Genomic DNA, 115343 nt, shown 5'->3' on the forward strand with positions numbered 1-115343 from the left:
ACAAAAGACTCGTTGGTTTGACGAATAGTGTAATCGGTTTCGGTTCAAAAGTAGGCACAGCCATTGGTACAGCTATGATTGGATGGTTCCTCGCACTGGGAGGATATGTTGAACAAGCCACAACCCAAGGAGAAGGAGCCAAGCAGGCCATCATTGCGTTGAATATATACGTCCCGATTGTTGTATTCATTCTTCTAGCAGTATTCCTTTATAAAAACAAGCTGGACAAGGAATATCCAACCATTATTAGAGAGCTTGAAGATAGAAGAAAGGCATAATAACATAAAGTTGCCCTTACACACAGCCAATCGCTTGTGTGTAAGGGCACTTTTATGTTGATACAATTAGTTCAAAAAAGCTTGGGTGTTAAGATGGCCGGCAGATTTTGAAGAGTTTGTGTACCCGGGTAGAGCTGGCTTACCGCATCAAATTTGATTTTTGCAGTAATATCGGAAAAGTGATTCGCGAACCCTCTCAGCACCAGTTGGCCCTCTAGCCTGGCCAATGGAGCGCCCAGACAAAAGTGAGGTCCTTTGCCGAAGGCTAGATGACGATTGCTGTTGGGACGGTAGATATCAAAGCGGGAAGGTTCGGGAAAATGTCTAGGGTCATTGTTCGCTGCACCCAGCCAGGTTAACACAACGTCTCCTTTTTTCATAGGAACGCCCAGGATGTCCGTATCCTCTGTTAGCACACGATCCAGTGTCGTTGGAAAACGATACCTTAATGATTCTTCCACGGTATTCTCTATCAACTCTGGATCTGCGGCAATATCCTGATAGATTCCGGGTTGATCATACATAAAACTGTAGAACAGGCTGTTTATCATGTTGGTCGTAGTTTCGTTCCCAGCAGCAAGCAGCCCCAAGCTAAAGGTAACAACCTCTTCATCGGTCAGCTGATCCCCATCCAGCTCGGCAAGTGTGAGATCGGAAATAATGTCCTCGGCAGGATGCTTTCTCTTCTGCTGAACAATGGGGAGCAAAAATTCGTTAAATTCCTGCATAGCCGCATACTTCGCATTTATCTGCTCCTGCTCATTACCTGCAGCATTGGGGAAAAATAACATGTCAGACCAGGCTTTGATCTGTGCGCGGTGTTGCCTCTCCACCCCAAGCAGATCGGCAATGACAGTAACAGGAAGTGGGACCCCTAAGTCTCGAACGATGTCCACATCATCTTTTGCCTTCATCTCAAGCATTAACTCATCAACGATAGCCGCAATTTGAGGCTCCCAGGTTTTTAACTGACGTGGGGTGAAGGCACTAGAGACTAACTTTCTAATATCACGTTGAACAGGGGGATCGACAGAATTGATGTCCACTCGGGTAACTACCGGTGGAACCGGGGATACACTCCGTTTACGTACACTGGAGAACCGTTTCCAGTCTGTTAAAACGGTATTGACATCATCATAACGATACAGATTCCATACCTGCTGCTCCTCGTCAAAATAAATGGGATGATTCTCCAGCATGTCCTCATAGTAAGCATATGGATTCCAAAGTTCTTCAGTTGTCTCTAAATTCGATACCTGATGAATAACGATCGATCTGTTATCAGTCCGCATGTCTCCTCGCCATCCTTTTAAGTAGATTGAAAATCACTAAATAATGATAGTCAATCTATCATTATTTAAATAAAACTTAACATAAATCATACTTATTTATCAATTAAATGAAATTTTTTACTCAATATTAATTATTTAGAGCTATTCTTAGGGTCGCAGATGGAGAAAAATTTTCATATCAAAATGCAGAAAAATGTCGAATAAAGTGATTGCTAACTAATTTATTGTGTGATATTATGATCCAGTAAACGTTTACATCGATAACGAATTGAATATTAGCAGTGTTTGGCTGTTACTGGTAAAGCAGGCATGACCAAAATGATTTTGCATTTTCCTTATGTGAGTAGGGGAAGCATATCGTTTTGGTCTTTTTTTATATCCAAATTCAGAAATGAGGCAAACGTATGGATTATCGCAAATTGGGACAAGAGATTACGGAGTTGGTTGGAAAAAAAGACAACATCGCCCGGCTTACGCACTGCGCAACCCGACTGCGGTTCGAACTGCACGACATCTCCAAAGCAGAGACAGAAAAGCTTAAAGCACTTCCAGGTGTCATTACCGTTGTGAATAATGGCGGGCAATACCAGGTTGTCGTGGGCAATGAGGTGCAACAGGTCTATCGTGTTATCACTCAACAGATGGGTTCTGCAACCCGAAGTGCGGACTCCAAATCGGCTTCTGGCAAAAATAACGGACCAAAACAAAAACAGAGTTGGATCTCCAGATTCATCAGCGTAATCTCAACGACATTTACTCCGGTCATTCCGGCAATCATTGGCGCGGGTATGATCAAAGCGATATTAGCCGTACTTGTGCTGACAGGCCTTGTAACGACGGAAAGCCAAAACTACTATATCCTTAATACCATTGCGGACGCGGCTTTTTATTTCATGCCTATTCTGCTGGCTTATGGAGCTTCCATTAAATTTGAAACTAGTCCCATTCTGGCGATGACAGTTGCCGGCGTGTTGTTACACCCCGGATGGAGCGCCCTTATGGCGGAAGGAAAAGACGTGTTTTTCATCGGTGTTCCAGTTCGACTAACCGATTACGCGGGCTCCGTGCTGCCGATTATTATCGTCGTTTGGCTCATGTCCTATATTGAACGTTTCGCGGATCGGGTATCGCCTTCAATGATCAAATTTTTCACGAAACCAATGATTGTGCTGTTGATTACAGCACCACTTGCATTGGTGGCGATTGGACCTTTCGGAACGTACCTGAATGATCTGGTTGCCATGGGTGCAGAAGCGATTAATGCCAGAGCCAGTTGGCTGATTCCTTTGTTAATGGGAACTTTGCAACCATTCCTGATCGTAACAGGCACTGCATGGGCGATGACGCCGATTGCAACTAGCCAACTAACCAAAAATGGATATGAAATGATCAACGGTCCGGGAATGCTCGCGTCCAATATTGCTCAAGGTGGGGCCACCCTTGCTGTAGCATTAAAAACAAAAAACAAAAAACTGAAACAGCTCGCTGCTTCATCCGGTTTCACCGCCGTACTGGGCATCACGGAACCATCCTTGTACGGTGTAACTTTGAAACTGAAGAAACCCTTAATTGCCGCAATGATTGGTGGTGGTGTAGCAGGGATATATGCTGGTCTGACTGGATTAGTACGTTATGCCTTCGTTTCTCCGGGTCTTGCCGCGTTACCTGCATTCATTGGCAGCAATCCGATGAACATCGTTCATGCCATTGTGACTTGTCTCATCGCTTTTATCGTTACCTTTGCTCTGACATGGATCATTGGTTTTGAAGATCCAGTGGACGATGAAGAAGAAGGAAATACCAACGTTAACGATGACAAGACACTTTCCGGGCAGCCTGTTCAAGACAACAGCCCAAACACACAGTCTTCTACAATAACAAATGCAAATGTACTGAGCCAAAATGAATTACGCCCACTTACGATCGCCAGCCCGATGCAAGGGGAATTAGTCCATCTAGACCGTGTACCAGACGATGTCTTCTCTTTGGGATTACTGGGTAAGGGTGCTGCCATTATTCCTGCCAAAGGAGAACTGTATGCACCAATCGCAGGTGAAGTTACGGCTTTCATGGACTCCAAACATGCGGTCAAATTAAACGGTTATGATGGAGAAGAGGTGCTCATTCATATTGGAGTGGATACCGTCAACCTGAAGGGGCGACATTTCGACTCTTCCATTAAAGTAGGGGATCGGGTACAACAGGGTGACTTGTTGATCCGCTTTGATATCGATGCCATCAAGGCGGAAGGGTATGAAGTCATAACCCCGATCATTATCGCCAATTCGGATCGTTTCCCGGACATTAAGCTGGAGAAACAGAGCCCTGTGGAGGTTGGAGCGACGATTATCCACCTTTCGTAACAACCGTAATATGGTCCGTCACATATCTTGATCAACATTTAAAATGAAGGAGTGTTTGAGATGTTATATCAACACATCAAACCATTCCCCAATGAATTTCTGTGGGGAGGCTCTACCTCGGCCTATCAAGTGGAGGGAGCTTGGAACGAAGATGGCAAAGGCCTGTCCGTCATCGATATGTGTGATCATCCGGCTGGAACCGCCGATTTCACAGTTGCAAGCGATCACTATCACCGATTCAGAGAAGACGTGAAGCTTTTTGCAGAGCTGGGCCTCAAAGCATACCGTTTTTCAATTGCATGGACTCGAATCTTACCTTCAGGCACAGGGGCTGTTAATGAGAAGGGACTTGATTTTTATCACCAATTAATTGACGAATTGCTGCTCCATGGTATTGAACCCATTGTGACCATGTACCATTTCGACTTACCCTACGAGCTTGAGAAAACCGGAGGATGGAACAACCGGGGGACGATCGATGCCTTTGTCGAGTATGGGCGTATCTTGTTTGAGCATTACGGGCATAAAGTGAAATATTGGTTGACCATTAATGAGCAAAATACGATGATTCTCCATCCCGGTGCTATTGGTACACCAAAAGGCGGACGTCTGCCTTCCAGTAAGGAACTGTATCAGCAAAATCATCACATGTTTGTAGCTCAAGGTAGAACGATGCGACTATTCCATGATATGCTCCCGCAAGGCAAGATTGGTCCTGCATTAAACATGACATCCATGTACCAGGCAACCTCCAGACCAGCCGATGCAATCGCTGCTCATAACTGGGAGACGATTCGTGGATGGGGTTTTCTCGACTTATCGGTGTGGGGACGGTATAATCCATTATTCTGGAGTTATTTACAGGAACGCGGCATCGAGCCGGTTATTGAGCAGGGTGACATGGAAGATATCCAGTCTGGCCGCCCCGATCTGATAGCAATCAACTACTACTCGACGGCAACCATTGCCGCCAGTATGGGTGATGCGTCGGATGTTACAGCTCGTGCGGGTGATCAGCAAATTATGCTTGGCGAGCAGGGAGTATACCGGGCCGCGGAGAATCCTTATACGGAAAAAACGACATATGGCTGGGTCATTGACCCGGTTGGCCTAAGGCTGACATTGCGTAAGGTATGTGAACGATATGGTCTCCCGATTTTAATTACGGAAAATGGTATAGGAGCCCCAGATGTACTGGAGGCAGATTACACCATTAACGATACGTACCGGATTGATTTTATCGAGAAACATCTGGAACAGATCAGACTGGCTCTAACGGATGGAGTAGATGTGATTGGTTATTGCCCTTGGTCCGTTATTGACGTGGTAAGCACACATCAGGGGTATGGGAAACGTTATGGAATGATCTATGTAAACCGCGGTGAACAGGATCTGAAAGACTTGAAGCGTTTGAAGAAGAAAAGCTTCTCGTGGTATCAAGAGGTCATTAAACAGAATGGCAGATGTATCGGAAATTCGGATCAGGCGGTCACGAAAGAATAAAGGATCGTGATGAATTCATGAGAGTAATCAAAATATTAAATAACAGCTTGCTTCTGACCAAAGATGAACAAGGACAAGAGATGATTGTCATGGGAAAAGGGTTGGCATTCAAAGGCAAAGTCGGCGAGCGACTCGATGAGGAGCATATCCAGAAACGATTCATTCTGCAAAATAATCCGTCTGCCCTGGCTTACGTACGAACCATCGAAAACATGCCAGAAAAACATGTGAATGTCATAAACAAACTGATTACCAATGCAAAAGAAAAGCTGTCTCTTGACGACCAAATCTTCTTTACGCTAATGGATCACTTGTCGTTTGCCATTGAACGATGGAAAAAAGGTGTAGCATTACAGAATCGCATGTTATGGGAGATCCAGAGGTTTCATCCTGTCGAATTCGAACTGGGCCTTGAAGCCGTTCAGATGCTGAATCTAGAATTGGGTATTGAACTGCCGGAAGAAGAAGCAGGGAATATCGCTTTTCATTTTGTGAATGCCCAAACGCATGAACAGAATATGGAGCGCACGATGCAATCCGTTAAGATGTTAAAAGATATTTTTAACCTGATTCAATACACCTTTGATATGCAATTGAACAAAAATTCTATCCATTATGTGAGACTCGTCACACATCTGCAATTCTTCATCCAGCGTTTACAAGAAGGGCGTCTAGGCAATTCGGCGAAAGATTTTATATTTCAACACATGGTGAAGGAGCATCCGCTTGAATACAAATGCGCGGAGATGATCAAAACCTACGTGCAGAATATGCTGGACATCTCCATATCAAACGAGGAATTATTATATTTGATGATTCACATTGCACGAATTGTGCAGGAGGAACAGGGTGACGAGGGACGATTATAAAACAAAGTTAAAGTTATATTCCCTTATTTTTGGGGAAAGCGATTCTTTGAATATCTGACGCCCTTGATTTCCAGCATGTTTATATGCCTGTTAGCAGACAGGAAAAAAGATACTTTTTAACTATGACCGTTTTCTCGTATTTTATCGGGAAACGGTCTTTTATTTTTGCAAATATGTAGCGGCTTTTTTGATATTCCACGCGAACGAACTCCAGCTTCCTAAACTCACATGAGATTACCAAATGATAACTTTTTATTATGATTATTGGAAATTTGTTATATGTAAGCGCTATCCAAATAACTATAATCTATTTATCTGGATGTTAATCCGTTCAGAAATACTTAGACCAAATCATGAGGAGGAATTGTATGAAACGGTTAGGTCAATGGAATATAACAGCCTTGGTTCTTGTGCTGGTACTCGCCATGCTTCCATTTTCGAATGTCTCACATGCATCCAAGGCAGTTACAGAAGTGGAGGAAAGTCATTTGAGCACAAACTTTGAAGACGGTACACTTCAGGGATGGACTCCACGTATCGGTAGCGAAAGGCTGACAGTGACACAACAGGAAGCACACGAAGGCCAGTCTAGTATGCTAGTTTCCAACCGTGAGCGCTCCTATCATGGACCAATGCTATCCATGAAGGATCTGCTTGAGCGTAACCAAGAGTATGAAATTATGGCATATGTAAGACTTACCCAGCAGCCCACCACGGATCAAACACTACAGCTCACCACATATAAAAAAACAACTGCCGAAAGCTGGAACCCGATAGGTAGCGTGAAGATTACCAAAGCAGAATGGAATACATGGCACAAGATCACCGGAAAATTTCAGTATAGCGATGATCCCACTGAATTGAATTTGTTTATCGAAACACCCTACATCTCTGAAGATAGTGTAGATACGTTATCGTTCTATGTGGACGATGTATCTTTTACTTTGGCCGAGCAACTGGAGATAGAAGAAGAGATTCTGTCTCTGGAAGACCTGTATCAAGATGATTTTCCCATTGGGGCAGCGGTGTATCGCTGGCAGTTGGAAGGCGCATATGGACAACTGCTCACCAAACACTTTAACAGCTTGACCGCAACCTATGAGATGAAACCGAAGTACATGTCTCCTTCCGAAGGTGTTTATGAGTTCGAGGCAGCCGATCAATATGTTCAGTTCGCTGAGGAGCATGGTATGGGCGTACGCGCACATGCGTTGTTGTGGCATATTGATGCTGCAGAGTGGATGTTCAAGGATCCTCAGGGTAACCCTGCGAGTCGAGAATTACTGCTTGCCCGGATTCAGGATTACGTTGAAACCGTCATGACCCGATACAAAGGTAAGATCTATGCCTGGGATGTGGTAAACGAGGCGATTGCGGATAGCAATGGTGATGCCAACGGTTTACGTAAAAGTCCCTTTTATGAACTAATCGGTCCGGATTACATTGAGAAAACTTATGAATTTGCTCGTGCAGCCGATCCGGATGCCAAATTATACTACAACGAATACTTCACGGAAGTCCCTGAGAAAAGAGAGCATATGTATCAGTTGGTCAAACGACTGAAAGAGAAGGGACTCATCGATGGAGTGGGTTTGCAATCCCACTATAATCTGGAATCCCCGCCCATCGACGAAATTGAAAAAACGATCAACATGTTCGTCGAACTTGGATTGGATATTCAGATCACGGAACTGGATGTGGATAGCGGAATTCCATTTGGTGAAGAGATGTCGGATGAAGTTGCGGTGAAACAGGCGTATCGATATAAGGAATTGTTGGATTTGTACCAAAAACACAAAGATCACATTTCTTCAGTTACCTTATGGGGACTCCAAGATGAGAAGTCTTACAACAACCAGGCTATGCTGTTTGATTCAGCCCTGAAGGCCAAAAAAGCATACTGGGGACTTGTGGATGAATCCAGCTTGCCTGTGTTGACACAGAGAGCCGTCTCACTTTCGGGTAAACCGGATATCAAAAAACAGTCACAAAATCCGCTCTGGAACAAAGCGGTGTCTACTCCACTGAAGGGTGACTCTTCGGGATCAGCCAGTTTCCGCACCTTATGGGATCAAAGTAACTTGTATATCCTTGTGGATGTTCAGGATGCGAATGCAGATGTGAATGACAAAGTAGACATCTTTGTTGATCTCAATAATGGCAAGACCACTTCCTATGAAGCAGATGACCGACACGTAATCATTAAGCGGTCGGGCAAAGCTGAGGGCGCGGAGCAGCGTTCATATCGTGTACGCGAGACAAAAGCCGGATATCAGGTTGAATTGTACATTCCATGGGGTGGTATACAAGTCGGTTCAGGATATGAAGTTGGTTTGGATATCCGTGTGACTGATGGCGCTGCAAGTGGGACACAACCTTATAATCCACTGTACTGGAATGATCGAACACAATCTCAGGAACAAGATACAAGCAAATACGGCGTGATTCAACTTGCACCTATGCCCCAATCTGCACAAGCTGTGCAGGGAATTGTTCAGATTGATGGGAAGAAAGACGCCCTATGGAATAAGGCTGTTCCATTTGAGGTAAAACGGTTGAATCAGACCGAAGGTGCAGAGGCAGTGGCTCGCGCAATGTGGTCAGGTGAGTATCTATATCTGCTAATCGATGTCACTGATCCAAACATCATCACAGATAGTATCAACCCATGGGATCAGGATTCGGTTGAGATTTTCCTGGACGAGAATCACCAGCGCACACCGTATTTTCAATATGATGATGCCCAGTTCAGAATCAGTGCAGACAATGTGGCAACCTTTGCAGGCAGTGCCTCACCCGGACGTCTTGTAAGCGCTGTGAAGAAAACGAATAAAGGATACCTCGTAGAAGCCAGAATCCAGTTGAATTCACTGACGCCAAAGGCTGGAAATGTCCTCGGTTTCGAGCTTCAAATTAACGACAACCAGGGCGGAGGTAAACAGAACGTAGCCAAGTGGAATGATACGACCAATGAGAGCTGGAGAAACACTTCCCAGTACGGAATACTCACTTTTGTCGGAAAGAACAAACTCGGGCATTAATCCATCGGCAGTAATTGTAAGAGTAGAAACCATCATAACAGTGGATAAAACTCAACCATTGTTATGATGGTTTTCATCGTTTACATACGTCACTCAAGCTGATGAGGTGGGATACAAACTGCCTTGACTATATTTAACAGCCCTTGATATACTAAATGGATGTTATTTTTTCTTTTATGGGAACAAGAAAGTAATCAACTACATACAACCGTTTGCGAGGGAGCCTTAACCGGCTGAGAGGGTGTTAAACCGACCTTACCTGATTTGGATCATGCCAACGTAGGGATGCAACGATGAAACGCTGTACTTGGGTAGCTCATGCGTACCCCTTGTTTTAGTGTATTTGTCTGCGAAACATCCTATGGATGTTTCGTTTTTTTGTTTTTAAATACATACATTATGAATTGGAGGAACACACGTTGACTATTTCAGAGCGACTATATCAGGCAGCACAGCCTGTGTGGAAGGAATGTCTTGAGCATCCCTTTGTTAAAGGGATCGGGGATGGTTCTTTACAGGTTGAACAATTTCGTTATTATTTGCTGCAAGACTACTTGTACCTGTATGATTATGCCCGCGTATTTGCACTAGGTATCGTCAAGTCGCACGACCCCAAATTGATGCAGTTTTTTAGTAAAAACGTAGATAACATCCTGAATGGTGAAATGAAAATTCATCGTTCTTATATGGAGCGATTAGGAATTACAGAGGATGATGTTTTTCAGGTAAAACCTGCACTGAAAAATGCAGCCTATACAAACTATATGCTCTCAGTTTCCCATGCGGGCGGTATAGCAGAAGTACTTGTATCGATTCTGGCCTGCTCGTGGAGCTATGCAGAGATCGGTCAAGTTCTTTCCCAAAAGCCAGGTGCAGCTGATCATCCTTTTTACGGAGAGTGGATCACAGGATATGCTTCCTCTGAATACAACAGCAACAATCAATCCCTTGTGGCGTTAACGGATAAGCTATTAGAAGGCTGTAGCGAGGAAACGTACCAACGAATGGAAGATATTTTCGTGATGTGCAGTCGCTTTGAGCTTGATTTTTGGGAGATGTCATGGAGGCTGGAGCCTTAAGTTCACTGGTCGTTCATTCAATTAGAGAGTACCATATGACGCCACTCATTCAGATTCATTTAAGAATTGCCATCTATGATGATTACATATAAAAAGATTTAACAACAATCATGAGGTGATGGCAATGAGTATATACAAATGGCCTAAATTTATCGGTGTAGCGGTGTTATGTACTGCAATGCTGACGGCATGCAGCTCGACTAATCAAGGAAGTGTGGACTCGGAAAGTAATTCGACTGAAACAGAACAAACGAATACGGATAATCAGAGTAAAACGGAGAATACTGCGCAGACAGTAGGGTATGCCGATCAAATCAACAAAAATGAGGTTATGTCCATTTCGATTGATGTGGATGAAGCGGCATGGAAAGAGATGCTGGATAATGCAAATGAGGAGCAGTACATCTCAGCTAATATTACGATTAACGGAACAACGATTGAAAACGTCGGAATTCGTCCAAAGGGTAACTCCAGCCTTCGACAAGTCGCTAGCGATGATACAACGGATCGATATAGTTTCAAAATCAAATTTGATGAGTATGTTAAGGATCAAACTTGGATGGGGTTGGACAAGCTCGTTGTGAACAACATGATTAGCGACAATAGTTATATGAAGGAATACTTGAGTTATGACATCATGAGTTATATTGGCGTAGATGCACCTTTATTCGCATTCTCCAATATTAGTGTAAATGGAGATACTTGGGGTTTGTACCTGGCTGTTGAAGACATTGACAGCGGATATCTCGCCCGAGCCAAGAATGATGAGGGTGAACTTTACAAGCCGAACAATGATGACAACATGGGGGCAGGAGGAATGGGAGGGCCAGATGGCAATCCTTTTGCACAAGGGTATGGAGATATGCAGCCTCCTACTGAAGGTATGGCGCCACCGGATGGTGCAAGTCCGCCGAATATGAACAGCGGGACAGGGGAAGATGGAGCGAATACACTACCGGAAGCAGGGATTAAGGGTAACCGTGGTCCAGGTGGTATGGATGGAAGCGGCAATGGTGTTTCATTGGTGTATACCGATGACAAATCATCCAGTTACTCCGCCATCTTCGACAATGCTGAGACCAAAACAACAGAGGAAGATTATCAGCGTGTCATTGAATCGCTCAAAAACTTGAGCACAGGTACCGAACTGGAGAAATATGTGGATGTGGACGAAGTTCTGAGATATTTTGCGGCCCACACGGTCGTTGTCAATATGGACAGTTACACGTCCAACATGGGACATAACTATTATCTGTATGAAAACGATGGACAGATCAGCATGTTGCCCTGGGACTACAACATGGCCTTCGGTGGATTTCAAGCTGGCTCTGCATCCGATGTCGTGAATCTGGCAATTGATACCCCGGTATCAGGGGTCAGCCTGGATGAACGTCCAATTTTAGGAAAGCTCCTTGAGGTTCCGGAGTATAAGGCCAAGTATCATGAATATTTGCAGGAGATCGTAGATGGATACTTCGCAGACGGCAAATTTGAAGAAAAAATGCAAAGCCTGAACAACATGATCTCGGAATATGTGAAGCAAGACCCTACAGCTTTTATTACGTATGATAAGTACGAGGAAGCTGTTACAGAATTGACCAAACTTGGCTCTCTGCGTGCAGAAAGTATACAAGGGCAACTGGACGGAGATATCCCTTCCACGACCGAGAAACAAAAAGAGGACTCGGATTCACTGATTGATGCTTCTTCGGTTGACCTGTCCAAACTGGCTGAAAATAATACTCGAGGAGGCATGGGAGGTCGCGGTCGTGAAGCTGCAGAGAGTAATCAGTCTCAGGATGGAAAATAAGTGACTTACGTAAAGCGAACAGATAATCAAGATGAGTTCAGCGATCAGCAAAAGATCGGACATTGAAGTAGACGGATAGCCTGAAATTTAATAAAACCAATGCGTACCGACATTTTGTCGTTCGCATTGGTTTTTTGTTCCTTGGACATTTTCAAAAACACGTAGAAAAAGACGATTAAGGGCCAGGTATTAGAAAAAGTCTGGAACATATTATAGGTAATATCTATTCAAATATGTTAAGGAGGATATCATAAAACCTATGTTACCTATGGAAAAGTATTTCGGCAAGTTAGAACTCGTTCATTCCTTTTACGGGGCTATGCCTACAGGCGTTAGTGTGTCCGAAACCGGGCGTATCTTTATTTGTTTTCCAAAATGGGGAGATGACGTTAGATTTACGGTAGTGGAAATTGTTGAGGGTCAGATGCAACCTTATCCTAATGTAGAAACGAATTTGATCAACCCATTAAATATCAAAATGTCCTTCATCAGTGTCCAAAGTGTTGTTGCAGATGGAAGGGGAACCTTGTGGGTACTGGACACGGCTGCACCAAATTTTTCTGAGCCTATGAAAGGAGGGGCAAAATTAGTCGCTGTAGATTTAAAAACAAATACAATAAAAAAAGTATATACTTTTGCAGAAGATGTGGTCTTGCCGACAACATATCTGAATGATGTCCGATTTGATTTTCGTGTAGGAAAAGCAGGTTTCGCATATATAACGGACTCTTCTTCCAGAGGGCCAGGCGCTATTATCGTTGTAAATTTAGAAAATGGAAATGCGTATAGACGGTTAAATGGAGCAAGCTCGACCTCACCCGATCCATATTTTTTACCGAAAGTGGAAGGTGAAATTTTGATGAATCGAAACGAGGATGGTTCAACATCGCCCTTTCGATTGGCCTCTGATGGTATAGCCATTTCCCCTGATGGAAAAATGTTATTCTATTGTCCATTAACCAGTCGCCAGCTATACTCAATCTCAACAGAAGCCCTGCGAGACAGAACAATACCGGATTTCAATTTAAGTTATCTTGTGCAGTATTGGGGAGAAAAGGGAGCTTCTGATGGAATGATAACGGATGCAAAAGGAAACGTTTATGCTGGAGACTATGAAAACGATAGCATTCGAAAAATATCCCCGAATGGAATCATGGAAACCATCGCGCATGATCCGAGAATTTTATGGCCGGATACTTTTTCTATTGGTCCGGATCAATGTTTATATGTAATTGTGAACCAATTACATAGGCAGGCCAGATTTCATTACGGAAAAGACCTGCGACAAAAACCCTATAGTCTACTACGTATGAAAATAGATGAATTACCTGCTCCTACCTTTTGATATATTGCGTAAGTCGAATCTGCCCTAAGACATCATTAAACAATTGAACAACAAGCTCTGATATAAAAGAGAAGTTCCTTGAAGTGATGGACGAATATCTAGACGAGTTTGATAAGGTCGGCAGAGAGGTCGAACGTTTTACAACCTTCGAGCAACTATATGCCCATTATATGAATCACTGACCTTACATTCATTTATAAGTCCGCGGAGACGGGACTGTAATTGAAGGTAAAACAACGGTAGAGGTTGCGAAGTCAGCAGGGGATAAAAAGGTTGAAGTTATTAGGTGAAGAAGTTAGGTGCAACTCTAGTAGTCCCAATCAGGGGTATTCGAAGCACCTAATGCGAAAGCCAACGGAATCAAAACCAACAGTGGTAGCAACTAAAGAAAAAACATTAATCGTTAATTTATTGACCTCAGCTCGCTTAACCGGCTGAGGTTTTTTCATATGCATTGAAAAAAATACAGATTACCACATGCATTCTCACCGAATAAAAGAAACCTGATCCAGATTTCCATCTCATTCTCAAACATGATGAGGCTTAGTATACACATTGCCGGTCGTATGATTTTTCGATTACAGGACAAGATATTAATCTTATCACCATTTTATTACTTTGATAAAGGAGAAGACCATGGTTGAAAAACACGAGCCTCAAATGAAAAATCATCAAAAGTCTACATGGCTTGATGATTTAAAACAGATATTAAACCATATGGAAGATGCCGAAATCATTGAGCACAAAATAGGTACGAGTGCTTCAGTCCATCTTTTATTTATAAAAACGTTAATAGATCAAGAGCGTTTAAACGAGGCGATTATTCAGCCACTTCATCAATCAGGCGGAAATTCGCTTTCTTCATGCATAATCAATTCTGATGTTTCAGAAGTTATATCGATCGAAGATGCTGGGCAAAAAATAATGCAAGGATATATTCTTCTATACGATTCAGTCAACGATCAATGGCTAGGCATACAGTTGGAAAATCCTCTTGGCCGGGCAATTGAACCTTCCCAAACGGAAACTGTTATATATGGAGCGAAAGATAGCTTCAGCGAACAAATCGATAATAACATTACAATGTTGCGCAGACGTTTGCCTATAACGACATTAAAAACGGAAAGCTTCACTATCGGATCACTGAGTAAAACAAAAGTTGTGTTAATGTACATAGACGGAATAATTAATCCGGAATTTGTTTCCATTGCAAGAGAAAAAATTGAAAGTGTGGATTTCGATCAGTTTTTAGACTCCGCACAGCTTGCAGCTTTTATTGAAGATCATAACCATACGGTCTTTCCCCAGTTTCTACAAACGGATCGGCCGGATGCCTGCGCCTTCGCCTTAGGTGAGGGTAAGCTGACTTTATTAGTCTCCAATTCACCGTTTGCTTTAATTTGTCCCATTACATTATTCCATCTATTCCAATCACCAGAAGACTACTTCCTTCGTTGGCCGGTAGCCAGTTTTTTACGTTTAATGAGGTATGGAAGTTTTATTATTTCTTTGACGATGATTCCTTTTTATGTTGCGTTAACGACATTTCATTACCAAATGGTTCCGCTGCCGATTCTCTTCGTATTATTGGAATCGAGAAGCAAATTGCCCTTTACTCCGTTTGTGGAAGGAATTTTCATGATCGTAACGCTGGAAATCATCAAAGAAGCAAGTTTGCGAATGCCGACCAAAACCAGTCAAACTCTAGGGGTTATCGGTGGTATTGTCATTGGACAAGCGGCTGTTGAGGCAGGCTTTGCAAGTAAAGTATTAATTGTTTTGATGGGTATATCCGCTATTGCTTTCTTTTTAGTTCCCAATTATCAAATGACAAAATCCATGGTTCTGTTGCAATTGCTTCTTCTTATCCTTGCATCGTTTCTTGGGCTGCCAGGAATCGTGGTCGGGATAATCGGGATTCTTGCGCATCTCCATGCATTAACGTCATTAGGTCAACCTTATTTAGCGCCGCTTTCACCTTTTTATGGGAAGGATTGGATCGACCTCTTTATTCGCGGGCCTTTGATTTGGATGAAAACGCGTCCGCATAACCTAAAACCACTACAGAAATGGCGACAGGAGAAGATGAAGAAATGAAGACTTTATCCCTATTCAATCAAACTTCCACCCTTGGCGGCATTCATTTCCTTTTATTGGTTAATCGAACGCAAATGCATTATTTTATTTTAATCATGCCGGTTTATTTGGTTCATTCCTATATGGTTTGGGGAATTGTCGCCTTGGGGCTACTGTCCCAACTTAATTTGATGATGCTATCCAAATGGTTTACTTCCAGTTATGCATCGAAAGGCTATCAAGGATTTGTACAGCTTTTTGGGAAACGGGCGGTTCAAGTTTTCGCAATACTTGGTTTTGTGATAATACTGTTAAAAATTTCAATCATCACACTGGGTTACGTTGAAATGCTCCATAATTTTATATATCCATCAATGAATAAAAAGTGGCTGATCCTAGTTATTCTTTCGATCAGTTTATTTGTGGCTTCACATGGCATGGAGAAAACATTGCGTTTTGTCGTTATCGCCTTTCTTTGCGGGGCGTGGATCTTAATCATGTTTATTCCCTTTTTCTTTCCAACGATTGCAAATTACCGCGATTTGTATCCTCTAATCCCCACCGAATGGTCAGAACATTCATGGCAGGGCTTGTTGTTTATTTGGTCGGCATTTTCCGGTCCAGTATATTTGGCCTTTATGGTTCCATGGTTGAGCTCCAATAAAAAAATATCGAAGTATCTTGTCATTGGAAACATGCTGACGATCTTGGAATATTCATTAGTGTTCATTGCTTCGGTATTGTTTTACGGTTCGAACTTCTTAAGCAAGATCAACTTTCCGGTAGTATATATGGGAAGTTACATTCAAACGAGCGGTTTAGAACGAATCGATTACATCCTTATCTCTTTCCAAATGTTTAATTATGTATTTGACATTTCAATTCTTTTGTTGTGTTTATATGGAGCCGCAAGAGTCTTTATGAAAAAAATGAACAAAGGCACAACTCGGATCGGATTATTGTCGAGTTGGTTTGTCATTTTGATAAGTATCATTATAATGGAGCAATGGTTATGGCAAACGGTTCCGGGTCAAAAGATGTTACTGAACATTCAAATTTGGCTTAGTGCATTCATTTATTTACTGGTTCCTACGATCCTTTTCACTATGGTTAAACGAAAGGAGAGAGTGTAGGTATGGTATCATACAAGCATTATGGTTTATTGGCGATTGTAAGCCTTATGTGGGTGGCCGGTTGTTCTTCTCCATATGTCGAGAGCAATATGATCGAAGAGATCGCCCCGGTAGTTTTCTGGTCTGTTGACAAGGGGACGGAAGGAAAGTTTAAAATCAGCACTTTAGTGCCTCCACTCATCAAAGAAAAAAAACGCTTTCTCTCCAAGGAAGTTGATCTGTTAAAACAGGGAGGCAAGGAGTTTAATTTAATTTATTATCGGGAATTAAAGCAGGGGCAGCTGCGAATGTTATTAATCAATGAGGAACTGGCAACAAAAGAAGGCATTGAAAAACTGATCAATACGATATTGGTTGATCCCGATATTTCAATGCATGTCTACTTATTGATCGTCAGAGGCGATTTTGATGAATACATAAAAAATCAATTGACGAAGCAAGAAAACCAAGATTATTTTCTTTATCGGATGTTAAAGCATTACGAGCAACATAACCAAGGTGAAATGAGCATTGTCAATATTCATCAATTCATGAAGATGTTATATTCCCCTCTTAAGGATCCGATCCTGCCGGTTTTTCATGCGGATAAAAACAATTTCAATTACGTAGGAACGGCCTTTTTCCAAAATGATAAAGAAGTAATGGTCACTCAAGACGTAAGTGATGAAATTTTTCAACTTCTGGATAACGATCATTTCTTAAAAGTCTTGGCCATTCCAAAGTTATCTATCAGTTTGGGACGTGTTCGATCCAATATTCGCATGAAACTATCAAGTGACTATTCATCCTTGTCTTTACATGTGGGATTGAAAGGAAGAATTGAGGAATACCAGGGAGAAAAGAATATTCAAAGCGAGGAACAATTGGAACATTTAATTCATGAGATTGAGGTATACCTTGAGGAACAAACGTCAGAATTATTAAAAAGTATGCAACGGTTGAAAGTGGATCCCTTAGAGGTCGGAACACATTCACTTAAGCCTTTTTCTAAACCAATAACGGAAGAGCAATGGTTGAAATATTGGGAAAATATGAAGATTAATGTTGACTTCGACATCAAAATACAGCCTTTGATTAATGTTGAACGGCTGTCGTGATTAAAAAGATGCCCCCTACATGATCAAATACATCATTGTGGGGGCATCTTTTTTGTTCAAATCATGTACAAAGAGAGCTTATTACTGCAGCCCGTGGCGGACAAGCCATTTGGATATCTTTAGAAGATGGAAAGTCTAATGATCTTATCGTCATTAATAACAAAATGATAATTCAATAATAGCGGATCGGGTAGACCCGTCTTATCGTAGGTACCATCCAGCTTGCATGTTAACACAATTTCATCACCTATTTTTTTGGCTTTTGTTGGCTCTAACGTTACATTCGCTGAGAAATGGTTTTGATCACTCCATTCCCGAATCGCCTGTTTGCCATTTCGCTTTTTTCCTTCATCCATCACAACGGCATTCTCTGAAAAGCAATCTACAAATACTGCGGGGTCTGGCTTGTTAGATGCATTAATGTATTTGCCAATTACAGATGGTAAATGATTGAGATCCATATTATTCTCTCCCTTTATTAATTAATTTTTAGACGGTAGGGGTAGTTCCCCCATCTATGACATATTCACTACCTGTAATAGATGCTGCTCGGTCTGAGACCAGAAATGCGACCAGTTCAGCGACTTCTTCAGGAAATCCTGGCCGACCAATTGGAATACCTCCGAGTGAAGTCATAAGTTGTTCAAGCGCACTTTCTCGACTTCCGGTTTCCGTTGCGATCCGATCAATTAATGCGTCAGCTGCTTCTGTCTGAATAAACCCGGGAGACAACGTATTTATGCGAATTCCTTGTGGGGAAAATTCATTTGATAATCCCTTGCTATAATTAGCCAGCGCGGCTTTGGCAGATGCATAAGCCAGTGTAGTTTCATATAAAGGCAAACGTCTCTGGATGGAAGTGAAATGAAGAATAACGCCTGAATTATTTTCTAACATAAGTGGAATTAAGCCACGATCAAGTCGAACTGCTGCGAGTAAATTCCAATTTAATGTATGAAGCCAATCCTCATCACTCAATGCAAGTGCGCCTCCTGGTGGTGTCGTTGATCCACCTACGCAATGGACGATAATATCGATACCTCCAAGTTGCTCTTTTACTGCTGTAATTATTTGCTCTACACCTTCAGGTGTGGCGACATCTGCTTGCACAAATTTGACCGAATTTGGTAAGTCAGTTGATAGGGAACGGGCAGTAGTAAGGACAGTAGCTCCGCCGTTTGCAAGTCTTTTTACAACAGCTTGCCCCATTCCCTTTGTTCCTCCGGTTACGAGCACCTTTTTACCTTCAAATTCCGATACAGAGAACTCAAATTCTTTATGCATAACTATTCCTCCTAGTGATGGTATTCAATATTTAATTTAAAATTGCTCTGTCTCTAAAGCTTGATGTGTTGTTCGAGAGGAGCTAGAACTAATATTACACTTGCTACTTTCATAACGTCCAATTTATTATAATAATAAAAATGATGAATAATATTAATATGTGGAGGGGTGGTTTTAATGGAACTTACACAATTAGAATACTTTATGACCGTTGCACGGCTTGAACATATGACCCTAGCCTCCAAAAAACTTGGTATTACTCAGCCAGCATTAAGTCATGCAATTGCCAAGCTCGAAAACGAAATAGGAGCTCCTTTATTTGAGCGAAATGGACGAAATATAAAGCTGAACCGAAACGGTACCATGTTTTCTAAATGGATTGGTAGAGCCCTACAAAATATTGAAAATGGCCTAAAGGAAATCGAAGAGTGGTCCAATCCGGATACAGGTGTGATTACGTTGTCTTATCTAAACATTCTTGGGGTTGAATTGATCCCAAGTCTAATCCGGAGTTATCAATTGAAGTATCCCAAAGTTCGATTCGAATTGACACAAGGGAACTTAGGGGATATTGATGAACATCTGGAGCAAGGATTTTCGGATGTTATGATTACATCGAGGGAATCTACTATGGATAATCATCACTGGAAGACTATTCAAAATGTTCCTTTATACATTGTTGTTCCCTCCCAACATCGTTATGCAGATTGTAGCGCTCTTAGTTTGGCAGAGCTGTCTGGCGAGCCATTTATTGGATTGAAAAACAACTGTGGATTAAAAGCAACGATTATATCCCGGTTCCAACATACCGGATTTTTTCTTGCTTCGGCCTATGAAGCGGAGGACCTGATCACTGTAGCCGGTTTTATAAAGTCGGGTTTGGGTGTATCAGTATTACCAAAGACGCTGGGTTTGATGTTAGATGAATTGGTCTGGATCCCTATCATTGATGAAGGATGGTACTGGGAAATAGGATTGAAGTGGAGAGATGATCATAATATTTCCCCAGCAGCGAAAAGGTTTATTGAATATGTGGATACTTTACATCAACGAGAATGACCGCCAAAATTTCTAGTTTTGAAAAAAAATTCTGAGAATATAATCCCTAAAGATTTTTGAATAAGACAACAAGATTTCGAAATTGCTCCCTTGTTATAATCAATGAGAAAAATTGAATGCGAAGGAGCTTATCTATGCATAAAATTGTAGAACCGAAAATTTTCTATTTTGGAACTCCAGTCGTACTTATCAGCACTCTAAACGAGGATCATTCGGTAAATTTAGCTCCTATTTCATCTGCATGGTCGCTAAATCAGTCATTTATGCTTGGAATAAGTAACCGATCTCAAACCGTGCAAAATATTCTGCGTGAACGTGAGTGTGTCTTAAACCTGCCTTCCGTAGACCTTGTTCACGCTGTGGATCGACTGGCTCTTCTCACCGGACGTAACCCTGTTCCTGATTACAAAGTACGACAGGGGTATAGGTACGAACCAGACAAATTTGGTGCGGCCCAATTGACTCAAACACCATCAGATATAGTAAAACCTTCATGTGTTAAGGAGTGCCCCGTGCAACTTGAAGCAATTGTCAAACATGTTCATGATTTTGGAGAGGATCCAAGTACATTAGCTGCTATCGAAGTTAACATTGTGAAGTCGCACATTCACGAGCAGGTATTGATGGATGGAGAAGAAAATTATATCGATCCAGACAAGTGGAATCCGCTAATAATGAACTTTTGTGAGTTTTATGGTATCGGGGAAAAAGTACATCCGTCTAGATTGGCTCCAGTCTTTGCACCACCTGTCCGTCAGTGACAATAAGCGAACGGGCAGGAAACCCTTACAATCGCATTTATTAAAGTGGAATACGACGATGCAGTTCATACTTTATTGTATTTAAACACAAGGAAAAAATCCTTTTACAATCATTGTCAGTACGTTATAATACAATCATCAGGTAGATTACCCAACAAAAAAGTGAATTAATGTAATATTTAGTCACGCTCGGCTCGTCATAGTTCTTTGAGCCGCTTATTACAACATAATAGATATCGGAGGTATGATTATGGTCAAGAAGAAAATTTCCACAGCCCTCAGCGCAGCTTTAATCGTTTCTATGCTGGCTACTGGCGTAATAGTCACTATCCAAGATAACACAACGTTAGAGGTAGCGAAGTCAGCAGGGGATAAAAAGGTTGAAGTTGTTAAAGCATAAGCGAGAAGTTTAATTTATTAACCTGTCGCGGGACAGGAACATATTCCAATTAAAGTCGCTATTTTAGCGGCTTTTTTTGTTTTGTCGGAACAATACGCATCCAACTAATTGCAACACTTGGATTCAAAATCAAGGAGATGTACTGGCTCCCGAATTAGGGCTTTTCAACAACCATCTTCAATTTACATTTGTAAATCAGTTGATTTAAAAACAATAATAAAAAACGATCAAATCAACTTATATAAAAGTTGTTACTTTCAAAAAACCAGTCATAAATTGTGCAAATGTAAACTAAAACAGATGTATATATAAAAAACAATGTTCATTTATACAAAAATACTTTGACAAATGAAACCGAGTGAATTATTTTGTTAATAAGGAATGCATATTACTTATTTTAGATTCTAAATAGCCTTAAGGGAGAGTGAATAAAATCAAAAAAATACATCTATCAGGTGAAAATAGTATCAGCAAAGGTCCAGAAAACTTCACTTATAAAAATGAATACAGACCACAAATACATTATTCACCTAAGAGAAATTGGATTAACGATCCTAACGGAATGGTATTTTACGAAGGGGAATATCACCTTTTCTACCAATATAATCCTCACGATACACAGCCTGACTTCGGCAGAATGCATTGGGGGCACGCAGTAAGTAATGATTTAGTACATTGGGATGAACTTCCACCAGCCATCTCACCTGGGGAAGATGGAGCGATCTTTTCGGGAAGTGCGGTAGTCGATAAGAACAATACAAGCGGATTCTTCAACGAAGCAGGATCAGGATTGGTTGCAATTTATACTAATGATGGCAACTGCGCTCAGCCCGGTAAACCGCAGGTTCAAAGCATCGCTTACAGTAAGGACCAAGGTCGAACCTGGACAAAATATGAAGGTAACCCTGTTTTATTCCCCACGGAAACGCTAGACTTTCGAGACCCAAAGGTATCCTGGCATGAAGAATCTTCAAACTGGGTAATGGTTCTTGCCGTAAGCGACCGTGTAGAATTTTACACATCTTCGAATCTTAAGGATTGGTCTTTTGCAAGCGGTTTCGGTTCCGATATTCCAGGCATCCATCGTGGAATATTTGAATGTCCTGATGTTTTTAAACTCCAAGTGGATGAGGACCCTGATACCACTAAATGGATTCTGACACTAAGTGTCGGAGATAGAAATGGCGTAAATCCAAACGATTCAGAACCACCCGCAGGCGGTTCTGGCATGATGTATTTTATAGGTCAATTTGATGGTAAGGTTTTTACACTAGATGAACCATCGGAATCATTCGATACAATCCAATGGATAGATTACGGATCTGACTTTTACGCGGCCGTGACCTGGGATGGTATCCCGAATGAGGATGGGCGAAAGATTTGGGTCGGCTGGATGAATAATTGGCGTTATGCTTCCACTCTTCCTTCTAAAGAATGGCGTGGCCATATGTCAATCCCACGAGAGATTCAGCTTAGGACGTATTCGGAAGGACTTCGCTTAATTCAAGCACCCATAACTGAGTTAAATCAACTTAGAAGATCAATTCTATCTCTACAAGACATTACGATTAAACCAGATATGAACGTTCTGTCTGCTATTTCTGCTGCAAAGATGGAAATTATTGCGGAATTTGAAATCGGTAATGCAATAGAATTTGGGTTCAAGGTGCATAAGTCTTCCTCTTCCAACCAGGAGACAGTCATCGGATATAATGTCTTGAATGAGGAGTTATTTGTCGATCGGACGAAGTCGAATGCTGTTGATTTTCATCCCGATTTTGCCGCAAAACACAAGGCCCCCATGAAGCCAGAGCATAAACGGATACAGTTAAGCATCTATGTTGATTGGTCAAGTGTAGAGATCTTTGGCAACAATGGAACAACTATCATTTCAGACACGATTTTCCCTGACTCGGGAGGTAGAGGACTGGAACTCTATGCCATTGGCGGAGAACTAAAGGTCGTGTCGCTTCAAATCAATGATCTCGTAAGTATTTGGGAAAATCAGAGTGTTTAGACTTTAGCAATTTACAATTCCATTAGAAAAGAGGGTAAGGAATGAACGATAAATCCAAATTCGCAATATGTCTTCTGATGGCAACGGGATTAGCTCTGACTTCAAACGGTATTTTTACATCTAACTCAGTTGCGGCTAGTGCTGTGCTCGCTGATCAGGAAACAAATAAACAGGCAAAGGAGGAGCTTGATATTTTTGAAAGCGCATCCAAATCAAACACCAATCTGATAGGCTGGCAAGTGAAAGGAAAAGGTGGATTAGAGGATACTCCAGAAGGAATCTTGCTGACTTCGCAGCCTAAAGAAAATGTAATGGCCATCTCAGAGTCGGTGTCCGATGATTTTATCTATGAAGCTGATGTCATGATCAGGGATACGAAGGCAGATGCCACATTGTTGTTTCGTTCTAATGAGGATGGCTTTAGCTCGTACATGCTGCAAATCGTTCCGGACGCTGGTCTGATCCGGTTAAGAGATGCAACAAATGGAGATGGGAAATTAAAGGAGGAGCGTAAAGTTTCTGTTGAAATGGGGCAAATCTATCATCTCAAAGTGAAGGCAGTGGGGTCCTCGTTAAAAGTATATTGGGGCAATCAATATAAACCATTAATTGATGTTCAAGACATTTCGTATCAAAGCGGAAAACTTGGACTACATGTATGGGATGGATCTGCCTTGTTTTCGAACATCGTGGTGAGCGATCTGAAAGGTAATTTGGGTACAGTGCTTGCTAGCAAGGGAAAATGGCAGCCTGATATCAACGGAAAAAGAGGGACTGTAGAACAGGAGAGCAAAGCACAGCAAATCTATAATAAAGAGGCGACTGATATGGTGTATGAAGGGAATATTACCCTTCGTCCTGATTCTATTGCAGCTCTCGCATTTCGATCTTCAACCGATGGAACCGAAGGATATGAAGCTACTCTTACGAAGGAAGCAGATCAGGTCCGTGTAAGTTTGACGAATACAAAAGGAACCGTAATTGCAAGTTCGCAACGTACTTATCCGAGTCAGATGGGAGCCAAACATCATGTGGAAATCAAGGCAAAGGGAGATCGAATTCAGGTCTTCCTGGATGGATACACTACGGCCGCAATTGACGCGAAAGATTCAACCTACAGGAGTGGAAGTACTGGAATCGTCGTAAAAAAGGGGACGGCTTACTTCCAGGATACTTATGTGACAGAACTGAGCCAATATTACAATGAGATATATCGTCCACAATATCACTACACGCCAATACGTGGTTCAGCGAGTGATCCGAATGGACTTGTCTACTTCGAAGGAGAATATCATCTCTTCCATCAGGATGGAGGAACATGGGCGCATGCGGTAAGTAAAGATATGCTGAACTGGAAACGGCTTCCGATTGCACTTCCCTGGAATGATCACGGACATGTCTGGTCTGGGTCGGCTGTTGCGGATATGACAAATGCATCTGGTTTATTCGGAGATTCAGGAGGCAAGGGCCTTATTGCATACTATACTTCCTTTAATCCGGATAGCCCGAATGGGAACCAGCGTATAGGTCTGGCTTACAGTAAAGACCAAGGTCGTACTTGGGAGTATTCGAAGGAACGCCCGATTGTGATCGAGAACCCAGGTAAGAGCGGAAATGAAGCTGGGAATTGGGATTTCCGCGATCCGAAAGTAATACGTGATGATGAGAACAACCGCTGGGTTATGGTTGTGTCCGGAGGAGATCATATTCGTTTCTACACGTCAACGAATTTTCTTGACTGGACATTGACAGATAATTGGGGATATGGGGATTACATCCGTGGAGGTGTATGGGAATGCCCTGATTTGTTCCAGCTTCCGGTAGACGGAACATCACAGAAGAAGTGGGTTATGATGATCAGTACAGGAGCGAATCCCAAAACAGGCGGATCAGATGCCGAGTATTTTATCGGTCATTTAACAGCTGATGGTAAATTCGTGAACGATAATCCGGCGGGTAAGGTGTTAAGAACAGATTTTGGTAAAGAATTTTACGCTTCGATGTCTTTTGCTAATATGCCTGATCATCGCACAGTGATGATGGCGTGGATGACGAATTGGGACTATCCGTTTGCTTTCCCAACGTCCAATTGGAAAGGTGAACTAACCATTCCGAGAGAAGTTTCATTGGTAACAACCAAAGATGGAATTCGGATGGTGCAAAGTCCAATCAAAGAATTGGAATCACTACGTAAACCTTTGTACTCTGCTTCCAACAAGTCGGTGAGCCCTTCTTCCGGGAATCTGTTAAAAGGTATTATTTCAGGTGCTTACGAAATTGAAGCTGAAATTGAAATCCCTGAAGCCAGCACAGTAACCGAGTTTGGCTTTAACATTCGTGAGGGTGCAAATCAGAAGACAGTCGTGGGTTATAAGGCAAGTGATAGTCATATGTTTGTGGACCGAACTGCATCCGGTGAAACGGATTTTTCTAACCTTTTCAGTAAGAAACATGAAGCGCCTACGCAAATGGAGAATAACCGGATCAAGATGCGTATTCTTGTGGATGAGTCTTCTGTTGAGGCCTTTGGTAACAACGGCAAAGTCGTCTTTTCAGATGTTATATTTCCGGATCCCGCTAGTAGAGCGATGAGTTTTTACGTAAAAGGTGGGAATGTGAACGTTGTTTCCTTGAAAGTGCATCAACTTCAATCTGTCTGGAATGAGAACATTCCTTCAAAAGCTCAAATAAAGATGGATACGAGGGTTCGGGAACTGGGGGTAGGCAAGTCGGATACACTGCAGGCGATAGTCGAGTATGGCCAAGGTCTAGGCGTTCAACCGCTTAAGTGGAATTCCAGTAATAACGAAGTAATAGCCATAGTCTCGGTAGACAATTCACACGCAGTTATTAAGGCAAAAAAAGAAGGGGAGTCCACAGTCACCGTATCTACTCCGAATGGTAAAACTTCCACTAGTGTGCTCGTTAAAGTCTCAGGTGGCGAGTTCCGGACAAACCTGAGTGGATGGACTAAAGATCTGTCTGCTGCTTTATGGTTAGTTAGTGAACATGGGATCCGTGGTAAATATTTTAGCGATGCGAATTATATTGCCAAAGAGAAGGCTGGGAATTTTACGTATGAAGCAGACATGATGCTCGGTGAAACAGGAGGGGCAGGTTCTATTTTGTTCAGGGCTAGCGAGGATGGTCGCAGTGGTTATTATCTGAATCTAGACCCTAACATGAAGGCAATCCGTCTGTTCTACAAAATCAATGGAGGATTTGAAGAACGTCAGGTCCTTGCCAAAGTACCAACGTTCATTCAGCCAGGTCAAACGTATAAGGTGAAAATAGAAGCGAATGGTCCGCATATTGTCGTTCACGTGGACAGTCAAAAAGTGATAGATATCATGGATGGTACTTTTGCAGAAGGCCACTTTGGACTCCATGTATTTGGCGGCTCCGCATCTTACCAGAACGTCAATGTGAGCAACGGTGAACCTGCAAACCTCACCAAGTCCAGCCTTGTAAATGCCGCAACACAAAAATCCATTTATACAGTTAACCTTGTCAACGGGGAGCCAGTTACCTTGCAAGATGCAAGTGCAGCTTCCGCCCAAAAGTGGGTATTTGTTCCGACAGGCGACAAAGCAGGTTCGTATTCAATTCGTACTACGGCCGGTCAGACGCTTGATCTGGATATAGGACAAAACAAACTTCAGCTATATCATTACTTAGGGTATAACAACCAGCGTTGGGTCCTTCACCAGAACAAAGACGGATCAGTTCATATTACTTCAGCTCATCATCAAAAAGCATTAGAAGTATCGGAAGATGGAACCAAACTCTTCCTAAGTGAACTGAATCCATCACTTGATCGACAAAAATGGGTATTAACAAAATAATCAAAATTTATTCCATGATGGCGTATCTCATAGATATTCCAATAAAGAAGTGTCGCGTGTCAGGAACATTGTTCAATTCAAGTCGCTATTATAGCGGCTTTTTTTGTTTTAATATTATCCCAAGCCAAGGACAGGTTTTATTGAAGTAGCAGAGGTTCGATGGCTATCGCGATGCGGATTCGTAAGCTTTCAGTTGGATCTTTGAGTTTCACACCCAGGAGTTTTTCACACTTTTCCAGTCGATACACCACGGTATTTCGATGAACGAAAAGTTGCTTGGATGTTTCGACAAGCTGGCATTGTGTATCATAAAAAGCGTTCAAGGTGCGCAGCAACTCTTTTTTTTCATGTTCGTCTGCAATGTGCAGCAATCCGTTTAAGGTCGCGTCGTAAAATTGTTTCAGTTCGTTGTGGGGAAGCATGTGGAATAAATATCCGATGTCCTTGGCTTGATAAGATTGGACGAATTGCTTTCGTTTTAGCCAGTAGCCGAATTGCAATGCATTAACCGCTTCTGTATAAGAATGACGAACGCCAAGTACATTTGATGCAGGTTTGCCAATGCCGATAGACAGACTCAGTCCAGTCTCATGATGCAGCTCTTTAAGCATTCCTGACAGCTGCTCGGTGATTTTCGCCTCATCCCACCCACACTCAGGGATAGATAACAGAAGACAGTAGGTATCATGTTTGGTAAACATGACGAAGGAATGATCTAACCCACCAAAAACACGTTTGATGTGCTCGTATTGCTCTTCTTGCTCCGTGATATTATCTCCTTTCAGAGGCGCCGAACCTTCGTGATTAGGAAATCTTTGATGCATGTGATGCACCTCGTCATTACGCATGGTCAGCACGACACTTGCACGCCCCTTGTTAAGCCCGCATCTCTTGCCGCGGTTCAGCGCCTCCTGCTCAGAAGTGATATATCCCTCAATCAGATCGGAAAAGAACTCGTTTTTGTGTCTGCGGGAGCGCTCTTTGACAGCCTGTGATTTGGTCAGCTCCATTCCAATGACGTTGGAGGCCTGCTCAAGCGTCAGACCAAAAAGGCCAGTCCATTCATCCGGGGAATGAAAGGATAACAAATAGCCTTCGTGGCGGTAAGTTTTCACCGGATATATTAACATGCAGCAACGCTCTCGGACTGATGTGTTGATGAAGCACAACGAAGTAGGGCTAGAAATATCGGACAAGTCTTGAAGTGTATTTACAGCGGCTGCAGTGAGTTCAGCAATACTTGTATTCTGGCTGGAAGCGGAGATGGTTTGCCATTTGTAGTTTAACAGGATGACTGGGGATGAGAACAGTTTGGACAGGGAATCGATAATGCTGGAAATTCCTTTGCCACGCATGATCATCTCGGAGAATTTTTTGTGGATGCTGAGTGCATATTGAAGTTCGTCACTCTTGTTATTCAGAATCACACTGGTCGATCGCTGCAAAATTTCGCCGAGGGATAGACGGACATCGGAAATTTCGATGATGGGAAATTCGTTCTTGTCCGCTTCCCAAAGTATTTCATCAGGGATAGGCAATTCAAAGCGCTTGGTTTTGATAGCCAACCCCGAGCAATGAAGACGCTGCATGTCTCTGATTAGATGAATAAACATCTCTGGCTGCTGCTTCATGAAAAAGCCGTTGGTCAGCAAGAGCTCGTTCGGCCTTAGAAAGCGAATGATATCCGGACAGTCCATAATATTGACCGTTTGAACCTCACGTACTAGACCCTTATGCCCCGTAATCACTCTGGCATCATCGTAAATGCCGTTTTTCAGCAAATCTGTCAGCAGCACATCGACCCATCCCTTTCTGGAACAAGTTATTTTATTGTTAAGTAATATAACACTACGATCATGTGGAGTAAATATCTTTGGTTTGATCATCCAATATTGCTAATTATTTTTATCCTTTTCATCCAATGATTTCTCATAAGGAGTGAATTATGCTTAAGGTGTTTCTTGTGTGTAATAAAAGCGTACATGAACGGAGGATGTAATGATTGATCTACTTATCACGGATACGGTGATTTCCGGGGATGAAAGGCGAATGGATGTCGGGATATCCTCAGGCAAGATTGCATTTGTCACGCCGTGCGGGGAAAGCAAAACCGAAGCGTCTCGTGTAGTGAAGGGCAAAGGGGGCTTATTGCTGCCCGGATTCGTCGAGCCGCATATTCATTTGGAAAAAGCATATTTGCTGGATTCCATGGATCGGGAGGCGGAGTCTCTCCAGGACGCAATTCGGATAACATCCAAACTGAAAAGTTCGTTCACGATGGAGGACATGTACCGGCGCTCGCTGGTTGTCATTCGAGAAGCCGTCAGGAATGGCGTAACCCATATGCGTTGCCATGCAGAGGTTGATCCGGTTCTTGGACTCAGAGCTGTCGAATCTGCTCTTCGTCTCAAACAATCCTTAAAACATCAACTGGATTTACAGGTAGTTGCCTTTCCGCAAGAAGGGGTGTATAAGAGTCCGGGGACTGCTGAGCTGATGGAAGAAGCCATTCGTATGGGAGCCGATGTGATTGGAGGAATCACGTATCAGGATGCAGACCTGGGGGAGCACTTGGATTTTGCATTTGGTCTGGCAGGGAAGTACGGAAAACCGCTGGATTTTCACGCGGATTTTTCGGTGGATTCCAACGACCGTGCCGTTGTGGAAATTGCAAAAAGGACAATTGTTGCAGGAATGCAGGGGCATGTAGCGGCCGGACATGTAACCTCGCTCGGTTCCCTCCCTGAACACGAAGCTTTGGTTATCGGAGAACTTCTGTGTCATGCCGGGATCAGCATCATTACGTTGCCGATGACAGACCTCTTTTTGAATGGAAGAGAAGGCCCAGAAGGACATCATAGAGGTCTCACTCCCGTGAAACTGCTGCAGGATTGTGGAGTAAATGTGGCAATTGGCGTCAATAATGTGCGCAACCCATTCACGCCGTTTGGCAAGGCAGACCCGATTGAGGCTGCCTGGCTATTGGCGATTACTTCGTACATGGGCAGCAAACGAGATGCGCTCATCTTGACCAACATGCTGACGCATAACGCGGCACAGGCGTTAGGCATTGATAATTATGGCATTAGGGTCGGCGCTCCGGCTGATATGGTATTGTTCCGAGAGCGATCGGAAAGGGAAGTTCTGCTTAATAAACCGGAGGCCCGCACAGTTTGGAAATCAGGATTACAGGTAGCTTGTACTGACTCAAAACCTTTGGAATTACCATAGTCGTCGGAAGATATCGAAAAAATTTGATTATGATGTAAGGGGATGGAGTCATGGAGAAGGGGTTAACACTTGTAAAAAATGTAAAATGGTCGGAAAACCTGTTTGATCTAACGATTAATCAAGCAACTGGACTTATTGTCAGCATTGAGTCTGCCGGAACGGATGAGGATCTCACATCTGTAAATATTGCCGGTAGGGCGACAACCGTCTTTGATGCGGATGGGCTCCACTATGTACCACCAATGGCAGATATGCATACCCATCTGGACAAGCATTTTATTGGGGAGCCGTGGAAGTCTTTGCAGCCGTTTGTCACACTGCCCGGCCAGTTGGAATTTGAGAAAAGCATGTTGGGAGAACTACCGACCGGGGCGGGAGAACGTGCGAAACGATTGTTGGATTTAATGCTTGCCCAAGGTACAACGGCAATCCGCACACACGTTGACGTGGATCCGCAAATTGGCCTCTCTCATCTTGAGGAGATCTTGGAAGTGCGTGAGATGTACCAAGGACGCATCGATATGGAAATTGTGGCGTTCCCCCAGCAAGGCCTGCTTCGATCTGACTCCGTTTCCGTTATGCGGCAAGCGCTTCGTGCTGGAGCTAACTATGTTGGTGGTGTGGATCCGGCTGGACTGGACCGCCGGGTGGATGCCAGTCTGGAAGCCATGTTTGAACTTGCGACAGAATTCTCTGCGGGCGTCGACTTGCATCTGCATGACCCGAGTCATCTCGGAATATACACGATCAGCCGCTTCGCCGAACTGACAGAACAAGCAGGTATGTCAGGCCGTACCGCGGTAAGCCATGCCTATTGTTTGGGCCAGGTTGGGGAAACGGAGGTGCGCTCACTCGCAGAAAGGTTGTGTGCGACCGGCGTAGCCATCATGACGAGTGTGCCCATTGATAGGCCCATGCCCCCCATCAAACTGTTGATGGAAACGGGAGTGTCCATGCATATCGGTTCCGATAACATTTTGGATTCGTGGAGCCCATTCGGAAATGGCGATATGCTCTCCCGTGGGTCACGTCTCGCTGAAGCATCCGGTTGGGTGGAAGACTTCTGGCTGTTAGAAACGTACAAGCTTATATCCAATGCGCCATTAACTCCAAAAGTGGGTGAACGAGGCACTTTCTCGTTGGTAAATGCCATAAATGCGATGCATGCGTTGGCTGCAGCACCTCCACGCGAAGCTGTATTTTCGGGTGGTGTGCTTGTTGGTGGTCGAATGTTTCCGAACAGCAGACAGATGGCAGCCATCCATTCGTAACAATCTTTAATATACATGAAGCAGCGCATCCTTTTTCAGGTGCGTTGCTTTTTGGCATGAAAAGGCTGATCACATGACGTATAAAACGTCGCTTAATGCAGTGTATGTCATAAAACATTGCATTTAAATTGAAATAGGATTTTCTTTTGGTGTAACAATCCAAATGAAATCATTTTTTTTAGTGAATCACACCAATGACTGAGGCTTACTTACATCGTATTATTCATATAAGAACAATTTTAAGTCACATAAACTGACATTAATAGAATAGGAGGGATATTGGAGGAGTTACACAAACCAAACATCATTGTTACGAACAGGGGGAGAGAGACATGCGTCGAGGTTTCCATGCAAACCGCATTCAAAACATTAGAAAGCATGGGCTGTTATTGGTCATGATTTTACCAGGCATCGTCTATCTGTTCATCAACAATTACTTGCCCATGTTCGGCATTGTGATTGCGTTCAAAGATATCAATTTTGCAAAAGGAATCTGGGGAAGTGACTGGGTAGGCTTCGATAATTTCGCCTATCTGTTCCAAACGCAGGATGCTTGGGTGATTACCCGTAACACGTTACTCTACAACGGCGCATTTATCGTGCTTGGAACAGTGCTCTCCATAGCTGTGGCTGTATTGTTGAACGAGGTAAAGAAGCGATTCGCCTCCCGACTGTACCAAAGCATCATTTTGCTGCCCTATCTGATCTCAATGGTTATTGTCGCTTACTTGGTTCTGGCATTGCTCAACGAGGAAAACGGATTCGTCAACCATTACGTGCTTCCTTTGCTGGGGATTGACCCCGTGTCGTGGTATGCGGATTCCGGTAAATGGCCCTTTATATTAAGTGTCGTATATCTGTGGAAAAACGTCGGTTATACATGCATTGTTTATCTGGCCTCAATCGTAGGCATCAGCCAAGAATATTATGAATCCGCTACGCTGGACGGAGCATCCAAGTGGAGGCAAGTCTGGAGCATTACCCTTCCTCTGCTTAAACCCACGATGGTCATTATGGTGCTTCTTGCAGTGGGACGCATCTTCAATTCCGATTTCGGATTGTTCTATCAGGTTCCGCTGAATTCGGGTGCACTGCAAACGACTACCGATGTCATTGACACATACGTTTATCGTGGATTGATGACTTTTGGGGATTTTGGAATGTCATCCGCTGCCGGACTGTACCAGTCCATTGTCGGTTTTCTGTTAGTATTAACGACCAATGCGATCGTTCGTCGCAAAAACCGGGATTTGGCGCTGTTTTAGCTAAGGGGGAGGACAACATGTATTCAAATAGGATATATCAAATGGCTGTTCACCTTGTGCTCATCATGATGGGAATCGCTGCAGTGTTTCCGTTTATACTTCTGATATCCGCTTCCCTAACCGAGGAACAAGCCATTATCAGGGATGGTTATCGTTTGTTACCGGCTCAATTCAGCTTCGATGCTTATGTGTATCTGTTTAATCAATATTCGTTGATTCTGCGGTCGTATGGAATTACGACGTTCATCACGGTCGTGGGCACAATCGTTGGATTGTTGATTACAACCCTGGTCGCTTATCCGCTATCCAGAAATGTGCTTCCATTTCGTTCGTTCCTGTCATTCTTCGTATTTTTCACCCTGCTTTTCAATGGGGGGCTGGTGCCCATGTACCTGGTTTATACGGACCTCTTCCATTTGAAAGATACCATCTGGTCGCTAATCATCCCGAATTTACTGACCAACGGGTTCTACATTTTGTTGATGCGCAGTTTCTTTTCCACATCCATTCCCGGCGAAGTCGTGGAGTCAGCCTATGTGGATGGAGCCAACGAATGGGTTATTTATTGCAAAATCGTTCTCCCGCTTGCTCTCCCAAGCCTGGCAACCATTGGTCTGATGCTCATGATTTCGTATTGGAACGATTGGTTTAACGGTCTGATCTTCATCAATGATGGAAGCCTCTACAGCATTCAAAACCTGCTTAATCGAATGTTGTCTGATGTCCAGTACTTGCAGCAAAACAGTTTGTCTGGCCAGACTGCTGTTGTCTCATCCGTACCTCTCGGCAGTGTGAGAATGGCTATTGCCGTAATCGGCGTGTTGCCACTGATCGCAGCGTATCCGTTTTTCCAGAAGTTCTTCGTCAAGGGATTGACCATTGGTGCCGTAAAAGGTTAGTCATGCTTCGTATCCAAGATGTCTCATCCAAAAGCAAACATGGGGAGGAATGAAGATGTTCAGAAAAAGATTGCCTGCGGGTTTCTTGAGGGTAATGTCCTTAATTTGTGCGGCCCCTCTATTGTTGACGGCATGCGGAAATCCAGATAGTAAGGAGGGAGCAGAACCTGGGAAAGCTTCAGCAACAGACATGTATGAAGTGGTCATGACGTATCCGGCTTTTGGGGATGTAACGGATGTTAAGGAAATTCAGGAAGCCATCAGTGATATTACAGCGGAAAAGGTAGGCGCCACCGTGAAGCTCTTGCCTGTTAATGGATCGAACTATGCCAATCAAATGAACTTGATGCTGGCGGGCAGCGAGAAACTGGATCTGGTGTATACCAGCGTTTGGTTCGGCCTTGAATCTCAAATCGGCAGGGGACAGTTACTGCCCATGGACGAATCGTTGAATGAATTTGGTAAAAAGATACTGGAGGCTGTTCCGGAGGAAGCCGCAGAAGCCGGGAAGATGAATGGCGAAACATATGGCGTTCCCAGCATTAAAGCTTGGGCACTTTCTCCCAGTTTTGTGATGGACAAAGAACTTGCCGATAAGCATGATATTGACCTTAACGCCATAAAAACCTGGAATGATATCTCTGCTGTATTGCAGCTTATCAAGGACAATGAGCCGGGTGTCACGCCGATTGTTAGCTATACCTCGCAGGAAACACCCGGACAAGCCATGCTGAATTATGATCCATTGGGAACAGCACCTGGCGTACTGGATTTTGGCGGGGAGGACTTCACCGTGCAGAATCTTTTTGCGACTTCTCGGTTCTCCACAATGGCTGACCTGATGCGTGATTGGTATCAAAAAGGTTATTTCAGCAAAGACGTCGCAACGTCACAGGAAACGGGGTCCAATCTGATCAAGGCAGGCAAAGCCTTCTCGTATATCCGGAATATCAATGAGTGTTACTCGGAATCACTTGCGGCTGGGACTGAACTTGTATGCGTACCCCTTGAGGACTCGTATATGACGCGTAATAGCGTAGCTTCGAACATGATGTCTTTGGCAAGGAACAGTGAGCAGCCGGATAAGGCGATTCAAGTATTGGAACTGTTTTACTCGGACGAAGCAGTCATTAATCTGTTTACCAATGGAATTGAGGGCAAGCATTATGTTAAGCAGGATAATGACCTGATCGGCAAGCCGGAAGGTGTCACTGCAACAGGATACGATTCAAACCAATATGCCGTGGGCAACAATTTCCTGTCCTATATATGGGAAGGGAATGATCCTGACATGTGGAAGCAGTTGAGGGGCGAAAACGAGAGTGCCGTCAAATCAAGGGCGATGGGTTTCAGCTTCGACATCAATCCAGTCAAAACACAAATTACCTCGGTGGCCAACGTCCAAAACCAGTATGATGCAGGCTTTCAGACAGGAACTTTTGACCCGTCAGAACTGGGTGCTTATCTCGACAAACTAAAGAATGCAGGCGTAGAGAAAATATTGACGGAGAAGCAAAACCAGTTAAACCAATGGCTTGAAAATAAATAGAAGGAGCTGATCACGTATGTTTAATCCTGTCATTGATGTTCACCACCATATCATCTCTAAAGAAATGCAACGAAAGCAGCGGGAGCTGGGAATGGAGATTCCAAGTTTTATGCCGAAGTGGACGCCCGAGATCGGGATGCAAAAAATGGATGTATGTGACATCTCGTTTTCATTCCTTTCAGCCCCGTCAGACCTGACGTTCATCAACCAATCTTCTGCCAACACATTGGCACGTAAAATGAATGAAGAGCTCGCATCGTATGCTCAACTTCATCCTGAGCGGTATGGTGCGTTTGCAACGCTTCCACTCCCGGATCCCGCAGCAGCCATGGAAGAAACCTTGTATGCACTTGATGTTCTCGGGATGGATGGTGTTGCAATGCTGACAAGTTATCAGGGGAAATATTTAAGCCATCCGGATTACACCGAATTGTTAACCGAATTGGACCGACGCAGTGCTGTTGTGTTTCTGCATCCCATCCTCATACCGCAAAAAATCGCTGGACTTAGTCCTGCGCTGCTTGAGGGCACCTTCGATACGACGCGGGCCGTCACTACGATGGCTGTTCATCGCATTTTCGACCAATATCCATCCATTCAGTTCATTCTTCCCCATACAGGGGGCATGGTTCCTTATATCAAATGGAGAATTGCGCTTGCCGCCATCGGGCAAGATTCAATTCAGGTTGAAACAACACCGGAACAATTTCAAGCTGAAATAGCCAAACTGGACCACCTTTATTATGATTCCACGTTGAACCTCGGCACAATTCAAAAGTTGATTGCGCCTGATCGGATTCTGTTCGGAGCGGACATACCTTGGCCAGCGGACAGCGTCCTTCGTATACAGCGGGAGTCAGTATTCCATGAAGCACAGCAGATCAGCGAAGAAAACGCGAAGGCGATCGCTTATGGCAATGCCTTTCGTCTATTTCCCCGCATTTCTAAGCTTTTTAATGTAGAGAAAAAGTTAATTTAAAATGACAGGAAACGATAACTCAACATTACAAAACAATAGTTTAATCTGTCATGACAATGTAACAACAAAACAACCGTTCTTGAAACGGTTGTTTTGTTGTTAACACCCATTAGTTACATTCTGGTTCCTATCTAATAAAAAGGTGCCTACTTTTCAAGTAGTATGAGACATTTTAAGATTAAACGAAAGGTGGTTAAACAGAGGGTGTATGTAATGAACAAAAGTTATATGCAACGTTGCTTTGACGTAATAGAGATCATCTCGAAGGAGTTGCAGAGAATATAGATCGCACCATTACTTTGTAGAAGATATGCATAGTGTGATCGTCAAATTAACCGATTAAGTGGGAGATTCATTGAAAGTAATTGAGGGGATGGTAGCGCCATGCCAATTGAAATCAAAGACATTGTAGTGTTTTAATGAGTAAGCTTCAAGATCATAGTTTAAACTTTAATTTTAATCTAGGTATTCTTCGAGTTGCTGACGAGTTGAAGACATTAACTGGCGAAACCATCTTTATCGGTGTCTTGAATGATGATTCCGTTCTTGCCACGCATATTAATCCAGGTAGTTTTCCGACAAGGACACATTATGAAAAAGGAGAAAAATTGCCTGTTATTAAAACGTCGGTGGGAAGATATATCTTAGCCTTTCAATCACCTGAAATTCAGGAGCAAAATCGGGTTTTGCGGTAGATAACGAGGAAGCCGATCAAGGAGCAAAGAAAACAGAATAACCCTTCTCAGAAATGAGGTGGGTATCCTGTTTATAGATGTTGGCATTTTAAAGTGCCCTCAATCATCATGGAGAGCCTTTTTTTGGGGGAGTAGTATAGTTTAGTGTTAATCTTCTGAACTAGTGAGTAGAAATTTTCCGATAATATTCTCGTTGCTATCGTACAAGTTTATATACTTATCGACTTTTGGTTCATTCATACTCTGAATTGCTTCTTCGGGAGTTTGTGGCAAATCTTGATTCATATCTGAAGTCTTGATGTAACCTTCAGTTCCGTCTACACCAAAAGCCTTAACTAGATCTAATTCTGTTTCATCATGATAAATAAATGAACCATATGTTTGACCGTTATCATTGATTTTTATTTCCATTTGATCTTTAGAGGGACTAGTATCGGCAGATGCAGCTCCCCAGCCATAAACTCCTATTCCAATCCCTAAAGCACAAGTCACACCAACTGTAATTAATTTTAGTGATTTTGTTTCCATTAGAATATCCTCCTAATGTTGAATGATTGGTGTTTTAGAACCACCGTCGTATTCATACTTACCAGACTGCTAAACGGCAAACACTGCCTCAGTTTCGTAATCCCCAGATCCTTAACCTCAGTAGAATCTATTAAATTACTCAATTTCAAATTAATGTAACATTTAATGTCGTAATTGTAAACCATTTTTAGGTTATTTAGATACTTATGTAACCACGGAAAATTCACTGGCATATTCAGTCTCAATAGAGGGCAACCAGAGGTAGGAAAAAATCCTTTTACAATCATTGTCAGTACGTTATAATACAATCACCAGATTGATTACCCAAAAAAGTTAAATATTGTAATTAGACATTGGAGGTATGGTAATGGTCAAGAAGAAAATGTCCAAAGCCCTCAGCGCAGCTTTAATCGTTTCTATGCTGGCTACTGGCGTGATAGTCGCTATCCAAGGTAAAACAACGTTAGAGGCATCATCAGGTGATAAAAAGGTTGAAGTTATTAAAGCACAAGCGTGACCTTACTATGAAGAAGCTTAGGTGCGACTATATCGTCCCAATTAGGGCATATTCGAAGCACCTGATGCGAAAACCTCAGCTCGGTTAACCGAGCTGAGGTTTTTTCATTATCATTATGAATTGATGTCGAGGGACAAGATCATGGTGCAATTACCAATTATACATTGGCTCCTCGTGCAGGTCATGCGGCCGATGCCATGGACTAGAAGGACGCGACCTGGGCAATTGTACGATGGCATTCAGCCACCACTTGGCATGCCTTACGGATGGATTCGATTTCATAACCACTTTTTAAAATGATCATGTTCGTATCAGGCCCCATTCGTAATAGCTTGCATAGCGAGTCGGGCGAGTCCGGTGCAAAAGTAGGAGGGCACGGCGACATCCAGGATTTCTTCTTTGCGCTACATACGTATGAGCTCATTTTGTTCTTTAGTACGGGGGCGGTGAGCAACGGGACTTGTTTAAGGAATTAAGCAAAAAAGATGATTTATCTGTACTTCAGAGAGATCCAAAACTTATCTTAGTTGAACTATATTTTATAAGGAGACACGTAAGATGGAATTAAAATTTAGGGAAAAGGCTCTGTTATTTTATTTGATCGAGGCTAGATACAATGATTTGGAGTTACGAGAGGAGCAAGTATATCAGGAAATTGAAGATCTATACTTTAAATTTAAAGATGAGTTAGAAAGAGAATATGGGGAAGACTGGCGAGAAATTTAAAGCAAGGAGGTACCCAAGAAAATGATTTATTGGAGTATGCAGACATTAGAGGTTTGGAAACAAGCTCAAGAAACAGGTTACTTGGAGGGAAGCTCTGAACACTTAATGTTTCCAAAACAATACATATGGATGATGGAACAAATGAAAACAAGATTACCTAATTATAAAGGTGAGTATCCAATCTGGCTATGGATCAAAAAGCCGGATATGAGATCTACCGCACATTTTGAGGGAGGAACTAAATGCGTAAGATTAACCATTGATCTCAAGGAGACAGATGTACTAATATCAGATCTTGATAGATGGAACCTGGTACTGAACAATGGATTTTGCTCTGATAATGAACATGAAGAAGGTGAGTTTAATAAGGGGATACTAGAAATGACGAAAGAAGAAAGTTGGGAGCGGATTTTTGATTTAAATCGAGCGGTTGATGTTAATTGGACAGGTAATGGTGCATGGCTTCAGGGAACTACGGGACGAATCTACTTAGAAAAAGTGAAGAGAGTAGAGCAATATATTAGTCGTAAATCAAAGTTATACTAATAACAATTATAACAATAAGGTAAATAAGACATATCATGACCTCTTTTCAAATGTTGATGGGGAACATTGAAAAATCCTTCCCTTTAATCGTTGCTTACAATTCCAAGTTAGGATATGGCCAATAGCCTAACTGTGTGAGGGCTAAAGTCATTAATCTGGTGGTTTAGTACTCTAAACTCATCATTCATAATGTCAGAGAATATAGTTGATAAGCATTATCATTCGTGTTATATTGTTCACCAGTAAACAAAATATAAGAAATCAATTACAAAAACTCTATTATTAATATAATATTTTTGTTTACAAGTAAATAAGGAGCGATCAAAGAATGATCTCAAAAGATCGAACAAAACAGTTACTTTATGACCAATTTATCCGTTTTTTACATGTGTATGAGAACCACAAGGATACAGAAATCGAGCATTTCCTAAGTATCGCCCAGCGAGAAAGTATCGAGAAAATCCCTCAGCATTTGACCGCGGTTCATATGATAGATTGCATAGGCAAGCATGAGCCTATTAACAACACGGGTATTGCCGAGGCGATGAATTTGTCCAAAGCAAGTATCACCAAAATTGGCAACAAACTGCTGGAGGAAGGATTCGTCAAACGTACGAAAATGAACGACAACAAAAAGGAAAGCTATTTCCGGTTGTCACCGCAAGGCAAAAAAATCTTTGAACTGCATGAACGTCTGCATATACATGAGGCTGAGCGCTTCTATCGTACTCTCGACAAATATTCGGAAACGGAGCTAAAAGTAATCCATCAATTTCTTCAAGACAGCAGTATAAATATTGAATCCAGATAGAACGAAGGAGAGTGAAGCATATGAGTCTGGCGGAATTGATCAGGGAGCGCAGGAGTATTCGTAAATGTAACTCTACGCCGGTGTACCAGGAGTTAGTTGTAGAATTACTGCGTAAGGCTATACGGCTTCAACCATTTGTTGAGTCTGGCTCGTGGCGTGTAGTATATGCCGGAACGCCAGAAGCACGCAAACGGTTGGTGGACTGCATGCTGGAACAGATGTCCCAGAGCAAGCTCGGCAAGCTGATCCCAGGGAAACTTCTGGATGTTTTTAAAAAGAGATTTACCGATATTCCTGCCCACGTCATCGTTATGTCGACTGTGGGACCGAATCGTCTGACCAATGACCGCAATTATGCGGCTGCTTGCGGGGCGATGCAGAGCTTCCAACTGCTGGGTTGGGAACGAGGGTTAGGAATGTTGTGGGATACAGAGTCCATGATTCAGCATGAAGGGTTCTTCAATGGAATTGGCTTACGTGAGGATGAAAGATTCGTTGGTATTCTTCATATAGGGTATTACGACAAAGCGCCAAGAAGTCGGAAAAGAACACCAGCCGAGCAGAAGTGGACCGTATTGCGAGGACAGTCTACATAGAAGAGGAGGATGTAAAAATGAAATTGTCAGATCTGGAAGGAGCCATGGACAGTCCAAGTGAGTTTTTGGATCGACCGGTATCGCAGGATCTAATCCTTGAGTTGCTAAATCATGCCGTATGGGCGCCAAATGATGGCCTCCGAGAGCCGTGGCGATTCATCTTTGCTGATAACAGGTATGGGGACATCATGCAGGGATTACAGGAGCCTGCCCCTGCATATCTTCTGGTCTTGGTGAAGGAAGAGGCGGATCAACATAAGCGGGAAGAGGACTTTGCAGCTGTCTGCTGCCTAATTCAGAATTTCCGCTTACTGGCTCATGAACAGAGTCTGGGCGTACGCTGTACCTTGCATGACTGGATGTACGACCCGAGCCGTACTGAAAGGTTTGGTGTACTGAGTAACGAGCGCATTGCTGCGGTTCTGGAATTGGGGTACGGTGCAAATCAGTGGAAAGGAAATACTGAGTTACCTGAGACTCAACTTCATTTTGAATTGCTGTAGGGTGGCGATCAATTTTATTGCACCAAAACATCATAACTGATTGAGCTTGCTTTCAGGCTCCTCACCATTTTCTACACGTTTTATATTCTTTATAAAGAAATCATATCTTGTTTTATGAAATTTCCGACCATCAGGCATTCCTGCTGTATGGGGAGTAAGTATCACATTACCCAGATTCCGGAGCTCACTGTCAATAGGAAGCGGTTCAGATTCAAACACATCCAGGCATGCGCCTGAAATATCCCCGTTTTTTAATGCATCAATCAAGTCTCTTTCGTTGACAATGCCTCCGCGGGCTGTATTGATAAAAAGAGTGGTATTTTTCATTTTTTTGAATACCGCTTTGTTGATCAGCTGTTTGGTTTGCTCATTCAAGGGTATATGTACACTGACTATGTCCGATGTGCTTACAAGAGTATCGAAATCCGTCATTTTCACAAAACCGTCCGATTGTGCAGTGGCATTTCTCGCATACGCCAGCACATTCATGTCAAAAACCCTGGAAAACGCAGCTACTTTTTTTCCAATAGCACCCAAACCGATAATCCCAATCGTTTTGCCCTTTAATTCACTCCCTGTATAGTCCAATTGATTTTCATCCATCTTGTTTTTCATGAAAGTATCAAGAAACGGTATGTTTTTATAATAAGACAATATCAGTGCCATTACGTGTTCGGCCACTGCCTGTGCATTCACACCTCCAGCATTAGCCACCCAAATGCCGCGCTGTGTACAGGCAGGGACATCCACATTATCAAATCCTGCACCTGTCTGTACCAATTTTAATTTTTTTGCGTTAGAAAGCAGGCTGTGGTCCACTTTAATATGTTCAGGAATGATTACCTGGCAATCTTCAATATGATCCAGCATTTCTTTTCCGGGCGGAACAATTACAACGTTCCAGTCTTGCGGAAAACATCTTGCAATATTTGATTTTGAGGTTTCGCTAAAATAGCCAACGATGAGAATTTTCATTGCTAAACCACCTTTCATAAGCTACCATTCCTCGAATAAAACCGTTTGATGCTCGTCATTTTATCCTTTTAATACAATTTTATCAAGAAAATCTCATCACGTTCTATTAAACCGGAATGGAGAAAACGATTTTGGAACAGTTGCATCAAGCCAAATCTAAATTGAAGTCTGTGGGGATTAACCCGGGAACTGTTTAGATGACGCATTAATATATTGGCAGGGAACGTTTATAGTGTTGTATCAAATATTCTTTTGTATGTAAATACAAGGAATTATATCGTTCAAAATAGAATACTAGTCTAGTGTGATTGTCTATTCCAAGATTAGTTATATTGGTCAAGTGAGACGATTCACCTCTTAAAGGGATATTAATTCTTATCCTTTTATGAAAAAAATCGAAGGGATTGATACGGATGAAAACTAAACAATTATTAGATATGAATAAGAACGTGAAACAACAAACGAAATGGTTCGAAAGTGAGGAACAAATAAATGGAATTGGTATTACAAAATGTAGAGAAGAGTTTTGGTGAAAAAAAAGTATTAGCTAATTTAAGTTTTCAATTTGAAAAGGGAAAGATCTATGGCCTTCTTGGGCGAAATGGCGCCGGAAAAACAACGTTATTCAATTGTTTAGGTGGCGAGATCCAAGTGGATGGCGGCAAAATGAAACTTGTCAACGGATCAAAATCGCGTGACTTGGAAATGGATGATGTGGGCTACGTTTATTCACTGCCACTGTTACCAGAATTTCTGACGGGATATGAATTTGTACGTTTTTTTATTGATGTGAACGTAGATGTAATTGAAGGACGAGGAAACAATATTGATGCTCTGTTTGATATGATGCACATTGCGCAGGATGACCGACATAAGCTCATTAAACATTACTCGCATGGAATGAAAAATAAAGTTCAAATGTTGTTATTTTTACTCATGAAACCTACAGTGATTCTGTTGGACGAACCTTTAACTTCATTTGATGTCATCGTTGCGAGTGAGATGAAACAATTGCTACGTGATTTAAAAAAAGATCATATCCTAATTTTCTCGACCCATATATTGCAATTGGCAACGGATCTGTGTGATGAGTTAATTATTTTAAATCATGGGAGTTTAACACGGATTTCACCCGAAATCCTTACTCAGCCCAACTTTGAAGAGCAGGTCATTGAATTATTACGGCATGAAAGCCAAAATGGAAGTACGAAGGAGAACGCCAATGACGGGAATGATTAGTACAATTTCTCGCATATGGCAGTTACAGATGATTGCGCTGGTCAACCGTTTGATCTATTTCACACAAAAGTTACCGTTTGTAGGTCATTTAATCAGTGAACAAACGTATGCTGCTGTTCGGACGAAACGTACAATCGGTGCAATTGCGGTTATTTTATTATTTGTCGCTGGTTTATTGGAAAGCTTATTGTATTTCGGGGGAATGCTTGCATTGCCCATGCTCTTATGGACGGAGAATGGTAATAGTACGGAGCATTTTAACCTTTTTCTTCACATGTATTTTTGCATAAGTGGCGTAATGGCTGGGGTAACGAGTGCAAAAGTGCTGGAATTAAACAAAATGAAGTATACATCTATCCGACTTATGCGAATAAACCCAACCAAATATATGCTAGCTACGCTATTTTATCGGTATACGACATTTTTCTTCTATCAAGCGATTGCAATGACTCTGGTTGCGGTACTTTTTAAATTTCCAATGACTCAAGCATTGCTTATTGTGGGAATTATGACTTTTTGGCGAGTGACATGTGAATTTTTACATCTGGCATTATTTAAATGGAAAGGCATTATTCTTGTACAGAAAACATGGGCTACGAGTTTGAGCATGTTGCTGGCACTGACTTTGGCTTACCTTCCTTTCACAAAACTGAACCTTCCTCTATTTGGATCTGTGATATTGGACCAATCATGGTTTGTGACACTGATATCGTTGTCCGGGGTTATCTGTGGGTATGTTTTACTAAAACATACGGATTTCACATTTGCAGTGCGCGCAGTAACAAACCACGCTGATCCATTGTTAAATCCAGAAATACGGATTGCTGATTTTCAACAGAGAATGGTTCAGTCAAAAGAACATGATCTTAGCAGGCATTCCTCGTATAACCTTCATGTCAACAAGCAGCGCACATTAGAAAAAGAGGGATACGAGCAATTACACGAAATTTTTGTTACCAGGCATACCGCTCTCCTCCGTGCACCGTTCCACAGACGTTTATTGGCTATTATAATCATAGGCATACTCCTACCTTTGTTGTTACTCATTTTCAAAGATCATCTTTCACTACATTCAATTGAAAGATTCTCACCTTTAATCATTATGTTCATGCTAAATCTGACCGTAGGTAGCCAGATTTGTAAGGCTCTATTCTACCATGTTGATAAGCCGTTAATGCGCTATCCATTTTACCGTCAGCATGCGAAGCAGCACTTTCTGTTACGACTTAGAAGTATATTAAGCATCAATCTAAAGTTAGGTTCTTGTTTAGCAGCTGTAGTAAGTGTATCTATACTTGTATTAACTGGGGGACAGGATATCAGTTTGCTACTTCCTATCTGGGTTATAACCATTGCACTGGCTGTATTTTTCTCAGTACATCATCTGTTGTTATACTATGTAATTCAACCCTTCACAACGGAGTTGGAAACCAATAGTCCTCTTTTCTCACTCGTAAACAGCCTTATTTCATTGGGTTTTGTTGTGGCGATGTTTCTAGGTCCTCCACTATGGGGACTAACCGCTGTGATCATGGTGTTGACTTTAGCCTATCTATCCAGTGCTATCCTTCTCGTAACCAAATATGCTCAATACAATTTTAGAGTAAAATGAGAAGGAGACTCCAAAGAGTTGAGATAGTTAACGTTATACATCAACAAAATTCAGCTATTAAAGGCTACAAATTAGATATCATACTTGTTTTTATCCCCGGGTAAAACCGCTTAAAGCATTGAGTCTCAATCCCCACTAGGCCTATGTAAAGTAGGAGGGATGAGATTCAATGCTTTTTTGATCATGAAGAACGGTATTTTGTGATAAAGGTTTTCCTGTTTTATTGCAGGAAAGAGGTAATCTGAGCACGAAATATGTTGATGATTATGCTAAAAAAGTTATTTGTTGCACAATGATGTAGCCAAAGGAGGATGTGCTTGAGCAAAGCGCTGGTCTGCATCCCCATAGTATATTGGTATGACAGAGATCAACCATGGCGTTGCGTTCCATGTCTGGATCAACGTAGCGAGCTTATATTAGTAATAACAATTCATGTCGAGGGACTGATAGGGTGAGAGGGATGAGAAGACTTGAGTCTGGTATGTCAGTAAACAACGAATTATTTTCTGACATTGTCAGGTATGAACACGAAACGATAAGCGAAACGACCATAATAAACTCAAATGTTGGTTCACCCATATTTTGGAGCTGTACCCTGCAGCATCTGATATTTGATACCTGCGATCTTACAAATGCGAGATTTTTTTCCGGTAGTACGATTGATCATTGTACATTTATTCGTTCCGACTTGCGCTCGGTTGGCATTGCCAAAGACGAAGCTGTTTTCACCAATTGCGAATTTTCCTCCTGCGATATGAGAGGCATGACCTTGGAGAACGCTACGTTTATCGACTGTACTTTTGTTAAGTGTAGATTCAATGACCGGATTTTACGAGTGGCGAATATCGTCAATTGTTCCTTTACCGGCAAGCTAGTGGATATTACGTTTGAGGGAAATGGCAAACAAAAGCTAATCGCTAATTTTGAAAACTGTATCCTTGACGGTGTTCGATTTGTAAGCTGTGACCTGACGCAATGTATTCCGCCAAAATCCAAAAACCATGTGTATGTTGAACAGGTATCCGCACGTGTGAAAAATGCCCTGACAAAGATAGACGATGACCCTAATCTATCTGAAGATGATCGGAAAGTACTGGTACGCAGTCTGCGCAAGTTTGAGCCTATGGAACAATATATTTTTAACACAGCGCACATGAAGAAAATATATGGTGATGTTTTTGTTGAACGATTTTTCAGTAGTCTGGATTGTAACATTGCGTAAACCTAAAGAATAGAAATTAATTGAAGATTGTATTTCAAGAGCAAAATTAAAAACAATGATTGAAGTGAGAGGAAAGGGGCCGCTTGTGGTGACAAAAGTTGCCCTTTATTTGTATAAGAAAAAGCCCGCAGGGATGCGGGATTTTGTTAGTTTTACACTAAGTATACATTACCTGCCAGAAATTTCATTCAGCGAGATTTCTTGTTCCTCCAGCAGTCGTTTCAGCTTTTGGCGCTGCCGTTTTTCCTTCTGACGGCGCTCTTTGTCCTCAGCCTTTAGAGCCTTGAGCAGGGAGAAACACATACCGATAAGTACAATAGCGAACGGCAATGCGGTTACAATGGATGCCGTCTGGAGGCCAGTTAGACCCCCGCTGATTAGCAGTACAACCGCAATGGAGGACTGCATGATTCCCCAGGTTAATTTCACTCTTGTACTAGGGTCCAACTTGCCATCTGAAGTGAGCATGCCCAGTACAAAGGTAGCTGAATCAGCCGACGTAATAAAGAAGATCATGATCAGCATTGTGGCGATGAATGCCACGATCGTGCCCAAAGGCAGCTGCTCCAGCATAAGGAATAAAGCGGTTGTCGTATCTTCCTTGACAGCCTCCGCCAGATGAGCGGCATTGAACAATTCCATGTGAAGTCCTGTTCCGCCAAAGACGGAGAACCAGATAAATCCGAAAAGACTTGGAATAACCATGACGTAAATTACAAATTCCTTTATGGTTCTTCCTCTGGATACCCTTGCGATAAAAGTGCCGACAAAAGGAGCCCACGAGATCCACCATGCCCAGTAAAATAACGTCCATGCTCCAATCCAGGTTTCTCTTGAGAACGGCGTCAGTCTCAAACTCATGTTAATAATATTCTGCATGTAACTGCCCAAGGTTGTTGTGAATGTGTCAAATATAAAAGAAGTCGGTCCAGTCACCAATACAAACAACATCAATAATAAAGCTATAACGAGGTTGACGTTGCTCAGAATCTTAATACCTTTATCCAGACCGGAGGTTGCCGAGATTAAAAACAGTACGGTTACAACGATGATAATGACAACCTGAGACAGTGTCGAGTTAGGAATACCGAATAAGTGATTCAGACCCCCGCCGATCTGAAGAGCACCCAATCCAAGCGAGGTCGCAACACCAAAGATGGTGGAAATGACCGCCAGAATATCAATAACCTTACCAAGCCAGCCTGAAGCAAGACGCTCACCTATCAGAGGAATAAAGGTGGAACTGATCAGCCCTTTGTATCCTTTCCGGAACTGGAAGTAAGCAAGCGCTAAGCCGATGACGGTATAGATAGCCCAAGGATGTAGCCCCCAGTGGAAAAAGGAATAACGCATTGAAAGTATGGCTGCTTGCGTTGTTTCGGGTACCGCCCCCTCAGGTGCAGATAAATAGTGGGACAGCGGTTCAGCAACTCCCCAGAAAACCAGCCCAATGCCCATACCCGCGCTAAACAGCATGGACAGCCAGGAAACCGTAGAATATTCCGGCTCATCTTCGTCATCCCCGAGCCTAATGCCGCCAAATCGGCTGAACGCCAGATAGAAAGCGAAGATCAGGAAGAACAGTGTCGCTAGCAAATAAAACCAGCCAAAATTCTGAATAGAGAAGTTGTAGGCAACATTAGCCACATCCGCCAGCTGATCAGGAGCGACGGCTCCCCATATTGCAAACAGTGCAACGATGATAATTGTGATTGTGAATACCATGATGAGACCTCCGTTATGTAAGCTTCAGCCAATTGTTCCTTAGTATGTGCTAGTCCAACTTGTAATATTTCGAAAAGCTAGCTGTTGATAAATTAAAACAAACCGCCATGTAATGAAACACTCAGCGGTTTGTTTTGATCTTGCCTGAATAATATATGGCCTATAATCTCTTGTTAATCTGAGATATTGTATCATCTCATCTAACTAGTTTTATTCATTTATGAAAAGAAATCTGAAGAAGGCTGACTGTTATCGTAAATTTACAGATCCTTCAGATTATATTGCATGCGTGTAAGCATGTCGGTCATCACTGCAACTTCTTCTTCACTGAAATCCAGTATCATCTGATGAAGAAACTGGTTTCGATCCTGCTTGAAATTCGCGATATGCGTTAGCCCTTGTTCTGTTAACCGGACGAAGGTTTCCCGATGATCGTCGGGGTTTCTTCTTCGTGACACCAAACCGTCTGCTTCCAGTTGCTTCAAATGGCGTGTAACAGCAGCACTGTCAATATGAATGGCCTTCTGCAAATGGCTTTGTGTAACTTCTTCATGAAGATAGAGATGATACAGCAGAACGTATCGTGAGGAGCTGATCCCCGTACAACGTTCAAATTTAGGTTTCAACTGATTGCTTATATTTTTAAGTAATATTAATAAGGTTTCTTGTTCCAGCGAACAATTCATGTTTGCCCCTCCTTGAATGGTGCAGAATGTCTTGAAAAGCTTCATGTAACAAGGGCAGATTCCTTCCAAGACATTCAGCAACTAAAGGCAACTATATCACAATGTGGAGACTGCTCGCACTATCGCTTTGAATCATGCCCAAAACGTGGTCTCTTCGGCTGGCATACGGTAGGAGGTGTATCCCTCGCTTGCAGCTTTTCCAATTGTCAGTAGCATGACTGGTACATAGCGTTCTTTATCCAAGCCAAACACTTCGGCAATTTGATCTTTTTCATAACCGCCGACTGGATTGGTGTCATACCCATGTGCACGGGCAACCAGCATCAATTGCATGGAAACCAGACCGGCGTCAAGCATAATGACATCGTTCATTTCAGCATCGGACATGTTGTTATAGATCGGTTTGAATGCCTTCAACTGAAAGTCCTTAACATCTTGTGGCATTAAGCCATGCTCAACAGCTTTTCCATAAATGTTTTCTGCATATTCGAAGTTGTTTTTGTCCGCAAACACGGCAATGACAGCAGAAGCTTGAGCGACTTTTTCTTTGTTAAAGCGGGACAGTGGGACGAGTTTTTCTTTTCCCTCTGGAGTATCCACCACAAGGAAGCGCCAAGGCTGCATGTTGATGGAGGAAGGGGCAGTGCTAGCTTCATTGATGATTTGAGTCATTTCTTCCCTGCTGATTTTTACGGATGAATCGTATGTCTTAATGGAGCGGCGTCCATAAATAATTTCGTTAAAATCGTTTGTTTGTTGGTATGGTTTCATAATAGTTACTCTCCCTTTATATTTAGTTGATCCATCAATATTTGACTAGTCAATTGTTGATAAGTCAACTATAAACGATAACTAAGTCCATTTCAATCGTTTTTTATGTAAAAATATCACAATAACAGCAACATTTCCGACGATCTAACTTAACTTTTGCATAATTTTATCCTGGTTGTTTAAAAATGAGTAAGGATAATATGCATGAACCCCAGTGACTAGATACAAATAAATAATCAGGAATAGCACGAAAAAGGCTATTAGCTTAAAGGAGTGTTACAAAAATGAAAGCAGTTGTGATTAATCAATATGGAAGTAAAGAAGAGTTAGTTGAACAGGAAGTGAATAAACCGAGGGCAGAAGCCAATCAAGTGGTTGTAAAACTAGAGGCTACATCCATTAATCCAATCGATTGGAAATTAAGAGAGGGTTACTTAAAAGAAATGTATGACTGGGAATTCCCTATTATCTTAGGGTGGGATGTAGCTGGGGTCATAACTGAAATTGGTTCAAACGTTACCAAATGGAAAGTTGGAGATCGAGTATTCAGTCGTCCAGATACAACACGTTTCGGTTCGTATGCTGAATATACAGCAGTTGATGAGTACCTTCTGGCAAAACTACCTGATTCAATCTCATATGAGGAGGCTGCGGCTGTACCTTTGGCAGGTTTAACAGCATGGCAGGTACTGTTTACTCATGGCGATCTAAAAGAAGGTGAAACTGTACTTATTCACGCTGGAGCTGGTGGTGTAGGTATGTATGCCATTCAATTAGCAAAACATGCTGGCGCTCATGTTATTACAACAGCAAGTGAAAAAAATCATGAACTTCTTTATTCGTTAGGTGCTGATCAGGTCATTGATTACAAAAAGGAAAACTTTGAAGAGATTCTAAAAGATATAGATTTAGTGTTTGACACGATGGGTGGAGAAGTAGCTGAGAATAGCTATAAGGTGCTTAAGCCAAATACCGGAAGACTGATTACCATTGTTGGTGAACCCAATCATGACACTGCTAAGTCTCACAATGTATTAGCAAAGGGGATATGGCTACAGCCAGATGGTGATCAATTGCAGAGAATGGCAGATCTGATGGAAGAGAAAAAGATAAAGTCGATTGTAGGGGCAACATTCCCGTTTAGTAGACAGGGTATTTATGATGCACATGCTTTGAGTGAAACCCACCACGCTGTAGGTAAAATCGTCATTACATTTTAAAAAAGAAGACTGGGAAAAACCGCTAAACATTAAAATTGGCATCTGTCGAGGGACAAAAACATATTTCCATTAAGCCGCTATCTTAGCGGCTTTTTTATATTATCAGTACAAGTTCGTGTCCCGAGCCAAGGACAAGAACTTGTACCGATTGCGATTTAAGAGATTTATGTAAGCAAACTTTGCGTCTCTTTAATAAAAGCGGCGATAGGCAGGAGAAATCGCTTCCAGGGAGGGGACTGCTAATCCTATGACACGGTTAATGGAAGGGGTTAACGGTTTTACCAGGATACTAGCTGGCACAGCCGGTAGTATCATCGAAAGCAATCGTATGGCTAACGCCCGATTGGCTGGTATTTTTCATTTTACACTCGAAGGGCAATTCATTATCATGGATTCTATAGAGCAGGTGGAGGTGGGTCACGATGATGATAAATTTGCGAGTCGTACATTTTATACTGACAGGTTTCTCCATTCAAGTTGGAGAATTCGCGCATGTAACCCTTGAAGATTATATGCGCCTGACCGAGAATTGGGAGGGTGTTCATGATTGAACTGATCAGACACGTTATGGAAGACATGAACAAGCAGCTCGACCGTATTGAGAAGAGTTTGAACTTGCTGAATGATGAACTCATTTGGATAAGAATAAAGGGATCCATGAATAGCGTCGGTAATCTTTGTTTGCATTTGGCAGGTAACGAATATCAGAATTTCGTTAGCGCGATCGGCAACAGACCGTTCATCCGGACGCGAACCCGTGAATTCACGAAGGACGGGGGAATATCGAGAGAAAAGCTGATTCTTCTTCTTCGGGAAACCAGAAAGGAATCGGAAAATGTTGTAGCTGCGTTATCGAACGACGATTTGTCCCGAGAGGTTATCATTCGCTATGACCGTGAGGATTGGAACCGAATGCACCGAACGAATAGGTGTACTGAAGAAACCTACGATACAAGAGTAATCGGTCGGCTGCTTATCCAGGTATCGGCACACTACGGATATCACGCAGGACAGATCGTTGTGCTTGCCAAGATGTTGCAAGATACGCAAGAACATGTCACGGGTCAGTACCATTGAGGAGGGCATATAAAATGAGATAAAACACAAGAGAATAGATGCCGATAGACATATTTATCCATATATTGCGACCAACTTTCTATACAAAGTATAGAAAAATTCAATAAAGAGAGATAGCGCACCTAAGGTTACAGGACAGGAACAGCTTCAGCAGGTTGTTCAGGTACTGAAAGTATGGATGAAAGCAGTACAAAAATAAAAAAAGGACCGTAAGTGTTCATCTTCCATCGATGAATGCTTTCGGTCCTTTTATGTTTATCCTTTACTTTATGCCTTGGCAGCATCTTTATAAACATATCTAATGAAGGAAGGTACCGGTTTACGCCTCTCTTGGTTAACGTCTTCGGAAGGCTCCTCCACGTGCCAGAGCGAAGAAAATGAGCAGGGCAATAATCGAGCCAACAATGGCTGGAATAATATGAAATCCGCCAATCACCGGTCCCCTTGGTCCCAGCAATTCCGTTCCTAACCAGGAACCGATAAAACCCGCAATAATGTTCCCGATTACACCGCCCGGTACGTCCCGCCCAATCAAGTTGCCGCTTAACCAGCCAATAAGTCCACCAACAATGAGTACCCAGAGCAGATCCATGGATTGTTCTCCTTTCTTCGGGTTTATTACAAGTTATGTTGGGCTGAGTGGAATATACCTCACCTTCCTGTGGTGGAGGAATCTAAAGCGCCTGTGCTAAGATGGGTTAATAATTGATTGAAGCTGGTGAAAACAAGGCTAGATAGGGGTGTACAGTTGAAGAAAATCCTAGTCATTGATGATGAAATCGCAATTCGAGATTTAATTGAGCTGGTGCTAAGGCGAGAAAACTACGATGTGCAGACCGCAGAGGACGGCAAAACGGGCTTGCAGCTGCTTGACTCTTTTCAACCCGATTTAGTCGTACTTGATCTGATGCTGCCAGACTGCTCTGGATATGACTTGTGTAAGGAAATAACCGGAAAGCGTGCCATTCCTGTGATCATGCTCTCTGCCAAAAATGAGATAATCGACAAGGTGCTGGGACTAGAGCTAGGGGCGGAAGATTACATGACCAAACCCTTTGACAATCGTGAATTGCTCGCTCGGATCAAGGTGATTCTGAGAAGAAACGAGAGCAAGGAGGAATCAAGTGAAGGATCAGAAATGAAATCTACACGCATCATTCATGAAGAGCTGACATTTGATCTGGAAAGCCGCAGGGTGCTAAAAAACGATGTACCCGTGTCTTTAACGGCCAAAGAGTTTAAAATTTTGGAAACGTTACTCAAAAGGCCAGACAAAATATTTACCCGGGATGAGCTGCTGCAGATCGGATGGGGATATGACTTTATGGGAGACAGTCGCAGTGTGGATATGACCATCATGCGGTTACGGAAGAAGCTGGAGGATAACGCGGACGAACCGAAGTATGTCAGGACGATCTATGGATTTGGCTATCAACTTGGAGGTGGCGAGGCCTGAAGTATGCAACCCGGTTACTGCTGAATTATTTATTTTTCTCCGTGCTGTCCTTTGGCATCATCATTTTTGCGGTGAATAAAGCCATCGATTACTACAGCTTCATTACCATTGAGAAACAGACGATGGAGAAGGCGGATCTGTCCGAGTTGTCCTTCCGTGAGGTGTTATCTCAGCATAGGTCATCTTCAGGAGAGCCCCAGACCAAGGAAATTGTCAGACTTGCTCTGGAGAAGCTGAAAGCTTCGGGCAAGGAAGTACGTATCTATGACAGTTCCAAGCAGTTGCTGGGCTTGGCTGTGGATGGCATCATCATTAATGATGGCAAACCTCTTATTTTCGAAAAAAATATTGAGAAAGCCCTGAGCGGCAGTTATGCCTACACCGTCACGGAAGATCATCTGCTTTATTTTGCCACTCCCATTCAGGATCAATTCTACGAAAACGCTTATGTGTATGAGTTCGTGGAGGATATTTCCTACTTTTATGCGATTATGGATCAAATCCGTTATATCCTGTTTGCGGGTGCAGGCGGATTTATTGTACTGATTACGTTATCCAGTCTGTGGATTGCACGCAACACAACCAAGCCGATTAAACTGTTGCTTAGCGCTGCGCAAAGTTTCTCTAGACAGGAGTTTCGGAGAGTTCATCTAAACCGGAAGGATGAGCTGGGCATGCTGGCAGATGGGCTGGATTCCATGGGGCGGCAGCTTCATGATTACATTCAGTACCAGAAACAATTTGTCTCCAACGTATCTCACGAGTTAAAAACACCCTTGGCAGCCATTCGTGGTTTCTCTCAATACTTGGTTGAAGGGGAAAACGAGGACAAGGAGCTGCAAAAAATCTATGCTCATCTGCTGCAGGAATCGGATCGGCTGACACGCTTGATTAATGAACTGTTGTTGTTATCACGATTCGACAAAGCTGGTTCTAACGAACTGGAAGTTGAAAAGACGGAAATGAACGAACTAATTCAGGAAGTCACAATGAATATGGGAGCCAAGGCTAAGGATAAAGGGATCGAGATCAAAGTTAGCAAAGTAGAGGGAGGATCGGCAGATGGAGGTCTGACAAGAGTCTACGCCGAGGTCAATCCAATGTTGATGTCCCATGCAATCGCCAACCTTGTGGACAATGCCATCAAATACTCAGGAAGTCACTCACAGATTAAAGTAGAGATGGAGCATACGCCAAGTGAGGTGGTTATACGGATACGTGATCAAGGGATCGGCATCTCGGGCGATGAGCTGGAGAGAGTGCAGGAACGTTTTTACCGGGCGAAAAATGCAAGCACAGCGAACGGTTCAGGTCTTGGACTTTCCATTTGCAAGGAGATTGTAGAGCGGTTTAATGGATATGTTGACATGGAAAGTCAAATCGGGGAAGGTACGACCGTTACGATTGTTTTGCCTCGTGCGTAGACCTGCATCTAAACCCAAGCCTAAATAGGTAACGTTACAGGATTGGTACATTTCTGTTATGAGACTAACAAATGTTTTATTTATAATCACTTCATAAGAACAAATCACACATTTATGGAGGGATCATGATGAAGTTAACAAAGAAAGCTGCAGGTTTTATAGTACTAGGTGCTTTACTAACGGTGGCATTAACAGGCTGTCAGTCCAGTGATGCTACATCTCCAGCAACCGGACAGAACACAGCGAATGAACAAAGCAAAGGTGAAGGAGCAACAAATGCTAGTGCGCCTGCTTCCGAAAATTCGGAAGAAAAGGGGACTGAAGCGATTAAAGAAGGTTCGATGGAAAAGGAAGGAAATGTGGTGCTGAAAGAGCTTGCTTTTGTCTATAATGAGCACACCATTGCTATTTCGGATACAGCGAATGAAGATCAGATGGAACAGATGCTGGGCAAACCGGAGAACCTGAAATCTCATACGTACAGTGCCGACGATGGAACAAACATGGATACGTTAATCGGTTTTACAGAAAAAGTGTACACGTATCCTGGTCTGGAGATTAAAACAATCAGTATACCAGAGGGAAAACAAGACTCCATTTTTCATATCGAAATCACTGATCCTAAGTACACGACAGTGCGAAACATTAAAGCAGGAGATAGCCTGGATACACTCAAGAACGCCTACCCTGAGGGGAAACTGCTTGGTGATGGAGCCCCTAATGAAGAGGATGACTTCCGTTACGAGCCATCCAATTATGTGGATGTGATGTCATTTCATATCAAGGATGCCAAGGTGGAGAGCATTCAGATCTACAGCCTTCTAGACTAATTCCAAGTGATGAACATAAGAAGCAATAGAAATTTTGTTGTTTGTGGTAAAAGTGTCGAGGGACCGGAACATGATCCCATTGAAAGTCGCTAATTTAGCGGCTTTTTTTATTTTATCGGTACAAGTTTGTGTCCTGAGCCAAAGGACAAGAACTTGTACCGATTGCCGGAATGAACAAGAACTGGGTCCGATTACCGATTAGGTCTATACCTAATTGATGATCAACCGGCATAACATCAAAGTCGAATCACGCCACAGGTCTGCCCTAGCTAGAATACTCCGGCGAGTACTAACTTCCAAGCCTTGTTACACGACAACTAACAGTACGATAATTCCGAGAAAAATCAGCCAGCATACTGGGTGACCGAAATTTAATCCCCAGCCGACTCCGAATCGTTTCTCGACAATTAGGTTTGGATCCTTGCGATTGAAATAAATCATACCTAATAGCCATTTATCATCATCATGGACAGGTCTGAAATTGGAGCGATCTGCCGATTGCTCCAAGCGGCTTCCGCCCTGACCAGCCCAGAACGATAAGGCTAAGGCGTATAGGATGATAAAGGCTATTATGATTAGGACAATGGGAATAGCGAAATTGATGTTAAGCAGAGATATCATATTTAGTTGCACGACGGACAACAGGATAACTATTAAGAAGCTTGCTGTAATCATAAAACCTGACCAAGTACGGCGGAAAGCTACGTCTTGTCTGATGGAACGGTTCGGATCAGGAGGAACCAATTACTAGACAAGCTAATGTTTCTTTTCCGAAAACCAGTGTCCACTGCCATGATCGATAGTTCCAGAGCAATAGGCAGCATAGGCAGTAAACTTTTCATTTTGAAATGATAGCTAATGTTTATGACTAGGGAGATTACGACCATGGCGAGTGAATAAGTGACAATGATCCAACTTTGTTGCTTGGAATGTTCATCACCGTATATTAGGCAGATGATACAAACAATGAATAGGATGGTATGCAAGGTAGCACTAATCCTAGCATATGACTTCCGCATCTGGCGAAGAGGTTCGCTGTGAAATTGTACAGCGCTGACGGTGACCCCAAAACTAATCGTCTCTCTTGTTAAATAAGGCATGCTTATCATGAGTACAATGGTAGGTACAAATACAAGGATCATTACTATAACAGGCATTATCGTCATATCATTCGCCTCATCTTATACATAAATGTGAAATTAACATTTGTTCAGACCTTTTTGCTACGCAGCGAACTCATCTGACAACGCAGTAAAGCTTAGTTATAATCAACTATTATCACCATAAAATAAAGTTCACTTGGTAAAATTGTGAAGTGAAAATCACATTAACTGGAGTGGATACTATGCTTTCTGAAGAAGATTATGCGAAGGTGGCGAAAGAAGCTTTACATCAATACCCAATCTATTGGGAAAAACTTGTGTATCTCGGAAAGAGTGATAATGTTACATTTCAAGTTCAGACCAACGATGCTCATCAAAAGTTTCTAATCAAAATCCATATCTCAACGATTTCCATTCAATCAAAAGGGAATATCACATCAGAGCTTATTTGGCTTGAAGCTTTGGTTAAAGATACAAATCTCGTTGTACCTGTACCTGTTAGAAATCTTCGAGGTGATCTGGTAACAGAAATATCAACTCATCTTAGCGAAAATACAATCATGGCGACTATTCATCATTGGATTCATGGAAGCGTACTTCAAAGAGAGCCAACAAGTAATGAAACTAAAAATTTGGCTCTTTTAATGGCGGCTCTACATAAACATTCTATGCAGTGGAATGCACCTGAAGGCTTTAATAGACCAATATACAATTCTGATCATTTATATTCATCACTTAACCAATTAAAACGGTTAGTAAATTTAGAGCTTATCTCAAGTGAAGTGTTTGTTCATGTGGAAGAGTCAGCACATAAAATAGCAAATGTGATACAACATCATAAACGTTTGCCAAGTAACTGGGGAGTTATTCATTCTGACCTTCATGAGAGTAACTATGTATTTTATGAGGATACTCCTCAACCTATAGATTTTTCGAATTGTGGCTATGGCTTTTATTTATTTGATATGGCTGAAACATTTTTGCATCTTTCATCAGATAATAGGAAAGTATTTATTTCATCGTATAGCAAAGTAAATCAACTGGAAGAGAATTATGTCGAGTTATTAGAAGCATTTTTTATTTGGTCAATCATTAGGACTTTCGCATTCCATTCTCTAAATCCAAATGAACAACAACCCTTAGCGGCAAATTTTCCATCAGTTATTGAAAACTATTTTAGGAAATATCTTAAAGGAGAAAATTTTTTGTTAAACTAAGGGGCAGGTTAGTGTAATTTCCCGTTTGAGATAACGTTATAATATAAACAGAGTTTAAGACATGAATACAATAATGGAGGGGTAGGATTGAACAAGTATGTGTTACATATAGTTGCAAGTGTAATTTGCATATTGTTACCTGCTGTTGGTCTCTTATATGTTTTGTGGGATAGCCACCAACCCAAAATAGGACCTGTAGGAGACGGAAAACCGAATTATCCTTCAATATCTCAATGGATATCCATTGGCTCTTCTTTTATTCTTGGAGTAGTTAATTTACCTCTTTCCATAATTCGATATAGACAAAAGACTAAAGAAGATATTAATAGTTAATGCTTATTACGCTGACGGGCAGGATAGATGAATTTTGTGAATATACGCCAGGTATGCGAACGATAAAAACATAAACTTTTAAGATTAAAGACATGCTACAGTCTTCAGAATCGCAGAATTCGTCAAAGGAAGTATAAAAGAACTAGGCAGTAGAGTGCCTATCGTCAGGCAAGAGAAGGGTGATCACGATAAATCTGAATTAAAGCTGGAGGCGAATGAAATGCTGGAATTAGAGTTTACGACTATAGAGGAGTGGGATGAAGCATTGTGGGCGCGGATGGAGCGAATCTATAATGAGGCTTTTCAAAGCGGTGCTAAGACAAAAGCGATTCTGCGCAGTATGCTGGACCGGAAAATTGGTTATTTACACACGGGCGTGCATCATGGTGAAGTGGTTGCGATGGCTGTTACTGGACTGGAGGGGAAGGCTGCAGACCGCATTCTGATCATCGATTACCTCGCGGTTGAACAGAAGCTGCGCGGGTTGGGCATAGGGACCTGGATGCTGGAGCAGCTCAGAGCCTGGGCGTTAAGGGAACACCGGATCAAAGGTATGATTATCGAGGCGGAGTTCGGGACAACGGAGGCTCATCAGGAACGCATTCAGTTCTGGCAACGCAACGGGTTCATCCTAACCTCCTATGTCCATCAATATAGAATGGTGCCAGAGCCGTATCAGGCAATGATGCTGCCAATGGATACAAGTACGCAAGTGCCTGATGATGGTGAAGCACTGTTTCGTTATATCAATGCTTTTCACAAGGTTGCTTACCGGAAGAGTTAGACCGCATTCAATGGACCTGCAGGAAATTACCGTAGAGATTAGGATGAAAAATGATCAATTCTTGACTGCATGGTCAATAACTGATACATTAATCCCATGAGCAGACCAAGAGAATTTGATGTCGATCGTGTATTACACCAGTCTATGGAAGTATTCTGGAATCAAGGCTTCAAAGCAACTTCTTATGAGGACCTTACGCGTACTACAGGAGTCAAAAAGCAAAGTTTGTACTGTGTTTTTAAAGACAAGCGATCGTTGTTCCTGAAGGCGCTGGCACTTTACCGTGAACAGGTTATAGCGAAACTGAAAGAGATTGAAACCCTGGATTCGTCTCCCGTTGATAAACTGGATACCTTACGATATTCCCTTTTAGACGATGAAACTAGCTGCCAAGGGTGTCTAATTGTGAATGCATCACTCGAATTCGGAACAGATGACGAGCAGGTCACACGCGAAGCTGAGCTCATGGCAGAAGAGATTCAACTAATATTAGAGAAGATCATAAGTAGTGGCCAGAAACAACAGTTAATTTCCAACCGGTATACGAGTATGGAGCTTGCATCTTATCTAAATAACACCATCCTTGGTGTGAGAGTTATGGAGAAATCTGGTTCATCCCGTGAACAGATCGAGACGGTTCTGCGTACTTCATTTGGCATGATCATGTCTTGATCTTTTTTTTGTGAAATTCTTGACTACGAAGTCAAAAATAATTGAAGTCGGATTAATACACCACGAAACCTTGAAGGAGGTGGGGCTTTTCGATAAAGATCGTGTATTGATTCAATTTGAAAGTAACGTCTAGTTGTTAACCAGGCTGGTTGCTGTTTAACATCTCCTAGGTCAATTTATATAAAACGAAATATGTGGAGGTTATTATGAATTATTCTCAATCCGTAGAAGCATTGTTCCAACCTATAGAGTTAGGTCACTTGAAGTTATCCAATCGGATCGTGATGGCGCCAATGACGCGTCAATTTTCTCCGGACGGTATCCCGGGTTCGAATGTTGCGGGCTATTACCGCCGTAGAGCAGAGAACGCAGTAGGGCTGATTGTGACGGAAGGGACAATAATTAATCATCCGGATGCATCCAATCAAGCCAATGTGCCGCACTTTTATGGCGAAGCTGCAATGAATGGTTGGGCACATGTTGTATCTGAAGTACATGAAGCTGGCGGTCGAATTATTCCACAGATCTGGCATATGGGAGCCAAAGGTCATGTTAATGATTATTCGGAAGCTGAGATTGCTACAATCGTTCAGGAATTCGCAAAAGCAGCCTCAGAAGCGAAACGCGTTGGGTTTGATGGTGTTGAAATCCATGGAGCACACGGCTATCTGATCGACCAATTCCTGTATGAGAAAACCAACTCTCGTACGGATCGTTATGGTGGAGATATGATGGCTCGCACACGTTTTGCAGTTGAAGTGATTGAGGCTTGCCGTAAAGTAGTGGGATCGGAATTCCCTATTGTACTGCGTTTATCTCAGTGGAAGACAGATGATTATCAGGCTAAATTGGCTGAAACACCGGAATTACTGGAGCAGCTTCTCGCACCGTTGGTTCAAGCTGGAGTCGATATCTTCCACTGTTCCACACGCCGTTTCTGGGAGCCGGAATTCGAAGGGTCTGATCTGAATTTTGCTGGTTGGACCAAAAAACTGACTGGTAAACCGACAATCACTGTTGGATCGATTGGTCTTGATGGTGACTTTACAAGTCTGTTCACAGAAGGTAAAGGCGCAGGTAACGTTGGTATCGAGGGATTGGTACAACGACTTCAGAATGATGAGTTTGATCTGGTTGCTGTAGGCCGTGCTCTTCTAGTCGACCCTGAATGGGCTAAGAAAATTCAAGAAGGACGTACTGATGATCTGGTTCCATTCACAAGAGAGGCGATGACTGTACTTACTTAATTGTAGTTATAATCATTAGGAATATGTATTAATCAAACACACCTTCAAGAGAATGAAACCTTGTCGTAAGATAGGGGAAATCATCTTGGAGGTGTGTTTGTAATGGCAACCAGAGTGAGTTATCCGGTAGAATTAAAGATGAAAGCCATAGAAATGAGACTGGCAGAGGTTTCAGTTTCGGAATTGAGAATTGCTGGAAGAACATTTCCGATTGTTAACTGCTCCAGATCACCCACTCGCCAAACGAACTGTGCTGCAATTGGAAGATTCTCATGATGAAGTGTTCCTGACAAATGAGAAGGGTTGTCCATATCGAACGAAGTTTGATCGATCATTTGAGAAAGAGGGCATTGATAGCATTACATACTTAGAGTTTCAAAGTGCTGAAGCCATTAAACAATGTGCAATCTCAGGAATCGGTATTGCTTTTCTTCCTGAGATCGTCGCGAAATCTGAAGCTGAACGTGGAGAACTTGTTGTCCTCCCATGGCAAATTCCGGACTTGCAGGTAGATACACAGATGTTGTGGCATAAAGACAAGTCGCTTTCACCAATCATGTTATCTTTCATAGAAGCAACCAGGGAAGTTATTGGTTCACTGAATGAGACTAAAACTGTATAGTTTATGTATGAGGCATCAAACTGTTGAGCACAGTAAACGTTGTTGAAAGTGGGGAGACAATATATATGATTCCATTAGTATATGACCAGATTAACCATTGGGGAAAAGATGATGAATTTTTCCTTGCATTGTTAAAGAGATTAAAAGTAGAATTCATAGCTGACCTGGGCTGTGGAACAGGAAGATGGACTACTCATCTTGTTCAGTGCGGTTATAAAATTACCGCTATAGATCCCAATGAAGAAGCGATTGAAATAGCGCGAAGTAAAGATAATTCTGGAAATGTGAATTGGATTATAGGTGATAGTGCGGATTTACAAACCAATACCTATGATGCGGTAATTATGACAGCCAATGTTGCACAGGTATTTCTTACAGGTGATAGTTGGAAGCGGGTAATCTCGGACGTATTCCGATCCCTAAAAAATGGGGGTCACTTTATTTTTGATACAAGAAACCCTTTGGTAAAAGTATGGGAAGAATGGGAGAAGGACAAAACTCCTGACTTAGCTAAAGATAGACTAAACGGAGATCCTTTAGAAATCTATACAGAATATGAAGGGTTTGAGGGAGATATTTACACTTTCTACGAAATGGTAAAAAATACAAAAACAGATGAAGTGTTAGTTCATGAAAAAATGCAGCTGAGGTTTCGAAATCAAGAAGAATTTGATGAGTCGCTGAAACAAATAGGTTTCTCAAAAATTGAAACATATGGTGATTGGGAGTTTAAAGAAGCAAATTCTGAGAATAGATCGTTTATTTTTCATTGTGTAAAATAGCAGTTAGTTAAAAAATGTCGAGGGACAAAAACATGATCCCATTGAAAGTCGCTATTTTAGCGGCTTTTTTATTTTTACAAACATTGTTTCGTTCAAAATCCATTCAATGAAATTTGTTCATATATGATGAACTGGAGTATGATGGGGGAAGGCGATGCTGATAATTACCATATAATCAATGCCAAGTATAGAGTAATTTTATGTAGGTCTAAAGCTTTTGGACCCGGCTATACAACACCATACTTCCTTGAAGGGGGACATCTGTTTTGGATGAGCAGTTTCTAGATTTATTGGCCGAGAAATATGATACGGAAGAAAAAATCATAACAGAGATCATCAACCTTGAAGCGATCTCCAATCTCCCGAAGGGAACCGAGCATTTTGTCAGTGATTTGCATGGGGAGTTCCAGGCTTTTCAGCATGTACTAAGAAACGGTTCGGGTACCGTCAAAGAGAAAATCAAAGAATTATTCCGGAAGGTTTGGACGGATCAAGAAATCAATGATTTTGCGGCATTGGTTTATTACCCGGAAGAAAAAATACAGCTGGTTATAGGGGAACTGAGCAATAAACAGGCTTTGAACCAGTGGTATAGACTAACAATTGAACACATGCTTAAGCTTATTTCTTATGCCTCTTCAAAATATACGCGCTCGAAATTGCGTAAAGCTCTGCCGGAGCAATATGTATATATTGTAGAAGAGCTTTTATACAAGACGGATTCTACCAACAATAAGGATCCTTATTACGAGGAAATATATCGGCAAATTATATCCTTGGGCCAGGCGGACAATCTCATTATCGGCCTTGCTTATACGACTCAACGCCTGGTGGTTGACCATCTTCATGTAGTTGGAGATATCTATGACCGGGGGCCGTACCCCGATAAAATTATGGATACACTGATCAACTACCATTCTGTAGACATTCAGTGGGGTAACCATGATGTCCTCTGGATTGGAGCCTACGCGGGTTCTCTGGCCTGCCTTGCGAATATTATTCGGATCTGCGCCAGATACGACAATCTGGATATCATCGAAGATGTATACGGAATCAATCTGCGCCCACTGCTAAACCTGGCGGAGAAATACTATGAGGACAATCCATCTTTCAGACCTAAGCTACAGGCTGGTCATAACCTAACGGAGCAGGAAATTCTGCAGATCACGAAAATTCACCAAGCCATTGCCATGATTCAGTTTAAACTTGAAATCCCGATTATCAAGAGACGCCCATCCTTTAATATGTCTGAAAGACTTTTGCTGGAGCAGATTGATTACGACAAAAATGAAATCAAAATCTGCGGTAAAACATACCTGCTGGAAAACACCTGTTTTGCAACCATAAATCCGCAGAAGCCTGAACAATTGCTGGAGGAAGAACGCCAGGTGATGGAAAAGCTGCTGTTTTCCGTTCAGCATTCCGAAAAGATGGCCAGACATATGAATTTTCTTATGAAAAAGGGTAGCCTTTATTTAAAATACAACGGGAATTTGTTAATCCACGGCTGTATTCCTTTGGATGAAGAAGGAAATATGGAAGAAATGCAGATTGAAGACAAGACATATGCCGGCCGTCAATTGCTTGATGTTTTTGAGGATTATTTACGTTACGCCTTTGCACATCCGGAAGAGACAGAAGATCTGGCGACGGATATGGTATGGTACATCTGGACAGGGGAATGTTCCTCGCTCTTTGGAAAGAGAGAAATGACCACTTTTGAACGGTACTTTATCCAAGATAAAGAAGCACATAAGGAGAGAAAGAACCCTTACTACCATTTACGTGAAAATGAAGAGATCACTCGAAAAATTTTGCAGGAGTTTGATTTGAATCCAGATCATGGACATGTCATTAACGGTCATACGCCAGTCAAAGAAAGTCGTGGAGAGAGCCCTGTTAAAGCAAACGGAAAAATGATCGTGATTGACGGCGGTTTTTCCAAAGCCTATCAGTCCACAACGGGCATTGCCGGATATACCTTGCTGTACAATTCTTTTGGCATGCAGCTCGTCGCCCATCAGAAATTTAATTCAAAAGAAGATGTGTTATGTAACGGAACAGACGTGTTATCTCTAAAAAGATTGGTGGACAAAGAACTGGAGCGGAAGCTGGTGAGGGAAACCAATGTCGGGGAGAAGCTGCTGCGGAAAATCTCAAACTTGAAGGATCTATTAGAATATCGCTACATGAAATGAAACGATTGCTAAAAATACACACCTGGATCAACCGTTTGAGTGCATTTGAAGTAAACGCTCGTATTGGGCAGGGAAGTAAGAATCCCCTGCCTGTGCGAGCCTTTCTTTTGTTAAAGTGCGATTTAACAACAAACTTTATGACTTACAGTTGAACTAAACGAGGATTTTCAATTGGCGGAGAGGAGGAAGTTATGGGCTACAATTCACGGAAGGAAGCAGTGTTTGAGACGAAACGGTTCCGTAACTGTACCATAGCGGCCGGTCGTCGTCATACCGTTGCTCTTAAATCTGACGGAACAGTAATAGCTGTGGGTGATAATAAATATGGTCAATGTAAGGTAAGCGATTGGGGCGATATCGTCGCAGTTGCAGCGGGTAATGTTCATATGGCTACGAATACCGGTAATGCCCATACCGTTGGTCTTAAATCTGATGGGACTGTAACAGCTGTAGGTTGGAATAAGCATGACCAATGTAATGTAAGCGAATGGCGCGATATTGTAACCGTTTCGGCAGGTTGGTGCCATACGGTTGGGGTTAAATCAGATGGCACCGTGGTTGCGGTGGGGCGAAATAATGAAGGGGAATGCAACGTGAGCAGCTGGCATGATATTGTATCGGTCACGACGGGTGACTGGCATACAGTCGGCCTAAAAATAGACGGAATGGTAACAGCCGTTGGTAACAATAAGTATAACCAATGTAGCGTAAACGACTGGGGCGACATATTAGCTGTTTCGGCGGGGTATCTTCATACTGTTGGGCTTAGATGGGATGGCACGGTAGTGGCTGTGGGTAGAAATAATGAAGGTGAATGCGACGTAAGCGGTTGGCGCGATATTGTAGCAGTTGCAGCGGGGAGTTATCATACCGTTGGTCTTAAGTCTGACGGGACGATGGTTGCTGTAGGTTCGAATAAACATCACCAATGTGATGTAAGTGGCTTGCACGAAATTAGAGCTATCTCGGCGGGGTGTGTCCATACGATTGGACTGAAATCGGATGGTACGATGGTTGCTGTGGGTGATAATGATTATGGACAATGTGATGTAAGTGGATGGAGTAGCATCCAACAATAAAATACTAAGAAAGCAGCAGCTGATGCCGACTGCTTTTATTATTTGTCTCGGGACAAGAACATGGTCCAATTGAAGTCGCTAATTTAGCGGCTTTTTGTGCATTGGCTTTTGAATAGCATCCTTAATTACATATGCAAGTATTTTTAAGTCAGGAGAATGAAAACTGTGGTTACAGGTGGGAGTTCAAATGATGGAGAAGCTGGTGTGTCTTAGTATGATTTGAATCCATCACTTCGTCGTATGCCTAATATAAATATTTACCTCTTGCATAAAGAACGTATGTTCGGTTTATAATATACAAACATACGTTCTTAAATGTACAGGAGTGATTTCAGTGTTGACTAAGCAACGAACCATTATGCTCATTGATATGCAGAGCTTTTATGCTTCAGTTGAAAAGGCAAAAATGCCTCAATACAAAAATAGACCATTAGCTGTCGCTGGAGACCCAGCAAGACGTTCTGGAATTATTCTTGCTGCTTGTCCACTAGCCAAAGCGAAGGGTGTATCTACCGCCGAACCACTTTGGCAGTCTCTTCAGAAGTGCCCTGAACTGATCATTGTGAGACCACACATGCAAGAATACATCGAAGTATCCACTCAAATCATGTCCATTATTGAGGAGTTCACCGATCTGGTCGAACCGTACAGTATAGACGAATTATTCGCTGATTTTACAGGGTCCATGCATCTATTCGGTAATGATCCAGTCGATTTGGCCAAGCAAATTCAAGACAAAATCTATAATGAAACAGGCGTTTACGCGAGAGCTGGCATTGGTGAAAACAAAATCATCAGTAAATTGTGCTGCGATATGATCGCTAAAAAAGCAGAGGGGGGCATTTTCCATCTAAAGAAAGAGGAGTTACACCTCCATATTGGAGATAAGCCCATCCGTGATATGTGGGGGATTGGCTCAAGAATGGAAAAACATCTGTGGAAGATGGGCATCCGAACCATTAGAGACCTGGCGAATACGCCTCTTTCCAAATTAAGAAGTAAGTGGGGTGTTAATGGAGAAGTCATCTGGCGAGTTGCAAATGGACTCGACAATTCACCGGTAACCGTCAACACACACAGTACACAAAAGGATATCGGAAACGGAATGACCCTGCCTAGAGATTTCATAGAGGCTTGGGAGATCGAAGTAGTTATCCTCGATATCTGTACAGAAGTGTGCAGAAGAGCCCGTAAAAAGGGACTGATGGGTAGCGTCATATCCGTAAGTGTGTCTGGAGCGGATTTTGACCACCCCACTGGTTTTCACAGACAGGTTAAACTGTCTGATCCTACAAACATAACCGTTGATGTATGCAAGATAGCCAAACGCATATTTCATCAACACTGGGATGGGCAACCTGTGCGCCGTGTAGGCGTATCCCTGTCTCAATTATCCAACGCGGATACATATCAACTATCTTTTTTTGATGATCAAGAGCAGAAACGGGCCATTGATCAGGTGATGGACGACATTAAGGATCGATTTGGCGACATTTCCATTCTACGAGCGAGCTCCATTACGGCTGCGGGTCAAGCGATCGATCGAGCATCTAAAATTGGGGGGCATTATAAATGAGCAAAAAACTGGAGGCCAATGGATTATGGGAATCGAGCCGCATGATGCTTCCACAACATAAAGAACGAATTATACAGCATCGTACTCAAATTCATTATCAAGCGAAACCACTGATCCATGAAGATGAGTGGGAGATTATTACTCAGAATATAGATATGTCGCTCAATTATACATTGCAAGCCACCTTTGAAATATTTACTGAGTCAGGCAATCGGTATATACACGGGATCGTTACTTCAGTCAGTACCTTTGGAAAGAAAATCAAAATTGAAATGGAGAATGGATTTGAATGGGTCGATTTTGATCAATTGGTCGCTGTAAAACTTGAAGAAGGAGGCGTGTAAAGTGCGACAGACTTTTGAGGAACTTTCACTCGTGAAGAGGGTGGTAGAGCTCCCTTATCTTTTAGGTGCTCTGGAGGTAGATAAGCATAAAATATACGCTTCAAACTTTAAGATGAAATCTGTGTATGTTGACTACTTGGACGGTACCCAAAAGAAAATTGCTTTAGAAATGTACAAATCGAAACAAATGCTAAAGGAACATCATATTAAAATCATAGATGAAGTGAGATCCGAACTGAGTTTAACGGTAGATTATTCGGTGAGAGGTTACATTCATAAAATGACATTATTATGGAGCAAAGTGAAAGTGGATGTAACCTTAATGCTAACCGAACATATGAACGTTGATATTACTGAATTGCCCACATGAACATGGAGTTCAAGCAGAATAAGGTATATAACCACATCCGGTGGATATAATGCATTTAAAACCATTGTTTTCTTCTCCCAAATGGGTAAACCGACCTTTGAAGTTGAAGGGTCGGTATTTTTTGTCTCTATGTCATAGAAAATATATGTTGAGTTTCTGAAAAGTCTGTAGATGAAAATAAAGAATAAAATAAATAAAAATCTGTCGGCGAAGAGCAAGAACATATTCCCTTTGAAGTCGCTATATTAGCGGCTTTTTTGTTTATCTATACAAGTTTCGTGTCCCGAGCCAAGGAGAAAAACTTGTACCGATTGCCGAAATTGACAAAACATAGACCGATAAATGTTTTACAAATTCGGTGATTCACCAAATCACTCTTCTTACATTCAACTTGTATCCTACTTGTGTACCAGATAATCCGGTATGGAAGCAACCAAATTTCAGGAGGGTATACATTGTGAAAAATAGTAAACGTAAAGGTCCTCAAAGCTTGATCCTCTCGCTTGTATTTATGCTTGTCATCCTGTCTGGATGCGGGGCATCGGCAAGTTCAAGCTCCAGTGAAGGCGGAATGCCAGAAGTAATCCGAATCGGTATTATGCCAAGTGAAGAGGGCGAGATGAACCGTTCTCAGGAACAGCTTGCAACAGACATTACTGAAGCAACCGGCATTCCTGCGGAAATTTTTGTAGCAGAAGATTATAACATGGTTATCGAAGCCCTGCGTGCAGGCAAAATTGAAGTTGGACTGATCGGGCCGTTTGGTTACATCATCGCTACGGAAAGAGCCAATGCCCAACTGCTTGTCCGTTCCGAAAGTGATCAACAATCAAATACGGTAATCCTTGTCCGTAACGACTCCCCATATCAAAGTGTAGAAGACCTTAAAGGAAAAGACTTTTTGTTTGCCGATCCGGCATCAACATCAGGCAATCTGTACCCACGTGCCACATTAATGAAAGAACTTGGTCTTTCCAATAAGGAACTGGATTCCTTTTTCGGCAGTGTAGCGTTCTCCGGTGGACATGACAAATCACTGCTTGCACTGGCAAACGGTAATGCAGATGGGATTGGGACGTCAAGTCTCATGGTGCCGATGATGGCAGAATCAGGACTTATTAAAGAGGAAGATTTCCGCGTGATTGCCGAATCCGATCCGATCGTCGGTGGAGCTCCACTGCTTTATCGTCAAGATTTGCCAGAGGAATTGGTTACACAGCTACGTGATCTTATGCTAGATTACGATACGAAAAATCCTAAATTCCTGGAAAGTGTCGGCGCAGCCCGTTTTGTAGAAGGCAGTGACAGTGACTTTGATCCAATCCGGGAAGTCGCCAAAGCACTGGATATGTCCCCTGAGGAACTGCTGAAGAAGTAGGATTCAAACTTGCGAGGAGGAGGAATTAAAATGACACTTTTACAGGTGGAAGGGTTGTCCAAGGTATATCCTGACGGAACAAAAGCACTTGATAACTTGAACCTAACAATTAATGCTGGAGAATTCGTTGTTGTCATTGGACCGAGCGGAGCCGGGAAAAGCACATTGCTGCGCAGCCTGAACCGAATGATTGAGCCGACAAACGGAAAGATTCAGTTTAAAGGCAATGAAACTATGGGCATCAAGGGTAAAAAGCTCCGTGAACTTCGCCGCCATATGGGCATGATCTTTCAGGGGTATAACCTGGTCACCCGCGTGTCCGTTCTTAATAACGTGCTGCATGGACGATTAGGCTACATGAATCCGCTGAAAGGGGCACTGGGTCTTTACTCAAAAGCAGATACAGAAGCCGCCAAGCTTATGCTTCATCGTGTTGGTTTACATGAGCAGATGTATAAGAGGGCAGATGAACTCAGTGGAGGTCAGCAGCAGAGAGTGGGTATTGCACGTGCACTTTCTCAAAAGCCGGACCTGATATTAGCAGATGAACCCATAGCCAGTCTCGACCCTGCTTCCTCTGAGACGATTATGCATTATTTATATACGATCTGCAAAGAGGAAGGCATTGCCTGCCTGTGCAATCTGCATCAGGTAGATATCGCGAAGAAATACGCAACCCGTATCATCGGTATCCATAAAGGGTCCAAGGTGTTTGACGGGACACCGGATGAACTGACGGAAGATATAATCCGTCTCATTTACAACCAGACCAATCCCAAAGTGAAGGAGACAGCCTGACATGAATGCGGCTCAGTTACAATCTGCCCGAAAAATGAAACGTACACAGACGATATTGTTTTTTATCGTGCTGTTGGCTCTCATTATCTGGTCTTCCATCGGCGCAGAGTTTTCATTTGGAGCTTTGTTGGCAGGGGTAGGAGAGAGCTTCCGATTTATCTTTTTTGATTTTCTTCCACCTGATTTATCTTCACTTTCCCAACTCATTGAACCTGCCATGCAGACCCTTTATATGAGTGTGGTGGCGATGGTCATCGGGTCGGTTGTAGCAGGGATGTTATCCTTTTTAGCCGCGGCCACGACAAGCCCTCACCCTTACCTTCAGGTATTTGTTCGTGCGGCTACATCGTTGTTTCGTAACATTCCGGTAATTATCTGGACGATTCTGCTTGTTGCAGCGTTTGGACTGGGGGCTGTAGTCGGTACGATGTCGCTGATCCTGATCTCAATTGGTATGTTAACTCGTTCCTTTGCCGAGGTGCTTGAAGAAATTGACATGGGACAGGTAGAAGCGGTTCGAGCTGCTGGCGGGAGTTATTTACAAGTGTTGTCCCAAGCCGTGTTTCCACAATTCTTACCCGGGTTTATCGGTTGGAGCTTGTACAACTTCGAAATCAACGTACGCGCTTCTACAATTGTAGGGATGGTTGGAGGCGGTGGTCTCGGATTTATTTTACAATCCAAATTGAAGTTATTTCAGTATCAGGAAGCCAGCATGGCCGTGTTGCTTGTGCTCGTTATCGTTCTTGTTGTGGAAATGATCACCAATCGCGTAAGGGAGCGAATCATATGAGTATGCGAATGAACGAAGCGAAGCCATCTTTTACGCTGTATACTTCCATACCAGAGCCACCCAAGCCAAAAAGAAACAAGCTGTTCGTGATCGGACTGCCGCTTATTGCTGTACTTTTTGTGTTCAGTCTCGTTCAGCTGCAGTTCGACTATTCTAAGATGGCCCAAGGCTTTACGAAACTCGGCGGTTACATGGGAACCATGTTTCCACCTGATTTCTCGGCCTGGCGCCATGTCCTGCTCGCTGCTGTAGAATCATTGCAAGTTGCCATTCTTGGATCGGTGCTGGGTATCGTCGTAGCGTTCTTTCTCTCCTTTTTGGCTGCAAGCAATTTGACGCCTCATCGGTTCGTCGCTTGGATCATTCGAAGCGCCGCTTCCTTGCTTCGTGCGATTCCCACAATCGTGTGGGCCCTTATCTTTATCGTGTCTGTTGGTCTTGGACCGCTTCCCGGAGTGCTTGCGATTGCTGTCTCTGCCGCAGGCATGCTTGTCAAAGTATTTGCCCAGTCACTGGAGGAAATCGACAAGGGGGTACTCGAAGCGATGCAGTCTACGGGTGCCAGCTGGCTGCAGATTGTCATGCAAGGTATTTTGCCTACCGTGAAGACAGCCTTTATTGCCTGGTGCGTGCTCCAGCTGGAAGGCGGTATTGCCGAATCCACTATTCTCGGTGCGGTTGGCGCGGGAGGTATTGGATATGAGATGACTCATGCCATGAAATCCTATAACTTTGCGGCTGCTTTGTTTGTCGGATTGGTCGTTTTCGTCATGGTATTCAGCGTGGAGTTCGTGGCAAACCGATACAAAATGAAGCTAAAAACACGTCAAAACTAATTCATTCATATTCATAACGATGAATATCACTTTGAGGAGGAATATCAATGTCAACATCTAATTCACTTTTGAAACAAGGCCCTCTGGTACAGGCTAGGTATAACGATAATAACGGGATTACGTTAGCCTGGAATATGGAAGAGAACATAGAGGCGGAGGCAGTTTACCACTCTGTTCTACCGGAATTGATTGAATCCAACAGCACACTGCTTGATGTACAAATCGACCCGGCAGGAGCAGTATTTACGAGAACGGTGTCTCCAGGCCGAAACTATTATCATGTGAAGTTCACGAATGGATCGATATCAACCATTAACGATCGCATGATTTACACCGATGGAGTAATTAATTTCCGTGATATGGGCGGTTATCTCACAGAAGATGGTCGTACGACTCGATGGGGAATGCTGCTGCGGTCTGCTGATCTGCATGAGCTTAGTGAGCAGGACCTGCATACGGCCACTGCACTCGGTATTGACTGGATATGTGATCTGCGCAGTGATTTTGAAGTAGCTAGCCGTCCAAGCCCAGCCATTGGCCATGCGATCAACACGAATATTCCCTTTATGGCGGAAGCAAGTCCTGAAGAAATGCAGAAGATCGGACATGATCTGCATGCAGGCTACAAAGCCATGATCTTAAATACGGACAAATGTGCACTTATCCTAAATGAACTATTAAAAGAAGAGCGGGATACCTCCTTGTTCCATTGTGCAGCCGGCAAAGACCGGACCGGAGTCGTATGTGCAGTGATTCTTCTCACCTTGGGTGTGCCGCAAAATGTAGTTATTGAAGATTATGAACTGACGAATCTCGCAGTGGAGGGACTCATGCAGCGCTTCCTCTCCGGAAGCAACAAGGATTATCAAAAATACATGGATCAAATGCCTGAATTTAAGGGAGCGATTCCGGAAATGATGAAAGCGGCCTTTATCCAAGCGGCACTTGAAGCAATCGAAGAGAACTACGGTTCTTTTGATCAGTATCTTAAAGAGGGACTGGGCATTAGTGCCGAGCAAAGGACAGCTCTTCAAAACAAATATCTGGTTTAAAAAAATGGAGTCCAGAAACTGGGATACAGTGTTGGACTCCTTCTTGTCTTGGTCTGGTTGCGTAACTTCTCCTAAGACTGGTAATATAGGATGAAATGTGTAGATCTCATTAAAATTCAAATGAAGTCCTCATCAATGAGAGAAAGGGATTATGATATGAACAAAATATCGCTTGTCGATACAGCATACATGATGCTTCGTGAGCGAATGGTTTGCGGTGAATTAATGCCCGAAACCCTGCTTTCAGAGAACGAATTGGCGGAGGAGTATCAGATGAGCCGTACACCAATCCGTCATGCCATTGCTCGCCTTGAATCAGAAGGTTATGTGACTTCTCTCAAAAATCGTGGTGTATTGGTCAAGGATGTAGGGGGTAAGGAATTTCTTGATCTGATTGAACAGATTCAATCCATGCTTTTTTACTCTTTCGAAATGATGAAAAACCCGAACCGAGAGATCTACTTAAATCTTGAATCACTTGCAGCTCATGTTGAGGTCCAGCGGACCGCCGAGAAAAGGAATGACTATGCCTTATACACCGAACATCATTTTCTTTTCATGCGGGAGATCGTTGAATCCTTGAACAATGGTGTAATGCTGAACACATTTGACTCCTTTCGGGATAAACTTTACATGTATTCCATCGTCCGCTTCAAGCGAACTCCGCATATCAAACACTACAGTGCGATTGGAATTAATCGGGATACGCTGCACGCTTTATCCAGTAATGATTATAAGGCAGCTCAAGAGGTTGTGTTATCCCTCATTCCTATAACCAGAGAACGCATGCTTGTTACAGGGCAATTTTAATTTTGAAGTTAGTGGGTTGAGTGCTAACGTCAATTATGATGAACCAAAAAGCGGCTGCCTTAACGGGCAGCTTATTTTGTAGGGGCAGACGGTATAGACGCCAATCTTTTTAAAAGCGTCACACGATTACCCATTATTTTGTACATATAACAGCCAAAGTCTTTCCTAATGGATCGGCTTTTTTTATTGGAGTAATTGAAGTGATCAGCAGCAGAAAATGTGTAATTGGATAATTTTAGTAATATTAAATGAAAACAAAATTTGCTAAAATATTGTATAGTTATTCTACAAATTTAGCCATTTTAGCGGAGGATTGATCGGGAAGTATGAAAGAGTTTTTGAGCGAGCAGTCCATTGAGGCATTTAGATCAATTATAAATCACAATCCAGATGCCACTTTTATCGTTTCGAACGAAGGAACGATCGTAGAAGTAAATGAAGGGGTTACAGAGTGTTTAGGATTTCAAAAGAAAGAAATCATGGGTTCATCCTACAAAGATCTCTTTTGTCAACATCAGCTTGATTTGATCAGCCAATATTTTTCGGAAGTCTTAAAGGGTGCATCCTGTCAATATGTTGCCGAAGCCCATCATAAAAATGGAGAAATTGTTTATTTGCAAATTAAGCAAGTTCCTTTGTTTTTTGAAGGTAAGGTAAACGGGATCTTTGGAGTAGCTAAAAACATTACTGAGTACAGGCATCTGCTTAAGGCTTTGAAAGAAAGCGAAGAGCGCTATCGACTCTTAGCCGATAACTCCCTCGATCTGATCCAGTTGATCAACCTGGATGGCATTGTGGAGTATGCCTCTCCTTCTCATAAAATGGTGCTTGGCTTCGATCCAAAAGAATATATAGGTAAATGGGTATTCTACCAACCAAATGGAGATGTGGACGATAAATTTCGTACAGTATTTATGAGTATGTTACTTTTGAGAAAGCCCTTTACCTACGAAATAAAGCGACAGCATGAACAGGGCTATCCTGTATGGCTGGAGATGAAAGGAACACCGATGTTCGATGAGGACGGTGATTTTAAAAACATGATGCTCGTGGGAAGAGAAATTACAGAGCGGAAAACGTACCAAGTTCAACTGGAACAATTAAGTTATCATGATGCACTTACTGGTGCTCCTAACCGGAGATATCTCAATAAAATGCTAAGCGATGCTTTGAGTGCAGCAACGACAAGCACTGGCCAGCTAGCCGTCATGTTTGCGGATTTAGACAATTTTAAACAGATCAATGATACATTAGGTCATGATGCGGGGGATGAATTGCTACGGCAATTTGTAAAGCGAGCAGGAGCTTGTCTTCAAGAACATGATGTCCTGGCCAGAATGGGTGGTGACGAATTCGTCTTTGTACTTCCTCATGTCAAATCCTCCTCAGAACTCAGCCTTTTGGCGGAAAACATCTTAGAAACATTGCAGCTCCCTTGGATACTCGGTGGGAAGGAGCTCTATACAACTTCAAGCATCGGCATTGCCTTTTACGAAGAAGACGATTCAGTAAAAGAACTGCTTCAGAAAGCAGATGCAGCACTTTATCTTGCCAAAGCGGAAGGCAAAAATACATATCGCATCTACTCATTCCGTGACTTGTCAATGCGCTGATTCAATCGAAAGTGATGGCGCTGTTTGTTGTATTTAAACTCTCTACTACGAAAAGACGATGATCTAACAACAGCGGTTAATAATATGGATTCAACATGACAATACAAATATCTCCATTAGTACAAAGTCAATTTACTAAGAATCTTCTTCAACTATTTTTTTAAGCTGACGGGTAGGTTAACATAACAGCAAGAAAAAGCACTTCTAAATACAGAACTCTTAGAGAGTTTTAAGGAGCAGCCCGCGCGGGCTGCTTTCTTTTATGTGTACTTAATGATTAATGCAGAAGTGCAGAATAGAAGGGAGTACGACGATATCTTTACTCCTATGATGATGTAACTGTTTTTCGGAAACGGAATGATTGCACGTAAATACCTTTCGAATGAACAACCCGCGATGTATATCAAGGAGAATAATCGTCATAATAAGGAAATGTTGCTGGAAGAAGGGAGGTAAGAGTAGTGAATGAACAATCTGCCACGAATACAAAAGAGGAGAATATCACCAAAAGTTTGAACGAATCCATTGGTAGAATTGAAGAAATCTTTACGAATACCCCCGACTTAATCATCCGAAAGTTGTGTATAAAACAGACCGGAGAACCAGCCGCCATAATCTATATGGAAGAATTGACAGATAAAGCATCACTTAATCAGAATGTCCTTGCTCCGCTTCAACTAGAAACCGGAAATCCCTCCGGAGATTTCATTACAACAGTGGGTTATGTCAAACCTCACTCCACGTGGGAAGAGCTGAGACTTTCCATTATACTCGGCTACAGCGTGTTATTCATTGAAGGAAGAAGTACTGCATACGCATTGGATACAAAAGGATTCCCGCAACGCGCTATTGAGGATCCTCAGCAGGAGCCCTCACTAAAAGGGGCTCATCAAGGATTTATAGAGACAGGTTCTCAAAATATTGCCATGATCCGTCGTTATATTGCGGACAAAGAGTTAAAGGTGAAGCGGTATATTGTTGGGCAGCGGGGACAAACGCCAGTATCTTTGCTTTATTTGGAAGATGTGACCCAACCGGACATCATTAAAGCGCTGGAAGAACGGATTCAATCCATTGATGTGGATGCCATCATTAACACCGGAGAATTGGCTGAATTTATTGAGGACCAACCACTTGCGTTGCTTCCCCAAATGATTACGACAGAAAGACCGGATACGGCTGCTTCTCAAATACTGCAAGGCCGTTGTGTCGTTGTAGTCGATGGTTCGCCAAGTGTTCTGGTTGCGCCCGCTACATTCATGTCTTTTTTTCAGACGGTTGATGATTACAGTTCCCGATGGTCCATATCGTCATTTCTCAGAATATTGCGCATTTTTGCCTTTTTCATCGCTATTTTTTTGCCTGGATTTTTTATAGCCGTCATTTCGTTTCATTTTGAGATTATACCATTGAAGCTGTTATTAACGCTTGGTGAGTCACGGGGGCAAGTTCCATTCCCACCATTTGTTGAAGCGATCATTATGGAAATTACACTTGAGATGTTAAGGGAAGCGGGAGTTCGTCTTCCAGCTCCAGTAGGACAAACCGTAGGAATCGTTGGTGGTATTGTCATTGGACAGGCAGTTGTGCAGGCAGGATTAATCAGCAATGTAATGGTTATCGTGGTGGCTTTTACAGCTATTTCATCTTTTATTATTCCCAATCAAGACATGATGGCAGCTGTACGAATTATGCGGTTCATGATGATGATACTAGCTAGCTGGTTCGGATTTGTAGGACTTGTCATTGGCATGATGAGCTTCATCATCCGGCTAATAACATTAAACTCGCTCGGTAATTCCTATAGCACACCTATAGCACCATTTCGGGCCATGGATTGGAAGGATACCTTACTGCGGGTGCCTTTGTGGATGATGAACAACCGCCCTGTAAGCACGAAATCCCGCCAGTCGATAAGGCAGGGAAAAAGCAGAGGATGGAAGGAGAATAAATAGAACATGAAGTCATTACGCCCGGTAACGATGCTTCAATTCATTCTTATTATTTCTTCTTTCCAAATCAGTGTTGCTTTTTTGTCTATTCCCAGAGAGCTGGCGAGGCATGCGGGAACAGATGGCTGGATGGTCATTTTCTTAGGCTGGGGGCTGGCCACGATATCCTCTGTAGTAATTGTCAAGCTGATGAAACATAGTCCAGACAGTTCAATACTCGAATTGATTCAGCGTTATACTGGCGTGTGGGCAGCAAAAGTAGCTGCTTTTATATTTATGATCTATTATTTGCTTCTGGCATATGACGGTTACATGATCGCTTCACTCGTTATTAAATTATGGTTATTGCCAAGCACGTATATCTATATTCTAGTTCTGCTGCTGCTCATCCCCACATTCCAGATTGCGCAACATGGTTTTCAGGCGATCGGGCGGTACAGCGAAATAGTCACCATGCTCTCCATATGGATTCCGTTCATTTATATATCTACACTGAGTAATGCCCATTGGCTCTATTTACTGCCCATCTTAAAAGAGGGATGGCTTCCGATTCTTTCATCCGTAAAATTTATGATCTATCCGATGCTTGGCATCGGCCTGGTTTTGTTTCTCTATCCCCAACTAGTCAACAAAGAAAAAGCATTACCTGCCATGATCATCTCCAACACGCTTACTTGCATCGTTTACTTGGGAATCACCCTCATTTGTTACGTGTACTTTAGTCCTGATGAGATCGGGGAGTATAACGACCCCGTGATTAGCATTATGAAGTCCGTTGAATTTCAGTTTATTGAGCGGGTGGAAGTGGTATTCATCGCATTTTATCTGTTCGTGTTTTCTTGCATATGGATTCCCTCCATGTATATTGTCTCGAGATGCTCCGCGTCGCTGGTAGGAAAAGGTCAGGAAAGATACCACCTTGCCGTGTGGTGTATTGTCATTGAAATTAGCTTTCTCCTCTATCGGCCCAGCTTTATCAAATCTACTCAAATAAACTACGCACTCAATTATATTGGTTTTATGATGGAGTTTGCTCTGCCTGCGGGTATTCTTCTATATGTAGCGATCCGCAAAAAGATGGGTGGGGGGCAACGCACATGAGATGGGTCGGAAAATTCATTATTTCGGTTGTTTCCTGCATTTTATTGGTTGCGCTCGCAGGTTGCGCCAGTGACAAAACCAATTTGGAAGATGCAACGGTTCCTTTGGCTCTTGGGTTGGATGTCAAAGATAAAAAGCTCCATTATTATATATCTGCCCCTGTATTCAGTAAAGACATTCAAAAGAAAAGCCGTGAAGGGGGAGGAACAGCAGAAGGTTTAAGACAGTCGAGAAATCAGCAGGATGCCCAATTTCCCGGTTCGCTTGCGGGACGTAATTTTCAAGTCATCATTGTAGGGAAACAATTGCTTCAATATAAGGATTGGTTTAAAGTACTTGATGTCATGTTTCGCGATCCTCGCAATACGATTACCGACCGCATCATTGCTTTTGACGGTCCTATGGAGGATATTTTTAATTTTCAAGCCAAAGATCAACCACCGTTACCTTTATTTATAAAAGCGATTGTCGATTCAGGAAGCAGAAGTTCAGCTACTGTAAAAACAACCGCGCAGGAGCTACATAGACAATTGTATGATCAAGCGATGACGCCTTCCATCTCGGAAATCAAGATCGAAAATAATAAAATCATGCTAAAAGGAACAACTCTTTTATCCCGAAAAGGGGAGTACAGAACTTCGCTGACCTATCAGGAGACGTCACTTCTTCACATCCTGAAAAATGAAGCTAAACCAGGGGTCAGTCTCACTTTTTCTGTTGATGATTTACAACAAACCATGCCATTTAACATCGACAAAGTGAGTTTTTCTTTAGGTGACATTTCGGTAAAAACGAAATCCTCTCATGAAAAAGGCAGATTTCAATTCAACATTAAAGTGAAGTCGATCGTAAGCATAACTGAAAAGTTTCTTGAATTTGAACTTCTGGAAAATTCCGAGGAAATGGCAAATAAATTAAGCAAGGAAATGAAAAAAAACATGGAGGCGCTTATTAAAAAGTGCCAAAATTATAATATCGATCCTTTCGGGTATGGTTTTTATGCCAGGGCATATCAGTATCCCTTATACAAGGAAGCACAGGCCGACTGGGGGAAAGAACTATCCCGAGCACATTTTGATGTGGAAGTTGATCTTCGAATCGGCTCCACTGGAGCAGTAGAATAATCGAGTATCCGGACATTAAAATTTGGGACTAGAACACTAGTTTAATCTTTCATGACACAAAACAACCGTTCTTGAAACGGTTGTTTTGTTGTTAACACCCAATAGTTACATTCTGGTTCCTATCTAATAAAAAGGTGCCTACTTTTCAAGTAGCATGAGAAATTTTAAGATGAAATTTTGTAGAAGATATGCATAGTGTAATCGTTCAATTAACCGATTAAGTTGGAGATTAGACGAAAGTAATTGAGGGGATGGTAGCGTCATGCCAATTGAAATTAAAGACATTGTGTCTAAGAAAATATTAAGTGAAGTAAAAGGTTATCTAGATATTGGTTTTACTCATTCACTAAATCCCTATACGGGTTGTGCATTTGCTTGCGAATACTGTTACGTCAGAGAAATCCCTATTCAAAAGTTTAAGGATATTCCTTGGGGATCGTGGGTGGATGTCAAGAAAAATGCAGCAGAAAACTATCTAAAGGAAGTCTCTCTTCTACGACGTAAAAACAAACCCATAAGTATATTCATGTCATCAGCCACAGATCCTTATCAACCTGTAGAGCAGAGGGCAAACATTACAAGAAACCTATTGGAAGCAATGGATAAAAACCCACCAGATTCACTTCAAATTCAAACTAGAAGCCCGCTGGTTGCCAGAGACCTTGATATACTACTGAAATTAAAGGAAAAATGTAGAATTATGGTTTCAATGACAATCGAGACAGATCGCGAAGACGTGAAACGAATTTTTTCGCCCTATGCTCCTGGAATAAATTTAAGAGTTAAAACCTTGAAAAAGATAAAGGATGCAGGGATACATACACAAGTATCTATCTCCCCTGTGCTACCTTTTTCACCTAATTTCGCTAACATGATACAGGGCATAACTGATCGAATTTGGATTGATACGCTATTGATTGGTGATGGTCAAATGGGGATGAGATCTGAGCGGTTAGGGATGCCACAATTCTTTGAGGCGAACGGCTGGGACAAATGGTACGAGAAAAGCATTCATCTGAAAGTGGAAAAATATTTTAAGGCAAGGTTCCCATCTGAAATAATTCATGTATCTAAAAACAGCGCATATCCATTTTGATTCTAACTAGCCATTCATTTAATGAGGATCTTGTCCGTTTTTTCTTTATGCAATAGAAATATTGCAGAAACTTGTGTTCGAAGATCAACTTTCTCTTACGAGTCAATGGAGGACGCATGAGTCCTTCATTGACTTAACTTGAGATTGAAAATACATGGTCTATGCTAGGGAACAACCGTCGCTTCATTAATGGGAGGGTTAGGCCGTGCATTTGACGGAAGTTATGCTGAATATGCAGATCTCTAGTAAGCTGGAGCAGACTATGCACTGCTCGATAATGAGCATTTGAGAGAACAGGTGTATGCTATTGCTCCAAATGGGGTAAACAAGGTTCTAGAGTTGGTTAGTGCAACGACTGTAAAGGAGTCCTTGCGATTCATCTCAGAACGAGGGATATGTTGCATGTCAGGAATAGTCTTTACACTCGAGGAGATTGGAAAGGCACATCTTTTAATGGAAAGTAACACTGCAAACGGTAAGATCGTTATATCCAATGACATTGTTGAGACGAATGATAACTTCTCTGCAACCTAAAGATAAAAATAATAGTTACAAAAAGGTTCCTATGCAACATTAAGGTGCCTACTTACCAATTATCTAAAGTAGAGATAAAATTTAAGTGAAGGCATATGCTCACGAAAATAGAAAGGGGTTTAAATATGACGATTACAGAAAACAAACAATTGATGCATCGTTTCACGAACTTCATTAATACGGCAAGCAAGGAACTTGCTGAAGAATTGATTTCTCCAGATGCTGTTTTTTATGTACCTATGCAAAAAGAACCAATGAATGGTCCAAGTGGTTATCTCTCCATAATTCATATGATGAGATCTGGTTTTTCCGATATACAATGGACTGTTAAGGAGCTGGTAGCAGAAGAGGATCTAATAGCAGCTCATTTTGTCATGAAGGGCACACAAGACGGAGAGTTTCTCGGGTTTCCACCAACGAGCAAAAAAATCGAAGTAAATGCAATGAATTTTTATCGGATCTCTAATGGCCAAATTATTGAAGAGTATGGTCAACCGGATATGCTCGGCTTGCTTCAACAAATAGGGGCAATTCCAAAAGCATAATTACATCTCCTCGATCTGGGCATCGTTCCAAAAAATTAAGAGTTGGATAAATAGATTAAAATCGAACATAAAGTCACATTCAAAAAAGTGAACAGTCTGCAGGTTAGCTGGATGCTTGACCACCCAACCATTTTCACAGGAACTGTAATCCCATGTATTTATCTTGACAGTAATTGAGTCTGACTCGTAATACGGGTTGGATGTCAGAAGAAGTGAAAAAAGCTTTGCTACCGGGATTTCCGATGGGCAGGATCGGTCTTCCTGAAGATGTATCCCGTCTGATTGCTTTTCTGGCAAGCGACGATTCCCAATGGATCACCGGACAAATCATTCATTCTAGAGGTGGTTTCTAATTTCCATAAAACCAAAGGAGGCCGCCGATCAACAGGATCGGCGGCTTTATTCAACTACCGGGTGGATACTATGCTTTGTGAAGAAGATTATGCAAAGGTGGCGAAAGAAGCTTTACGTCAATACCCAATCAATTGGGTAAAACTTGTCGTCTCCGCCTTTTAACGTCTTCGAAACGCTCCAGCGCGCGCCAGAGCATAGAAGATCAAGAGAGCAATGATCGACCCGACGATCGCGGGTATGATATGAAATCCACCCACCACCGGCCCCCTCGGTCCCAACAGTTCATACCCTAACCATGATCCAACAAAGCCAGCAATGATATTGCCAAGTACGCCTCCCGGCACGTCCCGTCCAATCAGATTTCCACTTAACCAGCCAATTAACCCACCGACAATAAGTATCCAGATTAAATACACGAATTGGTCTCCCTTCCATTGATTTATTACAAGTTATGTTTCGTTAGGGGGAATGTTGCGGATCATCTGCGAATCGACCATTAAACCATTTCCATTTTAATCCAAGGGTAGTAAAATCAGTTGTACCACCACTCGTATGAATGCTGATGCAGATGGGGATTGGAGATCGTCAGTATAGGAAGGAGGCGCTTAGGTGTTCATGTTTCGAAGTCTTTTTATTTTAAACTTGTTGATGTTATGCCTGATGTCAGGCTTGGCTGCTTGTTCTGAACCAGATCAATCGGAAGATAAGGGTGCTTCGACAAAGGATGACTTCACGGAGCAGATACAGAACCTTAATCTGAATCTGGAAGAACCGGGATGGAAGCTGGATACGACCCCCGTGAATCTAACGTGGTTCGTTGGAGCCGAATGGTACAGGCACATTTGGGGTGAGAGCCTGACTTCCAAATATGTCACCCAAAAAACAGGAGTTAATATCGAATTTGAAGTATCAACTGGTGAACCAAGCGAGATCTTATCACGGATGTTGACGACTGGTAGTCTGCCGGATTTGATAACCATCGGCTCCTGGGAGAGTGCGGTTAACAAACTTCGGGAGAGTAATCTCATCTATGCCCTGGATCAGCTAGCCAACCAGTATGATCCTTACTTTTACAAGGTAGCAGGTGATGGTGCTCTACAATGGTATCAACAGGAAGACGGCCATACCTATGTCATTCCCAATGATGCGTACAGTCCCGAACAGATGCGTTCAACCGGCTTGACGGGAGCGAACCAAACCTTTCTTGTACGTAAAGATCTGTATGAGTCGATGGGCAAACCGGACCTTACCACACCGAAAGGTTTTCTAAATGCATTGCAATTGTTGAAGAATCAATATTCTGTTTATAAAGGCCAGCTGATCAGTCCGTTTTGGGCACAGGGGAATGCATCCTATGGGATGACCGAATATTTGCAAAATCTGCTTGCGATCCCCCATGAACGGAACGGTAAAGTATACGACCGAATGACAGATCCGGATTATATGGAGTGGCTGAAAACATTTCGTACCGCTTACGAGCAGGGCCTGATTAATGTTGATTTTCTGGTCGACTCCAGTGCACAGGTGCAGGAAAAAACCAACCATGCCCAATATTTTATGATGATTCGGGAATGGACAGACATATCGGATCTCAATTCGAAATTGGAAGTCCTTACGAATCAGAGTTCATACTATACTGCTGTAGATGGACCACGGAGCAGCAGGGGAGAATCCGCCAAACTGTTTCCCGGCAGCATGGATGGCTGGATGGTTACGATGATTAGCAGATCTACGGAAAACCCTGAACGAGCCATCCGATTTTTGACCTATCTGGCCAGTGAAGAAGGCCAAAGGGATTTATTTTTGGGCAAAGAAGGTGAAACCTGGGCGATGAAAAACGGCAAACCGCAGTTGACGGAGGCAATGGTCCAGTTGCATGACACGGATAGGGAGCGGCTGGAAAAGGAATATGGCATTATGGATACCTACTGGATGCTGCGAAACCCTGCTTTTGTTAACAAGTGGAGACCTGAGAATGCTACATCCATTAAGCAAATGGAGGAGTTCGCCAACCAACAGGCCGATCTGGACAGCGGCATCTATAAGGGACTAGATCCTGTAGGGGATTCCGATATAGCGTTAGCCTGGTCACGTATTTCTCAGAATTGGGAAGAAGTGCTGCCAGAACTGATTACAGCGAAGGATGAAGCAGCCTTTGACAAAATTTTCGAAAATTTTCTGATACGTCGTGTGAACTACGGCTTTAACCAGGTGATGGAATATCGCCAGGCTGAACTGGAACTGCGGAAAGCCAAGATAGCCAGGTAACCATTCCCTACATTGTTAACTATCAGCTAACTGGTGATATATGGTATATGGTATAACAAAGGTGGTGAATACATCAGAATGAAATACCTGCTAACGAGATTGAGGAAGCTTTATCGCAATGCCCGTATATCCCAAAAGCTGTTTCTGGCATTTAGCTTGATGATTGCCATACCTGTTATTTTGATATCCTTTGTATATATCCGCATGCAAGAAACCCAGCTATATAAGGATGCTATGGCAACGGGCAACAGCCACGTTACATGGCTGAATGAACAATTGCGCAGAAGAATGGACATGATTGAGAACGCTTCCAATACAGCCCTCACTCAGAAATCATTTGTGGATTTTATTCATTCCAATATGCTTGTGGATGGACTACGTCTGGTGAAGTTCAAGCAAAATCAGTTTGAGCAAATGCTTAATATCATTCAAAGCAATGCGATGATCAGTGAGCTTAGCTTTTACATCGATAACCCAAACTTGTATGAAATCTGGCCTGAAATCTATCATTATAAGAAATTTTGGCCGCAGGATTATTGGGTAAAGCTTCGGGACGAAGGTGGTGCGGCTTACCGTTTATTTTCTTTTAGGGATGGTGAACACACTTTATCCTACTATCGTCTGGTTCGCCTTCAAGGGCAGGAACAAAAACGCCCTAGTATTATGGAAGTGCGAGTCCCGCACAGCATGTTTTTCAGCGACCTGCTCCAGGAGAGCAAGGGGGACTTCTTTTCGGTGTTGATGAACGAAAGCGATCCTCCCCAGTATGTTTACAATCCCCAGCATGAGTTTTCTGAGAAGTACGGGCAGGGGATGGAGGAGATCCTTGGCAGTATTCATGGCCAGCTGGATATATTGCCGCAGGAAAAACCGCTTCAGGTTAAGGTGGGAGATCAGAGCTTCTATGCATTGTATCGATACATCGCTCCGTTGAACACTTATGTGGTTGATATTGCTTCCCATCAGGCATTGATGAAGGGGCCGCGTAGTTGGTATGCATTTGTGGTAACGATTACATTATGTGTATTGTTGCTGCTGATGTTACTCGTATCCCAAACGACGCGGCGCATTTTCCGGCGGTTGGACAGCGTACTGGTATCCATGCGTCAGGTACGGAAAGGCGAGCTGGATGCAATGATTGATACAGGCCTTGATGAGAACGAAAGAGGGGATGAAATCGATGAGGTGGCTGTGAATTACAATAAAATGTTACATGAGGTCAAACGCCTAATGACACAGGTCGTGGATAAGCAGTTAATTGCCAAAAACGCACAACTGCACTCGCTACATTCGCAGATTAATTCTCATTTTTTATATAACGCCCTGGAATCGATCCGTATGGTGGCAGAGGTACAGAGGCAGCCTGCTATAGCCAATTCATTGGTGTCGTTGGGCTCCCAGTTACGTTACAGCATGCAGTGGCGTAGCGATACCGTTGCTCTTCGTGAGGAGCTTGCCAATATCCAAAGTTATATTGAATTTATCAACTTTATGGAAGGTGGCAGTATCGTTATGACCGCCGATCTTCCTCAGGAGATCCTTCGTTACACCATTCCCAAGATGTGTATGCAGCCCATCGTTGAAAATGTAGTTCATCACGGGGCACCTTCAGGCGGCAGGGTAACTTTAGAGATTACCTTTTCTGTGGAGAATGACAATCTGCTTTTCATTAACATAAGAGATGACGGAAAGGGGTTAGAGCCTGAGATGTTACACCGTCTTCAGGCAGTACTGCGGAGCGAATCGGATACACCGATGGTTACTAGCAGGAGCGGACTTGGTTTGGAAAACGTGAATAAGCGATTGCAGCTTCATTATGGCAAGAATTGCGGTCTTTGGATTGATAGTGTGCAAGGTGCATATACCTGCGTAACGATACGCTTGCCTTGGGAAGATGTAAATCTTGGAGGGTGGTAGAGCATGATTAATATCCTGATTGTGGACGATCAAAAACACATTCGTGACGGCCTGCGGGCCATGCTGCATCAATTTCCTCTGGAGCTGAACAACATATACTGTGCCGCGAGCGGGATTGAGGCGCTGGGCCTATTGCGGCAGCATTGCATTCACATCGTTATTACCGATATTATGATGCCCGATATGGATGGGTTGGCACTCATGGCTCAAACCAAAGAGGAATACATGGATGTGGAATACCTCATTATCAGCGGTTATCGTGATTTTACATATGCCCAAAAAGCGATCGGGCTTGGGGCAAAGGGCTACTTGCTCAAACCTTTGAAGCGAGAGGATCTGCAACATTCCCTGGAGCATGTATGGCAAGAGATCCAGACACGGCAGGCACTTACGCATAGTATGCAGCGTGTATCCCGTCTCGCCCGAGAGACCGATCGTAAAGAATTAAGAATGTTTATGCAGGGTGCGTTAAGTGATGACGCATGGATTCTTCAGATTGAGGAACAAAATGATGCGTTATGGCGTAATTATCGCCTAGCCCTGCTGCGGGAAGAAGTTTGCTTGAACCAGCCCGGGGCCAGTAGCGCCCATAGTTTGGAAGCCATTGCTTATCGTGTGTTTGGCAAACAAGGTTGTATTTGCCTGCAACATCGCCCATACCTGATCCTTGCGGTGGATGCGTCCATAGATCCAAGTGTTTGGACTGCAGCGCTCAAGGAAGCAAAGATCGATGCCATAACGGCCATGACTAACCCAATTCAGGGGTTAAAAGAACTACCCGACAGCTATACCCAAGTGCTTGAGCTTTATCGCCACAGTTACCTGTTTCCTGATCAGTACAGTATCTTCCCAGCACATATTGAGCATATGGAACAACAGTGGCAACTTCCCTATGAAGACTTATATGAACTGTTCCAGTCGATTGGAACAGATAACAGTGGAACAATTACTCAGGGTATTTCTGCAATATTTCATAAAAAGGTGCTTCAACGCTATCCTATTCGCTATACCCAACAGCTCTGCGCCGCCACCGTTCAGATGATGGAGGAATACGAACGAGTTATCCGCCCTTATATGGGGGAAGAAGTGCTGGACCTTGAATCCTTGCGTAATCTCTTTGATTATCAAGGGATGCGTGATTATATACAAGCACTGCAAGAGCAGCTGCTTCGGCTGAATCAGTTATATTATGACTATAAGTGCTGCTATAGCAATTCGCAGGATCTAAATGAAGCCATTCGTTTTATACACGAGAGTTACCACAAACCGCTGGACCTCGCGATGGTATCCAATCATGTATCGCTTAATTATGCTTATTTTTCCAATCTGTTTAAGAAGAATATTGGTAAAGGTTTTGCTGAATACCTACGAGATGTACGTCTGGATAAAGCGCGGCGGCTTCTCGCCGAAACCGATCATAAAATTGTTGAGGTGGCTGCTATGGTTGGCTATGAAAGCTACAAAAGCTTTACACGCGCGTTCCGACTTGTGATGCAGATCCAACCCACAGAGTACCGACAGATGATGCGGCAGAAGGCAGATTGAATCAAAAGCCAAAAAAATGGGATACCACAAAAACAATTGTACCTTTTCAGCAAATTAACCTATTCGATAGAATAAAGATATTCCCACATGTAAGCGATTTCCTTAATGCGCATGGATTGGGAGAAGCTATTATTCTATTAAAGGAGGGCAATTATGAAACCATCTCACTTTACGGCGAAACGGTTTATGAAAAAGGTGCTCGGTATGTTCCTTGTGGTTGTGATGCTGGCTAGTATTGGTATACTGCCAACTTCAAAGGTTCAGGCAGCGGGAACTACTGTAACCTCAATGGAGTATTTCTCACCAGCAGACGGGCCTGTTATTTCAAAATCTGGGGTTGGCAAGGCCAGCTACGGATTTGTTATGCCTAAGTTCAATGGAGGCTCCGCGACATGGAATGATGTTTACAGTGATGTAGGCGTTAATGTTAAAGTGGGCAACAACTGGGTTGATATCGACCAGGCAGGCGGTTATATCTATAACCAAAACTGGGGGCACTGGAGCGATGGCGGCTTCAATGGCTATTGGTTTACCCTCTCCGCAACAACCGAGATTCAACTGTACTCCAAAGCGAATGGTGTTAAGCTGGAGTATCAACTTGTATTCCAAAACATCAACAAAACAACCATCACAGCGATGAATGCGACACAAGGTCCACAAATCACAGCAAGTTTCACAGGCGGTGCGGGCTTTACATATCCAACGTTCAACAATAATCCTGCGGTCACTTATGAAGCTGTTGCGGATGATTTGAAGGTGTATGTCAAACCTGTAAATAGCAGCACCTGGATTGATATTGACAATAACGCAGCCAGCGGCTGGATCTACGATCACAATTTTGGCCACTTCACGGATGGCGGCGGTGGGTACTGGTTTAACGTAACGGAGTCGATCAATGTCAAATTGGAATCAAAGACTTCTTCGGCTAATCTGGTTTATACCATTACGTTTAATGAACCTACAAGAAATTCATATGTCATTACGCCATATGAAGGAACAACCTTTACAGCAGATGCAAATGGGTCCATCGGGGTTCCGCTTCCGAAAATTGATGGGGGAGCGCCAATCGCCAAGGAACTGGGCAATTTTGTATACCAAATTAACATCAATGGGCAGTGGGTTGATTTGAGTAACTCCAGCCAGAGCAAATTTGTATACTCCGGTAATGGGTATAACAATATGTCCGATGCCAACCAGTGGGGTTACTGGGCCGATTATGTCTATGGTCTTTGGTTCCAGCCAATCCAAGAAAATATGCAGGTCCGTATTGGATATCCGCTGAATGGACAGACGGGTGGAAATATTGGCAACAACTTCGTCAACTATACCTTCATCGGCAATCCAAATGCCCCGCGTCCGGATGTATCCGATCAAGAGGATATCTCAATCGGGACGCCAACCGACCCGGCAATCGCGGGCATGAACCTCATTTGGCAAGATGAATTTAACGGAACTACGCTGGATACAAGCAAATGGAACTATGAAACAGGATATTATCTCAACAACGATCCCGCTACTTGGGGATGGGGAAATGCAGAACTGCAGCACTACACAAACAGCACTCAAAATGTATATGTACAGGACGGAAAGCTGAATATCAAAGCCATGAACGACAGCAAATCTTTCCCACAAGACCCGAATCGGTATGCACAGTATTCTTCGGGAAAGATTAACACCAAGGATAAACTATCCTTAAAATACGGCAGAGTAGATTTCCGTGCCAAGCTTCCTACAGGTGATGGTGTATGGCCAGCACTGTGGATGCTTCCACAAGATTCGGTATACGGCACTTGGGCTGCATCAGGTGAAATTGATGTTATGGAAGCGAGAGGCCGTCTGCCTGGATCAGTAAGCGGTACCATACACTTTGGTGGACAATGGCCCGGAAACCAGTATTCGGGCGGCGATTATCACTTCCCGGCGGGGCAAACTTTTGCCAATGATTATCATGTATATTCGGTAGTCTGGGAAGAGGATAATATTAAATGGTATGTGGATGGCAAGTTTTTCTATAAAGTCACTAACGAGCAGTGGTATTCCGCAGCTGCACCGAATAATCCGAATGCACCTTTCGATGAGCCGTTCTACCTTATTATGAACTTGGCAATCGGCGGAAACTTTGACGGTGGTCGTACTCCGAACGCCTCCGATATCCCTGCGACTATGCAAGTGGATTATGTACGCGTGTATAAAGAACAGTAATTTGCGATTTCGCGTAGAGCGAATGAAGAGCAGATGGAACAGATGCTGGGCAAACCGGAGAACCTGAAATCTCATACTCTAAAATTGGCTTACGACCGATTCCCAATATTTCTACCTGGGAATCGGTCGTTTAAATTTAGACTTGATAATGTAGTTCATCGGCTGCAACTCTTGTCGAAGGACAAGAACATAGGTAACATACTGGTTACCTGAATAACCAGAAAATGATTCCTAGACGCAACATAGATACAATAATAATGGAAAAATAAGATACATCATTAGGAGGAAATATGAATCAGAAAGAATTTGAATCAGTCATCAATCTCCCTGCAAATATTCGTTATGAATACTTCATCAAAAAAGTAGTGGATTCAGAAGAAGTGTGGGGGCTTTATGAGAATGGTGGTCAGTTACTGAAGATGATAAAGGTAATAAATTACTTCCATTTTGGCCTAAGAAAGAATTCGCGGAATACTGTGCAACTGATGGTTGGTTTTAAACCTTCAATATTCTTAAATAATGCTGATTCTGCTGTATTAGAAGTCGATATACTAATTGAGGATTTAAAGACAGAACTTGAAAAATACTAACAGGATTGATAATGGCCATTCCCAGAATATCAACCGACCGGGGACGGTCGAATGTAATGAACTACGGGTACTGTTTATACTGGGCGAACAAGTGGAAAAGGCACGTCTTTAGAAAACATCGCTAAAAGGGATGATAACCACCATAAATAAGAAGTACAGTAAGTATATCAAAGCCTCAACGAAGGAGTTTGGAAAACCGTGAAAAATACGAGAAGTAAACGAATGAAATTGGGTGATATCTACGCTATACCTCTGCCTAACGCTAAGTTTGCCTTTGGGAGAAGGCTTAAAGATGCCAGCATTGCAATCTATAATGTGATAAGTGACACGATAGAAGAGATACCTCAAGAAGAGGAATACCAATTTATCGTGGGTGTATATGATGATGTACTGAAATCAGGTGATTGGCCGGTCGTTGAGAATCGTCCGTTCCCGGATGAAGAAGAGGCGTGGCCCCCACCTGCCTGTATCGTTGATAAGATATCAGGAGAATATTTGATTTATCATATGGGAGAGACTAGACCTTCTAATAGCGAAGAATGCGAAGGATTAGAGATTGCGGCTGTTTGGGAAGCCCATCATATTGTTGATAGAATAATGGGAGATGATAAGTGGCACCGAGACCCGAATAAATAGTGTGCGTGTATACCATCTATGGTTCCAGAGTATCAGGTGTAGCGGTTTGAACCGCTTTTTCACTTTCCAATACAAACATTAAGTCACGGCCTACATACGTTTCTATAGGGGGAACATCAAGCGCTTCAACCATTTGCTCTGTTAAAGTAAATTCTTCTGACATCTTATATAAACAAAATCAACCGAGCCAAGCCCTCCTTTTACAAAGAGAGGCTTGGCTTGTTTTGAATTCAGAAGTAAGCAAAAATGCAAAGTAAACTTGACACATAATGCAAAGTGAACTATGCTAAAAATGCAAAGTAAACATTGCAAGGACGTGATCATTTGAAGACAAGAATTGCAGAACTGCGTAAGCAGCATAAGCTGTCACAGGAAGAGCTGGGACGAATTGTTGGTGTTACCCGGCAAACCATCACCTCTCTTGAAAGGGGAAAGTATACGGCTTCCCTTATTCTTGCTTACAAAATTGCCAATTTTTTCGGACTCGCCATTGAAGATGTTTTTGATTTCAGCGAAGTGGAGGAACTGTAAATGGACAAGTACAAGATTAAAGTAAATACTCGTAAAAACGTACTGTCACTGGTAGCTGCTGCTACCCTATTGATCTATGTAGGACTTATATTTTACCGAGGTGGACTACCCGATTTACCTAGTTTTATAAAGGGATTTCACACAGGAGCTTTTATCGGGGTTGAAGTGGCCGTCGCTTTTTTCCTCGTCAGGTATATAAAAGCCAGTAATAATGAAGCCGAGCTGAAGAAGCAGTATATTGAGGAGAACGACGAGCGGAGTGTAATGATATTCCAGAGTGCCGGCACACTCAGCACAGCAATCATTCTCATTGGTCTGGGCATTGCCTCCGTGGTCGCCGGTTTCTTTAATCCCTTGATATTCTACACCTTACTAGCTTGCTTATTGTTTGTTTTAATCGTATTTTTTGCACTGTGGATGTATTATGCGAGAGAAATTTAAGGTTTAGATCAAAGCAGTGGAGAGAAGTGAATGTTTACCGGATATCGATTTACGGACAGGTTAGTTTCGGTATATGGTATTATTTGATTGATGGAGTAAAATAAAGGGTGAGACTAACATGAGTCAGCGTTTCCCAATAAAGGTAAGCATAACGATCAAAGGCTTAAAAGGGAGTGAACTATATTAATATACAGCATCCCTATTTACGACAAATTCAGCTTAAGAGGCAACAAGTACCCACCTATAATCGTTACCCCTTTGATTTGGCGGTCATTCGAAACCTAAATACTCTTGATTTCCACCCCAAGGTAACCTATATCGTAGGTGAAAATGGAATGGGCAAATCAACACTGATGGAGTCCATTGCTGTCGCATGGGGATTTAACCCGGAGGGTGGGACGATCAACTTTTCCTTTTCAACCCAGGCTACTCACTCGAGCTTATATGAATATATACAATTGATCAAAGGTCCGCGACGCCCGAGGGATGGCTTCTTCTTCCGGGCAGAGAGTTATTATAATTTAGCCACAACGATCGATGAGTTGGACAGTCAACCTTCATTCGGTCGCCCTATTCGCCCTATTAAAGATTCGTACGGTGGCAAGTCCTTGCATGAGCAATCGCACGGAGAGTCGTTCTTTTCCACTTTCATTCATCGGTTCGGAGAGAATGGATTATATATACTGGATGAGCCTGAGGCTGCATTGTCTCCCCTTCGCCAAATGGCGATGCTGACACGAATTCATGAACTTGTTTTGCAAAACTCTCAATTTATAATTGCGACCCACTCCCCGATCCTTATGGCATACCCAGATTCGATTATTTACAATCTAAAGCCGGATGGTATCGAAGTCCAAATATTGGAAGAAACAGAGCATTATATGATCATGAAAGAGTTTGTGAATAACAAGGATCGGATGCTCAGAGAGTTATTCGAAGAAGCTCAAGATTAAGCTAACTGATATCTTTAGCTGTTATACTGGCTGCTGCTTTATATGTCCCAATCTTTGGGTTTCCCGTTCATTGTGGGTGTTATATTGTTTATTATTGGCTTGATAGTATTGGTAAATGAGTACTTTATTAAGGATTAATGACAAGTCAGAGTACAACTCGTTACGCTAACGGGAAACGTTAGCTTAATCAAACTTAAAAAGGCATCAAATTGATCAGCTGCTGATTTCGACTAGCGGACTGACAACAGGGATCGTTGCAGAAATGCTGACGATCCTTTTTTTTGTATATGTTTACGTATGAGTATTTAAATCACGAAAAAGGGCTCCTCCGTAGACTAGGACGCCCCAAGTGGCTAGCGCCTTTAGGCGCAGTTTGGCAACAGGGGGTTATACCTCAAGAGCAAACCACCCGTTGGACGGGTGGTCCTGATTTTACCCTGTAGTACTAAATTAGCCACCAATAGATTTCAGATACTAAGCGACTTAAGAATTCTTAAGAAATATGTACCCCCCATCTTAAGAATTCTCACGTAATCTTAAAAACATTAGCAAACAGAAGAGGGTAGATAACAGGGTAAATAACAACAATTTAAGAATATTAATAATAAGAAGTCGTAATAAAATTCATTATTAGTGAGGATAATCTATGTTTATAAAGAATATTCCCAATATGCTTACCTTTATAAATTTGTCATTTGGTGTACTTTCAATTGTCGAGGTAATTAATCAAAATTACTTCGCAAGTGCAATGTATATCATTATTTCAGCATTTATAGATAGATACGATGGGATAATCGCTAGACGATTAGATGTTTGCAGTGAATTCGGTAAACAATTGGATTCCTTAGCTGATTTGGTTTCCTTTGGTATTGCTCCAGCTTTACTTATTTATTTTAAATTCAATTTTGATGATCTTGGCATGATGAGGATTCTAGGTATAGTTGCTCTATTGTTATATATCGTCAGTGGCTCCTATAGACTGGCGCTATTTAATATAAGAGAATTTGAAGGTACTTTTCGTGGAATTCCAATAACCGTGGCAGGTTTTGTTCTCTCCACATACTCGGTGATTGCACCAAGTACGGATAGTTTAACACTTATATCCGTAATTACATTGCTTGCCTTTTCCTATTTAATGGTATCAAGTATAAAATTCAAGAAAATATAATAAGGAGTAAATTATGAGTATTCAAGATGGATATACAAATAATCGAGATTGTGACAAACCTTTAAATAAAACCGGCCTACGTTATTTAACGAAGCTTTTATTCTGTACAGGAGTTCCCAAGCTGGTCCTATGCATAGCTCTTATTCTAAGTATTATCAGTTCTTTGCGTGGTTAATAGTTCCAATCGTTACCGGAAATATGATTGATCAATTTCGTTTGGAATTATTAAATGCCACTATGATTATACAGCTTGTTCTTATCTTTATTTTGCAAGCCGTATCAAGTGGACTCTCATATTATCTGTTAGCTTATGTCGGAAATAGAATGGTCAATCAAGTGCGTAAACAGCTTTAGGAAAAGATGCTTTATCTACCGATGCGTTTTTTTGATCGCTACCACTCTGCGGATCTCATGAGTCGCGTTTCAAACGATAACATTGAGATTAAAACGCTCATTACCGATCGCTTAATCAATTTTATTTCCAATTTACTCGGAACAAAAAGAATTGAGAAACGGCACTGATGCCTTTGATGACGTTGATGTCATGCCGGATAAGAATAACTTCTTAGAGTTTGGCGAGGTTTGTTTTGGTTATGAAAGTGATAAACAAATTCTGTTGAATGCTACGTTTCCTATACCTGATCGTAAAGTAACTGCTATTGTTGTTCTTAGCGGAAGTGGAAAAACAACCATTTTTTCGCGTATTGAGAGATTTTAGAATCCAGAAAAAGGAAATATATATTGGGGTGATAAACCAATCAAATCATTTTCTCTTCATGATTGGCGCAGAAAAATCGGTTATGTGTCTCAAGAAAGCTCTCTTATATCAGGTACAATTCGAAAAAATATTATCTATGGACGGGAAGACAAAGTGAGCAAACTGGAGATGATTAACGTAGCACAACTTGCATATGCCCATGATTTCATAGATGCCTTACCAAAAAAAATATGAAACAAAGGTAGGAGAGAGAGGAATTCAGCTATCGGGCGGACAACGCCAGCGTAATAATGTTAATTGCAGTTAGGAGTTTTAACATGATTATTGGCTATATCAGACCTAAGAAATAGCCTGATTTTTCTCCACGACGAATGAAGAGAAATCAGGCTTTTGTATTAAAATTGGTTTACATTAGAATACGATCAACTAACTTTCAGAAGACATGGCAATGGCTTTTGTTTCATGAACTGTTCCATAAGGATGCTCAGGCGGCGCGTAGATGACGTACACTTTAAGAGGTACGCTGCCTATGTTGGTGATATTGTGCCATTTTCCAGCAGGCACCATAACGGCATAGTCCTTACAGGCCATCGTTTGAAAATTCAAGTTGTCTTTCTCGTCACCCATTTGCACAAGTCCCTGACCTTCTTCAATACGAATGAATTGATCGGTTGTCGGATGGACTTCCAATCCGATATCTTCGCCAACAGGGATACTCATCAGAGTCACTTGAAAATGCTTTCCCGTCCATAGCGCGGTGCGATAATTCTGATTATACTTTGCGGCTTGATCAATATTGATTACAAGTGGTTGTTGTCCATAATCTCTTAATTCTATATTTCCACCAGGGTGACTAAGGTTCACATTTCCATGGCAATACGGAGGGGTGAGACCCGGTCCGTTGTTATTCTGGATGTTAGGCATTGGATTATGCGACTGATTTTGATGAAATAATTTATGATACATACTCATTCTCCTTCTTAGATGAAATGTCTACTCACAACCTATGCAGCCGCCTATATAAAGGTATACAACATTTGCAATAATGGGCAGGAGCCTACATGATTACATTGGTTTTATGACGTGGAGCGTTTCCATAAATAAACGCTGTAATCATTTGCCGAGTGTTTTAGTGAAAAGCTACAGCTCTTTTTATGAACTTGGGTGAAGCTACTACAGTTGAAGAAGCTGAAAAACTGGCAATGAAGAGACGCCCAGACTTTCCAATAAACCTGAAATGCTGTCGAGGGACAAGAACATATTCCCATTGAAGTCGCTATTTTAGCGGCTTTTTAATTTTATCGGTACAAGTTCGTGTCCCGAGTCGAAGACAAGAACTTGTACCGATTACCGTATTGGACAAGAACCTGTTCCTATTACCGATTAGTCGTGTATCTAATCGGCATGGTATCGCAAACTACCGAACAACAAAAGATATAAGCAAAGATTTAGTAGCGATTGCTTCCGAGAATGGGGAAGAAATCGCTATGTTTTTTGCGGATTTTTTATTTTTTGTCCTCCACATGTGTACAAAAAATAAAAATGATGATACATTGAAATTAGTTTATTTCCTTTTATAACAGGGTTTTTTCGAATAATACTGTGTCTCTTGTACGAGGACATACGTATATCGAGGAGGGAATGGAATGTCAAGTCAAGCATTGGACCAATTTTTAAGTTCGAACATCGAAGATCTAAAAACTAAAGGTCTATATAACGTCATCGATACGCTGCAGGGTGCAAATGGTCCTGTTATTCGTATCGACGGAAAGTCCTTAATCAATTTGTCTTCCAATAACTATTTGGGACTGGCAACAGATCACCGCCTGATTGATGCTTCAGTTAAGGCGTCGCAGACATACGGGGCAGGCGCAGGGGCTGTGAGAACAATTAATGGTACGATGGATCTTCATATTGAGCTTGAAGAAAAACTGGCCCGTTTCAAAAAAACGGAAGCCGTTATCGTGTATCAATCGGGATTTAACTGCAATATGGCTGCTATATCCGCGGTAATGGACCAGCATGATGCGATTTTATCAGATGAGCTGAACCACGCTTCGATTATTGATGGCTGCCGCCTGTCGAGAGCCAAGGTGATTCGCTTTAAGCATTCGGATATGAATGATTTAAGACAGCAGGCGAAAGATGCCAAGGAATCCGGTCAGTACCATAAAATTATGGTCATCACCGATGGGGTTTTCTCCATGGATGGTGATATAGCAAAGCTGCCTGAAATCGTGAAAATAGCAGAAGAATTCGATCTGATTACTTATGTGGATGATGCCCACGGTTCGGGCGTTCTCGGAGCAGGTGCGGGAACCGTGAAGCATTTTGGATTGTCCGACCGCATTGACTTTCAAATTGGTACTCTTTCCAAGGCGATTGGCGTTGTCGGCGGTTATGTGGCGGGTAAAAAACAGCTGATCGAATGGTTGAAGCTGAGAAGCCGTCCGTTTCTGTTCTCGACATCGCTACCTCCGGCTGCAATCGCTTCTTGCAGCGCTTCTGTCGACATTTTGATGAATGACAAAGAGCTGATCGAGAAGCTGTGGGAGAACGGCAATGATTTGAAAAATGGCTTGAGTCGGCTTGGATATGATGTAGGCCAAAGCGAAACGCCGATCACACCTTGTATCATTGGCGATGAAGTAACCACCCAACAGTTCAGCAAACGGCTTTATGAAGAAGGCGTTTACGCCAAGGCAATCCTGTTTCCCACGGTTCCGAAAGGAACCGGAAGAATACGCAACATGCCGACAGCTGCCCATACCAAGGAGATGCTCGACCAGGTGATCTCCGTTTATGAGAAAGTTGGCAAGGAAATGAAGCTGATTTAGCTGTATTCGCGGGAGTACATTTCGGGAGGAATGTCTTATGTACAAGATTTTGGTGACCGGAGCACTGGGCCAAATCGGTTCTGAGTTAGTTGTTAAATTACGTGAAATTTATGGTGCGGATCACGTCGTTGCTACGGATCTCAGGTCATCAGCCCACGAAATTACCCGATCCGGGCCATTCGAGCTGCTGGACGTGACAAATGATAAGGCGATGTTCGAAATCGCCAAGCGGTACGAAGTTGATACCGTCATCCATTTGGCTGCGCTGCTGTCGGCTACCGCAGAGGAGAAACCGCTGCTTGCCTGGAATTTGAATATGGGCGGATTGATGAATGCACTTGAAATATCCAGGGAGATCGGCTGCCAATTTTTCACTCCAAGCTCCATTGGATCTTTTGGTCCTTTGACTCCGAAAGACAATACCCCTCAGGATACGATCCAGAGGCCCAATACGATGTACGGCGTGAACAAAGTGTCCGGCGAACTGCTTTGTGATTATTATTTTCACAAATACGGCCTGGATACTAGGGGGCTGCGATTCCCGGGTTTGATATCTTATATGACGCCTCCCGGCGGAGGAACGACGGATTACGCCGTGGAAATTTATTACGCAGCCGTGACGGCTGGCCGGTATACATCTTATATCGCCAAGGACTCAAACATGGACATGATGTATATGCCGGATGCCCTGAACGCAATCATCGATTTGATGGAAGCGGATTCTTCCCGGTTGATGCACCGCAATTCATTTAATGTCACCGCAATGAGCGTGGATCCGGAGGCGATCGCTGCAGCGATTCGGGATGAGCTTCCAGGCTTTATCCTCGATTATGACGTTGATCCGAAGAGACAGGCGATTGCCGATAGCTGGCCGCATTCCATTGATGCGACGGCAGCGAAAACAGAATGGGGATTTCATGCTCGCTACGACCTGAAGGCCATGACAAAGGATATGCTTTCACAGCTAAGCGATAGACAAATGCTTCGCAAGGCTTAAAATTATTATGAATTCGATCGAAGAGTGACATCGCTAGAAAAAGCAAGAAAGGGGAACTTATAAAAAAACAAAAACAGAACGAAAATGTCGAGGGACAAGAACATTGTTCCATTAAAGTCGCTATTACAGCGGCTTTTTTTGTTTTAAGGACAAGAACATTGTGTCATTTCGGATTAGGTAGCTATCTAAATAGCATCATGATGAAGATCATGTGGCAAGAAAAAAGCACATGAATTTAAGAATTCGCGTGAATAACGATTTTTTTATTAGAAATAACGTTTTTCCGGTAAAGACCAATCAATCTGCGCCAACCATCGGGACGCGAATATGTGCTTACGAACTCGTCGATGTCGGTTTCGTAGATTGCTCTTGGTATCTCACGCTCATGCTTAGGAACACGAATTGTGGCTTCTTGGCAGAGGTAGTAATTCAAATGTTCGTGTCCAAATATGAAGATGTATGAGGATTTATACTTAACGGGGATATTCTGTTTTGTAGTGGTGGAAATTACCTATTAAGCAAGTTGATTCAAAGTATATCGGACTCGCATTATAGCCACGTAGCTTTTGTCATGTGGATTCATGACAGGCTCATGGTACTTGAAAGCGTTTAGAACGCAGGAGTAAGGACAGTACCGTTATCTTCGTATCTGACTGCAAACATTATTCTATGCCTGCCTAGTTCTGACAGATCTACGCAGGGAGTCGAGCCAGATCAGATTCGGCAAGAATAGCCTTTCTGTTCAGATCATACTAGTTTATTATCAAGTATCCTTCAGCAAGTCAACCATGTTAGAATAGTGAATTTCACTCAGTTGCTCGATAAAGTTATCTACCCTGTAGTTCTCCGGTTCAACTATCCAGAGACAAATTACTCCTACCAATCCAGATATCATGTATTCGAGGCCAATTTTTATCTTCTCATCGTGGCGATGATCGCCGATCCCCGAAAAAATGATCGTTTTAAAACCCTCTTTCAAGTATACGGAGAAGTTTGGATAAATATTTTGAGTGATCATTGTCTTAAAAAATATCATATTTGCTTCAATATCGTCGAAAATCGTTTTTAACATGGTAGCAAACATATCTTTATCCATCTCATGAATTGAACTCACTTCCAGGCTTAAGCAAGCATTTAAACTCTCCACGTTTTCCTGAAATAACTTCTCCATGAATTGAGGTTTATCTACATAGTGCAAATAAAATGTGTTGCGATTTATCATCGCTTCTTCCGCAATGTCCTGCACAGTAATTCGTTCATAGCCTTTGGTTTGTACTAATCTCAGAAACGCTTCTTTAATGGCTTTCCGCGTTTTGAGAATGCGCAGATCCACTTTATCTTTACCCAATTCGCGCTTCCCCTCCATAAATAATAGTCGGATTTATCAAAAGTGATGTTTAAGTAACACATTGAATTATATCAACCATTGAGTCTTTTAAGTGTACGTTTTACAATTACAACTGTCAATTGAACTCACTAACTCATTCATAAAAGGAGAATCATAAATGAAAACACTGGCGATTGTTGGTGCAGGTAAGGGATTAGGATTATCTATTGCGAAGAACTTTGGCAAGCGCGGCTTCCAAGTGGCATTAGTTGCAAGAAATGCTGCAAAACTGCAAGATATGGTGGATGAACTGAAAGCGGATGGTATCGAGGCATCTTATTTCGTAGCAGATATTTTTAACAAGGAACAGATTGAACAGGCTATGACCAACATGAAAGAAAAGTATGGTCGGATTGATGTGTTGGAATTCAGTCCAACAGCAGGCAATTATCCTCCCACTTCTGTATTGGAGTTAACGGCGGAGAACGCCAGGGACGCATTTGAGGCGAATGTGGTTAGTGCCATCCATGTCGTCAATGCTGTTCTCCCTGATATGCTCGCTAGGAAAGAGGGAGCCTTACTCTTTACCTCAGGATTATCCGCCATGTACCCTGTGTTCATGATGGGGAATATCGGTATTGCTCTTTCAGGGTTACGCAATTATGTTGCTAATCTTCATACTTCATTGTCTGCTCAAGGGATTTTTGTGGGCCACCGCTCATTAGGTTTATTGATCAAGGAGTCAGGTACCGGTGCAATCAATGATCCGGATGTAATTGCAGAGATGTGGTACCAGGCCTATGTAGAGAAAAACGTATGGGAAGAAGAGTATCCTAAGGGTGTTACCCCCGAAAGCATTCTGTTTTAACATTGGTGATGATTTCAGCAGGTCATAACATACAGTTGAACCAAGTAGATGAGATTTAGAACTAGGCATATATTTTGTGCTAAGAAACGCTTGAAAGAGATGAAGAAGTCGCTATAGGAGCGACTTCTTTTTTGTTGGTACAGGAACCGATCTACTGCACGGATTTTAAGTTGTCGAGGGACAAGAACTTGTACCGATTAGATAAACACCTAACTAAGTTTCATACAATTTCATTTAACAAATGTGTAGGAAAAATAAACTAATTGTCCAGTGAAAATATAGTATTTTCTTAGTGTTTAGGTTAAAGACAAGTCCCTGTTTAAGCACTACATGCTACACGCGTAGGTTCTTTAATAAATGATTGGAAATGGAATATAAAAAGGAGGAAGTAACCCGCGAAGGCGCGGAGGGCAGTGCTTAGACTTTCATGAATAAAAGAGGTGTCTGTGGTATTATATGTAATTATGGGTTATGAAATAAATGGATTATTTGAAAAGAAAATGGGGAAATCAAAATATGGAACGTAAAATTCAACTAATGGAAACCTACGTAAATATCGACTTTGGAAACTCACCCTTTTTAAAATTAGATAAAGGGTTGCAAATTCCATACTCTTCAATCGAGGGAATAACAACAGGTAGACCAATACCCAATGCTTTTAAACTATATGGTGCTTTATTAGGAGAAAAGAGAAATGGGTTATTTAGATCAAATGGTGGTTATCAACTCCACTTTTTTGAAAATGAGCTTGAAACTCTTCATTTAGATTTGAATAGCTTAAAAGTTGGTATGTTCAGCATATCAAAGTTGATCATTGGTGTTGAAAATCCTGAAGAAATAAGTGAAAATATTTCCGAAAGAGTGAAGTGATAATAAAGGAAAAGTGTATTACGAACGTGAGACGGTGGAACTTCGAGAAAAAAGCTTACGAGCTCAAAAACTTGTGAAGACATATAATGGTTGCGATCTAGAGGAGAAGAAATAATATGTGCGACAAGACAACGGCAAAAAGGATCACTTCATTGTAGAATATAAGAATAATGAGATGGGCGGGAATTGTACATTTTTTCGGGGGAAGTTCTTTATTATGTGTACTAGGAAAGAATAAGCAGGGCTTATACAATAACAATAGAGATTGTAAACGCTTGCTTTTAATTCTGAGGATGCAATCAATGAATTACCGTAATCCCGTATATGAAGGATTCTATTATTCCAATACCAAAGGAGATGCCTTATGAATCAACAACAACTACCTAAGCCCCACCAGCCGCTCGTAACCCACATCTTCACTGCGGACCCGTCCGCCCATGTCTACGAGGGCAAAATCTACATCTATCCTTCCCATGATCTCGATCATGACGAGCCGAGCAATGATAACGGCGACCAGTATAAAATGGAAGACTATCATGTCCTCTCGATGAACAACTTTGACTCCCCTGTGGTTGATCACGGCGAAGCGTTGCATCTTAGAGATATTCCGTGGGCCTCCAAGCAGCTCTGGGCACCAGATGCCGCTTATAAGAACAATACCTATTACCTGTTCTTCCCGGCACGGGATCATGACGACATCTTCCGTCTGGGTGTGGCAACATCAGAGTCTCCGGCAGGCCCATTCATGCCGCAACCGAATTATATGGAAGGCAGCTTCAGTATTGATCCGGCCGTACTGGTGGATGACGACAATCAGTCATACATCTATTTCGGCGGACTCTGGGGTGGCCAGTTGGAGAAATGGCAGACCGGCAGCTTCGTGCCAGATGCAGAAGGACCTGCTCCTGACCAGCCGGCGCTTGGACCGCAAGTTGCACTGCTTAGCGACGACATGCTGTCCTTCCAAGGCAAGCCTGCCGAGATATCGATTGTCGATGAAAACGGGAATCCGATTCTTGCTGGGGATGAGGAACGGAGATATTTTGAAGGCCCATGGGTGCATAAATATAACGGCTATTACTACCTGTCCTACTCTACAGGAACCACGCATAAGCTCGTATATGCGATCGGCAAGAACCCGATGGGACCATTCACGTTCAAGGGCGAGATTCTCTCTCCGGTTATCGGCTGGACAACCCACCACTCCATTGTGCAAGTTGAAGACAAGTGGTATCTGTTCTATCACGACAGCTCCCTGTCGGAAGGCGTCAACCACAAGCGCTGCGTTAAATATTCCGAGCTGAAATACAACGAAGACGGAACGATCCAGAAGATCAACCCTTATCCGGGTGCTGAGTAAGCTGACAGGTTAGCGGAAACAGAAACAGATAAAATTACAAGATAAGGCATAACATGAGGCAGCTCCTGACGGGGCTGCTTTTTTGATAGGAGGATCAGTTGTGTCACTCAAACTTGGAGAAAATCTCTGCTGAACAAAGAATATTTTACTGTGACACTATGAACAGTAAAATATGATTCTTTCTATTGAGGACCAATACCATTAATAATAAGAGCTCACTTAGAATATTTTGCAGACCAAATCGTTAGTCATCAAATGAGAAGTGAAGGGGGACAGTATTATGATGGAATCCTGTGGCGAGATAAAAGTTAAATGAATTGAATATTTTGCTTGAGTAAATTTTTCGTATCATGAACTAACCTTTCTGGGCAGACAATCATGAACAACATCGCCAGTAAAACCAAACAATATGCCCAGTTTATCTATCGCTTGGCTGCAACGTTTGTCGTGTCAAGGGATGATGAGTTGCACGGGAATGACGGCGTTCTTAGGAGAATAGATGTCATCCATTTGTTCACGTAACAGCTTGACGGCTGTTCGTGCCATTTCCTGTTCATCCTGCTGCACATAAGCTACGCCTGAAAGATGTGGATTATCGAAAGATAGTAAATCGATTTTTGAGTGTTCGTTCAGAAGACTGATCGCGGCGGATGTAAGGCGTGCTGTTTCTTCAGTCAAGGAGAAGGCTGCCGAAATTCCACTGTGGTTCTGCAAGAAGTTGCTTACATAGTCCAATGCTTGCTCGCTGCGTAGAATGTCGAGAGGAATGTGACACCACAAGCTCTTGTCAATCGAGATGCCTTGATCTGTGTACGCCTGCTCGAAGCCGAGCGTGCGGTCCTCGACGGCTGTATTGGCATTTTCAGGTGAGATGAGCGCAATCTGCTGGTGACTCTTGGATAACAAATGGGATACAGCTTTATACGCACCGCCGTAATTGTCGGATGTAATGGTGTACGTCTCAATGTTGCGCAGATAGCGGTCGATGAACACACACGGGAATTTATCGAGCGACAGACGCAGTAATGATTCGTTGTACTTCTCATCTTCTGTTGGAAAAACGATCAGCCCCTTCACACCGAGCTCCGTTAGTGTACGAATGACGTTTGATTCGATCGAGGAGGACTCGCGCGTGATGCTTAGTACCATGCTGAGGCCGGCTTCTTGCAAGAAGTGTTCCGTGTAGTCAACGAGCTTCTGAATGACACGGGTTCTCATCGTCGGTATGATGAAGCCGATGAGCGGCATGGAGGACGTGCTGCGTGGGGATGGTGAGAAATTGATGCTAGAAACAACAAGACTAGACGAGACGAATGAGCCTTTGCCTTGTACGCGTATAATTAATCCCTCGTCAGCTAGTAGGGTTAGGGCGTTCTTGACGGTTATTTTACTTACTCTGAATTCGTCCATTAGTTCTTGCTCAGAAGGAATGCGATCCGTTGGCCGAAGCTGCCCTGATTTAATTTTCTGTATAATGTTTTCTCGAATTTGTTTGTAGAGCGCCAGCTTTTTCAAAGAGTAGCATCTCCCATAAACTTTATGATTTTATAATCAATTGGTTATATAAAGCTTATTTCATATATATTATAATACGGCGTGTAAAGCGCTTACAATATGGAATCTGAGAAATTGTTGCGAAGGGGTCTTTTCTTTGAAAGGTTAGAAATATGTTAAGGATGGTGGTGCCAAGGTGGATTGTAACCGCTTAAATTAACAGAACTAACTAGTCAGCCGACTTTTCAAATGCATAACAAAAAGAGAGGATGACGAACAAATGAAAAAACGCAGTGCTTTAATCTCCATCGTTACTCTCCTGATTATGTCACTTGTTTTTACTGCATGTGGTAGTCCTTCTGGTTCAAAAACGGAAACACAACAATTAGGCGCTAATGCCGGTGAGAATGCAACAGAATTATCATTTTGGACATTCGCAGATCTGCACGGCAAGCATTTGGATAAAATGCTGGGGTTATGGAACCAACAGAACCCAGACAAACAGATTAAGTTGAATGTAACGGTTATGCCTTACGATGATATGCACAACAAGCTCTTATTGGCAGTTACAAGCGGAAAAGGTGCTCCTGATATCGCGGATATTGAGCTTGGTCAATTCCCTAAATTCTTGGAAGGTGACAACGTTCCCCTGGAATCTTTGAATGATGTATTTGCACCATACAAAGACGTTGTTGTTCCTTCACGTGTCGAGATTTACTCAAAAGCCGATCAGGTTTATGGCTTTGATTATCACGTAGGTGCTACGCTTGCTTTCTACAACACTGAAATTCTCGAACAAGCAGGTGTTGACTACAAGACAATCAAAACGTGGGAAGATTACAAACAAGCAGGTATCAAGGTTTACGAAAAGACTGGCAAGTACTTAGGTACTGCTGATACATCAGCTTCGTGGCAAGCATCGCTGCTACTAGCTCAGCAAAATGCCGATTTTACAGATGAAAATGGTAATCCAAAAGTGAACTCGCCTGAAATGATTAAAGCGTATGAAATGTTAGTCGATCTGCAGAAGAACAATGTTATTCATACGATCCCTGGCGGACAACCCGACACAGAAGAAGCAAAAGGTGAATATAACAAAGGCAACTACGCAAGTGCATTGATGCCTGAGTGGTACATGTCCCGCTTTGTAAACGAAATGAAAGACCTTAAAGGTAAGTATGCAATAGCTCCATTGCCTGTATTCGAAGAAGGTAATCCTCGTTCCGTTGGCTTAGGCGGTACTGGCACAGTTGTTACTAAGAATGGTAAAGACGTTCAGTTGGCAAAAGAATTTGTAGCCTTTGCTAAGCTTTCGAAAGAAGCTACTACAGAAATCTGGAATACACTTGGATTTGACCCAATCAACATGGAAGTATGGAAAGATGATGCAGTTACGAAAAACCCTGAAAATGAATACGTCCAATACTTTAAAACAAATGCATTTGATACTTTGAATGAAATCAAAGACGAAATTAGAGCGATTAAGTCCGTTAAAGCTTCACCAACCATCGGCAATATATTCAATACGGTTACTTTGAATGCTATCTTTGAAGATGGCCAAGACGTGAAGGAAGCGTTGGATGAAGCACAAGCAGCAATTGAACAAGAATTGAAATAAATATAATAAGTAAATGATTTGATTAAACCTGTCGGCAGGTACAGTGGTCGGCAGGTTTAACCATAGTCAAGGGAGATTGAGAATATGATAAAGAAATTTGTATACTCTCAAAAAGTTGCACCTTATGTTTTTGTATTGCCATTTATACTCATATTTTTGGTATTCTGGTTTTTTCCGCTTGTAAATTCATTCGTAATGAGCTTTCAAGATAGCATGCTGGGACAGGATCCTAAATGGATTGGTGAAGCAAATTATTCGAAATTACTCACTGATAAAGTGTTTTTGATATCTATTAAAAATAGCATTGTGTACATGTTAGGAACCTTAGTGCTGTTGATTCCTTTTCCCATGTTATTCGCCGTTATGATCAACAGTAAGTTAATGATGGGAAGAGAGTTTTTTAAATCTTCTTTCTTTCTCCCTGCATTGACATCTGTCGCAGTTGCGGGTACCATTTTCCGCCTTACATTCGGTGAGATGGAAGGTTCATTAATGAACAGTTTCCTAGGTCTATTTGGTGTAGAGCCTATCAAATTTTTGAAAGACGGAAATTGGAGTATGGCAGCACTGTTAATCCTCGCATGTTGGAGATGGACAGGCGTTAATATGCTTTACTATCTATCGGGTTTGAAAAGCATTGACAATGAATATTATGAGGCTGCTTCAATTGACGGTGCATCTGCTTGGCAGAAGTTTAGAACGATCACAATGCCATTATTGAAGCCGACCACGGTATATGTTACAACAATTAGTGTTTATGCAGGTTTAGCAATGTTTACCGAGAGCCTGATGATGTTCAACGGTAACAAATCACCCCAAAATATTGGCTTAACCATTGTTGGATATCTGTATAGACAAGGGATTGAGCAGAATAAGCTGGGTTACGCAGCTGCAGTTGGTATCGTTCTGTTAGTCATTGCTATGGTTATCAATTTAACGCAGTTAAAATTTAGTGGAATGTTCAAAAAGGAGGAGGATTAAAGTGGGCAGAAGTCAGACGAGGAGTGATTTCATCTCTAGAATAGTAATTATTTGTTTATTCATTATACTATTCGTTATAATTATGATCCCATTCTACGCAGTGGCCCTATCTTCCTTTAAACCAGGTGAATCATTAGTTAGATATGGTCTTAACCTAAGTTTGGATTTTGAAATCATGAGTTTTGATAATTTCATCTTTCTGTTTACTGGAGAACATGATTATTTTGTGTGGTTTTGGAACAGTATGATTTTAACAATCGTTCAAGTGGTTTTAACACTTTTTGTAAGCGCATTTGTTGCATATGGTTTTGCAGCATATCCTTTTAAAGGTAAGAACTTCCTCTTTATATGTGTTTTGCTCATTATGATGGTGCCTTTCGAAATACTGCTGGTTCCCTTGTACAGCCTAATTAATGATTTGGGAATGGTGAATAGCTATTCGGCAATCATTCTGCCCGGTATAGCCAATGCCGCGACAATATTTTTCTTCAGGCAATATCTACGAAGCATACCCAAAGAGATTATTCAATCTGGGCGGGTTGATGGCGCAAACGAGTATGCGATTTATTTCAGACTAATTATGCCGATAATGAAGCCATCCTTTGCAGCAATGGCCATTCTGAATGGTATGAATAGCTGGAATAATCTATTGTGGCCATTCATGGTGCTCGGAGATCAGAGTAAATATACACTTCCAATCGGTTTGAAAACGTTGTTAACTCCTTATGGCAATAACTATGACTTATTGATCGTGGGCTCCTTCTTCTCCATCATTCCAATTTTCATACTGTTCATTGCCTTTCAGAAATATTTCATAGACGGTATGACTGCAGGCGCTGTTAAAGGGTAGTGTAAATTATGATGAAACAGGTGATAAGATGGAAATTCAACAACGAGCTTCACACGTCATTCAACCATTAATTGAGCAGAGAGCTGATCCTTTTATTTACCGACATTCGGACGGTTATTATTACTTCGTAGCATCCGTTCCGGAGTATGATCGGATTGAAATCCGTAGAGCCCAGAATCTTGAGGGGCTTGTTACATCAACTCCTGTAGTGATCTGGAGAAAGCGCGAGACTGGTATCCTTAGTGCCAATATTTGGGCACCCGAACTGCATTTTATTGATGACAAATGGTACGTGTATTTCGCTGCCGCACACACGACGGAAACGAATGAAGGCTTGTTCGACCATCGGATGTACGTGCTAGAGAATGAAAATGACAATCCGCTCGAAGGCATTTGGACGGAAAGAGGGCAGGTTCGTACCGAGTGGGAAAGCTTCGCCCTCGATGCCACTACCTTTGAGCATAATGGAAGCCGTTATTACGTATGGGCACAAAAGGATCCGAATATTGAAGGTAACTCTAATCTGTATATATCTAAAATGAGCAATCCGTGGACGTTGACTGGGTCGCAAACGATGATTTCGATGCCGGAATATGACTGGGAGATCATTGGTTATAAAGTGAACGAAGGCGCGGCATTTCTTCGCAAGGGTAATCGGGTATTCCTCTCTTACTCGGCTAGCGCCACCGATTTCAATTATTGCATGGGCTTACTTGAAGCCGATGCGGATGCTGATTTGCTCGATGCCACCTCATGGCGCAAGTCTCAAGCAGCGGTTTTCTCTACAGATGAGAGTATCTCAATGTATGGTCCCGGTCATAATTCCTTCACGGTGTCAGAGGACGACGAAGAGACGCTATTTGTGTTTCACGCAAGAACGTACAAGAACATTATAGGAGATCCGCTGTACGATCCGAATCGCCATACATTTGTGACGGAGCTTTTGTGGACGGCTGACGGCAAACCCGATTTCCGCGGCTCTGTTGCAGCACTTGCACGTTCTTTACAATGAACGAGTGTCCCAACAAGGTTGGTTGATGGATTTGAGTTCGTTTATCCAACTTGCCAAAGAGAGACAGTAAGAACATCGAAGGCACCCAGTAGGGTGCCTTCGAATTCGCTCTACAGATAATACGCCAAACCGTATCATAAGGGCAGAACAGTTTAACAAATAAGTTGAAGAGTTGAGATATACATAAAGAGCTAAATGAACTATGGAAAGAAGAGGGCGAGGTTCCTCCAAGCGTTGCATTTGGCAATATACACGGGCTTTTTTATTTTATCGGTACAAGTCCGTGTCCTTAGGGTGGGCGGTCTATTTCTTCTCATGTAAGCAAGAAGCACCAAAATAAAAACGCCGAAAAGGAATATTAATGAAAGTGTGTCTTTGCCTCAATGCTTGGGTTTATGGTTATTTCTTGATTGGACTTGCTTTTTTACCCATAATGTAAATTCCAATCCAGCCTAGCAATAATAAGATCTGAGCCAGAGCGACCAGCCACAACACTTCCGTGAAACCTCCTATAATGCAAAATATAGTATTGACCAGGGGGAACCCCACAAAAGTAAACATGATAGGAAAATCTTTTTTTGGAGTGATTGAATAATTAACCTTCCGGTCCCAAAACTTTATAAAAGCTAATGCTAAAATTCCGATTGTAATTACAGAAAGTGTAATCAACATCACCCATTGCATATTAGAGGTTCTTTCGAAGAACGGCCCCATATAATTAAAGAAGTTAGATAAAGGTGAGAACATACACGCTAATGACAGAATGGCCGCCAGAAACGGATAGATATAACCAATTGATTTACTGTAGCCTTTCTTTTTATGCCACCATTCACCAATTAGAATAAAGATGGTCCAATATCCCGCTATATAAATCCATCCTGTAAAATTCATCACAGGTTCCCCATAGATTTGAGGCTCACCGACTAGCGGATAATAAGTCCATCTTGCCATGAGTCCATCTGTAGTCTGAAATATCTGTTTAACAGCCACCGGGTCCAATGAAAAGTCAAAAACCATAGCGCTCAATCCCGTAATAAATGGTTTAGTCCAGGACGGTATATTTACAGACTTTAGAACACGCAATGTTGAATAAATGATTAGAAACTCAATAATAGGGACAGTAATCGGTATATTAAATAACATTAAAATACTCCGCCCATAGGCGTAAAAACCTTCACCAAGCGATGAAGCAGTAATTTCAAAAACGGCTGCGTAAAAAAACACAAATCCTATAAACTGCAGTAGAACCGTTTTGGGATGTGTTTCCTTATCAAGGATATAGAAAACCATTAGAACAGCAGCAATTAACACTATAATATCTTGAATAATCCATACAGGCACTACAGTTATATCACCCATATTTTACCTCCATTTAAGTTTAAAAATAGAATTGAACGTTCAAATAAATTATAATTTCACTGTGTTACTTAAACAACAGGCTGTTCGATTGAGTTATGTTAGTTATCATACAAACCACCTTAGATTTGTTCATTATTTCAAATTGGGAGGATATTATGGCAGACAAAAAAACAGATCACAGAGTGAGATATACAAAAATGGTTATCAAAGAAAGCCTGTTGAAGCTTTTGACAGAACGGTCTATCAATAAAGTTACAGTGACCGACATTTGCAGAGAAGCAGGGATTAATCGCAACACTTTTTATACACACTATGGTAATCAGTTTGAGCTTCTTTCAACGATTGAAAATGATCTTTACGAAGACATTAAGCAAGTTGGGATGAGTTCTTCAAACCCTCAAACCCTATCTTATGAATTATGTAAGTATATAAAAGCGAATAAAACGATATGTGAGGTTCTGTTCTCAGAGCATGGCGATAAAGAATTATTAGAACGCATCCTTTATATCAGTCACGATTTAACTATTGAACGATGGAAGATGGAATTAAAATATTTTGATCCACAATTATTTGAGTCCTGGTATACGTTCACCGCTCATGGCAGTATAGCTATTATTAAAAAGTGGGTGAGTAGTGGTCTGAAGGAAAGCCCCAGTAAAATTGCAGCTTTTATTGATAAAGCTACGGAAGCCGTATCTAAAGCTTTTTATTCTGAAGAATTGTAGGATTTCCCCGCTTGTCACCAAAAAGCCCGGCAGCTTCTACGCAGTATGAGTGTTGAAACTCACGCTGGCACGAAACTGGTCTTGCAGTTTTGTGAGAATTTCTTCTGTGTATGGATGGAGACCGCAGGGAAGAGAAGTAAAGAAGTTAGCGTACCTTCTTGGAAGGAAATTGAGAATATGAGGGATCACTCGTTTCCAGATGTCTCTTTCAAATATAACTTTGATGAGAGTAGCCATCTAACAGCATTGAATATTATCATTTGCAAAACAGAGAACCGTTGTTGAATAAAAAATGCAATTACCCGAATCAATAGGAAACCGCTAAACAAGATATTCAATCAATGACGGTACGTATAATAAAATAATGTCGAGGGACAAGAACTTGTACCGATTGCCGGAATGGACAAGAACATAGTCCGATTGCCGATTAGGTGGATACCTAAATGAAAAACGATATAATTAAAACCTTAATAAGCAGCATAATGCAGGACAGTTTTCGCATTTCTTATGAACCAAATGACTCGAGAGGAGATAAACGCGGGCGGATAGGTATTTAGATAGCGAAATGTTGGTTATGGAACTAGCTGTTGAGGGACAAGAACTTGTACCGATTACCGATTAGAATATAACTAATCGGTTCTTTTCTCGATAATTCATTAAGCTTACAGGAAAAAGGATAACGCAAACCCGAACACATATACATATGTACAAAATACGAGTTTTGTGAAATAGTACTAGTGATTTAAAAGCTGCACAGTGATTTTTACCTGTACAGCCCAATTCTTTTATAATCCGAGTTAATCCCAAACTACTTCTGTTCCTGCTACGAAGTCATGAATCGCACGTCGATCCTCACGCAAACCGACCATAAAAGCACTCACTATAACTCCGATACCCAAAGTTAATACGTACACAAGTCCAGCCACAACAACTCGCATCAGCATCGTACCAATTTTTGGCGGTTCGTGTGTATCGTATTGGCGTATTCGAATTCCACATATACGTTTTCCGATGGTTCGACCATACCAGTAAACTGGTAATAAAATTGAGTATAACGCACTAAGTAGTTTGGCAATCGGCTCATCCGTATCAAAGTTACCCGTAAGCACACCTGCAATAATCACTAACGGAATTGAAATAATAAGACTATCCAACACGCCTGCTCCTAATCTAATCCAAAAACCTGCTTTATACAAAATGCTTTCCTCCAAACTACAATTTCAAACTAAACGGCTAATTTACTTCATGAACTCCCTTCATTAAAATATCTAACTTTATGTACACAACTCAAATAGTATAACAGAAAATTTTACCTTTTTACGATAAAACTCCTATTTTTAATTGCATCCCTTTGTGAATTTTATAACAAACCATCGAATTAACTTAACCGCTGTTCATGTTCACTACTTACCCTTAAATAATCCTTTCTAATATTCTATTTAGCTTCTGAGTCTCCAATGAAAACACCATAATAATTATGTAAACCAAAAAAGCTACTCAACATTTGTTAAGTAGCCTTCTGTTCGTTCTGCATCTGCCCTCTTCGCCAAATCTTATTCTCCACAATAGCATAGACTAAACCGGCGATGGCAAATATCCATATCGATGACATTCGGTTCAGATGGTATCCATTCACGAAATATGGACTGTACATGAGATCAAAAACCCACAGCCCGCCCCATCCAAACCCAACCATATAGATGAAAGTTCTCATCATAGGAAAACGTACATATTTTCGCAGCAACCATGAGATCGGGCTAAGAATAACAACATAAAAAGCGACTAAATAGTGACCGAAGCCCAAGATGAGCGAAAGAATATATATTACTCCCCCTGCATTACGTAAGCCGTAATACTCTGTCGTTGTAATTTGGTACCCTTCAACCCATTCAAGAACGAGATATGCCGTCAAGCTTATCCCTATAAATATAAGTCCGAATACCATGTACCGTTGAACCGCGTTCACCAACATCAGATCACCCCAATGTCTAAACGCAGCCAGAACCGCTCAAGTTACATGATTTCGAACAAATTACACAATTACACAATTAACATAGGCGTTATTAGGTCCTGTTAAATGTTAAATTTAATCTATCGTTTCAATTGCTTTAATCCAACGACTACTTCTTACCTTCCAGAATCATCGTACCCAAACGGTCCATAAGCTCCATTCTCCCCATCGCTGTGTACGAATAATTATAATTATCGACATTAGAGATTTTATAGATCTTTTCATTCTTCACTGCGTTCATGTTATTCCACACCTTGCTATCGACCATCTTGTTCTCACTATTCTCCATCAGCAGCAGACGATCTGGATTAACGGTAGCCAGAGCCTCCAGTGCGATCTGTTTACCGCCCCAGCCCTCTGGATCAGGGATACCCTCTGTGCGCTTCAGACCCCATTCACCGTATAACATCTCAGCTGCCCCTTTATTGGAATAGATGACCAGGTTGTTTGGATATGTCTCAATTACGGCAAAGGATTCACCATTTACAGCCGCCTCCAACTTTTGTTTCCACTCTGCAGATTTCGCATCATACTTGGCCAAATATTCATCTTTCTTGCTTTCTTCTCCAAACGTATCTGCCAAGAATGTCAGGCGTTCTCTCCAATCATAGTAGGAATAAGGCAATGAAATTGTAGGTGCAATTTTAGATAAAGTTTCATATTGATCCGTGTTAAAATCCTTTCCTAGAATAATCAGATCCGGATTGGCACCCGCTATAGCTTCAATGCTGAACGGGAAACCATACCAGCCCAGATTAACGGTATCTGCACTCAGCTTATCCTCAATGGTTGGCGTGAGTTGCTCCGGATTGCCGTAATCCGCGCTCATTGTGGCCACAGGTGTTTTCCCAATGATCAGCAGCTCTTCTGTAGAGCCAGAAAGATCAACAATGCGCTCTGGATTCAAAGGGATCGTAATCTCTTCACCATTTGGGTTGGTAATCACTTTTGTCGTTGCTTGTGCAGTTCCCTCTGAGGAGCTGGCCACCTCACTGGTAGTCTGGGTCGTTCCACAGGCCGCCAAGGTGAGCATACAGCATAGTGCAATCCATACAGGAATTCGTTTAAACATCGTTGTCATTCTCCTTTTATGTCAGTTCAATAGCCACATTAGGCTTACTCGCTTCAGTTACTTTATCTATCTCATCAAACACTCATGATCCGTTCACTTTTACCTGCCAGCCTTCCGCATCCTGTTGTAACTGCCACAGCCGAGCGTAAATGCCTGAGTGATCTAACAAATGCGCATGAGTTCCTTGGTCTACGAGCTGACCTTTGTCCAATACAAGGATCTGATCGGCATTTTGAATGGTCTTTAATCGGTGTGCAATCAAAATAACCGTCTTGTCCGTGACTAGCTCATTAATCGCTTGCTGCACCGCGGCTTCGTTCTCCGGATCAAGTGAAGCGGTGGCTTCGTCAAGCAATACGATCGATGCATTTTTTAACAAAGCACGTGCAATGGAGATCCGTTGCTTCTCCCCACCAGATAACGTCGATCCACCCTCGCCAACGAGCGTATCGTACCCTTGAGGCAGACTGGAGATAAACTCATGACAACAAGCTCTGCGTGCTGCCTCCTCAATCTCGAATTGCGTAGCGTCTTTCTTTCCTACACGAATGTTGTTGCCGATCGTATCCTGGAATAGATACACGTCCTGGAAGACCACAGAGATATCCTGCAACAGCTTCTCCGGGTTCATCTGATCAACGGGTCTGTTACCAATGCGGATGGTTCCTTTCTGTACATCCCAGAAACGGGCAATGAGACGTGTGACTGTACTCTTACCACTACCGGATGGACCAACCAAGGCAGTAATCGTATGCGGCTCAATCGTAAAGGACAAGTCTTTCAACACCGGCTGCTGATCATCATATCCAAAGGTCACCCGGTCGAATGAAATCGCCTGATTGGGCTGTACATCTCCCGTTCCTGCCATCGGGGCCTCCTGCTGCACATCCATAATGCGTCTTGCACTATACGCAGAATACCGCATCTCCCCATAACTCATCAGTACAACCGTTAACGGTTCGAATACCTTTGTGCCTACCAGCAAAAATAACAGAAATACCGGTAACGACAACTCACCGCCTGCAAGCAAATAACTGCCCACGAGAATCATCCACGTCATACCTGATCGTGTAAG

Annotated in this window: 99 protein-coding genes, 3 pseudogenes and 1 riboswitch (2 of these 103 only partly in view); of the genes and pseudogenes, 83 read left to right on the forward strand and 19 right to left on the reverse strand. The window is 42.3% G+C overall.

From position 1 onward, the window contains the following. Positions 1–278, forward strand: partial view of a glycoside-pentoside-hexuronide (GPH):cation symporter gene (locus tag V6669_RS16255; protein ID WP_338586927.1) — the final stretch only. 1129 nt of this gene lie to the left of the window's left edge; the window shows 278 of its 1407 coding nt (coding positions 1130–1407); its start codon lies beyond the left edge, outside the window; the stop codon is at positions 276–278. A gap of 71 nt (positions 279–349) precedes the next feature. On the opposite strand, the gene V6669_RS16260 is transcribed toward V6669_RS16255, so the two are convergent. Then, entirely contained in the window at positions 350–1570 is a 1221-nt protein-coding gene (locus V6669_RS16260; RefSeq protein WP_338586928.1) for a cytochrome P450, read from the reverse strand. A 404-nt stretch (positions 1571–1974) separates the two neighbouring features. Here V6669_RS16260 and V6669_RS16265 point away from each other — a divergent pair, with 404 nt between their 5' ends. The 10 genes from V6669_RS16265 (at position 1975) to V6669_RS16310 (ending at position 17886) form a co-directional block, all read left to right on the forward strand. Then, positions 1975–3933: a beta-glucoside-specific PTS transporter subunit IIABC gene (locus V6669_RS16265; protein ID WP_338586929.1), complete on the forward strand. Its 1959-nt coding sequence runs from the start codon at positions 1975–1977 to the stop codon at positions 3931–3933. A gap of 60 nt (positions 3934–3993) precedes the next feature. Next, entirely contained in the window at positions 3994–5436 is a 1443-nt protein-coding gene (locus V6669_RS16270; RefSeq protein WP_338586930.1) for a glycoside hydrolase family 1 protein, read from the forward strand. Between the two features lie 17 nt (positions 5437–5453). Next, positions 5454–6305 (forward strand): PRD domain-containing protein, encoded by an 852-nt coding sequence (locus V6669_RS16275; protein WP_338586931.1) that lies wholly within the window; start codon positions 5454–5456, stop codon positions 6303–6305. A gap of 368 nt (positions 6306–6673) precedes the next feature. Then, positions 6674–9346, forward strand: a complete 2673-nt coding sequence (locus tag V6669_RS16280) for an endo-1,4-beta-xylanase (RefSeq protein ID WP_338586932.1) — start codon at positions 6674–6676, stop codon at positions 9344–9346. Positions 9347–9552: 206 nt separating this feature from the next. Then, positions 9553–9650: riboswitch (TPP riboswitch) on the forward strand. Between the two features lie 115 nt (positions 9651–9765). Next, positions 9766–10425, forward strand: a complete 660-nt coding sequence (tenA, locus tag V6669_RS16285) for a thiaminase II (RefSeq protein WP_338586934.1) — start codon at positions 9766–9768, stop codon at positions 10423–10425. Positions 10426–10549: 124 nt separating this feature from the next. Next, positions 10550–12235, forward strand: a complete 1686-nt coding sequence (locus tag V6669_RS16290) for a CotH kinase family protein (protein ID WP_338586935.1) — start codon at positions 10550–10552, stop codon at positions 12233–12235. 250 nt (positions 12236–12485) lie between these two features. After that, entirely contained in the window at positions 12486–13580 is a 1095-nt protein-coding gene (locus V6669_RS16295) for an L-dopachrome tautomerase-related protein (RefSeq protein WP_338594974.1), read from the forward strand. 636 nt (positions 13581–14216) lie between these two features. Continuing rightward, a complete protein-coding gene (locus tag V6669_RS16300) occupies positions 14217–15677 on the forward strand; it encodes a spore germination protein (RefSeq protein ID WP_338586936.1) in 1461 nt (486 codons plus the stop codon). After that, entirely contained in the window at positions 15674–16789 is a 1116-nt protein-coding gene (locus V6669_RS16305; RefSeq protein WP_338586938.1) for a GerAB/ArcD/ProY family transporter, read from the forward strand. The genes V6669_RS16300 and V6669_RS16305 overlap by 4 nt, the downstream gene beginning before the upstream one ends. Positions 16790–16791: 2 nt before the next feature. Further along, positions 16792–17886: a Ger(x)C family spore germination C-terminal domain-containing protein gene (locus V6669_RS16310; protein ID WP_338586940.1), complete on the forward strand. Its 1095-nt coding sequence runs from the start codon at positions 16792–16794 to the stop codon at positions 17884–17886. Between the two features lie 119 nt (positions 17887–18005). Here V6669_RS16310 and V6669_RS16315 read toward each other — a convergent pair whose 3' ends face one another. Both V6669_RS16315 and V6669_RS16320 read right to left on the reverse strand, forming a co-directional pair. Next, a complete protein-coding gene (locus V6669_RS16315) occupies positions 18006–18347 on the reverse strand; it encodes a nuclear transport factor 2 family protein (RefSeq protein WP_338586941.1) in 342 nt (113 codons plus the stop codon). Between the two features lie 28 nt (positions 18348–18375). Further along, a complete protein-coding gene (locus tag V6669_RS16320; RefSeq protein WP_338586943.1) occupies positions 18376–19170 on the reverse strand; it encodes an SDR family oxidoreductase in 795 nt (264 codons plus the stop codon). Between the two features lie 177 nt (positions 19171–19347). On the opposite strand from V6669_RS16320, the gene V6669_RS16325 reads away from it, so the two are divergent. The 5 genes from V6669_RS16325 to V6669_RS16345 all read left to right on the forward strand — a co-directional run bounded on the left by V6669_RS16325 (position 19348) and on the right by V6669_RS16345 (position 27252). Then, a complete protein-coding gene (locus V6669_RS16325) occupies positions 19348–20229 on the forward strand; it encodes a LysR family transcriptional regulator (protein ID WP_338586945.1) in 882 nt (293 codons plus the stop codon). Positions 20230–20363: 134 nt separating this feature from the next. Further along, positions 20364–20990, forward strand: coding sequence for a flavin reductase family protein (locus tag V6669_RS16330; protein WP_338586947.1), 627 nt, complete (start codon positions 20364–20366; stop codon positions 20988–20990). A 250-nt stretch (positions 20991–21240) separates the two neighbouring features. Further along, the gene (locus tag V6669_RS16335) at positions 21241–21390 is read left to right on the forward strand and encodes a hypothetical protein (protein WP_338586948.1); all 150 of its coding nucleotides are present in this window, start codon (positions 21241–21243) and stop codon (positions 21388–21390) included. A 424-nt stretch (positions 21391–21814) separates the two neighbouring features. After that, on the forward strand, positions 21815–23407 hold the full coding sequence (locus tag V6669_RS16340; RefSeq protein WP_338586950.1) for a glycoside hydrolase family 32 protein: 1593 nt from the start codon (positions 21815–21817) through the stop codon (positions 23405–23407). 41 nt (positions 23408–23448) lie between these two features. After that, the gene (locus V6669_RS16345; protein WP_338586952.1) at positions 23449–27252 is read left to right on the forward strand and encodes a GH32 C-terminal domain-containing protein; all 3804 of its coding nucleotides are present in this window, start codon (positions 23449–23451) and stop codon (positions 27250–27252) included. A gap of 137 nt (positions 27253–27389) precedes the next feature. On the opposite strand, the gene V6669_RS16350 is transcribed toward V6669_RS16345, so the two are convergent. Next, positions 27390–29048: a PucR family transcriptional regulator ligand-binding domain-containing protein gene (locus V6669_RS16350; RefSeq protein WP_338586953.1), complete on the reverse strand. Its 1659-nt coding sequence runs from the start codon at positions 29046–29048 to the stop codon at positions 27390–27392. Positions 29049–29250: 202 nt separating this feature from the next. Here V6669_RS16350 and V6669_RS16355 point away from each other — a divergent pair, with 202 nt between their 5' ends. The 7 genes from V6669_RS16355 (at position 29251) to V6669_RS16385 (ending at position 37141) form a co-directional block, all read left to right on the forward strand. Then, the gene (locus V6669_RS16355) at positions 29251–30483 is read left to right on the forward strand and encodes an amidohydrolase family protein (protein WP_338586954.1); all 1233 of its coding nucleotides are present in this window, start codon (positions 29251–29253) and stop codon (positions 30481–30483) included. Between the two features lie 50 nt (positions 30484–30533). Next, a complete protein-coding gene (locus tag V6669_RS16360; RefSeq protein WP_338586956.1) occupies positions 30534–31754 on the forward strand; it encodes an amidohydrolase family protein in 1221 nt (406 codons plus the stop codon). Between the two features lie 332 nt (positions 31755–32086). Next, positions 32087–33019 (forward strand): ABC transporter permease subunit, encoded by a 933-nt coding sequence (locus V6669_RS16365; RefSeq protein WP_036615375.1) that lies wholly within the window; start codon positions 32087–32089, stop codon positions 33017–33019. A gap of 17 nt (positions 33020–33036) precedes the next feature. Beyond that, a complete protein-coding gene (locus V6669_RS16370; protein WP_338586959.1) occupies positions 33037–33918 on the forward strand; it encodes a carbohydrate ABC transporter permease in 882 nt (293 codons plus the stop codon). 55 nt (positions 33919–33973) lie between these two features. After that, the gene (locus V6669_RS16375) at positions 33974–35467 is read left to right on the forward strand and encodes an ABC transporter substrate-binding protein (RefSeq protein ID WP_338586961.1); all 1494 of its coding nucleotides are present in this window, start codon (positions 33974–33976) and stop codon (positions 35465–35467) included. Between the two features lie 16 nt (positions 35468–35483). Continuing rightward, a complete protein-coding gene (locus V6669_RS16380; protein WP_338586963.1) occupies positions 35484–36446 on the forward strand; it encodes an amidohydrolase family protein in 963 nt (320 codons plus the stop codon). A 419-nt stretch (positions 36447–36865) separates the two neighbouring features. Next, positions 36866–37141 (forward strand): hypothetical protein, encoded by a 276-nt coding sequence (locus V6669_RS16385; RefSeq protein WP_338586965.1) that lies wholly within the window; start codon positions 36866–36868, stop codon positions 37139–37141. A 147-nt stretch (positions 37142–37288) separates the two neighbouring features. Here V6669_RS16385 and V6669_RS16390 read toward each other — a convergent pair whose 3' ends face one another. After that, positions 37289–37669: a hypothetical protein gene (locus V6669_RS16390; protein WP_338586966.1), complete on the reverse strand. Its 381-nt coding sequence runs from the start codon at positions 37667–37669 to the stop codon at positions 37289–37291. 367 nt (positions 37670–38036) lie between these two features. Here V6669_RS16390 and V6669_RS16395 point away from each other — a divergent pair, with 367 nt between their 5' ends. The 6 genes from V6669_RS16395 (at position 38037) to V6669_RS16420 (ending at position 41368) form a co-directional block, all read left to right on the forward strand. Next, a complete protein-coding gene (locus V6669_RS16395; RefSeq protein WP_179086457.1) occupies positions 38037–38186 on the forward strand; it encodes a hypothetical protein in 150 nt (49 codons plus the stop codon). 558 nt (positions 38187–38744) lie between these two features. Further along, positions 38745–38912 carry a hypothetical protein gene (locus V6669_RS16400; RefSeq protein WP_155985137.1) on the forward strand — a complete coding sequence of 56 codons (168 nt, stop codon included), beginning with the start codon at positions 38745–38747 and terminating at the stop codon, positions 38910–38912. Positions 38913–38933: 21 nt separating this feature from the next. Continuing rightward, positions 38934–39458 carry a DUF3841 domain-containing protein gene (locus V6669_RS16405; protein ID WP_338586967.1) on the forward strand — a complete coding sequence of 175 codons (525 nt, stop codon included), beginning with the start codon at positions 38934–38936 and terminating at the stop codon, positions 39456–39458. A 328-nt stretch (positions 39459–39786) separates the two neighbouring features. Then, on the forward strand, positions 39787–40269 hold the full coding sequence (locus tag V6669_RS16410) for a MarR family transcriptional regulator (protein WP_017688279.1): 483 nt from the start codon (positions 39787–39789) through the stop codon (positions 40267–40269). Positions 40270–40289: 20 nt separating this feature from the next. Further along, positions 40290–40865: a nitroreductase gene (locus V6669_RS16415; RefSeq protein WP_338586968.1), complete on the forward strand. Its 576-nt coding sequence runs from the start codon at positions 40290–40292 to the stop codon at positions 40863–40865. Positions 40866–40882: 17 nt separating this feature from the next. Then, a complete protein-coding gene (locus tag V6669_RS16420; protein WP_338586969.1) occupies positions 40883–41368 on the forward strand; it encodes a nitroreductase family protein in 486 nt (161 codons plus the stop codon). Positions 41369–41398: 30 nt separating this feature from the next. On the opposite strand, the gene V6669_RS16425 is transcribed toward V6669_RS16420, so the two are convergent. Beyond that, positions 41399–42361 carry an NAD(P)-dependent oxidoreductase gene (locus tag V6669_RS16425; RefSeq protein WP_338586971.1) on the reverse strand — a complete coding sequence of 321 codons (963 nt, stop codon included), beginning with the start codon at positions 42359–42361 and terminating at the stop codon, positions 41399–41401. Between the two features lie 474 nt (positions 42362–42835). On the opposite strand from V6669_RS16425, the gene V6669_RS16430 reads away from it, so the two are divergent. The 3 genes from V6669_RS16430 to V6669_RS16440 all read left to right on the forward strand — a co-directional run bounded on the left by V6669_RS16430 (position 42836) and on the right by V6669_RS16440 (position 46416). Then, positions 42836–43582 carry an ABC transporter ATP-binding protein gene (locus tag V6669_RS16430; protein WP_338586972.1) on the forward strand — a complete coding sequence of 249 codons (747 nt, stop codon included), beginning with the start codon at positions 42836–42838 and terminating at the stop codon, positions 43580–43582. Then, entirely contained in the window at positions 43566–45194 is a 1629-nt protein-coding gene (locus tag V6669_RS16435) for a hypothetical protein (RefSeq protein ID WP_338586974.1), read from the forward strand. Before V6669_RS16430 ends, V6669_RS16435 begins: the two co-directional genes overlap by 17 nt. A 460-nt stretch (positions 45195–45654) precedes the next feature. Beyond that, a complete protein-coding gene (locus V6669_RS16440) occupies positions 45655–46416 on the forward strand; it encodes a pentapeptide repeat-containing protein (protein ID WP_338586975.1) in 762 nt (253 codons plus the stop codon). Positions 46417–46584: 168 nt separating this feature from the next. On the opposite strand, the gene V6669_RS16445 is transcribed toward V6669_RS16440, so the two are convergent. The 3 genes from V6669_RS16445 to V6669_RS16455 form a co-directional block, all read right to left on the reverse strand. After that, positions 46585–48141, reverse strand: coding sequence for a BCCT family transporter (locus V6669_RS16445; protein WP_091029932.1), 1557 nt, complete (start codon positions 48139–48141; stop codon positions 46585–46587). Between the two features lie 260 nt (positions 48142–48401). After that, a complete protein-coding gene (locus V6669_RS16450; protein WP_338586976.1) occupies positions 48402–48827 on the reverse strand; it encodes a MarR family transcriptional regulator in 426 nt (141 codons plus the stop codon). Between the two features lie 132 nt (positions 48828–48959). After that, the gene (locus V6669_RS16455) at positions 48960–49598 is read right to left on the reverse strand and encodes a nitroreductase family protein (protein WP_338586977.1); all 639 of its coding nucleotides are present in this window, start codon (positions 49596–49598) and stop codon (positions 48960–48962) included. A 284-nt stretch (positions 49599–49882) separates the two neighbouring features. On the opposite strand from V6669_RS16455, the gene V6669_RS16460 reads away from it, so the two are divergent. The 3 genes from V6669_RS16460 to V6669_RS16470 all read left to right on the forward strand — a co-directional run bounded on the left by V6669_RS16460 (position 49883) and on the right by V6669_RS16470 (position 51895). Next, complete coding sequence (locus V6669_RS16460) at positions 49883–50818, forward strand: NADP-dependent oxidoreductase (protein ID WP_338586979.1); 936 nt, start codon at positions 49883–49885, stop codon at positions 50816–50818. Positions 50819–51240: 422 nt separating this feature from the next. After that, positions 51241–51369 (forward strand): hypothetical protein, encoded by a 129-nt coding sequence (locus V6669_RS16465; protein WP_338586980.1) that lies wholly within the window; start codon positions 51241–51243, stop codon positions 51367–51369. Beyond that, positions 51362–51895, forward strand: coding sequence for a DUF1572 family protein (locus tag V6669_RS16470; protein ID WP_101313845.1), 534 nt, complete (start codon positions 51362–51364; stop codon positions 51893–51895). Before V6669_RS16465 ends, V6669_RS16470 begins: the two co-directional genes overlap by 8 nt. Before the next feature lie 334 nt (positions 51896–52229). Here V6669_RS16470 and V6669_RS16475 read toward each other — a convergent pair whose 3' ends face one another. After that, positions 52230–52487 carry a GlsB/YeaQ/YmgE family stress response membrane protein gene (locus tag V6669_RS16475; RefSeq protein WP_247897659.1) on the reverse strand — a complete coding sequence of 86 codons (258 nt, stop codon included), beginning with the start codon at positions 52485–52487 and terminating at the stop codon, positions 52230–52232. A 156-nt stretch (positions 52488–52643) separates the two neighbouring features. Between V6669_RS16475 and V6669_RS16480 the strand changes: the two genes are divergently transcribed. The 27 genes and pseudogenes from V6669_RS16480 to V6669_RS16610 all read left to right on the forward strand — a co-directional run. Continuing rightward, positions 52644–53351, forward strand: coding sequence for a response regulator transcription factor (locus V6669_RS16480; protein ID WP_338586983.1), 708 nt, complete (start codon positions 52644–52646; stop codon positions 53349–53351). Between the two features lie 71 nt (positions 53352–53422). After that, complete coding sequence (locus V6669_RS16485) at positions 53423–54775, forward strand: HAMP domain-containing sensor histidine kinase (RefSeq protein ID WP_338586985.1); 1353 nt, start codon at positions 53423–53425, stop codon at positions 54773–54775. 125 nt (positions 54776–54900) lie between these two features. Then, the gene (locus tag V6669_RS16490) at positions 54901–55605 is read left to right on the forward strand and encodes a hypothetical protein (RefSeq protein ID WP_338586987.1); all 705 of its coding nucleotides are present in this window, start codon (positions 54901–54903) and stop codon (positions 55603–55605) included. 1345 nt (positions 55606–56950) lie between these two features. Beyond that, the gene (locus tag V6669_RS16495) at positions 56951–57925 is read left to right on the forward strand and encodes a phosphotransferase (protein ID WP_338586989.1); all 975 of its coding nucleotides are present in this window, start codon (positions 56951–56953) and stop codon (positions 57923–57925) included. A 553-nt stretch (positions 57926–58478) separates the two neighbouring features. Next, positions 58479–59042, forward strand: coding sequence for a GNAT family N-acetyltransferase (locus V6669_RS16500; protein WP_338586991.1), 564 nt, complete (start codon positions 58479–58481; stop codon positions 59040–59042). Positions 59043–59138: 96 nt separating this feature from the next. After that, positions 59139–59714, forward strand: coding sequence for a TetR/AcrR family transcriptional regulator (locus tag V6669_RS16505; protein ID WP_338586993.1), 576 nt, complete (start codon positions 59139–59141; stop codon positions 59712–59714). A gap of 206 nt (positions 59715–59920) precedes the next feature. Beyond that, positions 59921–60961, forward strand: coding sequence for an NADH:flavin oxidoreductase (locus V6669_RS16510; RefSeq protein WP_338586994.1), 1041 nt, complete (start codon positions 59921–59923; stop codon positions 60959–60961). A 190-nt stretch (positions 60962–61151) separates the two neighbouring features. Beyond that, positions 61152–61583: pseudogene (locus tag V6669_RS16515) on the forward strand (substrate-binding domain-containing protein); the annotation flags it as partial. A gap of 65 nt (positions 61584–61648) precedes the next feature. Further along, a complete protein-coding gene (locus tag V6669_RS16520) occupies positions 61649–62365 on the forward strand; it encodes a class I SAM-dependent methyltransferase (RefSeq protein WP_338586995.1) in 717 nt (238 codons plus the stop codon). 266 nt (positions 62366–62631) lie between these two features. Continuing rightward, the gene (locus tag V6669_RS16525; protein WP_338586997.1) at positions 62632–64563 is read left to right on the forward strand and encodes a fructose-1,6-bisphosphatase; all 1932 of its coding nucleotides are present in this window, start codon (positions 62632–62634) and stop codon (positions 64561–64563) included. Positions 64564–64754: 191 nt separating this feature from the next. After that, positions 64755–65642, forward strand: coding sequence for a chromosome condensation regulator (locus tag V6669_RS16530; RefSeq protein ID WP_338586999.1), 888 nt, complete (start codon positions 64755–64757; stop codon positions 65640–65642). Positions 65643–65979: 337 nt separating this feature from the next. Then, the gene (locus tag V6669_RS16535; RefSeq protein ID WP_338587000.1) at positions 65980–67218 is read left to right on the forward strand and encodes a DNA polymerase IV; all 1239 of its coding nucleotides are present in this window, start codon (positions 65980–65982) and stop codon (positions 67216–67218) included. Further along, positions 67215–67562 carry a YolD-like family protein gene (locus V6669_RS16540; RefSeq protein ID WP_091029881.1) on the forward strand — a complete coding sequence of 116 codons (348 nt, stop codon included), beginning with the start codon at positions 67215–67217 and terminating at the stop codon, positions 67560–67562. Before V6669_RS16535 ends, V6669_RS16540 begins: the two co-directional genes overlap by 4 nt. Before the next feature lies 1 nt (position 67563). Next, positions 67564–67932 (forward strand): hypothetical protein, encoded by a 369-nt coding sequence (locus V6669_RS16545; protein WP_338587001.1) that lies wholly within the window; start codon positions 67564–67566, stop codon positions 67930–67932. Between the two features lie 457 nt (positions 67933–68389). Next, positions 68390–69310, forward strand: coding sequence for a phosphate/phosphite/phosphonate ABC transporter substrate-binding protein (locus V6669_RS16550; protein ID WP_338587002.1), 921 nt, complete (start codon positions 68390–68392; stop codon positions 69308–69310). Between the two features lie 30 nt (positions 69311–69340). Beyond that, a complete protein-coding gene (gene phnC / locus V6669_RS16555; protein ID WP_338587003.1) occupies positions 69341–70108 on the forward strand; it encodes a phosphonate ABC transporter ATP-binding protein in 768 nt (255 codons plus the stop codon). A gap of 1 nt (position 70109) precedes the next feature. Continuing rightward, positions 70110–70901 carry a phosphonate ABC transporter, permease protein PhnE gene (phnE, locus tag V6669_RS16560; protein WP_338587004.1) on the forward strand — a complete coding sequence of 264 codons (792 nt, stop codon included), beginning with the start codon at positions 70110–70112 and terminating at the stop codon, positions 70899–70901. Next, the gene (gene phnE, locus V6669_RS16565; protein WP_338587005.1) at positions 70898–71737 is read left to right on the forward strand and encodes a phosphonate ABC transporter, permease protein PhnE; all 840 of its coding nucleotides are present in this window, start codon (positions 70898–70900) and stop codon (positions 71735–71737) included. The genes phnE (V6669_RS16560) and phnE (V6669_RS16565) overlap by 4 nt, the downstream gene beginning before the upstream one ends. Before the next feature lie 47 nt (positions 71738–71784). After that, positions 71785–72789, forward strand: coding sequence for a tyrosine-protein phosphatase (locus V6669_RS16570; protein WP_338587006.1), 1005 nt, complete (start codon positions 71785–71787; stop codon positions 72787–72789). 156 nt (positions 72790–72945) lie between these two features. Further along, positions 72946–73599 (forward strand): GntR family transcriptional regulator, encoded by a 654-nt coding sequence (locus V6669_RS16575; protein WP_047844352.1) that lies wholly within the window; start codon positions 72946–72948, stop codon positions 73597–73599. A gap of 326 nt (positions 73600–73925) precedes the next feature. Then, complete coding sequence (locus V6669_RS16580) at positions 73926–75212, forward strand: diguanylate cyclase (protein WP_338587008.1); 1287 nt, start codon at positions 73926–73928, stop codon at positions 75210–75212. A gap of 461 nt (positions 75213–75673) precedes the next feature. Further along, positions 75674–77167: a spore germination protein gene (locus V6669_RS16585; protein ID WP_338587010.1), complete on the forward strand. Its 1494-nt coding sequence runs from the start codon at positions 75674–75676 to the stop codon at positions 77165–77167. 3 nt (positions 77168–77170) lie between these two features. Next, positions 77171–78265, forward strand: a complete 1095-nt coding sequence (locus V6669_RS16590) for an endospore germination permease (protein ID WP_338587011.1) — start codon at positions 77171–77173, stop codon at positions 78263–78265. Next, positions 78262–79389, forward strand: coding sequence for a Ger(x)C family spore germination protein (locus tag V6669_RS16595; protein WP_338587012.1), 1128 nt, complete (start codon positions 78262–78264; stop codon positions 79387–79389). Before V6669_RS16590 ends, V6669_RS16595 begins: the two co-directional genes overlap by 4 nt. A 262-nt stretch (positions 79390–79651) precedes the next feature. Beyond that, a complete protein-coding gene (locus tag V6669_RS16600) occupies positions 79652–80485 on the forward strand; it encodes a radical SAM protein (protein WP_338587013.1) in 834 nt (277 codons plus the stop codon). A 659-nt stretch (positions 80486–81144) separates the two neighbouring features. Further along, the gene (locus V6669_RS16605) at positions 81145–81564 is read left to right on the forward strand and encodes an ester cyclase (RefSeq protein ID WP_338587014.1); all 420 of its coding nucleotides are present in this window, start codon (positions 81145–81147) and stop codon (positions 81562–81564) included. Between the two features lie 188 nt (positions 81565–81752). Beyond that, a pseudogene (locus V6669_RS16610) lies at positions 81753–81917 on the forward strand (SDR family oxidoreductase); the annotation flags it as partial. 159 nt (positions 81918–82076) lie between these two features. Here the strand turns inward: V6669_RS16610 and V6669_RS16615 are convergent. After that, positions 82077–82334, reverse strand: coding sequence for a GlsB/YeaQ/YmgE family stress response membrane protein (locus tag V6669_RS16615; RefSeq protein WP_036613911.1), 258 nt, complete (start codon positions 82332–82334; stop codon positions 82077–82079). 199 nt (positions 82335–82533) lie between these two features. Between V6669_RS16615 and V6669_RS16620 the strand changes: the two genes are divergently transcribed. The 11 genes and pseudogenes from V6669_RS16620 (at position 82534) to V6669_RS16670 (ending at position 94887) form a co-directional block, all read left to right on the forward strand. Continuing rightward, positions 82534–84186: an extracellular solute-binding protein gene (locus V6669_RS16620; RefSeq protein WP_338587015.1), complete on the forward strand. Its 1653-nt coding sequence runs from the start codon at positions 82534–82536 to the stop codon at positions 84184–84186. Between the two features lie 78 nt (positions 84187–84264). Then, a complete protein-coding gene (locus V6669_RS16625; protein ID WP_338587016.1) occupies positions 84265–86103 on the forward strand; it encodes a histidine kinase in 1839 nt (612 codons plus the stop codon). 3 nt (positions 86104–86106) lie between these two features. Continuing rightward, the gene (locus V6669_RS16630; RefSeq protein WP_338587017.1) at positions 86107–87648 is read left to right on the forward strand and encodes a response regulator; all 1542 of its coding nucleotides are present in this window, start codon (positions 86107–86109) and stop codon (positions 87646–87648) included. Between the two features lie 153 nt (positions 87649–87801). Beyond that, positions 87802–89850, forward strand: coding sequence for a glycoside hydrolase family 16 protein (locus V6669_RS16635; RefSeq protein ID WP_338587018.1), 2049 nt, complete (start codon positions 87802–87804; stop codon positions 89848–89850). Between the two features lie 445 nt (positions 89851–90295). Further along, a pseudogene (locus tag V6669_RS16640) lies at positions 90296–90349 on the forward strand (hypothetical protein); the annotation flags it as partial. Positions 90350–90638: 289 nt separating this feature from the next. After that, a complete protein-coding gene (locus V6669_RS16645; protein ID WP_338587019.1) occupies positions 90639–91076 on the forward strand; it encodes an Imm26 family immunity protein in 438 nt (145 codons plus the stop codon). A gap of 324 nt (positions 91077–91400) precedes the next feature. Then, positions 91401–91607, forward strand: coding sequence for a helix-turn-helix transcriptional regulator (locus tag V6669_RS16650; RefSeq protein ID WP_338587020.1), 207 nt, complete (start codon positions 91401–91403; stop codon positions 91605–91607). Further along, a complete protein-coding gene (locus V6669_RS16655; RefSeq protein WP_338587022.1) occupies positions 91608–92048 on the forward strand; it encodes a hypothetical protein in 441 nt (146 codons plus the stop codon). It begins immediately after the preceding gene. 182 nt (positions 92049–92230) lie between these two features. Beyond that, on the forward strand, positions 92231–93001 hold the full coding sequence (locus tag V6669_RS16660) for an AAA family ATPase (RefSeq protein ID WP_338594976.1): 771 nt from the start codon (positions 92231–92233) through the stop codon (positions 92999–93001). 646 nt (positions 93002–93647) lie between these two features. Next, a complete protein-coding gene (gene pssA, locus V6669_RS16665; protein WP_338587023.1) occupies positions 93648–94169 on the forward strand; it encodes a CDP-diacylglycerol--serine O-phosphatidyltransferase in 522 nt (173 codons plus the stop codon). A gap of 505 nt (positions 94170–94674) precedes the next feature. After that, complete coding sequence (locus V6669_RS16670) at positions 94675–94887, forward strand: hypothetical protein (RefSeq protein ID WP_338587024.1); 213 nt, start codon at positions 94675–94677, stop codon at positions 94885–94887. Between the two features lie 426 nt (positions 94888–95313). Here the strand turns inward: V6669_RS16670 and V6669_RS16675 are convergent, their stop codons facing one another. Next, positions 95314–95859 (reverse strand): cupin domain-containing protein, encoded by a 546-nt coding sequence (locus tag V6669_RS16675; protein ID WP_338587025.1) that lies wholly within the window; start codon positions 95857–95859, stop codon positions 95314–95316. 674 nt (positions 95860–96533) lie between these two features. Between V6669_RS16675 and V6669_RS16680 the strand changes: the two genes are divergently transcribed. Continuing rightward, the gene (locus V6669_RS16680) at positions 96534–97724 is read left to right on the forward strand and encodes a glycine C-acetyltransferase (protein ID WP_036673649.1); all 1191 of its coding nucleotides are present in this window, start codon (positions 96534–96536) and stop codon (positions 97722–97724) included. A 37-nt stretch (positions 97725–97761) separates the two neighbouring features. Further along, entirely contained in the window at positions 97762–98721 is a 960-nt protein-coding gene (locus V6669_RS16685) for an NAD-dependent epimerase/dehydratase family protein (protein ID WP_338587027.1), read from the forward strand. Between the two features lie 763 nt (positions 98722–99484). Here the strand turns inward: V6669_RS16685 and V6669_RS16690 are convergent. Next, the gene (locus V6669_RS16690; protein ID WP_338587028.1) at positions 99485–100069 is read right to left on the reverse strand and encodes a TetR/AcrR family transcriptional regulator; all 585 of its coding nucleotides are present in this window, start codon (positions 100067–100069) and stop codon (positions 99485–99487) included. A 157-nt stretch (positions 100070–100226) separates the two neighbouring features. Here V6669_RS16690 and V6669_RS16695 point away from each other — a divergent pair, with 157 nt between their 5' ends. The 3 genes from V6669_RS16695 to V6669_RS16705 all read left to right on the forward strand — a co-directional run bounded on the left by V6669_RS16695 (position 100227) and on the right by V6669_RS16705 (position 103146). Next, positions 100227–100916 (forward strand): SDR family NAD(P)-dependent oxidoreductase, encoded by a 690-nt coding sequence (locus V6669_RS16695; protein ID WP_338587029.1) that lies wholly within the window; start codon positions 100227–100229, stop codon positions 100914–100916. Between the two features lie 516 nt (positions 100917–101432). Then, positions 101433–101786, forward strand: coding sequence for a hypothetical protein (locus tag V6669_RS16700; protein WP_338587030.1), 354 nt, complete (start codon positions 101433–101435; stop codon positions 101784–101786). A 364-nt stretch (positions 101787–102150) separates the two neighbouring features. Beyond that, positions 102151–103146, forward strand: a complete 996-nt coding sequence (locus V6669_RS16705; protein ID WP_338587031.1) for a glycoside hydrolase family 43 protein — start codon at positions 102151–102153, stop codon at positions 103144–103146. Between the two features lie 450 nt (positions 103147–103596). Here the strand turns inward: V6669_RS16705 and V6669_RS16710 are convergent, their stop codons facing one another. Then, positions 103597–104661, reverse strand: a complete 1065-nt coding sequence (locus V6669_RS16710; RefSeq protein ID WP_338587032.1) for a GntR family transcriptional regulator — start codon at positions 104659–104661, stop codon at positions 103597–103599. A gap of 259 nt (positions 104662–104920) precedes the next feature. On the opposite strand from V6669_RS16710, the gene V6669_RS16715 reads away from it, so the two are divergent. The 4 genes from V6669_RS16715 (at position 104921) to V6669_RS16730 (ending at position 109101) form a co-directional block, all read left to right on the forward strand. Continuing rightward, complete coding sequence (locus V6669_RS16715; RefSeq protein ID WP_076250499.1) at positions 104921–106258, forward strand: extracellular solute-binding protein; 1338 nt, start codon at positions 104921–104923, stop codon at positions 106256–106258. Between the two features lie 84 nt (positions 106259–106342). Then, complete coding sequence (locus V6669_RS16720) at positions 106343–107239, forward strand: sugar ABC transporter permease (RefSeq protein WP_338587033.1); 897 nt, start codon at positions 106343–106345, stop codon at positions 107237–107239. A gap of 1 nt (position 107240) precedes the next feature. Next, positions 107241–108089: a carbohydrate ABC transporter permease gene (locus V6669_RS16725; protein ID WP_338587035.1), complete on the forward strand. Its 849-nt coding sequence runs from the start codon at positions 107241–107243 to the stop codon at positions 108087–108089. 28 nt (positions 108090–108117) lie between these two features. After that, positions 108118–109101 carry a family 43 glycosylhydrolase gene (locus V6669_RS16730; protein ID WP_338587036.1) on the forward strand — a complete coding sequence of 328 codons (984 nt, stop codon included), beginning with the start codon at positions 108118–108120 and terminating at the stop codon, positions 109099–109101. A 399-nt stretch (positions 109102–109500) separates the two neighbouring features. Here the strand turns inward: V6669_RS16730 and V6669_RS16735 are convergent, their stop codons facing one another. Beyond that, positions 109501–110460 carry a carotenoid biosynthesis protein gene (locus V6669_RS16735; RefSeq protein ID WP_338587037.1) on the reverse strand — a complete coding sequence of 320 codons (960 nt, stop codon included), beginning with the start codon at positions 110458–110460 and terminating at the stop codon, positions 109501–109503. A gap of 155 nt (positions 110461–110615) precedes the next feature. Between V6669_RS16735 and V6669_RS16740 the strand changes: the two genes are divergently transcribed. After that, positions 110616–111185, forward strand: coding sequence for a TetR/AcrR family transcriptional regulator (locus tag V6669_RS16740; protein WP_338587038.1), 570 nt, complete (start codon positions 110616–110618; stop codon positions 111183–111185). 797 nt (positions 111186–111982) lie between these two features. Here the strand turns inward: V6669_RS16740 and V6669_RS16745 are convergent. The 4 genes from V6669_RS16745 to V6669_RS16760 form a co-directional block, all read right to left on the reverse strand. Continuing rightward, positions 111983–112381 (reverse strand): RDD family protein, encoded by a 399-nt coding sequence (locus V6669_RS16745; RefSeq protein ID WP_081746009.1) that lies wholly within the window; start codon positions 112379–112381, stop codon positions 111983–111985. A gap of 311 nt (positions 112382–112692) precedes the next feature. Beyond that, entirely contained in the window at positions 112693–113157 is a 465-nt protein-coding gene (locus V6669_RS16750; protein WP_338587040.1) for a hypothetical protein, read from the reverse strand. A 148-nt stretch (positions 113158–113305) separates the two neighbouring features. Further along, positions 113306–114268, reverse strand: coding sequence for an ABC transporter substrate-binding protein (locus tag V6669_RS16755; RefSeq protein ID WP_338587041.1), 963 nt, complete (start codon positions 114266–114268; stop codon positions 113306–113308). 82 nt (positions 114269–114350) lie between these two features. After that, positions 114351–115343, reverse strand: the 3' portion of a protein-coding gene (locus V6669_RS16760) for an ABC transporter ATP-binding protein (RefSeq protein ID WP_338587042.1). It continues 759 nt past the right edge of the window; only the last 993 of its 1752 coding nucleotides appear in the window; its start codon lies beyond the right edge, outside the window; the stop codon is at positions 114351–114353.

The organism is Paenibacillus sp. Y5S-9 (assembly GCF_036894235.1).
Classification (GTDB): domain Bacteria; phylum Bacillota; class Bacilli; order Paenibacillales; family Paenibacillaceae; genus Paenibacillus.

Coding starts and splice junctions, on each gene's coding strand:
- V6669_RS16425 (WP_338586971.1), bottom strand. CDS start 42,361: ATGAAAGGTGGTTTAGCAATGAAAATTCTCATCGTTGGCTATTTTAGC.
- V6669_RS16630 (WP_338587017.1), top strand. CDS start 86,107: ATGATTAATATCCTGATTGTGGACGATCAAAAACACATTCGTGACGGC.
- V6669_RS16375 (WP_338586961.1), top strand. CDS start 33,974: ATGTTCAGAAAAAGATTGCCTGCGGGTTTCTTGAGGGTAATGTCCTTA.
- V6669_RS16700 (WP_338587030.1), top strand. CDS start 101,433: ATGGAACGTAAAATTCAACTAATGGAAACCTACGTAAATATCGACTTT.
- V6669_RS16465 (WP_338586980.1), top strand. CDS start 51,241: ATGATGATAAATTTGCGAGTCGTACATTTTATACTGACAGGTTTCTCC.
- V6669_RS16260 (WP_338586928.1), bottom strand. CDS start 1,570: ATGCGGACTGATAACAGATCGATCGTTATTCATCAGGTATCGAATTTA.
- V6669_RS16405 (WP_338586967.1), top strand. CDS start 38,934: ATGATTTATTGGAGTATGCAGACATTAGAGGTTTGGAAACAAGCTCAA.
- V6669_RS16300 (WP_338586936.1), top strand. CDS start 14,217: ATGGTTGAAAAACACGAGCCTCAAATGAAAAATCATCAAAAGTCTACA.
- V6669_RS16395 (WP_179086457.1), top strand. CDS start 38,037: ATGGTCAAGAAGAAAATGTCCAAAGCCCTCAGCGCAGCTTTAATCGTT.
- V6669_RS16450 (WP_338586976.1), bottom strand. CDS start 48,827: ATGAATTGTTCGCTGGAACAAGAAACCTTATTAATATTACTTAAAAAT.
- V6669_RS16430 (WP_338586972.1), top strand. CDS start 42,836: ATGGAATTGGTATTACAAAATGTAGAGAAGAGTTTTGGTGAAAAAAAA.
- V6669_RS16360 (WP_338586956.1), top strand. CDS start 30,534: ATGGAGAAGGGGTTAACACTTGTAAAAAATGTAAAATGGTCGGAAAAC.
- V6669_RS16345 (WP_338586952.1), top strand. CDS start 23,449: ATGAACGATAAATCCAAATTCGCAATATGTCTTCTGATGGCAACGGGA.
- V6669_RS16265 (WP_338586929.1), top strand. CDS start 1,975: ATGGATTATCGCAAATTGGGACAAGAGATTACGGAGTTGGTTGGAAAA.
- V6669_RS16600 (WP_338587013.1), top strand. CDS start 79,652: ATGCCAATTGAAATTAAAGACATTGTGTCTAAGAAAATATTAAGTGAA.
- phnC (WP_338587003.1), top strand. CDS start 69,341: ATGACACTTTTACAGGTGGAAGGGTTGTCCAAGGTATATCCTGACGGA.
- V6669_RS16490 (WP_338586987.1), top strand. CDS start 54,901: ATGATGAAGTTAACAAAGAAAGCTGCAGGTTTTATAGTACTAGGTGCT.
- V6669_RS16410 (WP_017688279.1), top strand. CDS start 39,787: ATGATCTCAAAAGATCGAACAAAACAGTTACTTTATGACCAATTTATC.
- V6669_RS16620 (WP_338587015.1), top strand. CDS start 82,534: ATGTTTCGAAGTCTTTTTATTTTAAACTTGTTGATGTTATGCCTGATG.
- V6669_RS16390 (WP_338586966.1), bottom strand. CDS start 37,669: ATGGAAACAAAATCACTAAAATTAATTACAGTTGGTGTGACTTGTGCT.
- V6669_RS16470 (WP_101313845.1), top strand. CDS start 51,362: ATGATTGAACTGATCAGACACGTTATGGAAGACATGAACAAGCAGCTC.
- V6669_RS16580 (WP_338587008.1), top strand. CDS start 73,926: ATGAAAGAGTTTTTGAGCGAGCAGTCCATTGAGGCATTTAGATCAATT.
- V6669_RS16475 (WP_247897659.1), bottom strand. CDS start 52,487: ATGGATCTGCTCTGGGTACTCATTGTTGGTGGACTTATTGGCTGGTTA.
- V6669_RS16280 (WP_338586932.1), top strand. CDS start 6,674: ATGAAACGGTTAGGTCAATGGAATATAACAGCCTTGGTTCTTGTGCTG.
- V6669_RS16420 (WP_338586969.1), top strand. CDS start 40,883: ATGAAATTGTCAGATCTGGAAGGAGCCATGGACAGTCCAAGTGAGTTT.
- V6669_RS16380 (WP_338586963.1), top strand. CDS start 35,484: ATGTTTAATCCTGTCATTGATGTTCACCACCATATCATCTCTAAAGAA.
- V6669_RS16400 (WP_155985137.1), top strand. CDS start 38,745: ATGGAATTAAAATTTAGGGAAAAGGCTCTGTTATTTTATTTGATCGAG.
- phnE (WP_338587005.1), top strand. CDS start 70,898: ATGAGTATGCGAATGAACGAAGCGAAGCCATCTTTTACGCTGTATACT.
- V6669_RS16315 (WP_338586941.1), bottom strand. CDS start 18,347: ATGGATCTCAATCATTTACCATCTGTAATTGGCAAATACATTAATGCA.
- V6669_RS16460 (WP_338586979.1), top strand. CDS start 49,883: ATGAAAGCAGTTGTGATTAATCAATATGGAAGTAAAGAAGAGTTAGTT.
- V6669_RS16365 (WP_036615375.1), top strand. CDS start 32,087: ATGCGTCGAGGTTTCCATGCAAACCGCATTCAAAACATTAGAAAGCAT.
- V6669_RS16740 (WP_338587038.1), top strand. CDS start 110,616: ATGGCAGACAAAAAAACAGATCACAGAGTGAGATATACAAAAATGGTT.
- pssA (WP_338587023.1), top strand. CDS start 93,648: ATGTTTATAAAGAATATTCCCAATATGCTTACCTTTATAAATTTGTCA.
- V6669_RS16520 (WP_338586995.1), top strand. CDS start 61,649: ATGATTCCATTAGTATATGACCAGATTAACCATTGGGGAAAAGATGAT.
- V6669_RS16590 (WP_338587011.1), top strand. CDS start 77,171: ATGAAGTCATTACGCCCGGTAACGATGCTTCAATTCATTCTTATTATT.
- V6669_RS16385 (WP_338586965.1), top strand. CDS start 36,866: ATGAGTAAGCTTCAAGATCATAGTTTAAACTTTAATTTTAATCTAGGT.
- V6669_RS16505 (WP_338586993.1), top strand. CDS start 59,139: ATGAGCAGACCAAGAGAATTTGATGTCGATCGTGTATTACACCAGTCT.
- V6669_RS16435 (WP_338586974.1), top strand. CDS start 43,566: ATGACGGGAATGATTAGTACAATTTCTCGCATATGGCAGTTACAGATG.
- V6669_RS16305 (WP_338586938.1), top strand. CDS start 15,674: ATGAAGACTTTATCCCTATTCAATCAAACTTCCACCCTTGGCGGCATT.
- V6669_RS16570 (WP_338587006.1), top strand. CDS start 71,785: ATGTCAACATCTAATTCACTTTTGAAACAAGGCCCTCTGGTACAGGCT.
- phnE (WP_338587004.1), top strand. CDS start 70,110: ATGAATGCGGCTCAGTTACAATCTGCCCGAAAAATGAAACGTACACAG.
- V6669_RS16675 (WP_338587025.1), bottom strand. CDS start 95,859: ATGAGTATGTATCATAAATTATTTCATCAAAATCAGTCGCATAATCCA.
- V6669_RS16495 (WP_338586989.1), top strand. CDS start 56,951: ATGCTTTCTGAAGAAGATTATGCGAAGGTGGCGAAAGAAGCTTTACAT.
- V6669_RS16625 (WP_338587016.1), top strand. CDS start 84,265: ATGAAATACCTGCTAACGAGATTGAGGAAGCTTTATCGCAATGCCCGT.
- V6669_RS16715 (WP_076250499.1), top strand. CDS start 104,921: ATGAAAAAACGCAGTGCTTTAATCTCCATCGTTACTCTCCTGATTATG.
- V6669_RS16575 (WP_047844352.1), top strand. CDS start 72,946: ATGAACAAAATATCGCTTGTCGATACAGCATACATGATGCTTCGTGAG.
- V6669_RS16290 (WP_338586935.1), top strand. CDS start 10,550: ATGAGTATATACAAATGGCCTAAATTTATCGGTGTAGCGGTGTTATGT.
- V6669_RS16540 (WP_091029881.1), top strand. CDS start 67,215: ATGAGCAAAAAACTGGAGGCCAATGGATTATGGGAATCGAGCCGCATG.
- V6669_RS16530 (WP_338586999.1), top strand. CDS start 64,755: ATGGGCTACAATTCACGGAAGGAAGCAGTGTTTGAGACGAAACGGTTC.
- V6669_RS16275 (WP_338586931.1), top strand. CDS start 5,454: ATGAGAGTAATCAAAATATTAAATAACAGCTTGCTTCTGACCAAAGAT.
- V6669_RS16370 (WP_338586959.1), top strand. CDS start 33,037: ATGTATTCAAATAGGATATATCAAATGGCTGTTCACCTTGTGCTCATC.
- V6669_RS16685 (WP_338587027.1), top strand. CDS start 97,762: ATGTACAAGATTTTGGTGACCGGAGCACTGGGCCAAATCGGTTCTGAG.
- V6669_RS16720 (WP_338587033.1), top strand. CDS start 106,343: ATGATAAAGAAATTTGTATACTCTCAAAAAGTTGCACCTTATGTTTTT.
- V6669_RS16695 (WP_338587029.1), top strand. CDS start 100,227: ATGAAAACACTGGCGATTGTTGGTGCAGGTAAGGGATTAGGATTATCT.
- V6669_RS16355 (WP_338586954.1), top strand. CDS start 29,251: ATGATTGATCTACTTATCACGGATACGGTGATTTCCGGGGATGAAAGG.
- V6669_RS16310 (WP_338586940.1), top strand. CDS start 16,792: ATGGTATCATACAAGCATTATGGTTTATTGGCGATTGTAAGCCTTATG.
- V6669_RS16270 (WP_338586930.1), top strand. CDS start 3,994: ATGTTATATCAACACATCAAACCATTCCCCAATGAATTTCTGTGGGGA.
- V6669_RS16445 (WP_091029932.1), bottom strand. CDS start 48,141: ATGGTATTCACAATCACAATTATCATCGTTGCACTGTTTGCAATATGG.
- V6669_RS16415 (WP_338586968.1), top strand. CDS start 40,290: ATGAGTCTGGCGGAATTGATCAGGGAGCGCAGGAGTATTCGTAAATGT.
- V6669_RS16455 (WP_338586977.1), bottom strand. CDS start 49,598: ATGAAACCATACCAACAAACAAACGATTTTAACGAAATTATTTATGGA.
- V6669_RS16750 (WP_338587040.1), bottom strand. CDS start 113,157: ATGTTGGTGAACGCGGTTCAACGGTACATGGTATTCGGACTTATATTT.
- V6669_RS16595 (WP_338587012.1), top strand. CDS start 78,262: ATGAGATGGGTCGGAAAATTCATTATTTCGGTTGTTTCCTGCATTTTA.
- V6669_RS16755 (WP_338587041.1), bottom strand. CDS start 114,268: ATGTTTAAACGAATTCCTGTATGGATTGCACTATGCTGTATGCTCACC.
- V6669_RS16735 (WP_338587037.1), bottom strand. CDS start 110,460: ATGGGTGATATAACTGTAGTGCCTGTATGGATTATTCAAGATATTATA.
- V6669_RS16325 (WP_338586945.1), top strand. CDS start 19,348: ATGGAACTTACACAATTAGAATACTTTATGACCGTTGCACGGCTTGAA.
- V6669_RS16635 (WP_338587018.1), top strand. CDS start 87,802: ATGAAACCATCTCACTTTACGGCGAAACGGTTTATGAAAAAGGTGCTC.
- V6669_RS16705 (WP_338587031.1), top strand. CDS start 102,151: ATGAATCAACAACAACTACCTAAGCCCCACCAGCCGCTCGTAACCCAC.
- V6669_RS16320 (WP_338586943.1), bottom strand. CDS start 19,170: ATGCATAAAGAATTTGAGTTCTCTGTATCGGAATTTGAAGGTAAAAAG.
- V6669_RS16605 (WP_338587014.1), top strand. CDS start 81,145: ATGACGATTACAGAAAACAAACAATTGATGCATCGTTTCACGAACTTC.
- V6669_RS16335 (WP_338586948.1), top strand. CDS start 21,241: ATGGTCAAGAAGAAAATTTCCACAGCCCTCAGCGCAGCTTTAATCGTT.
- V6669_RS16330 (WP_338586947.1), top strand. CDS start 20,364: ATGCATAAAATTGTAGAACCGAAAATTTTCTATTTTGGAACTCCAGTC.
- V6669_RS16500 (WP_338586991.1), top strand. CDS start 58,479: ATGCTGGAATTAGAGTTTACGACTATAGAGGAGTGGGATGAAGCATTG.
- V6669_RS16440 (WP_338586975.1), top strand. CDS start 45,655: ATGAGAAGACTTGAGTCTGGTATGTCAGTAAACAACGAATTATTTTCT.
- V6669_RS16680 (WP_036673649.1), top strand. CDS start 96,534: ATGTCAAGTCAAGCATTGGACCAATTTTTAAGTTCGAACATCGAAGAT.
- V6669_RS16655 (WP_338587022.1), top strand. CDS start 91,608: ATGGACAAGTACAAGATTAAAGTAAATACTCGTAAAAACGTACTGTCA.
- V6669_RS16730 (WP_338587036.1), top strand. CDS start 108,118: ATGGAAATTCAACAACGAGCTTCACACGTCATTCAACCATTAATTGAG.
- V6669_RS16510 (WP_338586994.1), top strand. CDS start 59,921: ATGAATTATTCTCAATCCGTAGAAGCATTGTTCCAACCTATAGAGTTA.